The organism is Hymenobacter saemangeumensis (assembly GCF_039541835.1).
Lineage (GTDB): Bacteria > Bacteroidota > Bacteroidia > Cytophagales > Hymenobacteraceae > Hymenobacter > Hymenobacter saemangeumensis.
This window is the reverse complement of record NZ_BAABGZ010000013.1, coordinates 1-115,343: the sequence shown is the minus strand read 5'-3', so window position 1 is coordinate 115,343 and position 115,343 is coordinate 1. Positions and strand designations below refer to the sequence as shown.

General features: G+C 62.0%; 80 protein-coding genes and 2 tRNA genes (1 of these 82 running past the window's edge). 23 read left to right on the top strand and 59 right to left on the bottom strand.

Features of this window, described 5'->3' with window-relative positions:
• The 3 genes from ABD919_RS04920 to ABD919_RS04910 form a co-directional block, all read right to left on the bottom strand.
• Nucleotides 1-313, bottom strand: partial view of a S8 family peptidase gene (locus tag ABD919_RS04920; protein ID WP_345234346.1) — the 5' end (the start) only. It extends 911 nt beyond the left edge of the window; the window shows 313 of its 1,224 coding nt (coding positions 1-313); it begins with the start codon at nucleotides 311-313; the stop codon falls past the left edge of the window.
• A gap of 478 nt (nucleotides 314-791) precedes the next feature.
• Nucleotides 792-1,916, bottom strand: a complete 1,125-nt coding sequence (locus ABD919_RS04915) for a TonB family protein (RefSeq protein WP_345234344.1) — start codon at nucleotides 1,914-1,916, stop codon at nucleotides 792-794.
• On the bottom strand, nucleotides 1,903-2,562 hold the full coding sequence (locus tag ABD919_RS04910; RefSeq protein WP_345234342.1) for an RNA polymerase sigma factor: 660 nt from the start codon (nucleotides 2,560-2,562) through the stop codon (nucleotides 1,903-1,905). The genes ABD919_RS04915 and ABD919_RS04910 overlap by 14 nt, the downstream gene beginning before the upstream one ends.
• Before the next feature lie 261 nt (nucleotides 2,563-2,823).
• On the opposite strand from ABD919_RS04910, the gene ABD919_RS04905 reads away from it, so the two are divergent.
• Nucleotides 2,824-4,776 carry a vWA domain-containing protein gene (locus ABD919_RS04905; RefSeq protein ID WP_345234340.1) on the top strand — a complete coding sequence of 651 codons (1,953 nt, stop codon included), beginning with the start codon at nucleotides 2,824-2,826 and terminating at the stop codon, nucleotides 4,774-4,776.
• Between the two features lie 236 nt (nucleotides 4,777-5,012).
• Here ABD919_RS04905 and ABD919_RS04900 read toward each other — a convergent pair whose 3' ends face one another.
• The 5 genes from ABD919_RS04900 to ABD919_RS04880 form a co-directional block, all read right to left on the bottom strand.
• Entirely contained in the window at nucleotides 5,013-5,831 is an 819-nt protein-coding gene (locus ABD919_RS04900) for a porin family protein (RefSeq protein ID WP_345234339.1), read from the bottom strand.
• A gap of 179 nt (nucleotides 5,832-6,010) precedes the next feature.
• Entirely contained in the window at nucleotides 6,011-8,833 is a 2,823-nt protein-coding gene (locus ABD919_RS04895) for a DUF7619 domain-containing protein (RefSeq protein ID WP_345234338.1), read from the bottom strand.
• 363 nt (nucleotides 8,834-9,196) lie between these two features.
• The gene (locus tag ABD919_RS04890; protein ID WP_345234336.1) at nucleotides 9,197-12,058 is read right to left on the bottom strand and encodes a DUF7619 domain-containing protein; all 2,862 of its coding nucleotides are present in this window, start codon (nucleotides 12,056-12,058) and stop codon (nucleotides 9,197-9,199) included.
• A 127-nt stretch (nucleotides 12,059-12,185) separates the two neighbouring features.
• Nucleotides 12,186-13,952: a hypothetical protein gene (locus tag ABD919_RS04885; protein WP_345234334.1), complete on the bottom strand. Its 1,767-nt coding sequence runs from the start codon at nucleotides 13,950-13,952 to the stop codon at nucleotides 12,186-12,188.
• Nucleotides 13,946-14,506 carry an RNA polymerase sigma factor gene (locus ABD919_RS04880; protein ID WP_345234332.1) on the bottom strand — a complete coding sequence of 187 codons (561 nt, stop codon included), beginning with the start codon at nucleotides 14,504-14,506 and terminating at the stop codon, nucleotides 13,946-13,948. Before ABD919_RS04880 ends, ABD919_RS04885 begins: the two co-directional genes overlap by 7 nt.
• Nucleotides 14,507-15,005: 499 nt before the next feature.
• Between ABD919_RS04880 and ABD919_RS04875 the strand changes: the two genes are divergently transcribed.
• The 3 genes from ABD919_RS04875 to ABD919_RS04865 all read left to right on the top strand — a co-directional run bounded on the left by ABD919_RS04875 (nucleotide 15,006) and on the right by ABD919_RS04865 (nucleotide 17,963).
• On the top strand, nucleotides 15,006-15,410 hold the full coding sequence (locus ABD919_RS04875) for a BlaI/MecI/CopY family transcriptional regulator (protein ID WP_345234330.1): 405 nt from the start codon (nucleotides 15,006-15,008) through the stop codon (nucleotides 15,408-15,410).
• Nucleotides 15,388-16,728: a TonB family protein gene (locus tag ABD919_RS04870; protein WP_345234328.1), complete on the top strand. Its 1,341-nt coding sequence runs from the start codon at nucleotides 15,388-15,390 to the stop codon at nucleotides 16,726-16,728. Before ABD919_RS04875 ends, ABD919_RS04870 begins: the two co-directional genes overlap by 23 nt.
• Before the next feature lie 203 nt (nucleotides 16,729-16,931).
• Complete coding sequence (locus ABD919_RS04865; RefSeq protein ID WP_345234326.1) at nucleotides 16,932-17,963, top strand: hypothetical protein; 1,032 nt, start codon at nucleotides 16,932-16,934, stop codon at nucleotides 17,961-17,963.
• A 273-nt stretch (nucleotides 17,964-18,236) separates the two neighbouring features.
• Here ABD919_RS04865 and ABD919_RS04860 read toward each other — a convergent pair whose 3' ends face one another.
• The 17 genes from ABD919_RS04860 to polA form a co-directional block, all read right to left on the bottom strand.
• The gene (locus ABD919_RS04860) at nucleotides 18,237-18,548 is read right to left on the bottom strand and encodes a DUF3817 domain-containing protein (protein ID WP_345234325.1); all 312 of its coding nucleotides are present in this window, start codon (nucleotides 18,546-18,548) and stop codon (nucleotides 18,237-18,239) included.
• Between the two features lie 427 nt (nucleotides 18,549-18,975).
• Nucleotides 18,976-19,257, bottom strand: coding sequence for a hypothetical protein (locus ABD919_RS04855; RefSeq protein WP_345234323.1), 282 nt, complete (start codon nucleotides 19,255-19,257; stop codon nucleotides 18,976-18,978).
• Nucleotides 19,258-19,368: 111 nt separating this feature from the next.
• Nucleotides 19,369-24,090: a tail fiber domain-containing protein gene (locus tag ABD919_RS04850; protein WP_345234321.1), complete on the bottom strand. Its 4,722-nt coding sequence runs from the start codon at nucleotides 24,088-24,090 to the stop codon at nucleotides 19,369-19,371.
• 101 nt (nucleotides 24,091-24,191) lie between these two features.
• Nucleotides 24,192-24,707, bottom strand: coding sequence for a cupin domain-containing protein (locus ABD919_RS04845; protein WP_345234319.1), 516 nt, complete (start codon nucleotides 24,705-24,707; stop codon nucleotides 24,192-24,194).
• Between the two features lie 57 nt (nucleotides 24,708-24,764).
• On the bottom strand, nucleotides 24,765-25,382 hold the full coding sequence (locus ABD919_RS04840) for a Crp/Fnr family transcriptional regulator (RefSeq protein WP_345234318.1): 618 nt from the start codon (nucleotides 25,380-25,382) through the stop codon (nucleotides 24,765-24,767).
• A gap of 93 nt (nucleotides 25,383-25,475) precedes the next feature.
• Complete coding sequence (locus tag ABD919_RS04835) at nucleotides 25,476-25,757, bottom strand: hypothetical protein (RefSeq protein ID WP_345234316.1); 282 nt, start codon at nucleotides 25,755-25,757, stop codon at nucleotides 25,476-25,478.
• A gap of 175 nt (nucleotides 25,758-25,932) precedes the next feature.
• Nucleotides 25,933-26,712: a LytR/AlgR family response regulator transcription factor gene (locus tag ABD919_RS04830; RefSeq protein ID WP_345234314.1), complete on the bottom strand. Its 780-nt coding sequence runs from the start codon at nucleotides 26,710-26,712 to the stop codon at nucleotides 25,933-25,935.
• Nucleotides 26,713-26,775: 63 nt separating this feature from the next.
• On the bottom strand, nucleotides 26,776-28,521 hold the full coding sequence (locus tag ABD919_RS04825) for a sensor histidine kinase (protein ID WP_345234313.1): 1,746 nt from the start codon (nucleotides 28,519-28,521) through the stop codon (nucleotides 26,776-26,778).
• Between the two features lie 607 nt (nucleotides 28,522-29,128).
• Nucleotides 29,129-29,566 (bottom strand): hypothetical protein, encoded by a 438-nt coding sequence (locus ABD919_RS04820; RefSeq protein WP_345234311.1) that lies wholly within the window; start codon nucleotides 29,564-29,566, stop codon nucleotides 29,129-29,131.
• 232 nt (nucleotides 29,567-29,798) lie between these two features.
• Complete coding sequence (locus tag ABD919_RS04815) at nucleotides 29,799-31,259, bottom strand: T9SS type A sorting domain-containing protein (RefSeq protein WP_345234310.1); 1,461 nt, start codon at nucleotides 31,257-31,259, stop codon at nucleotides 29,799-29,801.
• A 244-nt stretch (nucleotides 31,260-31,503) separates the two neighbouring features.
• Nucleotides 31,504-32,241: a hypothetical protein gene (locus ABD919_RS04810; protein ID WP_345234308.1), complete on the bottom strand. Its 738-nt coding sequence runs from the start codon at nucleotides 32,239-32,241 to the stop codon at nucleotides 31,504-31,506.
• A gap of 17 nt (nucleotides 32,242-32,258) precedes the next feature.
• Nucleotides 32,259-37,547 carry a DUF6443 domain-containing protein gene (locus ABD919_RS04805; protein ID WP_425556397.1) on the bottom strand — a complete coding sequence of 1,763 codons (5,289 nt, stop codon included), beginning with the start codon at nucleotides 37,545-37,547 and terminating at the stop codon, nucleotides 32,259-32,261.
• Between the two features lie 283 nt (nucleotides 37,548-37,830).
• Complete coding sequence (locus tag ABD919_RS04800; protein ID WP_345234304.1) at nucleotides 37,831-42,564, bottom strand: carbohydrate-binding protein; 4,734 nt, start codon at nucleotides 42,562-42,564, stop codon at nucleotides 37,831-37,833.
• An 810-nt stretch (nucleotides 42,565-43,374) separates the two neighbouring features.
• Nucleotides 43,375-43,447 (bottom strand) — tRNA-Glu (locus ABD919_RS04795).
• A gap of 4 nt (nucleotides 43,448-43,451) precedes the next feature.
• A tRNA-OTHER gene (locus ABD919_RS04790) sits at nucleotides 43,452-43,522 on the bottom strand.
• Nucleotides 43,523-43,538: 16 nt separating this feature from the next.
• A complete protein-coding gene (locus ABD919_RS04785; protein WP_345234302.1) occupies nucleotides 43,539-44,936 on the bottom strand; it encodes a hypothetical protein in 1,398 nt (465 codons plus the stop codon).
• A 37-nt stretch (nucleotides 44,937-44,973) separates the two neighbouring features.
• The gene (gene polA / locus ABD919_RS04780; RefSeq protein WP_345234301.1) at nucleotides 44,974-47,856 is read right to left on the bottom strand and encodes a DNA polymerase I; all 2,883 of its coding nucleotides are present in this window, start codon (nucleotides 47,854-47,856) and stop codon (nucleotides 44,974-44,976) included.
• A gap of 202 nt (nucleotides 47,857-48,058) precedes the next feature.
• On the opposite strand from polA, the gene ABD919_RS04775 reads away from it, so the two are divergent.
• Entirely contained in the window at nucleotides 48,059-50,569 is a 2,511-nt protein-coding gene (locus ABD919_RS04775; RefSeq protein WP_345234299.1) for a T9SS type A sorting domain-containing protein, read from the top strand.
• Nucleotides 50,570-50,646: 77 nt separating this feature from the next.
• On the opposite strand, the gene ABD919_RS04770 is transcribed toward ABD919_RS04775, so the two are convergent.
• From ABD919_RS04770 to ABD919_RS04750, 5 genes are all read right to left on the bottom strand, one after another.
• Nucleotides 50,647-53,052, bottom strand: a complete 2,406-nt coding sequence (locus ABD919_RS04770) for an MG2 domain-containing protein (protein ID WP_345234297.1) — start codon at nucleotides 53,050-53,052, stop codon at nucleotides 50,647-50,649.
• Nucleotides 53,053-53,083: 31 nt separating this feature from the next.
• Complete coding sequence (locus tag ABD919_RS04765) at nucleotides 53,084-54,214, bottom strand: DUF4249 domain-containing protein (protein WP_345234296.1); 1,131 nt, start codon at nucleotides 54,212-54,214, stop codon at nucleotides 53,084-53,086.
• Nucleotides 54,215-56,983, bottom strand: a complete 2,769-nt coding sequence (locus tag ABD919_RS04760; RefSeq protein ID WP_345234294.1) for a TonB-dependent receptor — start codon at nucleotides 56,981-56,983, stop codon at nucleotides 54,215-54,217. It lies immediately after the preceding gene.
• A 57-nt stretch (nucleotides 56,984-57,040) separates the two neighbouring features.
• Complete coding sequence (locus tag ABD919_RS04755) at nucleotides 57,041-57,796, bottom strand: hypothetical protein (RefSeq protein ID WP_345234292.1); 756 nt, start codon at nucleotides 57,794-57,796, stop codon at nucleotides 57,041-57,043.
• A 345-nt stretch (nucleotides 57,797-58,141) separates the two neighbouring features.
• Nucleotides 58,142-58,852, bottom strand: coding sequence for a LytR/AlgR family response regulator transcription factor (locus tag ABD919_RS04750; RefSeq protein ID WP_345234290.1), 711 nt, complete (start codon nucleotides 58,850-58,852; stop codon nucleotides 58,142-58,144).
• Between the two features lie 204 nt (nucleotides 58,853-59,056).
• Between ABD919_RS04750 and ABD919_RS04745 the strand changes: the two genes are divergently transcribed.
• Complete coding sequence (locus ABD919_RS04745; RefSeq protein ID WP_345234289.1) at nucleotides 59,057-59,464, top strand: hypothetical protein; 408 nt, start codon at nucleotides 59,057-59,059, stop codon at nucleotides 59,462-59,464.
• A gap of 100 nt (nucleotides 59,465-59,564) precedes the next feature.
• Here ABD919_RS04745 and ABD919_RS04740 read toward each other — a convergent pair whose 3' ends face one another.
• Together ABD919_RS04740 and ABD919_RS04735 are read right to left on the bottom strand one after the other, a co-directional pair.
• Nucleotides 59,565-60,950 carry an FAD-dependent oxidoreductase gene (locus tag ABD919_RS04740; RefSeq protein ID WP_345234287.1) on the bottom strand — a complete coding sequence of 462 codons (1,386 nt, stop codon included), beginning with the start codon at nucleotides 60,948-60,950 and terminating at the stop codon, nucleotides 59,565-59,567.
• Nucleotides 60,951-61,101: 151 nt separating this feature from the next.
• The gene (locus ABD919_RS04735) at nucleotides 61,102-62,907 is read right to left on the bottom strand and encodes a hypothetical protein (RefSeq protein ID WP_345234285.1); all 1,806 of its coding nucleotides are present in this window, start codon (nucleotides 62,905-62,907) and stop codon (nucleotides 61,102-61,104) included.
• Between the two features lie 478 nt (nucleotides 62,908-63,385).
• Between ABD919_RS04735 and ABD919_RS04730 the strand changes: the two genes are divergently transcribed.
• Nucleotides 63,386-66,241, top strand: coding sequence for a TonB-dependent receptor (locus ABD919_RS04730; protein ID WP_345234283.1), 2,856 nt, complete (start codon nucleotides 63,386-63,388; stop codon nucleotides 66,239-66,241).
• Between the two features lie 70 nt (nucleotides 66,242-66,311).
• Here the strand turns inward: ABD919_RS04730 and ABD919_RS04725 are convergent, their stop codons facing one another.
• The 5 genes from ABD919_RS04725 to ABD919_RS04705 form a co-directional block, all read right to left on the bottom strand.
• Nucleotides 66,312-66,962: an alpha-ketoglutarate-dependent dioxygenase AlkB family protein gene (locus tag ABD919_RS04725; protein WP_345234281.1), complete on the bottom strand. Its 651-nt coding sequence runs from the start codon at nucleotides 66,960-66,962 to the stop codon at nucleotides 66,312-66,314.
• Nucleotides 66,963-67,013: 51 nt separating this feature from the next.
• Nucleotides 67,014-67,757 (bottom strand): hypothetical protein, encoded by a 744-nt coding sequence (locus ABD919_RS04720; RefSeq protein ID WP_345234279.1) that lies wholly within the window; start codon nucleotides 67,755-67,757, stop codon nucleotides 67,014-67,016.
• Nucleotides 67,758-67,827: 70 nt separating this feature from the next.
• Nucleotides 67,828-69,114, bottom strand: coding sequence for a kynureninase (gene kynU / locus ABD919_RS04715; RefSeq protein WP_345234277.1), 1,287 nt, complete (start codon nucleotides 69,112-69,114; stop codon nucleotides 67,828-67,830).
• A 189-nt stretch (nucleotides 69,115-69,303) separates the two neighbouring features.
• Complete coding sequence (locus ABD919_RS04710) at nucleotides 69,304-70,338, bottom strand: amidohydrolase family protein (protein ID WP_345234275.1); 1,035 nt, start codon at nucleotides 70,336-70,338, stop codon at nucleotides 69,304-69,306.
• Between the two features lie 95 nt (nucleotides 70,339-70,433).
• The gene (locus tag ABD919_RS04705; RefSeq protein ID WP_345234273.1) at nucleotides 70,434-70,967 is read right to left on the bottom strand and encodes a 3-hydroxyanthranilate 3,4-dioxygenase; all 534 of its coding nucleotides are present in this window, start codon (nucleotides 70,965-70,967) and stop codon (nucleotides 70,434-70,436) included.
• A gap of 195 nt (nucleotides 70,968-71,162) precedes the next feature.
• On the opposite strand from ABD919_RS04705, the gene ABD919_RS04700 reads away from it, so the two are divergent.
• The 3 genes from ABD919_RS04700 (at nucleotide 71,163) to ABD919_RS04690 (ending at nucleotide 74,453) form a co-directional block, all read left to right on the top strand.
• On the top strand, nucleotides 71,163-72,581 hold the full coding sequence (locus ABD919_RS04700) for a hypothetical protein (RefSeq protein ID WP_345234271.1): 1,419 nt from the start codon (nucleotides 71,163-71,165) through the stop codon (nucleotides 72,579-72,581).
• 206 nt (nucleotides 72,582-72,787) lie between these two features.
• Nucleotides 72,788-73,573, top strand: a complete 786-nt coding sequence (locus ABD919_RS04695; protein WP_345234270.1) for an SDR family oxidoreductase — start codon at nucleotides 72,788-72,790, stop codon at nucleotides 73,571-73,573.
• A gap of 154 nt (nucleotides 73,574-73,727) precedes the next feature.
• Nucleotides 73,728-74,453 (top strand): glycosyltransferase family 2 protein, encoded by a 726-nt coding sequence (locus ABD919_RS04690; RefSeq protein WP_345234268.1) that lies wholly within the window; start codon nucleotides 73,728-73,730, stop codon nucleotides 74,451-74,453.
• Nucleotides 74,454-74,552: 99 nt separating this feature from the next.
• Here ABD919_RS04690 and ABD919_RS04685 read toward each other — a convergent pair whose 3' ends face one another.
• From ABD919_RS04685 to ABD919_RS04655, 7 genes are all read right to left on the bottom strand, one after another.
• Nucleotides 74,553-76,403 carry a hypothetical protein gene (locus ABD919_RS04685; protein ID WP_345234266.1) on the bottom strand — a complete coding sequence of 617 codons (1,851 nt, stop codon included), beginning with the start codon at nucleotides 76,401-76,403 and terminating at the stop codon, nucleotides 74,553-74,555.
• An 84-nt stretch (nucleotides 76,404-76,487) separates the two neighbouring features.
• Nucleotides 76,488-77,861: a glycoside hydrolase family 16 protein gene (locus ABD919_RS04680; protein ID WP_345234264.1), complete on the bottom strand. Its 1,374-nt coding sequence runs from the start codon at nucleotides 77,859-77,861 to the stop codon at nucleotides 76,488-76,490.
• 58 nt (nucleotides 77,862-77,919) lie between these two features.
• Nucleotides 77,920-79,242 (bottom strand): hypothetical protein, encoded by a 1,323-nt coding sequence (locus ABD919_RS04675; protein WP_345234262.1) that lies wholly within the window; start codon nucleotides 79,240-79,242, stop codon nucleotides 77,920-77,922.
• Nucleotides 79,243-79,270: 28 nt separating this feature from the next.
• On the bottom strand, nucleotides 79,271-79,807 hold the full coding sequence (locus ABD919_RS04670) for a hypothetical protein (RefSeq protein ID WP_345234260.1): 537 nt from the start codon (nucleotides 79,805-79,807) through the stop codon (nucleotides 79,271-79,273).
• A gap of 13 nt (nucleotides 79,808-79,820) precedes the next feature.
• Nucleotides 79,821-80,369: a carbohydrate binding domain-containing protein gene (locus ABD919_RS04665; protein WP_345234258.1), complete on the bottom strand. Its 549-nt coding sequence runs from the start codon at nucleotides 80,367-80,369 to the stop codon at nucleotides 79,821-79,823.
• A 133-nt stretch (nucleotides 80,370-80,502) separates the two neighbouring features.
• On the bottom strand, nucleotides 80,503-82,098 hold the full coding sequence (locus tag ABD919_RS04660) for a glycosyltransferase family 39 protein (protein ID WP_345234256.1): 1,596 nt from the start codon (nucleotides 82,096-82,098) through the stop codon (nucleotides 80,503-80,505).
• 150 nt (nucleotides 82,099-82,248) lie between these two features.
• The gene (locus ABD919_RS04655; RefSeq protein ID WP_345234253.1) at nucleotides 82,249-83,022 is read right to left on the bottom strand and encodes a dolichyl-phosphate beta-glucosyltransferase; all 774 of its coding nucleotides are present in this window, start codon (nucleotides 83,020-83,022) and stop codon (nucleotides 82,249-82,251) included.
• Between the two features lie 320 nt (nucleotides 83,023-83,342).
• Between ABD919_RS04655 and ABD919_RS04650 the strand changes: the two genes are divergently transcribed.
• Nucleotides 83,343-84,785 carry an aldehyde dehydrogenase gene (locus tag ABD919_RS04650; RefSeq protein ID WP_345234251.1) on the top strand — a complete coding sequence of 481 codons (1,443 nt, stop codon included), beginning with the start codon at nucleotides 83,343-83,345 and terminating at the stop codon, nucleotides 84,783-84,785.
• A gap of 169 nt (nucleotides 84,786-84,954) precedes the next feature.
• Here ABD919_RS04650 and ABD919_RS04645 read toward each other — a convergent pair whose 3' ends face one another.
• Nucleotides 84,955-85,539, bottom strand: coding sequence for a Uma2 family endonuclease (locus ABD919_RS04645; RefSeq protein ID WP_345234249.1), 585 nt, complete (start codon nucleotides 85,537-85,539; stop codon nucleotides 84,955-84,957).
• Between the two features lie 107 nt (nucleotides 85,540-85,646).
• Between ABD919_RS04645 and ABD919_RS04640 the strand changes: the two genes are divergently transcribed.
• The 6 genes from ABD919_RS04640 (at nucleotide 85,647) to rfbA (ending at nucleotide 92,002) form a co-directional block, all read left to right on the top strand.
• Complete coding sequence (locus ABD919_RS04640) at nucleotides 85,647-86,279, top strand: acyltransferase (RefSeq protein ID WP_345234247.1); 633 nt, start codon at nucleotides 85,647-85,649, stop codon at nucleotides 86,277-86,279.
• Between the two features lie 32 nt (nucleotides 86,280-86,311).
• Nucleotides 86,312-87,607, top strand: coding sequence for a nucleotide sugar dehydrogenase (locus ABD919_RS04635; protein ID WP_345234245.1), 1,296 nt, complete (start codon nucleotides 86,312-86,314; stop codon nucleotides 87,605-87,607).
• Between the two features lie 92 nt (nucleotides 87,608-87,699).
• Complete coding sequence (galE, locus tag ABD919_RS04630; RefSeq protein ID WP_345234243.1) at nucleotides 87,700-88,728, top strand: UDP-glucose 4-epimerase GalE; 1,029 nt, start codon at nucleotides 87,700-87,702, stop codon at nucleotides 88,726-88,728.
• Between the two features lie 80 nt (nucleotides 88,729-88,808).
• On the top strand, nucleotides 88,809-89,864 hold the full coding sequence (rfbB, locus tag ABD919_RS04625; RefSeq protein WP_345234241.1) for a dTDP-glucose 4,6-dehydratase: 1,056 nt from the start codon (nucleotides 88,809-88,811) through the stop codon (nucleotides 89,862-89,864).
• Between the two features lie 94 nt (nucleotides 89,865-89,958).
• Nucleotides 89,959-90,966, top strand: coding sequence for an SDR family oxidoreductase (locus ABD919_RS04620; protein ID WP_345234239.1), 1,008 nt, complete (start codon nucleotides 89,959-89,961; stop codon nucleotides 90,964-90,966).
• A gap of 157 nt (nucleotides 90,967-91,123) precedes the next feature.
• Nucleotides 91,124-92,002: a glucose-1-phosphate thymidylyltransferase RfbA gene (rfbA, locus tag ABD919_RS04615; RefSeq protein ID WP_345234237.1), complete on the top strand. Its 879-nt coding sequence runs from the start codon at nucleotides 91,124-91,126 to the stop codon at nucleotides 92,000-92,002.
• Between the two features lie 197 nt (nucleotides 92,003-92,199).
• Here the strand turns inward: rfbA and ABD919_RS04610 are convergent, their stop codons facing one another.
• The 3 genes from ABD919_RS04610 to ABD919_RS04600 form a co-directional block, all read right to left on the bottom strand.
• Nucleotides 92,200-93,678 (bottom strand): T9SS type A sorting domain-containing protein, encoded by a 1,479-nt coding sequence (locus ABD919_RS04610; RefSeq protein WP_345234235.1) that lies wholly within the window; start codon nucleotides 93,676-93,678, stop codon nucleotides 92,200-92,202.
• A gap of 200 nt (nucleotides 93,679-93,878) precedes the next feature.
• Nucleotides 93,879-95,531 carry an NAD(P)/FAD-dependent oxidoreductase gene (locus tag ABD919_RS04605; protein ID WP_345234233.1) on the bottom strand — a complete coding sequence of 551 codons (1,653 nt, stop codon included), beginning with the start codon at nucleotides 95,529-95,531 and terminating at the stop codon, nucleotides 93,879-93,881.
• 229 nt (nucleotides 95,532-95,760) lie between these two features.
• Nucleotides 95,761-97,167, bottom strand: a complete 1,407-nt coding sequence (locus ABD919_RS04600; protein WP_345234231.1) for a sensor histidine kinase — start codon at nucleotides 97,165-97,167, stop codon at nucleotides 95,761-95,763.
• Between the two features lie 180 nt (nucleotides 97,168-97,347).
• On the opposite strand from ABD919_RS04600, the gene ABD919_RS04595 reads away from it, so the two are divergent.
• The 5 genes from ABD919_RS04595 (at nucleotide 97,348) to ABD919_RS04575 (ending at nucleotide 105,345) form a co-directional block, all read left to right on the top strand.
• Nucleotides 97,348-99,843: a T9SS type A sorting domain-containing protein gene (locus ABD919_RS04595; protein ID WP_345235191.1), complete on the top strand. Its 2,496-nt coding sequence runs from the start codon at nucleotides 97,348-97,350 to the stop codon at nucleotides 99,841-99,843.
• A gap of 238 nt (nucleotides 99,844-100,081) precedes the next feature.
• Nucleotides 100,082-100,771, top strand: a complete 690-nt coding sequence (locus ABD919_RS04590; RefSeq protein WP_345234230.1) for a hypothetical protein — start codon at nucleotides 100,082-100,084, stop codon at nucleotides 100,769-100,771.
• 93 nt (nucleotides 100,772-100,864) lie between these two features.
• A complete protein-coding gene (gene radA / locus ABD919_RS04585; protein ID WP_345234228.1) occupies nucleotides 100,865-102,262 on the top strand; it encodes a DNA repair protein RadA in 1,398 nt (465 codons plus the stop codon).
• Nucleotides 102,263-102,534: 272 nt separating this feature from the next.
• The gene (locus tag ABD919_RS04580; RefSeq protein ID WP_345234226.1) at nucleotides 102,535-104,130 is read left to right on the top strand and encodes a TlpA family protein disulfide reductase; all 1,596 of its coding nucleotides are present in this window, start codon (nucleotides 102,535-102,537) and stop codon (nucleotides 104,128-104,130) included.
• A 195-nt stretch (nucleotides 104,131-104,325) separates the two neighbouring features.
• Nucleotides 104,326-105,345 carry an SPASM domain-containing protein gene (locus ABD919_RS04575; protein ID WP_345234224.1) on the top strand — a complete coding sequence of 340 codons (1,020 nt, stop codon included), beginning with the start codon at nucleotides 104,326-104,328 and terminating at the stop codon, nucleotides 105,343-105,345.
• 9 nt (nucleotides 105,346-105,354) lie between these two features.
• Here the strand turns inward: ABD919_RS04575 and ABD919_RS04570 are convergent, their stop codons facing one another.
• The 11 genes from ABD919_RS04570 to ybiA all read right to left on the bottom strand — a co-directional run bounded on the left by ABD919_RS04570 (nucleotide 105,355) and on the right by ybiA (nucleotide 114,526).
• Nucleotides 105,355-106,173 carry a tetratricopeptide repeat protein gene (locus tag ABD919_RS04570; RefSeq protein ID WP_345234222.1) on the bottom strand — a complete coding sequence of 273 codons (819 nt, stop codon included), beginning with the start codon at nucleotides 106,171-106,173 and terminating at the stop codon, nucleotides 105,355-105,357.
• A gap of 102 nt (nucleotides 106,174-106,275) precedes the next feature.
• Entirely contained in the window at nucleotides 106,276-107,151 is an 876-nt protein-coding gene (locus ABD919_RS04565; RefSeq protein WP_345234220.1) for a tetratricopeptide repeat protein, read from the bottom strand.
• Nucleotides 107,152-107,272: 121 nt separating this feature from the next.
• On the bottom strand, nucleotides 107,273-108,568 hold the full coding sequence (locus ABD919_RS04560) for an erythromycin esterase family protein (RefSeq protein WP_345234219.1): 1,296 nt from the start codon (nucleotides 108,566-108,568) through the stop codon (nucleotides 107,273-107,275).
• 126 nt (nucleotides 108,569-108,694) lie between these two features.
• Nucleotides 108,695-109,036, bottom strand: coding sequence for a hypothetical protein (locus ABD919_RS04555; protein ID WP_345234217.1), 342 nt, complete (start codon nucleotides 109,034-109,036; stop codon nucleotides 108,695-108,697).
• 113 nt (nucleotides 109,037-109,149) lie between these two features.
• Entirely contained in the window at nucleotides 109,150-109,344 is a 195-nt protein-coding gene (locus ABD919_RS04550; protein ID WP_345234215.1) for a FeoB-associated Cys-rich membrane protein, read from the bottom strand.
• A gap of 43 nt (nucleotides 109,345-109,387) precedes the next feature.
• Nucleotides 109,388-110,188 (bottom strand): inositol monophosphatase family protein, encoded by an 801-nt coding sequence (locus ABD919_RS04545; RefSeq protein ID WP_345234213.1) that lies wholly within the window; start codon nucleotides 110,186-110,188, stop codon nucleotides 109,388-109,390.
• A 112-nt stretch (nucleotides 110,189-110,300) separates the two neighbouring features.
• Nucleotides 110,301-111,983, bottom strand: coding sequence for an apolipoprotein N-acyltransferase (gene lnt / locus ABD919_RS04540; RefSeq protein WP_345234211.1), 1,683 nt, complete (start codon nucleotides 111,981-111,983; stop codon nucleotides 110,301-110,303).
• 212 nt (nucleotides 111,984-112,195) lie between these two features.
• Entirely contained in the window at nucleotides 112,196-112,918 is a 723-nt protein-coding gene (rsmI, locus tag ABD919_RS04535) for a 16S rRNA (cytidine(1402)-2'-O)-methyltransferase (protein WP_345234209.1), read from the bottom strand.
• 118 nt (nucleotides 112,919-113,036) lie between these two features.
• Nucleotides 113,037-113,528: a TlpA family protein disulfide reductase gene (locus tag ABD919_RS04530; protein ID WP_345234207.1), complete on the bottom strand. Its 492-nt coding sequence runs from the start codon at nucleotides 113,526-113,528 to the stop codon at nucleotides 113,037-113,039.
• 140 nt (nucleotides 113,529-113,668) lie between these two features.
• Nucleotides 113,669-113,929, bottom strand: a complete 261-nt coding sequence (locus tag ABD919_RS04525; RefSeq protein ID WP_345234205.1) for a 4a-hydroxytetrahydrobiopterin dehydratase — start codon at nucleotides 113,927-113,929, stop codon at nucleotides 113,669-113,671.
• Between the two features lie 36 nt (nucleotides 113,930-113,965).
• Complete coding sequence (gene ybiA / locus ABD919_RS04520; protein WP_345234203.1) at nucleotides 113,966-114,526, bottom strand: riboflavin biosynthesis intermediates N-glycosidase; 561 nt, start codon at nucleotides 114,524-114,526, stop codon at nucleotides 113,966-113,968.
• A gap of 105 nt (nucleotides 114,527-114,631) precedes the next feature.
• Between ybiA and ABD919_RS04515 the strand changes: the two genes are divergently transcribed.
• Nucleotides 114,632-115,159, top strand: a complete 528-nt coding sequence (locus ABD919_RS04515; RefSeq protein ID WP_345234201.1) for a hypothetical protein — start codon at nucleotides 114,632-114,634, stop codon at nucleotides 115,157-115,159.
• Nucleotides 115,160-115,343: the final 184 nt, after the last annotated feature.

Below are 115,343 nucleotides of genomic sequence, written 5' to 3'. Positions count from 1 at the left end.
TGCGCTCAATCTTGTCGGGGCGGATGCCCTTGCCGCGCAGCACGTTGTCGGCCTTATTCTTCACTTTGCGCACCTTTTCGTTGTAGTCATCCGACTCAGCGGTGGCTACGGAGGCGTCTTTCAGTACCACGATGTACTTGCCGGGAATGCCGTTGGCAACGCGGGCGTCGGTGCTCGTCTCAGAGCTGGCGATGCTGGGGCTGGAAGGAGCAACTTCCTCTTTCGAGCAGGCCGTAAAAGTGCAGGCGGCAGCGAAGAGAGAGCCCGAGAGCAGCAAGGAAGAAAGACGGGTAGTCAGCTTGTTGTTCTGCATTATACAGGGTGGAATGAAGTGGAATCAGAAATAGCGGGGGGAGGCTGGAGCTAGCAGCAGAATTGTCTTTCTCGGGGGAGGGCGGCCCAGGCCGCAATGCTCAGGTTCCGGAAAAAGCAGCTTATATATCCGTAGGAGCAGTGGACTGATGCAGTGCTGGTTGCTACGTTTCTGGGAGGCTAAACCAGTAGGCAGCCCTAATAATTCCAATAATTTTCAAAAAGCAGGCCTATTGCTTGATAATTTCGCAATAGTTGGACTTAGCCCAGATAAGCTTAAAACAAACAAAGCCGCTTGCTGCAAGCGGCTTTGTTTATGACATTTCCCGGAATTGCGGACTAGAAGCGGCTGCGTGTTCCACAGGCTGGCTGGTCTCAGCGGCGCGCTGGGGCTTCACTGTTCATGCACCGCATCCTGCGTTAGCTGACAGGCTATTGGGGGTAAAGCTGCCGGCCGCTGCCGCGAAAGGTCTCGCTTTTTAAAAAGGTACCACCACATCAACGGTCAGGGGCGCGCGCCGGCCCCCGGAGATGCCGGGGTGCCAGGCCGGCCCCTCGCACACAATGCGCTGGGCTTCGGCGTCGTAGTCGGGACGCAGGCCCCGGGTCACCTTCACGTTGCTGATGCGCCCGTCTTCCCCCACGGTGAAGCGCACATGCACCCGGCCTGAAAGACGCTCCTCGTTAGCAACAGGCTCGAACTGCAGTCCACTCCGGCGCAGGTATTCACGCAGGGCTACGGTGCCGCCCATGGGGGCCGGGGCAATAGTAGGTGCCGCCGGCATGGCCCCCGCCTGGCGGCCGGAAAGCTCCGCTGGGGCCGGGGCAGCGCTGGCAGTCCGCTTGGCTTTGGCGCTGCTCAGGGTGGGCGCGACAATGTCGGCGGTCTGTTCCTTTAGCTCGGTTCTTTCTTCCGTGCCGGGGTTGGTGGCTACAGCCAGGTCGGCGGCCGGTTCCACGGGGGAGGAGCTGGCCAGCGCTGGCTCCGGCGCGGTATCGGCCAGCACCAGCGCCTCGGCAGCCGGGGCGCTGGGAGCGGAGGAGGCGCGGCCTGGCGTGGAAGCGCGGGCCAGGCGCGCCGGCTTAGCCGCCCGCACCACTGCCGGAGCGGGCACGGGGCTAGCAGGTGCAGCAGCTACTTCCGCAGCCGCCTCCGCCGGGGCCGCGGCCGAAGGCGACTCGACGCTGGCAGCCGGCGACGGAGGGGTATATGCCTCGGGCTCGGGCCGCACAGCGGCTACCTCGGTGGGCACCGACTGCTGCTCCCAGGTCCAGATGCCGCCGGCCAGCACGGCCACGGTAGCTGCGGCGGCGACCACCCGCGGCCACAGGGGCCGGGCGGGCACGGCCACCGGGGCGGGCTCCCCTACCCGCTCCCGCAGCCGGTCGCGCAGTGCGGTAATGGCGCGGTCGGTAGTGGGCGCATCGGTCATGGAGAAGCCATCGAGCAGCTCGGCGCAGCGTTCGCAGTCGAGGGTGTGGGCTTCCACGCGCTGCTGCTCGGCCGAAGCCAGGGTGCCGGCGGCGTACTGCCGCAGCGTGGCCGCATCGGGGTGCGGGCCAGGGGCGTGCAGCATGGCGGAAGGCAGCTTAGCGGCGGACATGGAGCGAAGAAGATGATGATGAAGCAGCCGGGGGGCTGGCGGGTGGGTCGAGCTGGCGGCGCAGCATGCGCTTGCCATTCTGCAGATGGCTTTTTACCAGGTTCAGCTCCAGGCCGGTTTCGGCGGCGATGTCGCGGTAGCTCTTTTTTTCCAGAAAAAACAATTCCAGGCAGCGGCGTTGGGCAGCGGGGAGGTTGGCAAGAGCTAGTTCCAGGGTCTGGAGGCGCATTTCGTTTTCTTCGGCATCGGCCGCGTCCTGGGCCGTGCCTTGCAGATGCCGGGCGCCGGCCGATTCCACATCGGCGGCATCGGGAAACTGCAGCACGATGCCGGTGGTCCGTTTCTGGGCCCGCAGCTGCATCAGGCAGTGGTTGCGGGCGGTGGTGTGCAGCCAGGCCGGGAAGTTTTCGGGCTGGTGGATGCGCAGCACTTTCACCAGGTGCTCAAACAGCTGCATCACGGCATCCTGGGCATCCTCGTCGGGCGGGGCCAGGTAGCGGCGGCACACGGCAAAGGCTTCGGGCAGGTACCGGTCGTAGAGCAGGCCCAGGTCGGCCACGTCGCCGTGCAGGCGGTAGCGGGCCAGCAGCTCCTGGTCGGAGAGCGGGGCCGCGGCAGCAGGAGCAGGGCGTTTGCGGAAGAACATGGAACCCGGAAGATAGGGGATGGCAGAATAATCGGGGGCTAAAAAGTGAAAAGGCGCGGGAGTCCGCTGGTTACAAAATTTATTAAACCTGTTTTTTTGTAACCAAGCGTGAGGTAACAATAAATCCGAAAAAGCCAAACTTGTAACCACGAGCTGCGGGCTTGGCCGGGCCCGGAGCGTCACGTGCTTTACGGGGCGGTGTGTGCAATAAGGCAGGGTTCCGGCATCAGCCTTTCAAATCACCATTAACCCGTTGTTGCCATGCAAAAGCTATTGTTGCTGCCCTTCGCCCTGCTGCTGGGCGCCTCCCCTGCCCTGGCCCAGCCCTCGGCTCCCAAAGCTAATCCGGCAGCCAGCCAGCTGGTCACCGTCACCGGCCGAATCACCGACCAAGCAAGCGGCCAGGGCTTGCCCGGCGTCACGGTGCTGCTGAAAGGCACTACCCATGGCACCAGCACCAACGCCGACGGCAGCTACACCCTAAGCTTGGTGCCGGCCCAGGGCGCCGTGCTGCTGGTGACGTACATCGGCTACGCGAGCCGCGAAGTGGCGGTGGGCAGCCAGCGCGTCATCAACGTGGTGCTTTCCGCCGACAATAAGCAGCTGAACGAAGTGGTGGTTACCGGCTACGCAGCGCCCGGGATGCTGCGTACCCTCGCCGGCAGGGTCGCTGGGGTGAGCGCCGGCCGCGCCGACCGGAAAGCCAAGTCCAGGTCCGGTTACTATGCCCCAAGCCCCACCCTCCCCTACCCCGCCCAGGAAGAAGCGGGAGCCGGCGACAGCTACGCGGCCATCAAGGAAAACAAGTTCTTCGACGCGAAGAAGGATGCCCTCAGCACCTTTGCCCTGGATGTGGACAATGCCTCCTACTCCAACGTGCGCCGTTTTCTGAACGAAGGCCAGCTGCCGCCCTGCGATGCCGTGCGCGTGGAGGAAATGCTCAACTACTTCCACTATAACTACCCCGCGCCGCCGGCCAGCAGCCCCGACCCGGTGCACATCAGCACCGAGCTGGCCGTGTGCCCCTGGAACCCGGCCCACCAGCTGGCCCGCATCGGCGTGCAGGCCAGGCGCATCGAAACCGCGAGCCTGCCCCCGGCCAACCTGGTGTTTCTGGTCGATGTGTCGGGCTCCATGTACCCGGCCGACCGCCTGCCGCTGGTGCAGGCCGGCCTGAAGCTGCTGGTGAAGCAGCTGCGGCCCCAGGACCACGTGGCCCTGGTGGTGTATGCCGGCGCGGCGGGCCTGGTGCTGCCACCCACGGCGGGCAGCGACAAGGAAACCATCATGGGAGCCATCGACCGGCTGCAGGCCGGCGGCTCTACGGCCGGCGGAGCGGGCCTGCGCCTGGCCTACAGCACCGCCCGGCAGCACTTCAAAAAAGACGGCAACAACCGGGTGATTCTGGCTACCGACGGCGACTTCAACGTGGGCGAGAGCTCCGACCAGGCCCTGGAACAGCTCATTGTGGAGCAGCGCGAGTCGGGCGTGTTCCTCACCGTGCTGGGCTGCGGGCGCGGCAACCTGCGCGACAGCCGCATGGAAACCCTGGCCGACAAGGGCAACGGCAACTACGCCTACCTCGACAACCTCGACGAAGCGGCCCGGGTGCTGGTGGCCCAGTTTGGCGGCACCCTGTTCACCGTGGCCAAGGACGTGAAGCTGCAGGTGGAGTTCAACCCCTCCCGGGTGGCGCACTACCGACTGGTGGGCTACGAAAACCGCCTGCTCGAAGCCGAGGACTTCAACAACGACCGCAAGGACGCCGGGGAGCTGGGCGCGGGCCACACCGTGACGGCCCTCTACGAGCTGGTGCCGGCCGGTGGCCCCCAGCCGTTGGTTGACCCGCTGAAGTATCAGCAACAGGAAACCGGCAACCGCAAACAGGAAAGCACGGCCGAGGTGCTGACCGTGAAGCTGCGCTACAAGGAGCCCCAGGGCCATTCCAGCAAGCTGCTGGCCCAGCCCCTGGGCGGTACCGCCAAAGCCATCAGCCAGGCCTCGGCCGACCTGCGCTTTGCCGCCGCCGTGGCCCAGTTTGGCATGCTGCTACGCCAGAGCGAGCAGCGCGGCAGTGCCACCTGGGCCGCCACCGAGCAGCTGGCCGATACCTCCCGCGGCGCCGATGCCGACGGCTACCGCGCCGAGTTCGTGCGCCTGGTGCGCCTGGCCCAGGGCCTGAGCCAGAGCGTAGGCGTGGTAGGCGCCCGCTAAAGCGCCGGCCGAGCATGCTTGTAGCGCGGAATTTTATTCCGCGTTTTAAAAGGCGCTGGGGGGCGGAATGAAATTCCGCGTTACGGTTGCTATCAACAAAAAGGCCCCGCTGATACCAGCGGGGCTTTTTTACCAAAGCAACCCAAAAATTAATCCTAATAAATTCGACCTGAATAAGTGAACTGGAATAAGCGCACCAGAATAAGATAACCGCAGAAAAAAGGAGAGAAGAGGTGTTAGAAGGAGAAGCTGGCGCTGGCCTTGATAATCTGGTTTTGTGCGTTGAAGCGGTTGTTCTTGTCGAGCGAGCTCAGGCCGTAATCGTAGCCGGCGCTCAGGCCCAGGCCGTTTTCAAACTGGTAGCCCACGCCGCCTACCACGGCGAAGTCGAGCGGGCGCAGGCTGCTTTTGATGTCGAAGTCCTGCTGGTACACGTCGAAGCCCAGCGCGCCGGCTTCTAGGCGGGCTTTGCCGCTTACCAAAAAGGAAGCCTGCGGGCCGGCAAAGAGGTAAAAGCCCGGGGTGATGTAGGCCTTAGCCAGCACCGGCACATCGATGTAGCCCAGGCGGGCCGTGCCGGTGGCGCGGGCATTCAGGAAGCTGATTTCCGGGATGGGAATGCGGCCCTGCAGCACGGTGCCCTTCTCAGAGTAGGACAGGCCGGGCTCGATGGCGAAGCTGCTGCCCAGGGGAATGGTGGCGTACAGGCCGGCGTGGAAGCCGGGGCGCATCTGCTTGGTGATGGTGCCCTCGGGAGCGTAGTCGGTGAGGCCCAGGAAGCTTTGCACGGCGTCCCCCTGCACGTCGGCCAGGTTGAGGCCGGCCCGCACCCCAAAGCGGATGGGGGAGCTGGCCGAGGTAGAATAGCTGGAAGAAGGCGAGGCGGCCGGGCGGGCCGGCGCCGTGCTGCGCACCGGAGCCGAAGGCCGGGCCGGGCTGCTGGCCTTGGGCGAGCCGTAGGCGTCGCGCCGAACCTGGGCCGACGCGGCCGGGGCAACAACTGAAACGAAAAGGCAAGCCGCAGCCAGGCGGCCCAGAAGGCGCTGAGTTTTCATGACCAAAAGCAAAAAGGAGTATGAGACAAGCCGCCGGGGTGGGCATCAGATGCCGCGGGCGGATGGGCTTGTACCAGGTCGTATTGCAAAACCGTGCCAGTTTTTTCAGACCCATAAAAACGCAACAAACCCGGGCTGCCGCGATGGGTGGCCCGGGTTTGTCTGTTGGTAGCGTATGCCTATTCCTTTACCACGGTGCGGGTGCTGGCTTTACCATCGGGCAGGGTTACCCGCAGCACGTAGAGGCCGGGGGCCAGGCCCTTCAGCGACAAGGTCTGGTGCAGGGGCCCGGCCGGGGCCGCCAGGGTTTGCTGCTGCACGGGGCGGCCCAGCACGTCGAGCAGCTGCAGGCGCACGGGCCCGGCCTGCCGCAGCTCCGCCGCCAGCGTCAGCTGCTCGGTGGCGGGGTTTGGGTAGGCCTCCCAGCTGGCGGCGCTGTGGCTGGCCAGCAGGGCCGTGGGGTTGAGCACGGTGGTGGTAGCCGTGTTGGTGGTCACCGGCGGGTTGTAGTCGAACACGATGTGGGCACGGTTGGGGATGATGTCGCCCAGGCCCAGCGTGGTGATGGGGCGCACCCGGAAGCGCACGTAGCCCTGCGAGCGAATGGCGTCGACCTGGCGGTGGGGCAGCAGGATGTTGAGGAAGCGCACGGTGAGAATACCGCGGCTGGTGATGCTCCAGTAGCAGTTGTGCGACTGCGACACCAGCTGCAGCGAGCCCACGCTCAGCTTGCGGAAGTCCACCGTGTCGCTGATGACCACGGCAAACGCCGTATCGGTGCCCATGTTCTGGAAGCGGATGGTGTAGTCGAGCGGCTGGCCGGCGGCCACCTGCGAGGGCGTGAGGCGCGAGTAGTTTACCGAGATGTCGTTGGGGTCGTAGGAGCCGATGATGCGGCCTTCGTGGCCGGCGCTGTTGTCGGCGGGGTTGCTGTCGGCCGCCAGCGGAGCCTGGGCCGTAAACGTGAGCAGCGTGCCCACGCTCACGTTGATGGGAATGCTCATGCGCACATCGAAGTGGCGAGCTTCGCCGGGCTGCAGATTGGTATAGCTCCAGCTGCTGCTGCCCCCGGCCCAGGTGGCGGTGGGCGCGCTGCTGATGTAGCTGAGGCGGGCGTCGGGCGTGAAGGAAACCGTGCCAGCGGCTACGGGCACTGCCCCCATGTTTTCGAGCGACACCCGGAAAGTGAGGGGCACGCCGGTGCGCAGCAGGCTCACGGGCGTAATCATTACCCGCACATCGGGCTGGGTAGAGCGGGGCGCCACGCCAAAGTCCACGTTGATGGTGCGCTGCCCGCCCCCCGGCGTGAAGGTGCCGGTGTACTGGTTGTTGGCTGGCTGCGTCACTACGTAGTTGGCGGGTACCCCCACCAGCGACAGGGAGTAGGCTCCGCTGCTGGCGTAGGCCTGCAGCTTGCCGTCGGCCCGCATGGGGTGGTAGGAGCTGAAGCCTGCCTGGCTGAGCTCGGCCGTGAGGGTGCGCTGGAAGATGCCCTCGCCGGCATCGCGCACGCCGTTGCTGTTGGCGTCGAAGTACACCTGACCCAGCAGGCTGTTGGGTTGGGCGCCTATCTTGGTCAGCGTCATTCCCCGGCCCAGCAAGGTGTGGGCGCCGAAGGTAATGGTTTGGTTAAGGGAGGCAGAAGCACTGTAGGTACGGCCGGTGTAGTACACCCGGCCGCGGGCGTCGAGGCCCAGGGAGGTGGCCTCCACCGACATGGTGGCCCGGCTGACAGCGCCCTGGGTGGTGTAGCTCAGCCAGCTGTCGGCTACCGTCCACAGCTCCTGGCCCTGGGCGCTGTAGCGCACGATGTTGGTGGGCGCCGCCATCTGCAGCGGGCCGAGCACAGTGGGCGAGGGGCCGTTGTTGGGGCTAACCTGGGCATTGACGACCAGCGTGGCCTGGCCGGCATTGTCCACCACCAGGTGGGTGCCGGTTTCGTTGCCGTTGCTGCCGGTGTTGGCCTGCTGCCCGCGCAGCCAGATGGGCGTGCCGAAGGAGTCGTACTTCAGCAGGAAAAAACCCCGCTGGGACGTAAGCTGCCCGAATGTAGCCACCCCGGTGCTGCCCCCGCTGAGGTAGCAGTTTCCACCGGCATCGCCCGCCGCTGCTTTGCTAAATACCTGTCCGGCAGTGCCATTCGGGGTGTGGCCCTGCCGAGCCCAGAGCAGGTTGCCGTTGGGGTCGAAGTTGGCGATAAAGGCTTCCGGGCGGGAGGTTTGGGCATTGAGCACCGAGCCGGAAGTGCCCGGGGCGAAGTACAGCTTGCTGAACATGGTGCCCACCACCAGGCAGCCCCCGTTGGCCTTGCTGCCCAGGGCAATGTTGTTTACCCCGGCCGGGCCGGCGTACTGCACCGAGGCCGGGCCGTCGCCGTGCAGCTGCCGCAGCCACTGAATGCTGCCGCTGGCATCGAACTGAAAAAGGTAGCTGACCGTGTTGTTGAGGGAAACGCCGTTGATTACGGCCGTGGCCACGCTGTCGGTGATGCCCTGCAGGTAGCCCTTGCCCTGACCATCGGCCGTGATACCGTAGATGGTCGAGTTGGGAAGGCCCCGCATCCATAGCAAAGCGCCGGTGGCTGAAAACTTGCCATAAAACCGGGACTGGGTGGTAGGAACGGACGCACCGCCCCAGGCGGCGCCGCTGTTCAGGCGGCCCGACATGTACACACCTCCGTTCACGCGGTCGACGGCCATGTGCTGAATGCCTACGTGCTGCAGCTGCGTTACCCAGCTTACCTGCCCGGTGGAGTCGTAGCGCACCAGCAGGGACGCACCAAAGACGCCCCGGTACAGGCGGCTGCCCACACGCACGCTGTCCTGAAAGTCGAAGGCAACGTAGGTGTTGCCCTGCGCATCGGTAGCGCCGGCCGTGGTTTGCAGGCCGTTGTTGGTAAGGGTGCGGGCCAGCCGGGCCCACTCAAAGTGCTGGGCCTGTGCCACGGGCTGGCTGCCCAGAAACAAGCCCACCAGCAGGATAAAAGCGCGTAGAAATTTCATGAATTCAACAAGTAAGAAAGCGTAAGGGTAGCCTGCGGAAGCTGGCCCGGCCGGTGCTCAGCATTCCATTCAAGCAGCCAGACCTGAGCCAGCCGGAAAAGGCTGCTGTGCTTCTGGAAATAAGTAATTACAAGGTAAATACGACAGCTTTTCTGCGCCCGACAGGCATGCAAAAGCGCCCCGTCAGCTCCGGCCGAAGGGGCGCTTTTACAAACTAGCGCATCTTCCAAGTCAGCGTACAGAGTTAAAAGTTGAGAGTTAAAAGTTAAAAGAACGTGCGGTTTTAACTTTTAACTTATTCCAACAAGTGTACATCAACGCAGAAGTGCCAATAAGCCAGGGTTTGGCCGGCGCCGTGCCCGGCTAGTTCACCTGCACGCGCTGGCTGCTGTGCTGGCCATTGGGCAGGGTGAGCCGCAGCAGGTAGAGGCCGGGGGCTACGCCGCGCAGGTCGAGCGAGTGGTGCAGGGCACCCGCGGCAGCAGTAAGGCGGTGCTGGCGGATGGTCCGGCCCAGGGCATCGGTCAGGTCGAGGCCGACGGTGCCGGCCTGGGTGAGGGTGGCCGCTACGGTCAGCACGTCGGCGGCCGGGTTGGGGTAGGCGGCCCAGGCCGCGGCCTGTTGCCCACTGAGCAGCGCCGTGGGGTTGAACACAGCCGTGGTAGCGGTGTTGGTGCGCACGGGGGCGTTGTAGTCGAAGAAAATATCGGCTTCGTTGGGTACGATGTCGCCCACCACCAGGGAGGTGCGGGGCCGCACCCGAAAGCGCACAAAGCCCTGGGAGCGCAAGGCATCGGCGGCCTGGTGGGGCAGCTGAATATTAGGGAAACGCACGGTGAGCAGGCCGCGGTTGCTCAGGCTCCAGGTGCAGCTGTGCGACTGCGCCAGCAAGTCCAGGGTCGACAGGTTCAGGCGGGTAAAGTCCAGCTCGTCGGTAATGACGACGTTGAAGGCCTGGTCGGTGCCCATGTTCTGGAAGCGGATGGTGTAGTCCAGGGGCTGGGCCGCGGCCACCTGCGCGGGCGTGAGGCGCGAGTAGTTTACCGAGATGTCGTTGGGGTCGTAGGAGCCTATTACGCCCTGGGTCAATACTTCGGTGTTGTTGGCCGGGTTCACGTCGCCGGCCAGGGGCGCCGTGCCGGTTGACGTAAGCTGGGTACCCAACGCCACTGTGGCCGGCAGCGAAAAGCTTACCACGTAGCTCAGCCGCGCAAAGGGCGGCAGGTTGGCGTAGGTCCAGCTCACGTTCTGCCCGGCTACGCTGCCCTGGGGGACGCTGCTGGTATAAGTCAGGCGGCTGTCGTGGGCCAGGTTAACCGTGCCGCTGGCAAGCGTGGTGCCCACGTTTTCCAGCGTAAGCTGGTACTGCGTGGTGAAGCCAGGCCGGGCCGGGCTGAATGGGGTAAGCGTCACCCGTACGTCGGTTTGGTTACTTAAGGGCACAAGGCCAAAGTCCATTCCATTTACCGACTGGCCTGCGGCCGGGAAAGTACCGCTGCGCACGGCCGGGGCCGAGAGCGTATAGGAAGGCGGTGGGCTGGCAATGGTGAGGCTGAACGGAGTTCCTGCGGGGGCAAAAGCGCTGTATTGCCCCTGAGGGCTGCTACTGGCGAAGATACTGGTCTGGTTCTGGTCGGCTATAATCTGCGAGAAAGGGAAGGGCGGCTCCATCGCATCGCGCTGGCCGTTGGCATTCATATCGAGGTAAACCAGGCCGCTGACCCGGCCGGCCGCCTCCAGCCGGAGGGCCGTGTAGCCGTTGCTCAGCACCTGGCCGTTGATGTGCAGCTGGCTGCCAGCTGTGCCGAAGGACTGTAGCAACATCAGCACGTAGAGGTTGCCGCTGGCGTCGCTGCCCAGGCCGGCCCCCGAATGGAAGATGGAAGATGGGTTTCCGCTGCCGGGGGGTACCTGTCCATCGACGGCGCGTACCCAGCGCTCCGTACCGGCCGCATCGTAGCTTACCAGGTAAAACGCCGGGGGATATATCTGCAGCTGGCTGCTGAACAGGGGATGATTCAGCACCTGGCTGCCGAAGGCGACGGCCGACTCCCTGAATACGCCCATACGGTACACGTTGCCCGCCGCATCGAGCGCCAGGCGGGAAGTCCGACGGCTGCCGTCATCATACGAGGAAGTCTGGGCGGCTCTCACCCACAATGGGGTGCCGCTGGCCGATACTTTCAGTACATAGCCCCCGGCCTGGCCCAGGGGCAAACCGCCAAAAGCGGCATCGGCCGTGGTGGAGCCGCCGGCCAAGTAGACTTCCCCGCTGGCATTAACACTGATGTTGCAAGCCATGACGTTGTTAGAGCCGGAGCTGCTGGTGTTAATCACACCCCATTGCGCGATGCCGGCTGGCGAGTAGCGTACCAAAAAGCCGCCATTGCCATTGGAGGGGCTGGTAAGCGTTATGGCCGGGGATGTACCCAGCGTGGCGGAGCCGTAGAGGCTGCCGGCGCAGAACAGGTCGCCACCCGGGCCCAGGTGCAACGCCTGTATCGACAGGGAGGCGTAGCCGTTGGTGACGGTAGGGCTGGGCACGAGGTTCTGCATCACCGTTACGCCGCCGCTGGCGGCGTAACGCAGGATAATGGAGCTGTAGGTAGCCGGGAAAGTATGGGGGCCGAAAGCCTGTCCCTGGCCGCCGTAAACACCCACGTAGGCATTGCCGGCAGCATCGGCCGCGAGGGCAGTAACCTGGGCCCGGCTGTTGCCTTGGTGCAGGTGGCTCAGGGATGTGACCACCCCGGCCGGGCTTACCCGGGCCAGTGCGATGCCACCCGGATTGAGGGTCTGCCCGCCCAGGGTAAAGCTGGCGCTGGGTCCTGGGTTGGTCCTCATCGAGTCGATACCGGCATAGAAAACCGTGTACACGTTGCCGCTGGGGTCCAGGGTCAGGGCCGCTACGTCATCGAGCTTATTGCTTACGCCGGGCAGAACCCATTGAACCAGGCCCTGCGGGTTAATCTTGGCCAGAAATGCATTGCTGCCTGGTCCGCCGGCCTGGTTGCTGGCAGGAACCGGCAGGGTAGTGCTCCCCATGGTTACACTGCCCTGGTAGGAGCCGGCCACGTAGGTATTGCCAGTGGCATCGGTAACCGATTGGGCATTGACGATGCCCGGAGCCAGGGGGCGCGACCAGGTAGCGAATTGCGCGTGCGCGGACTGCAGCCCACCCAGCGTCAGCACCCCGATGAGGAGCAATAACCGATACATTTTCATAGGTTGAAGGGAAAAGTGAAAGGCAATAGGGAGTTGGCTGCATACCCTGGTTCCGATTGGAGCTGGGAGGCAGTAACGGATTCACGTTATGGCAACTGTGGGGGCTTGCGGCGGCAGGGAGGTAGTGCTAGAGGCGCCAGCGCATGCCCAGCATAATGCCCGTAGAAGTAGGCTGCTGCTTCAGGCCGGTTTCGGCTTTGTACAGCGATAGAGCCTGCCAGCGCATACTGGGCGCGGCGCTCACGCTCAGGCGGTCGGAAAGGGCATAGTTCAGCGCCAGGCTGCCGCTGAGGGCCAGGTTGAAGGTGCGGAAGGGGCCGGAGGCGGCCGAAATGGTTTCGGTACGGAAGTTCAGGCCGTCGTCGGTTACGGCCTGGGTGCCGCCCAGGAAGAACTGCAGCTGGGCGCCCAGGGCCACATCGGTCCAGAAGCGGCTGTTGCCTGGCATGCTAATGCGGTAGCGCAGCAGCACGGGCAGGGTGGCGAAGCGGTAGTTGGGCCGCAGCGTGGTGTTGGTGCTTACTTCCCGCCGCGTGAGAATGGGCGTGGTGGTAGTCACCGTGTTGCGCAGGCTGTCGTGCAGCACCGTAGTGGTAAAGAGGGTATCCTGCCGGGTAGTGTACACCGTGTCGTATCCCAATACCTGCCCACTGGAGTTGAAGATGGGGTTGAGCATAGGCACCTGGGTGACGCGGATGGAGTAGGTCTGGTAAGTGGAGGTAGCGGCCGTGGTGGTGCTGGTGGTAGTAGTCTGATAGTTCACGTCCACCTCCGTGCGGCGGTTGTTGATGCGCAGCTCGGCGCCGAAGGCCGAGTAGCCCAGGCCGGCGCCCAGGCTCCAGCGCGGGTTGAGGTGGTATTCGGCCAGCAGGTGGGCATTTACGCCGGGACGGCCGGTTTCGTGGCCGCGGCGCAGGCTGTTGAGCTTGTCCTCGTCGGCAGCTTCCAGGGTCAGGGCGTTCTGCTCGGCGGCGCCCGCCAGCTGCAGGCTCCAGCGGCGGGTAAGCGGCCGGGGCCTGGCGGTGTCGGCCTCTGCGGTAGCAGGCGCAGCGGCAATGGCCGAAGGCAGCGCTACGGGCACGTCGCCCAGCACAACCAGCAGGCTGTCGGTATGAATCTGCAGGCGCAGCAGCTCGGCCCGCTGGGCGCGCAGGTTAGCAATCTGCTGAGCGCGGGCTGCTTCGGAAGAAGCTACTACCGATGGGCCAGCCTGCACGCGGCGCTCCAGCGCCACCAGCTGCCGCAGGGAAGCCGGAACCTGCTCGGCCGACTGCCCGGCAGCGGCGGCATCGGCGGCGGGCGTAGCCAGCGCCAACGTGAGGGCGGCTTGCTCGGGGCTTTGGCCAGCGGCCACTGCCGCGCTGGGCACGGCGGCGGTGGCAGGCTCGGCAGCCACGACTGCGGCGGCCGCGGCGCTGGGAGCAGCCGGCAGCAGGGCTGGCGCAGGCTGGTTATTCTGTTGAGACTTAGCGCGACGCGTGGGAGCGGCCTGAGTGCGGGCTACAGAACCCTGCTGCGCTTCTCTCCGCCGGGCAGCACCTGAAGCACGCCGGGAGTCACGCATGGCCGCTGTCTGCTGCTTTGCAACAGCCACTGTAGCCGGCGCAACAGCTCCGGTTACGGATTCTGTGCGGGCCGCCGACGACGGCCCGGCTACCGGGTTAGCCGCATGGGGCAGCAGCCAGCCGGCCAGGCCGGCCAGCAGGGCCACCAGCGCAAACAGGAAGGGCAGCGGCACCGGCCGGCGCCGGCGTACGGGCAGCACGGGCGGGGGCAGGTCGGCCAGGCGCTGCTCAATGCCGGTCCACACGTGGCGGGCCGGGGGCAGGTCGTAGTCGCTGAATATATCGCGCAAAGACTGGTCGAGGCGGTTGTCTTCCGGTTCTTCTAGCATAGTCGTAAGTGGTTTACCTGCTGCTGGTGCAGCAGGTGAAGTTGTTTTCGGGCCTTGCTGAGCTGGGCCTTGGAGGTGCTTTCCTGGATGTTGAGCATTTCGGCGATTTCGCCGTGCGTGTAGCCGTCCACAGCATAGAGCATCAGCACCATGCGGCAGCCGTCGGGGAGCTTTTCGATAAGGGCCATTACCTCCGTCACGCTGAGCTTGTCAAGCGCGTCGGCATCGTGCGCCACCGGGTCGGGCACGTCGTCGAGCTGGGCCTGCTGGCGGCGGTGCTGCCCGCTTTGCCAGTGGTTGAGGGCCGTGGTGACGACGATGCGCCGAATCCAGCCTTCGAGCGAGCCTTCGGCCCGGAAGTCGCCCAGCCGGGTGAAGACTTTCACAAAGGCGTCCTGCAGAATGTCTTCGGCTTCGGCCACCGACCGCACATAGCGCCGCGCCACGCCCATCATGCGGCCGGCATAACGGGCATAGAGGGCCCGCTGAGCACTGGGCTCGCGCAGGCGACAGCGCAAAAGCAGGTCGTCGAGGTCGGTATTGGAAACCGGCATAGTAGAAAAGCGAAACCCCGGCGCGCAGGGGCTTGCCAGGGTCAGACAAGTTAACGCCGGAAAAGGCTGCCCAAAGACTTTATTTTTTGCCTGGGGCAAAACACTCCCGCCTTTCCGAAGAGGCGAGAAGCTAAAGCCGCCCGCAAGCGGCTTTCAAGTTGACGCCCAGGCCAGGGCTCATACTGTGCCGGCTACTACAAAGCGCACAGCAGCACCCGAAGGAATAATACCGCGGGCACGCAGCTTACATGCAAACGGCCCTGCTTAACCTGCTATCATGGTAGCTAAAGCAACGGGTCAGAATCAGATAGGATAGGGCCTTAGCGAATTTGCCTGTGAGGATTGGGTGGGGTTAACGGTGCCGACATCGGATAGCAGCAACCGGTCACCACTGGGATAGAGAGATGCGGCAGGCTGTGAAACTAAAAAATTAGTGACACAACTAAAATATTAGTTGTACGTTTGCGTTACTCTGACATAACCCTAAAAATCCATCCTGATGGACGCATCCTTTCCCGAGCTAACCCGAGCCGAAGAGCAGGTAATGCAGGTGCTATGGCGCCGCGGCCCCTCCTTCGTAAAAGACGTGCTGGCCGAGCTGCCCCCCCCGGCGCCGGCCTACAACACCGTATCGACCATTGTCCGCATCCTGGAAAGCAAGGGCTTTGTGGGGCACGAGGCCTTTGGGCGCACCCACCGCTACTTCGTGCTGGTAGCGCAGGACGACTACCGCCGCTTCTCGCTGCGCAAGCTGCTGGGTGGGCACTTCGGCAATTCCTTCAGCCGCCTGGTGTCCTTTTTTGCCAAAGAAGAAAACCTGAACGCCGCGCAGCTCGACGAGCTGCTCCGTCACGCCTCCCAACCCGAAAACCCCGATTCCGATGAACCTCATCAACCTGCATAGCTGGATGGTGCTCAGCACGGTGCTGCTGGGCTTGTGGTGGCTTTGCTACCACCTGACCCTGCGCTCGGAGCGCAGCTTCGCCTACAACCGGGCCTTTCTGGTGCTGGGGCCGCTGCTGGCGCTGGCCCTGCCCCTGCTGCCGCTGGACTGGCCCAGCAGCTGGACAAGTGCCCCCGTCGGGCTGCCCGGCCTCAGCGTGCTGCTGCCGGCCGTGCAGGTGGGTGCGGCTGAGGCGTCGGCCGGCGCCAGCTGGCCGGGCTGGATTTGGCCGCTATACCTGGGCGGGGCGGCGCTGCTGCTGCTGCGCCTGTTGGGGAGCCTGGGGCAGCTCTGGCTTCGCACCCGCGCCATGCCCCGCCAGGCCGGTGCCGGCTACACCCTGCTGCGCACCGGCGGCCGCCTGCCCACCAGCTCCTTCGGGCGGGTGGTGTTCTGGGACGAAACCACGCCCCTGAGCCCGGCCGAAGCCCGGCAGGTGCTGCGCCACGAGCTGGCCCACGTGCGCCAGGGCCACACCTACGACCACCTGCTGCTGGAGCTGCTGCGCGTGCTGCTGTGGTTCAACCCCTTTGTGCACCTGTGCGGCCGGGCCCTGGGCCTCACCCACGAGTTTCTGGCCGATGCCGCCGCCCTCGACGAGGGCCCGGCGGCGGCCCGCGCCCCCGCTACTTTCTACACCCAACTGCTGGCCCGGCAAGTGGCCGCACAGCTCGGTTTCTCCCCTCCACTTGCGCATTCCTTTTCCCAATCTCAAACCCTGACCCGTATTGCCATGATTTATAAAACCGCCCCCGCCCGCCGCTGGAAAAAGTGGCTGGGACTGCCGCTGCTGGCGCTCTCGTTTCTCACCGTTGCCTGTGAGCGCAACGCCGACTTCCTCCCCCCGCCTCCACCGCCGGTGGTGGAAGCGCCGCCCCCACCCCCGGCCCCGGCGCCAGCCGATGCCCCGCCGCCCCCTCCTCCGCCCGCTTACACCAGCGTGGAGCAGATGCCGGAGCTGCCCGGCGGTGGTGGCCCCCAGGCCATTGTGGCCCAAATCCAGCGCAACCTGCAGTACCCCAATGTGACGCCTGAGCAGCGTCGCAACGGACGGGTATTTGCCTCCTTCATCGTGAGCGACCAAGGTGAGGTGCAGGCAGTGCAAATAGTAAAAGGTATGGCGCCCGAATACGATGCAGCTGTGGTGGCGGCCATTCAAAAGCTCCCGCGCTTCCGCCCCGGCAAGCACAGGCTGACGGAGGGCAGTAGCACCTTGCAAGCTGTGCCGGTAAGCTTTACGGTTCCGGTGCAGTTTGTATGGGCCGCTAAGGCCAACTAAAAATACCCGCGGTGCAGGAAACGACGCCAGCGCGTCGGTTCAGCGCCGCCATTACGAGAGAAACCGCTTGAAAAGCTCCGGCCAATGCCGGGGCCTTTCTGCGTTGAAGCGGGCCTGCTGCATACGTTGCCGGGATGCGGTTTCAACCAATGCCACGAATGCGCTACCTTCGTAGGACTTTTCAGCCTGTCATTTGCCTTTTTGTGAGTCGTTTTACTAGTTTTTTCCGGCCGGCCCTGGCCGCCGGTCTGCTGGCCGCCCTGGCCCTGCCCGCCTGCCAAACCCGTCCTGCCGAGGGCGAATCCGCCAGCACTGGCGGTGCTGAAGGAGAGGCCGCCGCGGCCAGGCCCGCCCCCGTCGACACCATACAGCTGCAGCGCCTGGCCATGCGCCGCGACTCGCTCAAGGCTGATTCCATTGCCAAGAAAAACGGGCAGCTGCCCGGCGCCATCCTCCCCGGCCACCGCATCGTGGCCTTTTATGGCAACATCCGCTCGAAAGGAATGGGCATTCTGGGCCGGGAGCCCAAGGAGCAGATGTTCCGCAAGTTTGCCGGCGTGCTCAAGGAATGGCAGGCGGCCGACCCCAGCATTCCCGTGCAGCCCGCGCTGCACAACGTAACCATCACCGCCCAGGGCACCCCGGGCAAAGACGGCAAGTGGCGCCTGATGAACTCCAAGGCGACCATCGAGGAGGTCATCAGCTGGGCCCGGGAGCACAAGTGCATTCTGTTCCTCGACGTGCAGCCCGGCCACAGCACCCTGCAGGTGGAGGTGCCCAAGCTGGAGCAGTACCTCAAGCAGCCCGACATTCACCTGGGCATCGACCCCGAGTTTTCGCTGTCCACCATGCCCGGCATTCGTCCCAACCAGCGCATTGGCACCCTCGATGCCAAGGACATCAACTGGACTATCAACTACCTGGCCCGCATCGTGAGCGAAAACAAGCTCCCGCCCAAGGTCCTGACCGTGCACCGCTTCACCCGTAAGATGGTGACCAACTACAAAAGCATCAAGCTTGACCCCCGGGTGCAGGTGGTGATGCACATGGACGGCCACGGCGACCCCACCCTGAAAAAAGACTCCTACAAAGACTACATCGTGGCCGAGCCCGTGCAGTACACCGGCTTCAAGCTGTTCTACGAGTACGACGCCCGCCCCAAGCCCCACCACATCATGACGCCGTCTGAGGTGATTGCCCTCAAGCCCTCTCCGCTGTACGTTCAGTACCAGTAGTATTTGATGTGCTAATGTGCTAATGTGCTGATGTGCTGATTAGGTGAAAAGCCGTGTCATTGCGAGGGCACAGCACGCGCAACCGAAGGGCGGCGCAGCCAGTTAGTCCTTTCTCAGCGACCAGCCAGATAATAAGAAAAGCCCCAATGCCAGTGCTGGCATTGGGGCTTTTCTTATTGGTTATATCTCAGTGCCGACAGAATGCCAGCGGGCGGATGAGCTACGCCGACCTTTGGCTACCTCACTTCGTTCGCACTAACGCGGCTTTTACGCTTACTGCACTTCAGCGGGCTGAAACAGCTTTTTATCGGCGTAGAAAGTGCCAAACGGCACCAGGGACGCTAAAAAGCCCAGCGCTGCCTTGCCCAGCGACCAGCGGTGCTCGATGCTGTTCTGAATCAGCAGCAGCACGTAGAGCACAAACAGCACGCCGTGGGCCATGCCGACCACGCGCACGGCCTGGGGCATGTGGAGCATATACTTTAGGGGCATGGCAATGCCCAGCAGCACCAGAAACGAAAGGCCTTCGAGAAAGCCCACCAGGCGCAGGCGGCCGAGGGGCGTAGTGAGCAGCGAGAAAAGCATTGGGCGCAAAAAGGATGAGGGTAGAATGCGGGCCAAAGGTAAGGCCCTATGAGGGAGCACTGGGGAACGAACCACGCATTCTACTCGCAGAGCCATACAGCGGCCAGGCGCCTTCACGGGCTTAGCAGCCAGCATAGCCTGCATAAAAAAGGCCACTCATAGAGCGGCTGGTGCTTAAATAACTGCTGCCACTTCCTGAAAACAGGGTGGAATAGCCAGTGGTATTGCTGTAACCGCTAGTGGAGCCCTGGAACACACACTACCGCCACCAATGGTATTACGGAATCTGCTAAGGGCACCTTGGGATACCTTGTCGCACCTGGGAATGCTGGCAGCTACCCGGGAAGTTGTGCTTAACGTAGCCAAGCTAAAAAGCCGCCGGGCTGCGCAACGCGCAACCCGGCGGCTTTTTAGCTTAATCAAGCGCTTACGAGTGTTTGCGCATCATTTTCATGTCAGGACGGCCCTTCACACCAGCTCGCTGCATGCTGGGCATGCCGTCGGGGTCGGCCATGAAGTTGTTTAGGGAATCGGGGTGAGCCAGCTCACCGTGTACCGTCACCATGTTGGGGTTGTCGTGGGCCTGGTACACGCCGTGGATTTTGATGCCGTGCTTTTCACGGAGAGCAGCGCCCTCGTCGAAGTGCTGCTTCCAGGTGGTGAAGTCTTCTACTTCGTGGCTGAGGTGGGTGTGAATGGGGTTTTCCATGTGAGAAAAAAGTTGGGGGTTAAGGTTGGGGGTAATAGGTCTATAATAGTGCTCAAGGTATTGGAAGCCTTTATGCTTTTCAATTTTATGAACGGTACTTAACTGGAAAGGCTACTTCCGCACCTGGGCCGGGCTTTCGCCCAGCAGGCGGGCCAGCTGCTCCTTCAGGGTTTGCAGGTCGGCGTGGTCGGCTTCGGCAGAGGCGGCTTTCGCTTGCAGGGTGCGCACGGTGCCTTGCAGCGCACTGTGTTGCGCCTGCAGCTCGGCCAGCTGCCGGGCCAGCTCCTGGGTGGCGCTCACGTTGAGCATGGACAGGGCTTCGTAGTCGACGGAGCGTACATCGGCATGCTCCAGGCCGAAGACGAACACCGGGCCTCCGGCCAGTGCCTGGGCGCCGCGCACCACCAGGGTGCGGGTGCCCGCCGGGGCCGGACGGGCCAGTGCGGCCTGGCTCTGAATGGTTTCGCCTATCAGCTTCAGGCGCTGGCCGGCGGTGCCGGCGGTAGCCAGGCCAGTGGGCAGAGTAAGGAGCAGCAGCGAATCGCCGGGCAGCACCTGCACAGTGGTAGCCGCTGCGTAGATGTCGGGCAGAAAGCCGGTGTGCTGGCTGACGGCCTGCGGGAATACGGCTTCCACTTCCTGGGCAATGACCTTCTTAAACTGGCGGCTGCCAAATTGCACCCGGTCGCGCATGGTATAGTCGGTGATGCGGATTTTAGTCAACAGGGCCAGGTCGGCCGCGCGGTCGGAAAGGCCGATGACGGTTTTAAGGCGGCGGTCCGAAACAGCGTCGAACTCCGAGGCCAGCACGCGGCCCGCGGCCCGGATACTAAAAGGCGCCGAAGCATTGGCCCAGGTGCCGGCACCGCCCTGACCCAGGTAGCCGTAGCCACCCGATACGAAGTAATTCACGGTGCTCTGTACATCGAGCGGAAACGCCGGGGCCGTGGTGCCAATGCCTACGTTGGCCCCGCTGCCCAGCACCACGCTGTTGCTGGCCGTCACAGTTGCATTAGCCCCGATGGCCGTGGTGTTGGTGAGGGTGCCGCTGCCGTTAGACACGCCCGCATTGTAGCCCAGGGCCGTGTTGTTGCTGCCCGTGGTGTTGAAGTTGCCGCTACCGGGACCAACGAACAGATTGCCACTGCCTGTAGTGCTGTTAAAGCCGCTGCTTGAGCCGATGAACACGTTTAAGCTGCCTGTATTCAAGCTGCCGCTAGTTGGGCCGATAAACAGGTTATCGCGGCCAGTAACGTTGCTTGTGCCGGCCTGGTGGCCGATGAAAACGTTGTTGTAGCCGCTGGTATTATTATAGCCACTGCGCCAGCCCTCGAAAAAGTTGCTGTAGCCGGTGGTGTTGCTGAAACCGCTTTGATAGCCTAAAAAGTAGCTGTCGTTGCCCGTGGTGTTGCCCGCACCAGCTTGGTAGCCAATGAACGTATTGCGCAGGCCCTGATTTGCGCCGGCATTGGGCACCGTAGCCTGCCCGGCCTGGTAGCCCAGGTACAAGTTGTTGCCCCCGCTATTCTGCGCCAGGTTCAGGCCTCCATCGGCCCGCACGCCCACGCCGATACCTGCGATGCTGGCGCCGGCTCCGGTCAGGGTGTTGCCCTGCAGATTCAGGGCCTGGGTAGCGGTGTGGTTGCCCAGGTTGTCGCCCAGGGCGCTGGCCGTGCTCACGCCCAGCACGCCGTTACCATCGGCGGTTACTACCAGCGTGCCGGCGCCCGTCAGGCTGCGGATGCGGGCCGTGCCATCAACGTCCAGGGCATTGGTGGGGTTCTGGCTAGCCAGGCCAATACCCAGCCGACCCGTCGGCGTTAGCGTGAGCCAGTAGTTGGCGGCATTGCCAAAGGTGAGGGCGCCGGCGGGAGAGTAGTTACCCGTGGCGCCCGTGCGCATTACCCACAGCCCACCTCCGGCGGCGGTGTTGGTGATTTGCAACGCTGCCCCCAGGCCATTAAGCGTAGCGTCAGAGCCGCTGATTTCGAGGCGCGCCGCCGGAGCCGTGGTGCCGATGCCCACGTTCACGCCGTTGCCCAGCACTAGGCTGTTGCTGGCCGTCACGGTCGCATTAGCCCCAATGGCGGTGGTGTTGGTGAGGTTGCCGAGGCCATTGGGTAGACCAGCATAAAAGCCCAGAGCCGTGTTGTTAGCACCGGAGGTAGTGTAATAACCTGCAAAGTAGCCCACCAGCGTATTGTTATTGCCCGTTGCACGGAAGCCGCTAAATCCGCCAAAGTATGCGCCTCCAATTCCAGTGCTGTTAGAGTAACCGCTAGCACCACCGGTGAACACGTTGGAGGAACCGCTGGTAGTGGAGTAGCCGCTATTAACGCCATTGAATACGTTGCCATTGCCGGTGGTAGTGGAGTATCCACTGTTATAGCCGCTATATACGTTGCCGTAGCCGGTGGTATTATTGTAGCCGCTCTGAAAGCCGGTGAACACGTTGTTGGTGCCCGTATTTATGCGCCCGGCCTGATAACCGAGGAAGATGTTACTGCCGTTGCTCTGGCCCAGGTTCAGGCCGCCATCGGCTCGCACGCCCACGCCTACCTCGGTGCCCAGGTCGGCCCCGTTGCCGGTCAGGGCTGTGGTCACGATGGCATTGGTGGTGCGGGTGGTGCCGGCTACATCCAGGGTCTGAGTGGGGGCCGCGCTGCCACCAATACCCACATTGCCCGTACCGGAGAAGGTGAGGCTGTTGCCGGCCAGGGGCACATCGGTGGCTGCGGCCAGGGCGGTGCCGCCCAGCTTCACGTTGCCGCTGGCTACGCTCACGCCGTTCGAGGCCGTTACCGTGGCATTAGTGCCCGCCGGCCCTACTGGCCCTTGCGGTCCGGTAGCGCCTGTCGGTCCTTGTGGGCCTGTGGGACCAACTGCCCCAGTAGCACCGGTAGTGCCAACAGGACCTTGAGCCCCCTGGGGCCCTACGCCTCCCGTTGCTCCCTGCGCCCCGGTTGCGCCTGTAGCACCCGTTGCCCCGGTGGCGCCTGTAGCTCCGGTAGGCCCTACCGGGCCTGCGGGACCTGTTGCTCCGGTAGCGCCGGTGGTACCCGGGTCGCCAGTTACCCCAATAGTCCAGCTGGTGAAGGTGCCGCTGCCTACAATCCGGTCAGCATTGACTACTAATGAGGTGCCGCTGTAGCTTGTCACGGTGCCTTCCAGATAGGTAGTACCCGAGTTGGCAACCCGCACTCGCTCGCCGATTACATAAGCCAGGCCGCTGGCCGTGGCAAAGGTGCGGCTACCCGTACCAATTGTATTGCTTGTGCTGCTAGTGCCGCCATAGCCGGCACCGGCGCTGCCCGTGCTGCCCACGGGGCCCTGCGGCCCGGCAGGCCCCTGGGCGCCTGTAGCCCCTATAGGTCCTGCTACGCCCTGGGGGCCCGTGGCTCCCTGGGGGCCTGTGGCACCGGTTGCACCCGCCGCCCCGGTGTTGCCGGTGGGGCCCTGAACCCCCTGCGGACCTACTGCGCCGGTTGCCCCTTGCGGGCCAACAGCGCCGTTTGCCCCGGTGGGACCGGCTGGGCCCTGTGCTCCCATTGCGCCGGCGGGGCCGGTGGCTCCTTGCGGACCTGCTGCGCCGGTAGCGCCCACAGGACCAGCCGGCCCGACGGGGCCGGCCACACCGGCCGGGCCGGTAGCTCCCGTAGCACCAGTAGCGCCCTGGGCCCCGGTGGCACCCGTTGGGCCCTGCGGGCCGGTGTTCGTAGGCAGCGTCACGCTGTTGCCGTTGCTGCCGCTAATGGTTAAGGTTTGCCCGCTCACGCTCAGCAGCTGGCCGGGCAGGTTGATGAAGTTGCTGCCGTCGAGGGTGGGGGCGGCGTACACCAAGGGGGTAATGGTGAGCTGGCCATCGAGCCCGGCAGTAGGGGCCAGGGCGTAGCTGATGTTGCTGCTGCCAGTGGGCATCACCCACGACGAGCCGCCGCCGCCGGCGCCGCCCGTGCCGCCGCCGCCGCCGCCGTAGTAGCCGCCGCCGCCGCCCGCGGCCGTGCCGCCCGCACCAGTGCCACCCGTGCCGTTCAGGCCGGGGTTGCTGCCGGCGCCGGCCGCGCCCGGGCCCGTGGGTGTTGCCCCGCCGCCGGCGTTGGTGCTGGAAGGGGTGCCGCCGGTGGGCGCGCCGCCGGTGCCGCCGTAATAAGCCGGGTTGTCGCTGGTGCCGCCGCCGCCGCCGGTACCGCCGCTGCCACCCGCCACCAGTAGGGCATTGCGGCTGCTGAGGTAGTCGCCGGTGCTGGCCCCGGTGCGGCGCAGGTCGGTAGCTCCACCGCCGCGGCCGGCCCCGCCGGTATCGCCGCCGCCATTGTAGAGCACGGCGCCTACTTGTATGGTTAGTACTTCGCCGGGCACCACCGTCAAGTTGGCCGATACCAGGCTGCCCCGGCCCCGGGGGTTGCCGAAGTAGTTCTGCCCGGCTGAACCCCGGGCCACCACCGCAATGCTGGTCACGCCCGCCGGTACTGTGTAGGTTTGGGCTGCCCCGGTGAAGCTATAGGTTTGGCTGGTGGCGGTGGTGGATGCCTGCGGCTGCTCCGTAGCCGTCAGCAGGTTGGTCCAGCTGCTGCCGTTCCATACGTTCAGCTTGCCGGTGGTTGTGTTAAAAACCTGCAAACCGGCAGCAGGGCTGGCTATCAGGTCGCGGGCGGCCTGGGTCATGCGGGGAGGCAGAAAGCCCTTGCTGCCCGACGATACATCGAGGGCCGCCGAGCTAGCCGGGCTGGTGGTGCCAATACCGACGCCCGGTGCCTGGGCCCAGGCGCCGGGTGCTGCGAACAGCAAGGACAAGCCGAGTAAAGCTGCCCGCAGAGAGTATATTTTTTGCATAAAAAAGGGGATTAGCAGTCGGTGACGGCGTGCGCCGTAAGTGTCAGCCGGTAGCAATAAGGACTAGGACGTGTGATGTAGGCCGGCCAAGTGTCCGAAAATCAGAAGCTAGCCGTGGGCGTCACTTCGATTCCGTAGCGTTGCTGGAGGTCGCTCAGGCAAGCCAGCAGCTCGGGCAGAGGCGGCCCGGGGGGGCGTGCTGGCAGCTCGGCCTGAGGCGCAGGCTCGCCCAGCGCCACGAACATTTCCTCCAGCCCGGCCGGGAACAGCTGAACCAGGTAGTGGCAGGTGTCGCTCAGGATGCGGAAGCGGTGGGGCTGCTGCCGGGGCAGGTAGATGTAGTCGCCGGCCCGCAGGTGGCAGGAAACCCCGGCTACAGTAAATTCCATCTCTCCGGCCAGCAAAAAAATGGCCTCATCTTCGTGGTGGTGCGCGTGGTAGGGCGGCTCCAGGCCCCGGCGCATCACCGTCTCTATCAGGGCAAACTGTCCGTCGGTGTCGGCGCTGGTAGCCAGCAGCTTGAGCAGGGCGCCCATGTACCAGTAAGTGCGCTGGCCGGCAGGGCCTACCACATAAGCCGGCGGGCGGGGGCTGCGGTCCAGGAGGGAGGTTGTCATGCCTCAAAGCTACCGGCACCCCCTGCCCAGGCTACTTGACTTAAGTCAAGAACGGATTCAAAGCGTAATGTTTTTGCGGATACGGCTCAGCGTCTCGGGCTGAATACCCATCCAGGATGCAATGATTTTCAAGGGCACGCGCTGGAATATCTGGGGGTTTTCGCGCAACAGCCCCAGGTAGCGCTGCTCGGCGCTCTTACTGCTGCGCTCAGCCATCAGCTGCAGGGCCACATTGAAGCTGCGGTTGCGCACGTAATGGAACACGTTGGTGAAAGCCGGCACCTGGGCAAACAGCCAGTCGTAGCCTGCTTTGTCGATGGTGAGGCCGACCGTCTCTTCCAGACATTGAATGGAGTAAACAGAAGCAACACCGTTCGAAAGGCTGTGCATGTCGCCCGAGAAATAGTCGTCGAAGGCCAGGCGCGTGGTTTGCTCCACCCCGTCGGCGTCGGTGGTATAATCTCGCATCACACCCCGCACGATGTAAACCGAGAAGGGGCAAATTTCACCGACCCGGAGAATGTGCTCGTTTCGTGCGAAGTGCCGCTCCTTGAACGTTGCCCGAATCATTACCTCTTCCTCGGCCGAAACCGCCACCTTGTCGCGGCAGCAGTTCAGTAATTGCTCATGGGGCGTGGCGCCTCCAGGTGAGGGGTAATGAATGGGGATTGCCATTTGTAAAGCAATGTTTTACGGATGATAAAAAAACGTCAGGCCGCACGACGGTGCAGCCTGACGGGCTTATAGGTTCAGCACGCGGCCCCTGGGCTAGGCGTGCTTGTGCATCATCTTCATGTCGGGGCGGCCTTTTACGCCGGCAGTCTGCATGGTGGCCTGCACATCGGGGTCGGCCATGAACGACTGCAGGGCGGAAGCATCGTCAACTTCGCCGTGTACGGTCACGTGGTTCGGGTTGTCGTGGGCCTGGTACACGCCGTGAATGCGAATGCCGTGCTTCTGACGGTAAGGCTCGTGGGCATCGAAGCCCTGCTTCCAGGTCGCGAAGTCTTCTACCTCGTGGCTGAGGTGGGTGTGGATGGGGTTTGCCATGGTGAAAAGCGAAAAAAGGTGAGAAAAGAAACGGGGTTTTGCTGGGCAGGCGGGCAGCCAACCAGCTGAGCGTAAATATGAAGCTTTTAGTGGCAGCCCGCTTCAGAAAGTCCGCCAGCGTCGGCAGAACGTCTTCGGGCGTCGGTTTTCCGGGGCCGAAGCGGGGATGGCCCGCCTAGCCTCCTTGCCCGTCGATGAGGTTGAGGCGGCGCAGCAGCTCGTCTTTGTGGGAGCGGCCCAGGGGCAGGGTGCGGCCGGCCACCTGCACGGTGTAGCCCACGGGGTCGAGCCCCTCCAGGTGACGGGCGTTGATAACGTATGCGCGGTGCACCTGCACAAAGTCCTGCCCGGCCAGGCCCCGGGCCGCGTCCCGGAGGCTCATGCGCAGCGGATAGCGGTGGCCACTGGCCAGTACCAGCACGCAGTATTTCTCACCTGCTTCAATGTACAGGGCCTCACTATAGGGCACCTTCACCAGTCCTTCCCGGTCTTTGAGAAAGAAAGCATCGCGCACCAGCACATCCTGCTCCCAGGCCGGAGGCCGGGTAAGCGGCTCGCTTTCGGGTGAAGAAGCGGCCTGCCGCGCAAAATTGAGCAGGGCCAGCTCAACGGCATTTTGTACCGTGTGCTGGCTGAAAGGCTTGGTGATGAAGGCAAGGGCCCCCACGGCCCGCGCCCGCTCAAACGTAGGCCGGTCGGTGAAAGCCGTTATAAAAATCAGCGGGACGGGCTGCCGGCTGCTAAGCTGCCGGGCCAGCTCCACGCCATCAACCGGGCCGCGCAAGCCGATGTCGAGCAGCACCAAATCTGGCTTTAGGGCCTCGAAGAGCGCCACGGCCTGGGCGGCGGTGGGCACCGGCCCCAGGGGCTCGTGGCCCAGCTCCTCCAGGTACTCGCAGAGCAAGTCACCGTACAGCCGCTCATCTTCTACAATCAGAATCTGGATTTTGCTCATGCCAGCCGCAAAGCACGACAATGGAAGCCGACGGAACAAGGCGGCAGCGGAAGCGCCGGGTGCCTAGGCCGGCACGGCAATGGGCTGGGCCAAGGGCAGACTCAGCGTTACTTCGGCCCCGCCTTCGGCACGGTTGCGCCAGCTTAGCTGCCCACCCAGCTGCCGGGTAAAGGCCCGGCACACCACCAGGCCCAGGCCGACCCCGGTTCGCCCGCTGGCGTCGGCGGTGCGGGGGCCTACTTCCGCCGTGGCCCAGGCGACAGCGGCCGCGGCCGAAAAGCCCGGCCCGGTATCGGTAATGCGGAAAACCAGGCTGTCCTCTTCCGCTTCGGCGGTGAGGGTGACCTGCCCACCGATGGGGGTAAACTTCAGGGCATTGCCCAGCAGGTTGCGCAGTAGCGTGCGCAGCATCTGGCGGTCGGCCGTCACGTACAGGTCGTCAGCGGCATCTACTCGCAGCTCTATCTCCTGGGCCGTCGCCTGGAGCTGCCCAATGCTGAGGGCTTCGCGCAGCAGGAGAGACACGTCGAGCAGCTCGGGTCGGGGCTCTAGGTCGCCACTTTGGCTTACGGCCCAGCCCAGCACATTGTCGAGTACCCCGTACAGGGTCTGGGCAGTCTGCTGCAGGTGGTCGCCCAGCTCTACCAGCCGCTCGGGCTCGCCCCGGCGCACGTAGCGCTGAATAATGGTCTGTATGCCCGTGAGGGCCGCCAGCGGGTTGCGCAGGTCGTGGGCCACAATGGCAAACAGGCGGTCCTTGGTGGCATTCAGGGCCTGCAGCTTGCCAGCGGCTACGGCCAGCTCGGCCTTCTGCGTGCTCAGGATGGCGTTGGCCTGCTGCTTGAGGCGGTTGCGATTGTAAAGGGTGGCGGCCAGGGCCAGGAGCAGGGCTGCCCCGGTCAGTAGGGCATAGAGCAGGGTGGTGCGGCGCCGCAGGTCGGCCTCGCGCAGCGCCGCCGCCGCGTCAAGCCCGCTGATGCGGTGGCGCTGCCGGGCCAGCTGGGCCAGCTGCTTCTCACTTTCATAGAGCGCCTGCATTTCCTGCATGCGGGCGATAGACGAGCTTTCGTACAGGCTGTCATTGATTTGTGTAAGGCGCAGCTGGGCAGCATATGCCTCCTCGTGCTGGCCTAGTCTGGCCAGGGCCGGGGCCAGGGTACGCAGGGCGTCGCAGAGCAGGTTATAGTCTTTCCAGCCTATGCAGTACTGCTGAATAAGCCGGGCCGCCTGCACCGCTTCCGCGTAGCGGCCCTCGCGGTAGAGGAGCTCGGCTTCGTCGGACTTAATGTAGTAGTCTATCTGCTTGAACGGCGGACGCACCAGCAGGGCGGAGTCCATCACCCGGCGGGCTTCGGCCAGGCGGCCCAGCGTAAGGTAGGGTTGGATGAGGTTGCCCAGGTACACCGCCGCGTGCTGGCGGTTGCCGGCGCGTAGCGCCTCCTGGCAAGCGCGGCGGTAGCCACTTATTTCGGCCTGGTAGTCGTGGCGCAGCCCTTCCGCCATGGCCAGCACGTTGTAGATGCGGCCCAGCGTGAGGGGCTCGGCGTGGGGGCCGGCATAGCGCAGGGCGGCCTGGGCAAACTGCCGCCCCTGCTCCGGCTGGCTGAGCAGGATGTAGCCCCAGCTGACGAAGGTGGCGTACTCCACGAGCCGGACAGTATCGTGCTGGCTTTCGAGCAGCTGGTAGCCGGCCAGCAGGCGCTGCACGCCCAGCGCGCCCTTGTGGTCGTTTATGTAAAGCTGGCCCAGCTGGCGCAACGCCATGCTACGCAGCAAGGGCGGCTGGCCCGGCTGGGCCAGCTTTTCCAACTGGAGAATGTCAGCTGTACCAGCCCGCTTCAGCGCACCCAGCTGCAAGGGAATAGGCCAGCGGCGGAACCCAGGCGCCCGCAGACTATCGGAAAGGCTGGGCAGGACCTGCGCGTGAGCTTGCCCGGCAGTGGCAAGAGCCAGCAGGAGCAAGCAAGAAACAGCAACCAGCCGGGCGAACATGAGCCGAATATACAACTTATGAAGCGCGGAAAGAACAGTTTTTCAGCCTGGCATAGCCAAAAAAAGCGCGACGGGTACCAAGTGTGCTCTATCTGTATCTCAGCACAGTTAATGCGCCTCCAGCCAGTTCTTACCGGTACCTGCTTTCACTTCCAGGGGCACGCCGCGAGACTCAGCCAGAGTAAGCCTGTTTATTCAGTTAAGTTAAACTCCTCACCAGGTGAATTGCGCAAGCCCTCTGCTGGAAGTAGAGACGCAACATTTTGCGTCTCGTCGTTGAACGATGCCGGTTGAACGTTGATAGCACGACGTGCAAATGGCGCCGTCCCGGAGACGCAAAATAGTAGCTGCGCTGACCTTCGGTTACGTCTCTACATCGTTCTTTTTCGCAAACCACTTCGCGATAAGTATAAACCTGGTGTGCCTAATAAACATCTGAAATTTTATATTTTCCCCCTTGCTTAGTTACTGTTAAATGAATTATATGCTTATTATACGAATCAGAAAAATAAAGTGTATAGCCATTTAACCTTTTAACATCTTTGCTAAAAGCCATCGATTTAAGCATCGAGAGGCTAGCGTCTTGGGTGTGAGTAAAAAAATCAGAGTCCATACGCCCACTCACATATTGGGCATTGATTTTTCTTAAAAGGCCCGTAGTACAATATTTTTTTGAAAGTGCCTCCAGCTCTTTCAAGTCAGCAGGCGATTTGGAATCCGCGATTACTGTAATATAAGCACTATAAAATTCTATTAACATACCAATTGCCTGCTTATCAGTTGGCTTATTCTGGGCTCGAATAGAATTGGCAATAAACACTGAGCCAATGAATAATAGGAATGTCAGTAGCTTACTTTTCATGATAAAGATTTTTATATAAATTGTAGGTTATATAAAACAATTATGGATTTGGCCGATGGTAAATAAGGCGTAAGCATTTTCAGGCCAGGCTTGGGCAGGGCCCCGCTACAAGCCGTCATGCAAGCAGGAAATCGCCGATAAGCACTTGCTTTTCTGCGGGCCCCGCTCTTAATGCGCTTCCAGCCAGTTCTTGCCGGCGCCCACTTCTAAGGGCAGCAGTGCTGGCTGGGGGTTACTCTACCACGACGCGCTGGGTCATCGTTCCTTCGGCTGTGGACAGCTGCAGGGCGTAAACTCCCGGGGACAGGTCGGCCACGGAGAGGGTAGCCAGCGGCGCGGCGACGGCCTGCTGGCGCACCACGCGGCCCAGGGCATCGCGCAGGGTGGCCGTAACCGGCCCGCGCAGGCTGACCGGCAGCTGCAGGGTCAGCCGTTCGTGGGCCGGGTTGGGAAACACCTCCACGCCGGCCCACTGCGCCGGGCGGCTGGCCAGCGTGCCGGACCGGTTCAGAAACACGCGCACGGTGTGGTCGCCGGCGCAGCCCACCACCACGTCGAGGCGGCGGTCGCCGTCGACGTCCACCAGCTGCAGGGCCACCGGGTCGACGCCGGCGGCCAGCATAATGGGCGTGCCGTAGCGGGACACGCCCGCCGAGCCTGAGTTCTCGAACACCTGCAGCCAGCCGTCGGCGGTGACCACCACCATGTCGGTGCGGTTGTCGTTGTTGAGGTCTTTGAGCAGCACCTGGCGCGGGGCGCCGGAGAGTGGGTAGGCGGCCGGGGCGATGAACTGCGTGGTGCGCGTGTTCAGGAACAGGGTGATTTCCTGGCTGGTTTCGTGGGCCAGGGCGATGTCGGGCAGTAGGTCGCCGTTGACGTCGCCGGTGGCCACGAACACGGGGCGCAGGCCGTTGCTGGGCAGGCGCTGCACGTTGGTGGCGATGCTCCAGCTCGGGCCCGAGGCGCTGGGGGCGGAGAGGGTGACGGTGAACTCGTGGCCGCGGGGGTTGGTCTGCACCACATCCACGAAGCCGTCGCGGTTGAAGTCGCTGATGGCCACACTCGAGGGCAGGTAGCCGGGGCGGGCCCAGGTCTGGGGCCCGGTACTGCTCAGTCTAGTTGAGTTCATCAGCCGCTCCCAATATGCCCCGGCGTAGACGACGTTGGGGACATCGTGGGTGAAGACGAAGTCGGCCCAGCCGTTGCTGTCCAGGTCGTAGGCCAGCAGCTGCGGGCTGACGGCGCCGACCGTGTACCCTAAAAAGTTGCCGCTAACACCGTTGGATACGGGGGTAAAGGTGCCGGTGCCGTTGTTGTTATTGGTGAGCAGCGTGTAAGACGAACTGGGCCCGCTGGCAGCCACCAGGTCGATGGAGGGGCGGGAGGCGGAATGGCCCAGGGGCACAGCCACCAGGCCCGTGGGGGCCGTGCCCGCCGGGTAGGTGCCCACGGCGGGGTTGGGGAAAGTTACGCCCGAGGCCTGCAGGTAGACCCCCACCGAGTTTAGCCCGCGCTGGCAGACGGCAATGTCGGCCTGGCCGTCCTGGTTGAAGTCGGCCACGGCCAGGGCGCTGGGCGCGGCCCCGGCCGGCAGGGTGATGACGGCGCCGGGCTGCAGGTTGATGGGAGTGGGCTGTTGGGCCAGCGCGGCGGAGAGCGGGGCGAGCAGCAGGCAGAGTAGGGGTTTGTTCATGCGGGTAGAGGGGCTTTGGTACAGGCCGCTTTTATTTCAACAATAAGTAAGGAAGTTCCTTTCAAGACCGAATATATACTAACTAATGCAGGTACAGGACGATATGGATATTTTACTTCCGTAGCTATTACAAGCTACAAGCTCGCGCCAGTTTAGTAGAGTATTTCAATAATAAATATTTATTTCAAAGTTAATCATGTTTTTTTAAAAATAGATTGTTTAAATAGAAAGCAACCAACTTTAGTCAACTGGTTGATTCGTCAAGATTAATATCAATAGATATATTAGACAATTGATAAAAGAAAAGGCTGAATGGTAATTTTGTAGGAGAATCACGTACGCGAAAAATAGGCTCGAAGATATTGGCTAATATATTGCTATTGTGCTCTTTGTGGACCAAAAATGGTACATAAATTGGGTTAAATACTTCATAAAATTTTTTGATTTGCCATTTGATTTGCATTTTTTGAATGCAAAATCTAGCTACAGCTAAACTAAAACAATAGCATATATTTTCTTTCTCCTCAAAAGCAATTGATTTTTTTCGAATATAAATTGAAATTTTATCAAATATAGATTGGCATTCATTAATATTGTTGAATAGTGGCATTTTGTCCAATATGCTATACAAAGGCTTCAAATAAAAATCGTCTTCGATTAGAAAATTTTGGACTTCACTCGCATGAGCCTCAAGCCATGTCATATTTTCCTTTGGCACAGGAAAATAGTCGATTTCACAGCATTTCTCAAAGACACTCATACTATCGAAGATAAATGCTGTGTATTTGTCTCTAAGCCCGCTTTCTAATAAAACCACCTCGCCACTAGGAAGAGAATAAACCATTCCATAATTGGATGGTATTTGCTTGTCAATAAAGTCATTAATTGATATATGGTTACTTTCAAGGTAATTAATCCCTTGCTCCGTGCTAATAGCACGAATTGGAGCGGATTTGCTTATTGGCATCTGCGATTCATTCATTTCTAAATTTTGTAAAATTATCGGCCTGGGGCTTGAGGTGTTGAAAACTTGAATTGGTATGTGTTATTGACAATCCTATATTCAATATGGGCGTGACCATAAGAGACATTTTTCCCAAGTGCATGTGAAGCAATTGAAGCCGAATACTTTACATCTGCCGTTGTTACTAACCACAGAACTGGCCTGAAGTTGCTTGTTTGAATTTGTCTGCTAAACTGTAAGGATAGATTATCAATGTGACCTTTAATTTGATATTGATTTGATGATAAATATAAGGCGCCATTCTTAGCTTTTAGCTCATACCAAGCACCGTTGGGCACAACACGGGGTATTCCTCTCTTAGGCCAATAACCTGCGGGTCCTCTAAAGTCAGGTACTGTGTTACGCCCAGTTCCTGTAAAGGGCCTTCCAGTGTAAGGCAAAACCTTTAAATGGCTTGCAAGTCTTCCAAAAATTCCTTCAAACGTTGCTCCAAGCTGATTTGCATCGCCTACTTGACCATTATGGGTTGAACTATAATAAGTGGACAAGTCACTTTTAGATAAACTATGCCAACCCTGCTGTATGCTTGATGGTGGTTTAATAGTGGTTGAATACGACCAAGGCATAGCTGTTGTCAGGTCTTCATTACCGTTTCCATCGCCTAAATAATTGACACCCGTGGTAGTAATAGTAATTTCTACATTATCGAAATTGCCATCTCTTCCATACCCGTAACTCGTCCCCGACCAACCTTGCTCAGACATCATGAAACTTAAGGTGGAACCATCCCATCCTCCTCCTTCTCCGCCGTTAAAAACGTGGGGGGTCATATAGCGCCCGTTTACAAAGACTGGCTCGTCGCCGTCGGGGTCGTTAAAGTTTACTGGGTTATTGAAGCCAAGGCTATAAGGACTGAAGTCAGCATAATCATCCGCCAGCGGGTCCACACCCTGGAAGCGGCCCGTCACGGGGTCGTAGCTGCGGAAGAAGGTGCTGTAGATGCCCTGCTCGCTGCCCAGCAGCTCGTCCTGCAGCTCCGAGCCGCCGTTGTACTGCAGCTTGCTCAGCTCAGGCGCGGGAAGGGTGTTCACTGCTACCCCACTCAGGGCCATGCCGAAAGGGTAGTAGTGGTTTTCCTGGGAAACCACCGCTTCGTCCTTGGGATGGGCGATGGTCAGTAAGTCAAAATACACGGGGCGGGAGGCATCGTTCACTTCCTGCAGGCGCAGGGTGCCGGTGCGGGCCTCCTCGCTGGAGAGGTCGATGTCGAGCTCCAGTTCCAGTGGGTGCCAATCCATATCGTTGAAGACGGGCAGCAGCTGGGAGCCTTTCTGCACGGCTTTGCCATCGGCGTTGAACAGGGTCCAGGCCAGGTAGGCATGCATTGCATAAGGGGGCGAGGGCCCGGGTTTGCCGGCCAGGGCGGGATTCGGGGTCTGGCGGCGCCGGCCGAGGGCACTTAGCAAGCCCGACACGCTCACTTGCAGCCCAGGCGCTACTTGTGGCGATGGCCGACCATCCGGCCGTGTGGCGGGTGCCAGGGGCAGCAAGGCGGGCGCCAGGGCGAGGGCAACCTGCGGCAATGCCGACGGGGTAGCTGCGGCCGCAACGCGGGAATACTGCACGCCATGGGGCGTTTTGTAGTACACCTGCACCCGCAGGTGGTCCTCGTGGGCGACGGGCACGGCAATGGCCGGCCCCTGCTGTTGGTTGGTCACCTCGGCCACGAAGTCTCCGTCGTAGGCGGGCGTGGCCTGGCTGCGCGTCGCGGCCACGTTTTCAAATTGCGGATAGGGGCCATCGTCCTCGTCGCGCTCGGAAGAAAGGCGCAGCTCTTCGGTGCCGGGCAGGGCGCGGAAGCCCACGCGCAGGTTGCCGAGGTGGTCGCGTAGGTGGTACTCGTAGGTCAGCTTGGTGTCGGTGGGCTGCACCATAAGGGCCCGGCCTTCCGGTGTGGGTACGGAGCGTAGTCCCTGGAATGTAGCCGAGTACTCGTAGACGAAGCCGTCGATGTAATACTCCGTCTTCAGGTCATTCGTTTTGGTTTCCTTGCGCAATACCGTGCCGCTGGCATCGTAAGTGGTGGCAATGCTGTTGCCGCCCACTTTTTGCCGCTCCACCTTGTTCAGGGCGTTGTACATGTAGTCGATGCCTTTGTTGCCATCGCGGATTAGGCTGCCGTTCGGGTCGTATTGGTAGTCGCTGCTGCCCGTGGTAACCGAGTTTTTAAAGCCCTGCGGGTGCTGGGCCCAGTCGTAGGCCCCGGTCATCTGGTTACCGGCATCGGTTCCGGCAGTGTAGTACAGCTTTAAATCGTCGATGAGCTGCGGCGACTTACCATCTAGCTGCTGGGTGTAGCGCTGCAGGGCAGTAATGTTACCGTTGGCGTCGTACCCGATGTTTTTTTCGTCGTAGGCGCCCACCTCCAGGTTCCAGCCGCTTCTGGGGCCCGTGCGCGCCGCGAAGGTTGCGTCTGTCAGCCGGCCGAGGCCATCGTAGGCGAAGCGGTAGGTACGCTGGCGTTCGGGCTGGTTGCGTTGCGCGGCATTGTGGGTTGCCCAGCTCACGGCCGAAATGCCGCCGTCGAAGCGCGGCGTATTGCCACCGCCGCTGGCTACCTGCTCCCGGTCGATGGTAAAGGCAAACAAGTCGTTTTCGGGATTGGTCAGCAGCAGCTCGTCGCTGTTGTTGATGCGTTGCAGCTGTCCGTGCTGGTTGTAGGCAAAATCCTCATACTGCAGGAACTTAGCACCCGGGCTGCGGCCGTGCAGCCGCTTTTGCGTAAGCTCGCCCAAGCCCTTGTAGTCGTTGCTGCTGACCAGCACTTCCGGCTCGGGAGTATTGTGTTGTTCGTGCTGCTGCCAGGTATGAAGCAGGCGGCCGGCGGGGTCGTAGGCGAAGCGGTTGCTCACTACTACCGGAGTTCCCGTCCCGTACTCCTGCTGTTTGACGGTGCGCAGGACCTGCGGCACGAATCCATGGTCGCGATACACCAGTGTTGTGATATCGGCCAGGGACTGGTTGCGGCTGCTCTGCAGTAAGTTGTCGCCTTGCTTCTGCACCACGTTGCTGTACTGGTCGTAGAACAAGGCCGTTGTAAGCCAGTTCTCATACTGATTGCCAGGAGCTACTACCCGTCGGCGGGTGGCGGTGGCCAGGCCTCGGGTGTGGTCGGTTGGTTCGGGCTGCTCGGTCGTGGCGAGTCGCGGCTCAGGAGCGAACCGGAAGTCGGGGTCGCCGTCCAGGTTCAGGTCGTAGTCGTCGTAGAACGTGAGCGACAGCAGGACCGCGCCGTCCACGCCGTCCTCCATAGACGGGTAGGTGTGGTTCGTGGTGTACCCGTCAGCCGTTCGGTTTTCGTAGTCCTGGGTTTGGTTCGCCGCAAAATTATCGGCATCGGCTTGCACGTCTATTCGGGATTGGCTGCTCTGCCAGATGCCTTCCGCCACCGGGCGGTTTTGCGCGTCGAATTTGGTAAAGAGCCATTGTTTGGCGGCGCGGTGGTTGCCATCCTGTACCAGCACGGGCCGGTCATAGGGGTCATACACAAGGTACATTGGCTCGGCGCCAGGAAGCTTGCGCTCTACCAATCGGCCTTGGTCGTCGTAACTGTACTGGTACAGCCACCGGTATTTAAAGCCTGCATCCTGAATATTCCACTGCCGGGTACCGTCCATTATCCGCACAGCTTGGGGCGGAATGACGGCCTGCACGTAGCCCGCATCAGCGTACACGGTATAGGTGTCGAAGTGCTGATTTCCATCTACTTTGCGTTGCAGCACCACCCGGCCCAGCTGGTCTTTGAATACCTCGGTGCGGCGGTTGTCGGGGTCGAGGGCAATTTCTTTGAGCAGCTGCCCTTCCGGGTAAAAGCGGCTTCCATCGAGACCGGCCCAGTAGCGAACCTCGGTGGCCGTATTGGCTGCGTAGCTCACGCGGGAGCTATGGCCGGCCCAGGCCTGCCCGGTCTGGGTTTGCTCCAGCGGGCGTCCCAGTGGCGAGGCTTCGGTAGTGGTCGTACTGAAAGGTGCCCCTCCTTTAGAAGCATAGTAGGCATCAAGCCTGGCCAGCGGGTCGGCTTCGTACGCGCCAGCGGCTTTGTCGGCTTCCGCTACCGGAAAGGGCAGGAAAGTTTGGGCCGTGCTGCCGGTGCCCTCGTAGCCAATATGCTGGACGATGTCTTCCTGGGTGGGGCCGGCCTGCACGCCCAGCTGCTGTATAGGCAGGCCCAGGCCATTGGCGTAAGTGACCGTATGGCCTCGCTCCCCAGGACTAAGCCCGGCCACCTCCTGTGGGTCGGTTACCTCTGGTCGGAGCACCGTCCATTCCTTTAACTGGGTAAAGGGCAGTACATCTACCGGGAGGGACTCGGCTTCGGGGCCGGAAACGCCCGTTAACCGTACCACATAGCGGCCGGCCTCTGTAACGGTCAGCTGCCGGCCGGTTGCCCCGTCAATTTCTTCCTCGTCGCGCAGCCACATAAACGGGCCGTTCCCTGGGTCGGCTTCGAGTACGACCTGGGTACCGGTTAGCGTTTGGGTTGGAACCTGGCCATCGACGGTGATGCGCACCTGGCGCAGCAGGGCTTTAACTTCCTGCCGGGGCCCTTCCTCGCAGGAGGTGACGGCCAGGTAATAGCTCCGGCTTGTGGAAAGGGAGGGCGTCTGGAAAGTAGGGCCTTGGCCAACTGCCGGACCCGTCGCCGTCTCGTACCAGGTGTAGGTATAGCTGGGCTGCTGATTTTGCACCGTTAGCAACAGGCTGCCGGGGCCAAACCGCTCCGTGCCCGCAATGATAGCTGGGCTTGCTTTCTCTTTTACGCTTACTGTAAAGGTGAGTGAAAGGGGGCAGGGCGAGGCCGGATACAAATCGTATTGCAGGGTATAAACGGCACTGGTGTAGGGCTGAGGGCCACTATGAATACGGATGCCGCCGCCGCTGGCAGCCCAAAAGGGCGCGTTTGTGTCAACACTCCATCGGCAGTTCCTGGCATTGCTGGGAGGTAGCAATACATAAGAGTTTCCCAGGCATACGGTAGCGCTGGTTGGTGTAATATTCGCGGCCCCACCGGTGATGGTAATGAACTGGTTGGTGGGCGGGTTAACGACGGTTACCTGTACACTTGTGCTTTCATTTGACGACACTCCCAGGCCGTCGACGCATGCCGCCCGAAGCTGAACGGTATACGTGCCGGCGCTCATCCACGTAAACGAGGTGCTGGTCCCGTCCTGACTACCCAGCACTACCTGCGTGCCGCCGCCATTGTCGTACCATTGCCAGGTAGTGCATTGAGCGTCCCCGGTGATGACAGCATCAAATTGCACTGGTACCCCAATGCAGGCTTGCACCGGCCCACGAATAGAAATCTGCGTTGACGGGGCCTGTGCCCACGCGTTTCCCAGTCCTAACAGGCTGAGCAGGAAAATAAGCAACGTGGTGTGGCCACATGGTAGAAATGGCTTCATATCTTAGGCTAATGCCTTATTAAGTAGTGGGATGTAAGAATTGGCAGCCTCTCCCCATAGGGTGCCATGCTGAGCTGGTCGAAGCATCTTTTAATGCTTCGTTGAATAGCCGCGGTCAAGCATCACAGAAGCTTCGGGCAGGCTATTCGGCCGGATTACATATTGTATTAGGGTCGTTCTGGCTGTTGTACCACAGTATCGAGAATGGCTGGGAACTGCCCAATGCCACACCGCTGGTATTGTAGATGGTGCACTGATAGGTGCGCCGGCCAATGGAACCCAGGGTTGAAACGGTAATGAACGAGGAGGACTGACCAGCCAGGACTTGCCAGGGAGGCTGTACCGCTGTTACGGTGCTGGGCGCTTCCTGAAACCTCCAGACATACACAAGGCCAGAGCCTCTTTGTATATCTACACTATAGGTGTTCGTAGCAGGTCTCGACGCAGGAGGAATATAAGACGGGTCGCAGGTATCGGTAATAACATCGGGCAGCACGCCGCAGTTGTCAACGGAGATAATACCAGTGGTACACGAGCCCACTGAGACCGGCGCGGGCGTGATTTCGAGATACTGAGTGGAGGTATAGACGTTGCTTTGCCCAGGCACGCGAGCAGAAAGCGTAACGGCGTAAGTACGCACCAGGCCTCCGGTGTTGAACGAATGCTGGACACTTGAATTCGAACCAGGCCCCGTGATTGTACCGTCACCAAAATCCCAGCTATAAGACAGGTTTCCCGAGCTGGAGCAGGTAGTAAAAGTGATTTGCTCTCGGTCATGAAGTGCCCCCGAAACGACAAACGAGGGCTTGAGCACCGGCACACGACCAGCAACAACCTTTTCCACTTGCTTCACAATTGCCTGGTTGTGGTCGCGCACCCGCACCAGCTCGCTCATTGGGTTGTACTCGTAGAAGAGTGTTTGGCCGCGCTCATCCGTTTCGGAGGTCTTGCCTTTTATTAAATCGTAGGTCGTGCTGGCGGCGGCGGCACTGCTGGGCAGGAAGAGTACGTCGTCGACCTGCACATCAGCATCGGTTAGTAGCTTTAAGGTAAAGCTGCTGCGGTTCGCTGGCGGAATGCCGTTCAGGTCGACTACGACTTCATGCAACAGCCATTGTCCATTACCCGACGCGATGGATACCGGCGCGAGGGCAGGTGGGATTCCACCGGCTCCACCGGTGACGGTGATAGTGATGGTGGGCCTTGTGCCTGCTGCCGGGCGTGCCCAGAAGCTCAGCCGGTAAGCGGGGGCGGCGGAAGACGGCAGCTGTGCACTTAGAAAGGCATTCGCTTCTAGCTCCAGGCCCGCACTCCCCGTGCGCGCGGCCGACTTAGCCACTGTAGTACCGGTCGAAGCGCTGAAGGCAAACGGCTTTAGGGATTCAAAATCCGAAAACACCACTTCCGAAGCCTGGGCGTTGGCAATTTGCAGAACGGGCAAGGTATTGCTGTAGCCCAGGTGCACGGCAGCAAGCTGGCGCCCGGCAGTGTTTCGGGTAGTGAGCGGTGCTAGCTGCGGGGTGGTTTCCAGCAGCGTCGATGCTACCCGGAAGCGGGGGCTTATATGTAGCTCGGCCCCGGCAGCAGTAAGCTCCACACGGGTAGAGTCGTACCCGGCAGAAAGGACCAACGGCCCGGCTGGCTGCCAGCGTAGGGTCTGATAGGGTCGGGTGGGCATGCCGGTCCCTGCCGAAGCCAGGGCAAACGTATGTAGGGTGGCGCCGGCAAACTGGATGTCGTTGCGTCCGGCAACAATTTCGGAGATAGCCTCAACCGGAGTGGCGCTGATTTTCTCAGCAGACAGGGTTATCCGGTCCCGCATGGCCTGGTATAGCCTGCCTTTCTCCGTGTTGGCAGGGCTGGCCGTCAGGGGATAATCCGTCAGGTACTTGTAGCGCGTGCGGTAGCCCTTGCCATCGCTATTGGTTTTTCCCTGACCAGCTAACCACCCTTGTGAATTGTAATTGTACCAGGTATCCGTCTGGTTAGCTGCTATCCCACTCGAAGGAAGCGTTTCGGTCTGATGCCGAATGGCATAGAGAAAATCGGTTAAGATGGGATACTTAGCGTAGGCATAGGCAGAGCTGCTGCCGCCCGACAGAAGCTCGTAAGCTAGCCCCTGGACCAAGCCCAGGCCCCTTCGCTCCAGGTTGCGGTACTCGTACGCAAACGTTTCCTGGCGAACCAAGGCCGGGGTGGACCCGCTGGCCGGCTCGGCCAGGTAGGATATGCGCTGGGGTAAGCCCCGGCGGAAATCGTAATTGGTAGGCGGGGCGAAGGGGTACAGGCCCGTTCCGGCCTGTAAGGGGGAGAGGTCAGGGCACCCCGCAGAACCGCCCTGCCGGGCTATGCCCATGATGGGCCGCATCCACGAGAAGGGAATGTTTGCGGCTGGGTCGGACGCAACGCTGTTCTCATCGGCGCTCCCCAGAACGTGGTACTCGGTAACAACCTGCCCCTTTCCCGTCATCTGTTCGCTTACCCGGCGGTAACCCAGGGCCCTTGTTTCAAATGGGTCTTCCGTCAAGTCCTCTCCAGACCGCACCGTCGCGGCGGTCCACTGCTGTTGGGGGGAAGTCCCGGCTGCCGGCACGGCAAAAGCGAAGCGAGGCATCCGCAACAGCACGCCGCTGGACTTGCCATCGGCTTCCTGGTAGCTGTATTCGCGCCGGGCTTCGATGCCGGTGATGGGGTCCTGCACCCGAATGGCACGAATGCGCGTGCCGCCAGCGGGGTAGGACTGGGCTGCGAGCCGGTCGTAAAAACGGTGAGGCTCGTACTCAAGCAGCACTTTGCCGCCACCAGGAGCTGTTATGGTAGTCAGTGCCCCAATAAGCGCAGGGGTAAAGTTGAAATAGGCCGCCGGCCGTCGGTCGGTTCCGGGTAAGGTGAAACCCACGCCGGCCTCTGCTGACCCAGTGGCCTCGTACAGCCGGTAGGGAGCACCAGGCAACGAAGCGGGGTTGGTGGCTAGCCGGGGATAGACAAACAGCTTTGGAATCAGAAACTGACTGCCGTTGGGGGTGTAGTAGCCCCAGTAGTCCTGCTCACCCGTGCCGGTTGCCGGGGCCGGCAGGTCCACTACCGTTCTGCGGTCTCTGCGGGTAAGACTGGGATTGTTGCCCGGAACAATTTCCACACGGTCGTAAGCAAACTCGTACAGTGGCTGGGTGGAACACTCAGTAACCAGCTGAATGCGGCGCAGGAATTGGCGGGGAAGAGAGTAGTCGCTGAATTCGGCCCAGCGCGGGCGGGCAGTGTAATAGTCGAGAAGGTAGGTGCGAAGCAGCAGGGGGCTGGCGGAAGAGTTGGCGGTGGAAAACACTTCCACTGAGCGCAGCGCATATGCCTCACTGAATGGCACAAGGTTCAACTTCACCCGCAGAGTTGGGGAGGCAACCGATGTTAAATATTGTTTGGTCGTCTTAACCTGGGTTCGGTATTCTTCCACGGTGGCCGTCCAGTCCGTGCCCCGTGCCACTTCACGCAGTGACAGCACTGGGTCTTCTGAGGCAGACGATTCGAAATAATCAAACTCAAGTCGCTCACCTGCAACGGTGGTAATATCCGATGCTTTCCACGCAGACGCATATACAACACTCGGGCTGGCATCGGGCAGATTGTACAGCCAATAGTCGCGCAGAAAGCAGGTAGGAGCCACTACTTTTCTCACCACTTTCTTCGTCACTATCTCCCGGTGCTGGAAATTAAAGTGGTACTGAGTGCCATCAGCCGTGCGGATGACAAAGTTGGCAATGCCAGTGGCCGCATTGGTGGGGTCACGGACGGGGGTAATGGTAATGTGGTCGAAGGGAATGGTGCGGACGTTGCCCTGCGCATCGAACACGAACTTGCCGGAGTGCCCCGGCAGCGAGTAATGAAATATGTCCGGCTCAGTATCGTACCAGGTACGGGGAGTGGGGCGCCCGTGCTCCAGGCTACCATGCTGGGTAAGCGCTTGCCAGGCCGTCGCTTCGGTAGCCGTGCAGGCCGTCGCAGAAAACGCCGCTGGGGCATTGGGCACAGCATTGATAACGGCATCAGGTGTCAGCCCGGAGGTAGGCTGGGTGGGAGTCGGATACATTAGCCACCCGTAGCGTTTTTCAGCAGCATCCACATAGGCAATATCGTCGGGTAGTCCACGCACTTCCCGGCTAATGCTGACTTCGCCCGTTAAGGCCCAATTGATGCCTACATGGCTGCCCTGGTCGTTCATTTTCACCCCGGTGGCGGCGTAGGCCAGGCCCAGCGGCAGCGCCACACCATTGGCTTGCACTGTGTGCAGCGGCAGGAACAGGTGCGCAGTGCCGGTGAACTTGTCCACGGATAGTTCCTGAGGAAACCACCCGGCGGTGGGGGCGGCTCCGTTTTTGTAGTGGGCAGCACTGGCCTCGGGCTTTACCTCAATGTAATCGAGGTTTATCCAGCCGTTATCGTCTTCATCGTAGCGTAGCATCACCGTGTTAGTACCGGCGCGTAGATTCAGTGCCACGGTATGGGTTGCCCACATGGACCAGTCGCCTGTGGAGGGAAAAAGTGCCTGCGTGACGTCAGTGCCGTTCACATAAATGCTCAGGCTCGATGCATAGGGGCGAGCAGCGGCGTACCGGAAGTCCACTGCGTACGTTTTGGCTTCCCCCACCATAACCGAGGCAAAGGTGACAGAGGACCCAGGAACTGCCGTAGTACCAGAAACGGTACTTGAACCACGCCGGGTAATGTGCTCGGTGTAAGTAATACCACCGCTGCTGCCAACCGTGGGGCCGTTGAGCAATACCGCCGATTCTGCCTGGTAGACTTGTTGGGCTTGTACGGTCAGCGCCAGACTAAGGAGAAGGCAGGCCGCTAGAAAGAAGGGGTGTATGCGTGCAATCATGCGAGGTAGAAAGAAACCCGTGGGGTATAGGAAGTCAGCTGCCGCAGTGGGCAGGCATGTGTAAGCCACACCGCATCATGAATTGATGACGCGGCAAACCCTAAGCACCCTGGAGGTGCTGATGCTGTTAAGCGGAATGATGGGTAGCCTGCGGCAGGGCGGCGGACTTAGAAGTAGCCGGGCCAGAAAAGGCCGCGATTTCTCGGCCATATCGTGCTAGTGGCGGCGTCATGAATAACGCACCTACCAGTAATCTACCCATGCAGTGGAACATTTCCCACGAGGGAACACAACGTAGCTCAGAAGCAGCTACGTACCGATGGACGCAAGGGGACTGGGCCAGAAACTGGCGGGCAGTCCACTGATGGGGATGCGAACATCGAAGACCTGTAGGGGCAGGTGCCCGGGAGTTCGGTAGAAGAACTTAGATGTCTCCATGGCTAGTATGCCGATGGAGAGAACATGCACCAATGTGGAAGGGAAGTGCAATCCTATTTCAAATATAGTGTAAATATTTGGGATTATAAAATTTTATAATGCAAAATAAAAAAAATTAATGTATTGCAATAATTTATTTATTGGTAATAAATAGGGAAGCAGTGCTTTAATTAAAAGTTGCAGCACATATTAACTCATAAGATAGGTTAGCAATTTGAGCTATTGCTCAATTAAGAAAATTATCTGCCTTAATCTTCTGGTAGGGTCGGTCTAGCTTGACACTGGTCTTGTCGAGGGTGAATTGCCAGTGTGCGCAGGCGCGAGCCGTGTTGCATTTGGCCACGCATGCGGCGACGTGGGCGGTGAACAAAGTTCTGACAGCTGGGCTCGAACCAGCGTCCACCCGGACCGAGAGCCGGGCGCTCTTCCACTGAGCTATGCCAGAAACGGGATAAAGGCTGGGCTCGAACCAGCGTCCACCCGGTAAGAGCCGGGCGCTCTTCCACTGAGCTACTTTATCCTTTTGGGGAAATCCACTAAAAGTCAGGAAGCAACTTGCCAGAAAACACCTTGTTTTTACGTAGTACCAAGGCAAGATACGGATTACTGACGCTTACCCCATGTACCAGCTCAGGTGTGGGGCGGAACGGCACCACTTGATGAGGGCGCGGAGCCAGCCAGCCAGATTTGGCCGCATTGAGGCCGGCACGAGCGCAGGCCGCCGCCACGGTTTCGCGAGTGCATGTAGCGGTTCCGTTAAGAACTTCCCAGGGTAAAGGCAGGTCAGCCCATACCAGCGTGTTGGGGTCTAGCTGCCCTCCAGTTTGCTGGTGCCAGGCTACTACATCGGCTGCCATCAGACGTAGCACCTTGCCTGGACACAGGTCTTCCAGCACGAACTCCATGCCCAAGGCATAAAGCAGGTTTATCCAATTGTCGCGGGCTTTGTTCCAGGCGCCAGCGGTGATATTCCAGGTGGAAGAATCATCGCCTCGTTTCACCACCATAGAGTCGCGCCGGAAAGTATTGGCGGCCCAGGTATGACGCAACACATCGGCTAATTCCTGCAATAGGGCCGTCCAGCGGCCTAGTAACTCACCCTTCTGCTCATCCGACAGTTGGGCTAGCACCTGCGGCGCGGGGTATACTTGCGCTATAGCCCACCAGGCCGGCGCAGGGCTGGAGCCAGTTGGCGGCAGCGCACCGGTTACCCAGCGGCGTAGAGCCGAAACCGGCGGCTGCCCATCCCGGCAACGGCGAAAGAGCATATCAGCCACCGTGTTGAATGGCCGTTCCTGGCTTTGGTTGGTGAACTCGCTCCGCAAATTACAGCGGGCTGTATAGTACGCAATGAAGGCCGCGCTGAATAGGTCGCGGCTAAAGTCTTCATACGCTATTTCGTGTGCGAAGCCGTGCTTGCTAACCATTTGCAGCTGGTGCTGCTGGCTGGTAAACACAAGCTGCTGCAGCTTTTCCTCCAAATGCCGTAAAGCCCTAAACCGCTTGTTGTATTGTCGGCGCGACAAGTCACCCAAGCCAGCGGCCTGCCGGGCTTTGCGGTCCAGCCGGTCAGTCAGGTAGTTATTGTGCCCCATGTTTTTAGCCAGACGTGGGCTCAGCTCTTGTAGCAGCAGCCGAACCTGCTCCGGGTCTGCGTAATCGGCAATGCTGGCATCAGAGGCAGCCGGCAACGGATATTCAAGTAGCTCGGCGGCTTTAGCGGCCTGCTTATTTGCTCCTGCTGGCCGAGCAAAGTCTTCCATCATGGACGTATAGTGCCACGCATTGCGTCGGAGTGAATTACCCGCAGCGCGTTTTAAAGTGGCCAGCTCGGGCGGCGTTAGGTGCTGCTCCAGCAGCGGCAACAGCATCTCGGCCACATCTTCAGGGCGCCGGCGCTGGCTCAAAGTCTGATGAAGAGCAGTAAGGTCCACGGCGAAAGAGTTAGATTGCTGCAACTAATGCACTGGTTTAGTGCGCTTCCAGCCAGTTCTTGCCGGTGCCCACTTCCACTTCCAGCGGCACGCCGCGGGGCAGCAGCAGGGCCTGGGTCATCAGCTCCTTGATTTTGGGAGTGATGTATTCCACTTCTTCCTGCACGGCGTCGAACACCAGTTCGTCGTGTACCTGCAGTATCATCTTGGTGCCCAGCTTTTCTTCCTGCAGCCAGGCGTAGATGTCAATCATGGCCTTTTTGATGATGTCGGCCGCGGTGCCCTGGATGGGGGCGTTGATGGCGTTGCGCTCGGTGTAGCCGCGTAGGGTGGCGTTGCGCGAGTTGATGTCGCGCAGGTAGCGGCGGCGCTTGAGCAGGGTTTCGGCGTATTCCAGCTCCCGGGCGCGGTTGATGCTCTCGTCCATGAAGGCTTTCACGGCGCCGAACTCGGCGAAGTAGGCCTCGATGATGTCGGTGGCTTCCTTGCGGCCAATGCCCAGGCGCTGGGCCAGGCCGAAGGCCGAGATGCCGTAGATGATGCCGAAGTTCACCATCTTGGCTTTGCGGCGCATGTTGCCGTCCACTTCCTCCAGCGGCACCTTGAACACCTTGCTGGCGGTGCTGGCGTGAATGTCGAGCCCCTGGCGGAAGCTCTCAATCATGGTTTTGTCGCCGGAGAAGTCGGCCATGATGCGCAGCTCAATCTGGGAGTAGTCGGCTGCCAGCAGCACATGCTGCTCGTCGCGCGGCACGAAGGCCTTGCGGATTTCCCGGCCCTTGTCGGTACGGATGGGAATGTTCTGCAGGTTGGGGTTGGTGGAGCTGAGGCGGCCGGTGGCCGTCACGGCCTGGTTGAAGCTGGTATGCACGCGGCCATCCAGCTCGCACACCAGCTGGGGCAGGGCCTCCACGTAGGTCGAGCGCAGCTTGGTGAGCTGGCGGTGCTCCAGGATGAGGGCCGCGATGGGGTTGTCGGCAGCCAGCTGGCTCAGGATTTCCTCGCCGGTGGCGTACTGCCCGGTTTTGGTTTTCTTGATTTTGCCTTTGCCCAGGTCCAGCTTGTCGAACAGCACCTCGCCCAGCTGCTTGGGCGAGCCGATGTTGAAGGGCCCGCCGGCTTCGGCGAAAATCTGGCTTTCCAGCTCCGTGATGTAGCCCTGCAGCTGGGCCGAGTACTCGTTCATGGCGCCGGAGTCGATGCGCACGCCCTCGTACTCGATGGCCGACAGCACCGGCACCAGCGGGTTCTCCACCTCGTTCAGCAGCTGCAGCAGGCCCAGCTCCTTGAGCATGGGCTCGAATACGTGCTTGAGCTGCAGGGTTACGTCGGCGTCTTCGCAGGCGTAGTCTTTCACTTCGGCCGGGGGAATGTCGGCCATGGTCTTCTGCTTTTTGCCCTTGGGCCCGATGATGGCCAGGATGGAGATGGGCTCGTAGTGCAGGTAGGTTTCGGCCAGCACGTCCATGTTGTGGCGCATGTCGGGCTCGATGAGGTAGTGGGCCAGCATGGTGTCGAACAGCGGGCCCTTCACCTCCACCTGGTAGTGGCGCAGAATGGTGAGGTCGTACTTGATGTTCTGCCCGATTTTCAGGATGCTTTCGGCCTCGAAGAAGGGGCAGAACTCGTTCACGATGGCCTGGGTAGCAGCCTGGTCGTCGGGCGGCACGGGCACGTAGTAGGCCTCGCCGGGCAGCCAGCAGAAGCTCAGGCCCACCAGCCGGGCCGTCATGGTGTCGAGGCCGGTGGTTTCGGTGTCGAAGCTGACTTCGGTTTGCTGCAGCAGGAATTCCAGCAGCGACTTGCGCAGCTCGGGCGTGTCCATCAAATGGTAGTTGTAGGGCACGTCTTCGAGCCGGCGGCGCGGCCCACTGGGGGCGCCGAAGTGGCCGGTTTCGCCTTCTTCGCTGGCGATGGCCAGGGCCTCATCGCCGGGGCTTCCAAACAGCGAAGCCTGCCCCGCCGGGGCCACCTTGGGCCGGCGCGCGCCGCGGCCTGCCGGGGCCACCGGGGCGCGGTCGTCGCGGCCGCCGCTCAGTACACGGGCAGCCAGCTGCCGAAACTCCAGCTCGTCAAATAATTCGCGCAGCTTGGCTTCGTCCGGAGCATCCAGCACCAGCTTGTCGGGCTCGAAGTCCAGGGGCACGTTTACGTGAATGGTAGCCAGCTCCTTGCTCAGCAGGCCCTGCTCGGCGAAGTTGCGCACGTTTTCCTGCTGTTTGCCCTTGAGCTCGTCCACATTGGCAATGAGGTTTTCCACCGAGCCATACTTCTGAATCAGGGTTTTGGCGGTTTTCTCGCCGATGCCAGGGATGCCGGGGATGTTGTCGGAGGCGTCGCCCTGCAGGCCCAGGATGTCGATGACCTGCTCCACGCGCTCAATCTCGAAGCGCTTGAGCACGTGGTCCACGTCCAGCACCTCGGCGGCATTGCCCATAAAGGCGGGGCGGTAGATTTTAATCTTGTCCGTCACCAGCTGGCAGTAGTCCTTGTCGGGCGTCATCATGAACACCTCGAAGTCCTCTTTCTCCGCTTTCTGGGCCAGGGTGCCAATCACGTCGTCGGCCTCAAAGCCGTCCATCATCAGGATGGGAATGTGAAAGGCCTGAATGATTTTCTTGATGTAGGGAATGGCCACGCCAATGTCTTCGGGCATGGCCTGGCGCTGGGCCTTGTACTCGGCAAACTGGTCGTGGCGGAAGGTTTTCTTGGCCGCGTCGAAGCACACGCCGATGTGGCTGGGCTTTTCCTTCTGCAGCACTTCCACCAGGGTGTTGGTGAAGCCCAGCACGGCCCCGGTGTTCATGCCCTTGGAGTTGATGCGCGGGTTTTTGCTGAACGCGAAGTGCGAGCGGTAGATAAGGGCGAAGGCGTCGAGCAGGAAAAGCTTTTTGGGGCTGGAAGCGGCAGTGTCGGTCATAAGGCGAAAGTACGGCAGAAGGGGGTGGAGGGATAAGTTTTTGCCTGTTGGGGACAATCTCGCCACGGATGGCTGCGTTTGGCAGATGAGCTTTGTCCTGCTTTACTACTTCAATATGAAACAAACCTTATTACCCACCCCCTTCCGGTCTGCTAGTCGGAAAGGCCTACAATTTTTGGCCGGCCTTTTATTACTCTGCGGAATGCCTGGCGCAGCAAGCCTGGCGCAGGTACTGGACCCTGCCTTTCACATTCCCGAAATTTATGGGGCCGCAAGCATCAGCGATGCGGCCCAGATGCCCAACGGGCAGTTTGTAGTGGCCGGCAGGTTCACCCGCACAAACGGGCAGCCCGGCAAAGGGCTGGCCCGCTTCGATGCCGCCGGTGTAGAAGACCCGGGGTTCAGGCAAAGCCTGAGCGGCGCGAGAATCGTGGCCGAGCAGCTGCAGCCCCTGGCTAATGGGCAGCTGCTCGTAGTGGGCGATTACCTGGCCGGGAGCGTACAGCGGCAGTTCGTATTTCGGCTTAATGCGGATGGCAGCCTCGACCCCTCGTTCAACCTGGTACTGCCCGCTGCCGGCACCTTTCCGCAGGTGAGGCAGGCCATCGCGCAGCCCGATGGGCAGGTGCTGATTCTGGGCGTGTACCTGCGCAGCAACAACCACGACTTCGAATTATTCCGGGTGCAGAGCGACGGCTCGCCCGACCCCAGCTTCAACGTAAGCCTCAGCTCAAGCTCGGTGGTAAAGATGCTGCTGCAGCCGGATGGAAAAATCGTTCTGGCCGGGGGCATAAGCAATGTAAACGGCGTGTTTCACGGAAGCGGAGTTGTCCGCCTTACCAGCAGCGGCAGTACCGATGCTGGCTTTCAATCGGGCCTCAGCGTGGCTGCCAACAACAATACCACGCCTTACATTACCTCCCTTGCCCTGGATGCCAATGGGGCGCTACTCGTAGGCGGCCGGTTTGCGGCTCAGCAGCCCGTGTTGCGGCTTCTACCCACCGGCGCCCTCGACCCCGGCCTTTCGACTGTGGCCAGCCTCCCCGGGCGCACCGGCCAGCAGGTGGCAGTACTGTCGAACGGGCAGATTATGGCTTTGCTTGTTCCCCATACGTCGGCTGGTGGCCTGCTGCCCTTCACAAGTCAGCTGGTGAAGCTGCAAGCCGATGGTAGCGTGGACGCCACGTTTCAGCAGGGCAGCGGCCCCAATGGCTTTCTATACGGCGTCAGGCCCCTGGCCGGCGGCAGCTTCCTGACCTGGGGCGCCATCAGCAACTTCGCGGGCCAGCGCCGTACGGTGGCCCTGGTGCAGAATGGGGGCGGGCTGGATGCCGGCTTTGCGCCCCTGCTGCAGCGGCCTGCCTCGGTGAGCAAGGTGGTGCGCCAGGCCGACGGCAAGCTGCTTATCGCGGGCCGCTTCAACTCCATCGACGGGCACTTAACCGACTACCTTGCCCGCCTGCTGCCCAGTGGGCAGCTCGACCGGACTTTCGCCTGGCGCCAGTCTACGAATGCCGACTGGTACCCATCGGCCCTGGCCGTGCAGGCCGATGGCCGGGTGCTGGTGGCAGCCAGTGGGGCGGTCAATCCATTCCGGCTGAACACCGATGGGACGGCCGATGCCGGCTTCGCGCCCATGCTCGCGCCGGGCTCTAACGGCACCGGCGGCATTACCCTGCTCACCGCGCTGGCCAACGGGCAGATACTGGTAGGAGGGCGCTTCGCAGATGCGGCAGGCAAGCCCAATCTTACCCGGCTGAATGCCGATGGCAGCGTGGAAGCCACGTTCGCACCGGCTGCCAACCAGCCGGTCGTGGTCAGTGGAATGGTGGAAGCCAGTGGCAATATCATAGCCGTGGTATCCTCCGGCGGCTCCAATCCCTATCAGAACAGAATAGCGCGGCTGCTGCCCAATGGGGTGCCCGACCCCAGCTTTACCTACGTCAACACGGCCGGGAACGGACCCGACCATTACGGGCCGCATGTAATTGCGCCGGGCGCTGCTGCTGGCGGCTATGTGGCCGGCGGTATTTTCACCGATACCCGGGTGATGGCCGCCATCACGGCTACCGGGGGCGCTGTCCCAGGCTTTGCTTCGCCGTTCCTGCCCATTATTACCCCAACGAATCTGGAGTCGGGCATAAACGCGCTGGCCGTGCAAAGCGACGGCCGCATTGTGGTGGGTGGCTACATGAGGCAGGGCAGCCAGGCTGGCACCCCCTCCAATCTGCTGGCGCGGCTTGAAGCAAATGGGCAGCTCGATGCGACGTTTAATGCCAACACCCTGTCGACGGGCCCAGGCAGCGCGGCTTTGCCAGGCTATAACGAGCTCAGCCAGGTAAATGATGTACTGGTGCAGCCCGACGGCGCGATTGTGGCCGGGGGCTACTTTCTGGAGGCGGCAGGCCAGCCCGTAACGGGCTTGGTGCGGTTTCTAGCCAGAGGAGCATTGGGAGGTAAGCAAGGCAATAGCAGCCAGGCCGGCCTTCACGTATGGCCCAATCCTGCCCACGGCGTACTGCACCTGCGGCTGGAAGCCAAAGCGCAGCCTCAACGGGTTACCTTATTTGATGCTGTTGGCAAAGCCGTGCTGGCACAACCAGCCACGACAGATGAGCTGACGTTGAGCACGGCAACCCTGGCGCCAGGACTGTACGTGCTGCGCGTCGACTATGCCGGCGGCCCCGTTACCCGGCGCGTTGCTATCGAGTAGAGGCAAAGCATGGGGCACGAAAACGCCCTACGTCCTGGCTGTCAGCGGCCAGGGCGTAGGGCTTTTTAATGGCGTTTTTACAGAGCCGGCTTCACCTCCAGCGTAAAGCTGCGGCTGCCGGCCTGCCCGTTGGCGGCCAGGCCCTGCAGCACCACCAGGTAGCGCCCGGCCTGGTCGCCGGTGTAGAAGTCCAGGGTGCGCTGGGCAGTGCCGCTTAAGGTGATATTGGGATTCCAGTACAGCAGGTTGCGCAGGTCGGGCAGGCGGCTGCGGCTGGCTTCGGGCGTGTCGTAGCGCGGGGCGTAGAACTCGCGCTGCATCTGCACGCCTTCGTACTGCGCTACCAGGGCCCGGGCATCCAGGGCCACGCCCTCCAGGTCGCCCCGGTAGGTGCTGAAGCTCACCACGCCGTGGAAGACTTCCGAGCCCTGCATAAACCGGCTGGTCACCACATCCAGGCGCTTTAGCTTCAGCGGGGTCAGGGCCATTACCTTGTTGGTGTTGAACATGGGCACCCCGTCTACCAGCACCAGGGGCGCTTCATTGAAGGCCACGCGGCTGGCATTGTCGTACACCTGCAGGTGGAAGCCGTCTTTGCGCTTGCGCACCATCACCCCGGGCACGTACTCGCGCAGCACTTCTTCCAGTACCTGAAACCGGGTGTACTTATCGAGCAGGTAGGAGGCGTCGGGCTTGCCGTAGAAGGCCAGGCTGTCGGGCGCAGGGGGCAGGGGGCGGCTTTTCGCTTTGCCGTGGTACACCGTCTGGAGCTGGGCCTGTAGGTGGCGCCGGGCGTAGTCGCCAATAAAGCGCGCGCTCAGGCCGAAGGCGGGCAGCGGGCGGGCGGCGAAGGTCGCGGCAAAAGGGTCGAGCACGGCCAGGCGGCAGGTGCTGTCCTGGGCCGGGTTGGTTTGCAGAATAACTTCCCGGCTTCCGGGGAAAGCGGCCATCTCAAAGCGCACCAGCCCTTCGGCATTGCTTAGGGCATTGCCGAGCCGCACAGCCGGGCCGGGGGCCGACAGGTAAGCCGTCAGGCCGGGGCAGGGCTTGCCGGTGGCCGGCTGGGTGAGGCGGGCCTGCAGCACGGGGCCGTTCAGCTCGGGCAGGAAGGGAAGGGGCTTGGCCGGGCGGGCCAGCACCTCTTCCCAGCGGAAGCGGCTCCAGCCCTGGGTAAGCATGAGCTGGTCGGCAGCTTCGCTGGCTTCCGGCGAGCCGGAAAAGTAGAAGCCCGGGTTTTCGATGCGGCCCTTCAGGTCGGCACTCAGCCAGAGGTAGTGCTCAATGCCGGGGCCGGGCGTGCTGTTCAGGGAGTCGAGCCGGTACACGGCCATCGACAGGCTGGTTTCGGGCTGATTGGGCTGGGCGGCGGCCAGCTGCACGCTTACCTTCTCGCGGGCGCTGTACTGGCTTTTATCGGCCTGGGCCTTTACCAGCGCCTGGGCCGGGGGCGGCAGGAAATAGAGGCGCTCGCATACCGGGCGGGCCGCGCCATCGAACAGGGTGAAGTGCGTGATGCCCGGCAGCAGCTGGCTTTTCGGAACCGTGAACGTAGCCCGGCCATTGCTGAGCGTGGCCCGGGCAGCCACGGCCGTTTTCTGACCGGCGTGGGCCAGCAGGTACACCGTTTCGGGCTGGCTGCTGCTGGCGCTCACCGCCAGGCTGAGCTGCTCGGGGCTGCTGCTGAGCCGCAGCACATAGCCTTGCTCGTAGGCCGCCGGCAGCGCGCGCCGCAGCACCTGCTTGTTGGGCAAAGTCAGCACGGCGGTGTAGGGGGCGCCAGCGTCGGGCGTAAACTCAAAGCTGCCCATGCCGAAGCGCTGGGTTTTGAAGGTAGCCACCACCTGCCCATTGGCTTGCAGCAGCTTGCCGTCGGCGGCTACGCCCCGGCCGTGGCTGTCGGTCACTTTAAAGCCCACGCGGCAGGCCATGCCGCGCACCAGGTTGCCGCCTTCGGGGAAGAAGCGGGCATCGAAGGCCGTAGAGTCTTTGGCCGGTGCCGCGCCCGAGGCCTGGCTGGTGTTCACCACCGTCACATCGGTGTGGAAGAAGGTGTCGGGCCCAAAGTTTTTCATCCAGCTGGTGTAGGCTCGCACGGTGTAGGCCCCGGAGGGCAGCGTAGCCGGCAGCGTAAAGGAGCCGTGGCCGCTGGCCTGCCGCAGGGCCACCTTGCCCTGCAGCACCGCCCGCTGGTCTTTGTCGAGCACCTCCACATAGGCCACGGTACTCAGGGCCAGGGGGCGGGCGTGGGTGCCCTCGGCGGCATACACCTTAAACCACATGGTTTCGCCGCTCAGGTACAGGGGCCGGTCGAGGTGCAGAAACAGCTTTTCCGGCAGGGCGCCCTGCTGGTAGCGCTCGAAGCGGCGGCTGAGGCTGCTCAGCGAGTCGGCCTGCCCCCGGGCGGGGGCGCTGCAAGCCAGGCCCAGGGCCAGCAGCAGCCCGGTGGTGGTGCGGAAACGGGGCGTTCTGTTCCAAGTACCCATCAGCTCAGAAAGTAGGGAAGTCAACGAGAAGCTATTGCCAGAAAGCGGGCCGCGTAGCCGTGCCGCGCCGGCGGCAGTCCACGCAGTCGACCGTGGAAACCACGTAGCCGGCCGACGACAGAAACACCGGGATAAGGCCGGCTTCCAGCACGTTGTACACGCTCTGCGGGGCTTTCACGGTGTCGGGCGGGTAGCAGTCTTCGTAGCCGCTGAGCATGCGCCAGGGGAAGGGCAGCCGCAGGCGGTCGATGAAGATGCGCTTCTCCTCTACTGAGTGTGCTCCGATAAAGCCCAGCACGGGCTCTTCGGGGTTGCTCAGGCAGCGGATGTTGCCGGTCAGCTGGGAGGGCAGGGGGTCGAACAGGGTGCCGATGTTCTCGGTATTCTTTTTCAGCAAGTCCCAGTAGGCGTACTCTTCGCGGGTTTGGGCGTACTGCCGCACCAGGATGCTGTACTTATAGCGCAGCCGCTCCGCATTCGGAGGCAGGGTCAGCAGCAGGAAGTTCGACACCACGTCCTGGCTCAGGTTGGTGGTTTTGGCCTGGGTAATGGCCGTGGAGCTGGCATTGCGCCAGCACCGCTGGGGGTAGCGCGTGCGGATGGGAATAATCTGCCCGTTGGCGTACTCCAGAATGGGGTTGACCAGCGGCGCAAACTCCCAGGTTTCTTCGTAGTCCCACTTGTAGTACTGGGTGGTGCCGCTGGCATCGTGGCTGTTCACCCGAATGCCTACCCCCGTATCCTCGGCCTTCCAGCTGATGCTGTCGATGCGGGGCGTAAACTTGGCGGGCACGAACTCGGAAGCGTAGTCGCTGCCGCCGTTGGTGGTAATGCGCAGGCGGTAGCGCTTGGCGCGGTTGAGTACCAGGGCGGAAGATGTATAGGTGCCGACCGGGCTTTCACGCAGTAAGTAGCGCGGGCCGCTTTCTTCTTCCACATAAACGGTGGCTAGGCTTACGCGGGGCGGCGGGGTGGAGGCGGAAATATTGTAGGTGCGCGAGAGCTTGATTTCCGACACGCCGTTGCAGTTGATGAATCCATCCACTACCAGGTAGTTGGTGGGCACCGTAATAGCGTCGGGCATGTAGGGGTCGACGCAGCCGGCCAGTAGCAGCAGGGCCCAGCACAAAGCCGCCCGCACGGAAAAGGAGACAGTGCTCATCTAGAATTTGAAGTTGTAGGTAACCGTGGGAATGGGCTGCCCGAAAATGGAAAGCTGGTAGCCCTTTATCTGGCCGTTTTCCGACTTGAAGTACACCGAGTAGGGGTTTCTGCGGCCGGTGAGGTTGTACACGCCCACCGTCCAGGAGCTGTGGGCCAGCTTCTTGGCCTTGTGGCTGCCTTCGATGTTGAAGGCCAGGTCCACGCGGTAGTAGTCGGGCACGCGGTAGGCGTTGCGGTCGGAGTAGAACACCCGGGTGGAGTTGCCCACGTTGTACTTGGCCAGGGGCAGGGTAATGGGCCGGCCGGTGCTGTAGTTAAAGTTGAGCGAGGCGCTGAAGCGGCGGTTGAAGCGGTAGTTGCTGGCCAGGGTCACGTCGTGGGGCTTGTCGAAGTTGCTGGCGTAGTAGCGGCCGCCGTTTATCAGCTCGCTGCTGCCCGTGCCCCCGTTGGCCCGCACCAGGGAGCGGGAGTAGGTGTAGCTTATCCAGCCGTTGAGCTTGCCGGTCAGCTTTTTCACAAACAGCTCCACGCCGTAGGCCTTGCCCTCGGCGTTGATGATGTCGGTTTCGATGTGGCGGTTGAGCAGCAGCGTGGCCCCGCCCTTGTAGTCCACAAAGTCGCGGGTATCCTTGTAGTAAGCTTCCACCGACGTTTCGATGGTGTTTGCCTTGAAGTTGCGGTAGTAGCCCAGGCTGAACTGGTCGCCCACCTGCGGCTTCACCTGGGCATCGCTCAGCTTCCAGATGTCGGCCGGCGACACCGAGGCCGTGTTCGAGAGCTGGTGAATGTACTGGCGGGTGCGGTTGTAGCTGGCTTTCACCGAGGAGTTGTCGGTAAGCGAGTAGCGGGCCGAGGCGCGGTACTCCGGGCCGTGGTAGGTGGCCAGCACCTTGCCGGGAGCATAGCGCAGCGTGTCGATGATGTTGGCTTCGGTGCGCGGCTCGCCCGCCGCGTACTGGTACACCTCGCGCGGGCCCAGGGCGTGGAACAGGGAGTAGCGCAAACCCAGCGACAGCGACAGGCGCGGGCTGAGCTCGATGCGGTCGGAAACGTAAGCCGCGCTTTCCACAGCCTGCTCCCGCGCCAGCACGTTGGCCTTCACCAGCGACTCCTCACCCACCGGCGTCAGGCTGCCGGGGGCGATGTTGTAGTGCAGCGCGCTGGCCCCAAACTCCACGGTATGCTTGCCGTTGGGGAAGTAGCTGAAGTCGGCGCGCAGGCCGCTCTGGTCGATGCTGTACTGCAGGCGCGAGGCATTCACGGCGTTCTGCGTGCTGCTGATGTCGTAGTCGTAGTGGCTGAAGGTGCCCGTGAGCACGCCCGAGAGCTGGTTGGTGAAGTGGTGGCGCCACTTCAGGCTGGCACTCTGGTTGAGGTACTGGTAGGTGGTGTCGCTGGCCAGGCGGAACCGGTCGCGGCTGAGGTAGCCCGTGGCATACAGCGCGTCCTTCTCGCTGAGCTGGTGGCTGAGGTGGGCCGTCACGTCATAAAACGAAGCCGAGCTTTGCTGAAACGAGCGGTTGGGCAGCTGGCGCAGCAGCCAGTCGGAGTAGCTGGCGCGGCCACTCACAATAAAGGCGCTCTTGTCTTTCACAATGGGCCCTTCCAGCGTGAGGCGGCTGGTGAGGGGGCCAATGCCGCCCGCGCCCGAAAACTTCTTCTTGTTGCCCTCCCGCGTGCTGATGTCGAGCACCGACGACAGGCGTCCGCCGTACTTGGCCGGGATGGCGCTCTTGTAAAGCTCTACCGACTGCAGGATGTCGGGGTTGAAGGCCGAGAAGAACCCAAACAAGTGAGAGGGATTATACAAGGTGGCATCGTTGAACAGAATCAGGTTCTGGTCGGTGGCGCCGCCGCGCACGTTCAGCCCGGTGCTGCCTTCGCCTACGCTCTTCACGCCCGGCAGCGTAAGCACCACGCGCAGGATGTCGGTTTCGCCAAAGGCCGTGGGCACCTGCCGCATGGTTTTGATGTCGAGCCGCTCCAGGCCCATCTGGGTGCTCGACACGTTTTTGTCTTTCTCAGCCTCCACAATAACTTCCTTCAACGGCACAATGTCTTCTTCCACATCAATGTCGAGCTTGCCGCTGCTGCGCAGCAGCACCTGGCGCCGGGTGCTCTTGATGCCCACGCCGCGCACCTTCAGCTCGTAGCGGCCGGGGGGCAGGGTGAGGGAGAAGTAGCCAAACTGGTTGGTGCTGGCGCCCACGTTCGGCGACTCCACGTACACGGCGGCCCCAATCACCGGCTCCCCGTTTTTGAGCTCGCGCACGTAGCCGGCCAGGGTGGCGCGGGCGCCGGGCTTGCCGGGCGGGCCCACCTCGTGCACCTTGGAAGCAGCCCCGGCCAGGCTGCGGGTTTTGCCCGGCGCGGGCGTGGCGGCGGGCTCCTCGGCCCGCGCCGCCAGCTCGGCGGCCGTGGCCTGCCGCAGGAAGTAGTCCGGCAGGGTGGGGTCGGCATTGCCCCGGTACACGAAAGCCCGGTTTTCGTCGTCGATGACAAAGCGCAGCGCCGTGTTGCGCAGGGCCTGGGCCAGCACCTCCCTCACCGGCCGCTCGCTTGCCTGCAGCGTCACATACAGGCTGTCCACCGTCGCCGGGTCGTAGTACAGGCGCAGGTTAGTTTGTATTTCCAGCTGCCGGGCAAACTGCTCGAAGGGTACGTGGGTGAAGTTGCCGCTCACCAGCTTTTCGGTTTGCTGCCCGTAGCTGGCCAGGTGAAAAAGCAGCAGCCCACAGGTAAATAGTAGCGCGTAAGCGTATTTCATGGAAAGGGATAGTCAACGCAATAAAAGGGCCGCCCCGTACAAAGGCGCTGCCGGCCGCTAGCGGGTTGCCAGCAGGTTGTAGTGGCGGGCCAGCAGCACCAGGCTGGCTTCGAGCTGGTCTTTGCGGAAGGAAAGCTTGTGCTCCTGCACGTACTGCTGCATCTCCTTGCTGCGGTCAGCAAAGGCATGCAGCGCCGCCTTCTTCTTGCTCACCGGATAGTAGGTGTCGCCCCGGCGCACGAAGAGCTTGTCGGCCGGCGAAAACTTGACGTCGATGTTGCGGTTCACCAGCAGCTGCTGCATGGTTTTGCTGCGCTTGGCCAGCACCTGGCTCGCGCTGTCGACCAGCACCTCGTAGTAGCCCGGGCGCATGGCACTGGCCGCTGTGCTGTCGGGCAGCAGCTGCACAAACCGATGGCCGGCCAGGTCGAAGCGGCTTACCCGCTCGCTTACCAGCTGCAGCAGGATGGGGCTGCCGGGCTGGGTTAGCAGCAGCTTGTCGCGCACCAGGTCATAAGCCAGGGCTACGTTGCGGTGCCGGTAGCCGTCGTATTCCACACTGCCCGGCAAAGGGGCCGCATCGAGAAAAAACTGGTGGCCGATGCGGGCGTGGTAGCGCTTGGAGTAGTCTACATACTCAGTGCCGCTGTAGAGCTGCGGCTGGCCCGGGAACGACTCGTCATACCGGGCTTGCAGGGCCGCTACGGAAGCGGCCAGGGCCGGCTCGGGCGTGGCCGACTGCCCCCTTGCGGGCTGCCATTGCATGAAAAGGCACAACAGCGCCGAAAGCGCAATATTAGTGGGGAGCCTCATAGCTGGGAAAGGTGGAAAGCAGTGCCGGGCCGCAAGTTAAGCCGTGGTCACAAGCCTTGAGGGGTGAGCAGACGCCGTGGTTGCTTGTTCCCTGAAAATATTTGCGTTTTAGGGAGTGCCAGCCAGGGGGCTGGGCCCTCAACAGGTGGCTCATGGCCTCTCCCTGATACCCTTGCGGAATTTGTGGGCAGGAGAAGGGCCGCAGCAAAAAAGCAGTGACTTTATGGCGTGTTCCAGGAACATCACCACAAATCACTGCTTGCTATAATGGGAAGCCACGCGCGGTACCGCGCCGCTTACCCTAAGAATGCCTGCCGCGGCAGGCTGCTTTAATTTACTAGGGCTTTATATCTTCTGCAGGCTCTTGAAGAAGCCTTCCTGGTACGATTTGCCAATGGGCACGTAGTGCCCGCCCCGGAGGTTGGCAGTGTTGTCTTCGATGGATTCGATGTGCTGGGTGTTGAGCAGGTAGCTGCGGTGTACGCGCACAAAGTTGGGAAACTGCGCCAGGCGCGATTCCAACCCTTTCAGCGTGGTGTACACGATGTACTTCTGCTTGGGCGTGACGATGTTCACGTAGTCAGACAAGGCTTCCACGTACAGCACCTCGTCGAAGTTTACGCGCACCATCTTGCTGTTCACCTTCACAAACAGGTCGGTCGAGGCCGGTGCGGCTTCGGCGATGGGTGCCGCGGCGGGGCGGCGGCGCTGCAGCACCCGCTGCACGGCCTGGGTAAAGCGGCTGAACTCAAAGGGCTTCACCAGGTAGTCGGCTACCTGCAGCTCGAAGGCATCCACGGCAAAGTCTTGGCGGGCGGTGGTGATGATAACCTCGGGCGGATCGGGCAGCGCCCGCAGCAAATCCAGCCCGCTGAGGTGGGGCATCTCAATGTCCAGAAACAGCAGGTCGACGCGGTTGCCCTCCTGAAAATACTTCAGCCCGGCAATGCTGTCGGCCAGCGACGCCATCAGCTGCAGGCCGGGAGTCAGACTGATGTAATGCTCGAGGGTTAATCGATTGATTTCCTCATCGTCGATAATGGCACAGCTTAGCATAAGGCAAGTATGAAAGGAGGGTACGAAAAAGGGGAGGGTGGTGGTTTTCCGTTCGCCGGTATAAAGAAAGTATTCGCTGGGCGAATAATCACATCGGCCCAAATAACTCCCCGTTCCGCCGGCGCATCCGCTAGCTTTGAATCAACAAAAGCGCAAACACAGGGTACTTCTGCTACAGTTTCTTTCTCTTAAAATTATCAGTTCATGTTTTCGGTTCGTACGCTCTTCGTTCTGTTGTTTCTGGTAGTGGCTGACCGGGTGGCCCTGGCTACTGGATTTGAGCCCGGCGCCCGCTCCGAAAGCAGTGCCGACCTGTTGGTTTCCGGGCCCTCGGTGCAGGCCAAGCACGCCCGCCAGGCTACCCTGGCTTTGCAGGACAAGCTGCGCCTGACCACGGCCCAGGTACTGGCTTTCCAGGCCTGCACCCAGCACGAGCTGCAGGCCCTTACCCTGGCCGACTCACCCTCCGACATTGCCCGCGCCCAGCGCCGCCATATGCTGGCCGCCGGCCGCATCCTCAACGCCTGGCAGTTTCAGCAGTACCTGGAGCTGCGCCAGGAGCTGGTCGAACAGCAGCTGTTCGTGAACACCGAAGAGCTGGCCCGCCGCTAAACGATTCCTCTTATCAGAGTTAAAAGTGAAGAGTTAAAAGGACGTTCTGCCTTTTAACTCTTCACTTTTAACTGAATAAACGGAGCCCGGCCACTTCGCCTTACGCTCCCGCCACTTGCTCCATCTCCTGCCGCACCCGCTCCTGCACTTCGGGCGTGTCGAAGTCGGCTTCCGTCTGAATGTGCGGCATGAGGCGGGCCATGATGGCATCCTGGCGCTGCCCGGCGGCCCAGGCCTCGGCGTAGGGCGTGTGCGAGAACGTGACCTGGGCGTACAGCGGCTTCCAGCGGCCGGGGTAGAGGCTGGAGATTTTGGCTTCGATTTTTTTCTGCAGCAGAAAGCGCGGGTCGGCCACCCGGTCGCGCATCTCCACGAAGTTGTACACGGCCAGGTCGGCCATGGCGTCGGCGTTGGGCTTGCGCTGCGCCTGAAACTCGCTGAAGATGGTGGGCCAGTCGGTGTCGCCGTGCTGGTCGAGCAGCTGGTTGAGCACGGTGCAGTCTTCAAACCCTGCATTCATGCCCTGGCCGTAGAAAGGCACGATGGCGTGGGAGGCGTCGCCAAGCAGCAGCACGTCATCGTCGTACTTCCAGGGAAAGCAGCGGATGGTGACCAGCGAGCCCGTGGGGTGCTCAAAAAACTCCTTCGTCAGGTGGGGCATCAGCGGCAGAGCATCGGCAAACTCGCGGTTGAAAAACTCCTGCACCTGCGCCGGCGTTTGCAGCGCCGCAAAGCTGACGGGCCCTTCGAAAGGAAAGAACAGCGTGCAGTTGAAGGAGCCGTCGAGGTTGGGCAGCGCAATCATCATAAACTGCCCGCGGGGCCAGATGTGCAGCGAGTTCTGCTCCAGCAGCCAGCTGCCGCCGGGGCCGGCTTCAATGGTGAGCTCCTTGTAGCCGTACTCGAGGTAGTGCTGGGAGTAGTCGTAGCGGTCGGTTTTCTGCATGGCCCCGCGCACGGCCGAAAACGCGCCGTCGGTGCCAAACAGGCGGGTGTAGGACTCGGTGTGCTCGCGGCCGCTGGCCGTGTCGAGCAGCTGCAGCTGCTGGCCTTTCAGGTCGAGGTGCAGGCACTGCTGCCCGAAGCTGACCTGCACCTGGGAATGGGCCTCGGCCAGGTCGAGCAGGGTGCGGTTGAGGTGGCCCCGGTTGACGGAGTAGATGGCCTGCCCGGCTTGCCCGTAGGGCTGGTAGGTAAGCTGCCCGTGCACGTCGTGCATGGTGCGGCCATACATGGGTATGCCCACCTGGCGAATGGCATCGGCCACCCCCACGCCTTCGAGGGCGCGCCAGCCGCGGTCCGACAGGGCGAGGTTGATGGAGCGGCCTTCGAGCTGGCCCGTGCGGCGCGGGTCGGGCCGGCGCTCAAACAGCCGGACGGGGTGGCCGCGCTGGGCCAGGTACAGCGAAAGCAGGGAGCCTACCAGCCCGGCCCCCATCACGGTGAGGGGTTCGGCGGCAGGAGAAGAAGAGGAGAGGTCGGACATAGGCAGGTGAATGGGTGATGCGGTGGTAGCCCCGCCAAAAAACGAAGCTACTACGCCCCCGCCGATTCGGCGAGGTCCTGCAGCTCGGCCAGCTGCGGAATACACCTCCTTACTAACCCGGCTAAGGCAGCTTTTGATTTGGGAAACCCGCCTACTCCACCTCCAGGCGGCCCGTGGCCGCGCCGGCCCGCACCGTGTACAGGCCCGCCGCAAGGCCGGCTACGGAGAGGGTGGCCGCCGCGGCATGGGCGGCCACGGGCACCCGTAGCACGGTGCGGCCCAGCGCGTCAAGCACCGTTACTACGCCCGGCGCAGGGCCGTCGGCGGGGAAACGCAGCGTGACCAGGTCGCGGGCCGGGTTGGGCGAAAGGGCCAACGCCAGGCTGCCGGCTGCGGCGGCGCGGCCAGCAGTCACCGTGGCGTTGGATTGACGCAGCAGCATGGCATCGCTGCCGGGGAAACCGTTGCCGCTGTTGGGGTTGAACGAGCCGTTAAGCATGGAGCTGCCCACGGTGAGTGCCCCGCTCAGGCCGCCCGTGACGTAGGCGTTGCCTGCGCCGTCGAGGGCCAGGGCCACGGGGTTGAGACCGCCCAATACCGCCGGCGTCGGCATAGCACCTATGTAGCGCCACTGCCCGGTGCTATTCAGCGAAGCCGTAAACAGCAGCAGGCCATTGGCCGGGGCGCTGAGCGTAGTGCTGCCCAGGGCCGCGGTGGCGGCGCTGCTGTAGCCGCGCAGGCCCCCAACCACCACCGCGTTGCCATTTCCATCGGTTCGCAGCGGGCCAATGGCGACGAGGCCGGGCACGCTGGCCCCCACCGGCTGCACCGTGCCCCACTGCCCGCTGGCCGAAAGCTGCCCCACAAAGCCCGCATAGCTGGTGCTGCCCGAGCCGGCGACTACCGCCAGGGTTGCCGGGCCCACCGTGGTGCCGCCTGTGCCGCGTCCGCTTATCCACACGGCTCCACCGGGGGTGTAGGCTACTCCAAACGCAATTATTGCGCTGTTGCTGGTGCTCGTACCGGGGGCAGTGCTACTGCCTACGGCCCACTGCCACTGGTTGGCAGGGCTTAGCTGGGCCACGAAGAAGCTGGCATCGGCACCAGCCGGCGCGGTCAGGGACTGAGCCCCGAACGTGAGGGTGCCGGTGCGCTGGGCACCGGCCACGGCCACCTGGCCGGCTGGCCCCACGGCCACGCTCACCTGGCTAATGAGGTTGGCGGTGCCGGTAACCCCCGAGGCATGCTGCCACTGCCCGGCCGGGCTGAGGCGGGCCACGCACAGGGCACTGCCGCTGCCCGGGGCCGGGAGCGCGAAGGTGCCAAAGCTGACCGCACCATAATAGGTGCTGGCCAGCGCCACGCCGCCGGTGCTGGGGTCGTAGGCTAGCTTAGGATGAGAGGGCAGGCTTTCTACCACCCGCACCCACTGGCACACGCCGCTGCTGTTGAGGCGGGCTACCCACATGCTCCGGCCCGTGCCGGGCAGGGCCTGGCTCACGGTTCCTATACGCAGGCTGCTGCCCCGCGCAAAGCCCGCCGCATACACGTCGCCGGCCGCCGCCACGGCCACGGCCGTTACCGTGGCGCTGGTTTCGCCGCTGTCGTCGGCTCCGAGCGCTGTGGCCGGCGCCAGCCAGGCCCAGCTGCCGGCCGCCGTGGCCTGGGCAATAAAGCCGTTGCGGCCCGGCCCGATGGAGCCCGCGCTGCCAAAGCTGCGCGTGGCCAGCATAGTAGACTGGAAGCCCTCGGCAACCCCCCCAACGTAGACCCGCCCGGCAGCATCGGTGGCTACGTCATTGCCATCGCAAAGGCTGCCATCGGTGGGGGTGGGGTTGGTGGATTGCAGGCCCCACTGCCAGGTGGCCGTTTGGGCGGTGGCGGGAGCAATTAGCACCGCGCTGGCCAGGGCGGTGGCCCGTAGCGTGCGGCTCAGGTAAGTAAGGATGGTTTGCATAAAAATGGTGAAGGAGCGGTGCGCTGGCGAAGGTAGCCGGTTGATACTACTAGTGTCTGATTGTGACCAGATAAAAACGGAGGCCCCATCAGACGGCGCTGCCCGGCGGCCAGCCGTGGCTACACCCAGCGAGCCAACCGCACCGCTCACCGGGTGAAGACGTTCGTTGGCCGGAAACGAAAGCCAGCGCCCTATGCCCCTACCGACATTTGCAAGATGGTAGCAATGTTTCTCCCTGCAGCAGCAGTCGACTATGCTCGGGTACGCCCGCGGCTCCTGAGGCGCCGCGCCAGGCGCCAGCTCCCTTGCTCTCCCTTTCCGGTTAAGCACCGCCAATACGCACTCGGCTACGCTCCATATTGGACATTACATAGTCGGCGGTGAAGGCGATGTATTGCTTACGGGGCATCCTGATATTCGATACTAGTGAGATGCTTGCTTGGAATAATTCTAAAAAAACTTTTGAAACCCCGCCTGAATGCTTTTTAGATGGGCTTTCCAAAAATTAATCTTATGTTTGTATCACACCTCATTATTTCTGCTTATGCATAAGCTGTACATTTTTCTATTGATGTGCCTTTTGTCTTCTTTCGGAGCCTGGGCACAAAACGAACAGGTTCTAAGCGGAACCGTTCAAGCGGAGTCGGGCATGCCTTTGCCCGGCGCTACGGTTTTCATTAAGGGCACCTACGTTGGCGGTAGTACCAACGAAGAAGGGCAGTTTGAAATCCGCAAGGCCAACTTCGCCAATCCACCGGTTGTACTGGTGGTGTCTTTCGTTGGCTACGAAACCCAGGAGCTAAGCCTGAGCCAGCCGGATAACGCTATTTCGATAGTGTTAAAGCCCAGTGCTATGCTGGACCAGGTGGTAGTAGCGGCCTCGCGTATCGAGGAAAACATCGGCCAGGTGCCGGTAACCATCGAAAAGCTTGACCGCCGGCAGGTAGAGAACATCACCACGCCCGACCTGGTGGCCGGCCTGGCCCGGTTTAAGTCCATCGACATCAGCAGCTCGAGCATGCTGTCGACCAGCTTCAGTACCCGCGGCTTCAACTCCTCGCGCTCCGAGCGCGTGATTCAGCTGGCTGATTACATGGATACGTCCATTCCCAGCCTGACCAGCAACTTCGGTAACCTGCTGGGCGCCCCGATTCTGGACGTGGCCAGCGTCGAAATCGTACACGGCCCGGCTTCGGCCCTCTACGGCGCCAACGCCTTCAACGGCGTGCTGCTCACCAACTCCAAGGACCCCTTCAAAGACCCCGGCCTGACGGTGCGGGTACGCGGCGGCAACCGCAACATGCGCGACCTGCAGCTCCGCTATGCCCAGAAGTTCGGCGAGCGTGTCGCCTTCAAAATTGCTGGTGGCGCTATGTGGGCCGACGACTTCCTGGCTAACAATGAAAATGCCACTGATAAGGCAATTGAACCTGTAAATAACCCTGTTGGCTCTAACCTTGGCTATGATGCAGTGAGCCGCTATGGTGACATTGGCAACACTTTCGGAGCATCAGGTGGTGCTCTGAATGGTAAAACGGTGTTCCTGCCCGGCTATACGGAAAAAGAGCTGATTGCCGGCGACGACCGCACTCACTCCTACAAAATCGCTCCGAGCCTGTCGGTACTGCTCACCAACCGCATCAAGGCTACTGCCGACTATAAGTACGCCGAAGCCAACACCACCTACCAGAGCGCAAGCCGCTACCGCTTCATCAACAGCGGTGCCCACCAGGCCCGCCTGCAAGTGGAAGGCCGCAACTGGTTTGTGCGTGGTTACACCACCCGTGACTTCTCCGGTGGACGCGACCCGCAAACCGATGGCTCCTATAACTTGGGCTTCCTGGGCGCCTTCCTGCAAACCAAAATAGCCCCGGGCTTTATGGTACCTAATGGCATGGGTGGTACTCGCCCCGGAACCTATGCTGAGCGTTACTTCGGCACGTATGCCCAAGTGTATAACCAAGCCTTTCAGGCCAATGGCGGAAATGCCGAGGCTGCCGCTCTGGCTGCCCGCAACTTTGCTAATGCCAACGCTCCGGTGCTCCGCCCCGGTTCTCCTGAGTTCGAGGCCGCCCGCAACGAACTCGTTCATAACCCCACGCCGGGTCAAGGTGCGCGCGTAATTCTGCGCTCTATCCTGAACGACGGTAGTGCTCAGTACAACTTCAACACCAATGTGGTGGACGTAATTGTGGGTGGTGCCTACCGCCAGTACCTGCTGGGCTCTGATGGCTCCCTGTTTGAGGACACCAAGGATGGCGACCGGATTCCGAACTACGAGTACGGCGCCTACACTCAGCTGAGCAAGGCCTTGTTTAATGACCGTCTGAAGCTGGCCGCTGCCGGCCGCATCGACCGGTTCAAGAACTTCAACACGGCTTTCTCGCCCCGCGCATCCATTGTGTATTCGGCCGGTGGCGACAAGCAGCACAACTTCCGCGTAAGCTACGGCCGCGCATTCCGGGCTCCCACCCAGAACGACCAGTACATCAAGTTGGACGTGGGCCGTGCCATTCTGCTGGGCAACGTGCGCGGTGGTTTCCAGGGTTACACTACGTCGGCTGCTGCTGCCGTTGCCGCTAACCCCGCGCTCCTCGCACCTTCCAACGAAGCTAACCTGACGACTACGCTCAACAACTACCGCTACAGCAGCGCGTCGCTAAAACTGGAAGAAGTAAACAGCATTGAGATAGGCTACCGTGCTCAGGTTACCAAGCAGCTGTTCGTCGACCTCGACTATTACTACAATACCTACAACAACTTCATTGCTACGCAGAACTTTATCGGCAACGTAGACGGCAGCTCAACCACGGCAGCGAATTTCCGGACAGGTCTGACTACCTCGCAGTTCCGTGCCGGCAATACCCGCGTGATTCAGATTGCTACCAACGTTGAGCAGACTGTAAACAGCCAGGGCGCCGCCGGAACGCTGGGCTACCGCTTCTCGCCGGCTCTGACCTTGACCGGTAACTACAGCTACAACAACCTGGTTACGAACAAAGAGGAGTTCGACAAGAAAGGCACGCAGTCGTACTTCAACACGCCCAAGCACAAGTTCAACATCGGTGTAGATGGCCAAGTGCTGAAGAACAAGCTGAGCTACAACGCCAACTACCGCTGGGTGGATGGTTACCTGTACGAGTCGACCTTCGCCACCGGCGACGTACCCTCGACCCAGATTGTGGATGCCCAGGTGGGCTACACCTTCTCCAAGCTGCACACCACCCTGCAGGCCGGCGGTACCAACCTGCTCGACGCTACCAACTTCCAGGTGTACGGCGCCCCCAGCATCGGCCGCCTGGTGTACGTGGGCCTGCTGTTCGACATCAAGTAAGCGCTGCGGAATTCCCGCTAATAAAAAGCCCCGGCCAGCTACTGGCCGGGGCTTTTTCGTGCTGTCAGCTTTATCCTACCCAGCGAAACGTGAGGTTGAGGCGGGGCCCCACCGGGCGGGCTGTCTTGGGCAGGGCGTGCTGCCAGAACTGCTGGGTGGGCGGCCGCATCAGCAGCAGGCTGCCGCTGGGCAGGTCGAGGCCCAGGGGCTCGGCTGCTACGCCCGGGCGGGGGCGCAGGCGAAAGCGGCGGGTGGCGCCCAGGCTGAGGGAGGCAATGGTGGGGGCAGCACCGAGCTCGGGCTCGTCGTCGGCGTGCCAGCCCATGCTGTCGCGGCCGTCGCGGTACAGGTTGAGGAGTACGCTGTTGAATTGGGTGCCGCTGGCGGCTTGCACGCGCCGGAGCAGCTGCTGCAGGGCGGGCGTCCAGGGGCGGGGCTCCCAGTGCAGGCCGGAGTACGTGTAGCGGGCTTCGGGCTCGCCGTGCCAGGCCGTGAGGCGGGGCTGGGGCAGCTCTTTGCCGTATAGCCGGATGCTACGCTGCTCCCAGGCTACGGTGGCCGTTAGCTCGGCCAGCAGCGCTTCGCTCTCGGCGGGTGCCAGGAAGTCGGCATCCAGCCAGAGGCTGGCTTGGGGCAGGGGAAGACAAACCAGGGGCATGGTGGTGTACAGGGCAGCGGAAGAGGTGGCCAGATTGTATTGAAGGGCGTGGGCCAGCTTCAAGCTGCAGCTTGCGGGGCGCGGATTGGAATTCCGCGTTACGGGCAGAGCCGCTTAGTTGGCGGGCTCCTCGGGCGGCATCATCTGGCGGAGCTGCTGCTGCACCTCCTTGGGCTGGCGCTGCAGCAGGTAGGGCGTGAGGCGGTTCAGCCCCCACATCACCACAAAGCACACGATAATGGGCACCAGGGTGCTGCGGCTGCGGAAGCTGGTGGTGCCAATGTAGCGGGGCCACACCCAGAGCACATACACCAGGGCCGCCGGCAGGTTAAACAGCAGAATGGCCCACACCGGGTTGAGGCCGTGCTGAAACACGGCCCAGTTGATAAGCGCCGAGCCCGCAAAAAAGTAGACCAGGATAAACAGCGCCAGACCGACAACCGCCCGCTTCCTGCCCACCCGGTACAGGTTCAGGCACATGAGCACGCCACCGGCCACCATGGTGGAGATGGGCAGCATGGAAAAAATCAGAATGGAGCTGGGCGAGTACAGGCTGGGGGAGTCGGCATCTTCGGCCTCGGCGCTCTCGGGGGTATCGGCCTCGTCGCTCTGGCTGGCTTTGGCTTCTGCTTCCACGCGCAGGCGCTCAATCTCGGCTGCTTCGGCCAGGCGCTGCCGGGCCGCGCCGGCTTCCAGCAGCGGCCGCAGCTCGGGTTCTTGCGGGTCGGGCTGGCCCCGGCGGCGCAGCTCGGCCAAGGCGGCCAGCACGGCGTCTTCGCGGTACTGCTGGTAGCCCGTCACGTACTCGCGCAACGCCGCGTCGGTCTTGAGCTGCATTTTGGCGGCGTAGTCTTCCATGGTATTCAGTTAACAGTTATCAATGAACAATGAGCAATTTAAAAAAGCGTAACCGGGAATTGGTAACTGCTCACTGTTCATTGCTCATTGTAAAGGTGCGCAGCGCCTCGCCGGCGCGTCGCACGTCCTCAAACGTATTGTAGAGCGGCACGGGTGCCAGGCGAATGACATTGGGCTCGCGCCAGTCGGCAATAATGCCCCGGGCCGCGAGGAAGTCGAACAGCTCGCGGCCGCGCTCGTGCACCAGCAGCGAGAGCTGGCAGCCCCGCTGGGCGGGGTCGGCGGGGGTGATAATCTCCAGCCTGGTGCGGGGCAGGCCCAGCTGCTCAATCAGGTACTCGAGGTAGCCGGTGAGCTGCTCGCTTTTGCGGCGCAGGGCCGTCATGCCCCCGGCGCGGTCCACCATGGCTATGCTGACGCGGTGAATGGCCATGGGAAAAATCTGGGCGTTGGAGAGCTGCCAGCCCGCGGCGCCGGCCATGGGCCGGAAGCCTTTCTTCATCTGAAACCGGTCGGACAGGTCGTGCCCCCACCAGCCGGCCAGGCGCAGCAGGTCGGGGCGCTGGGCAAACCGCTCGTGAATGTACACGCCCGAAGTGCCGCCGGGGCCGGAGTTGAGGTACTTGTAAGAGCACCAGCAGGCGAAGTCCACGTCCCAGCCGTGCAGCTCCAGGTGCAGGTTGCCGGCGGCGTGGGCCAGGTCGAAGCCCACCAGGGCGCCCACAGCGTGCCCCGCCCGGGTGATGGCGGCCATGTCGAAGGCCTGCCCGGTGTAGTAGTTCACCCCACCCAGAAGGATGGTGGCCAGGGAGTCGCCCAGCTCGGCAATTTTCGCTTCGATGTCTTCGGTGCGCAGGGTGTGCTCGCCGGGGCGCGGCACAAGCTCCACAATGGCGTCGTCGGGGTGGAGGCCGTGCAGGCGGGCCTGGCTTTCCAGGGCGTACTGGTCGGAGGGGAAAGCCCCGCCTTCCATCAGAATCTTGTAGCGTGTGGCCGTGGGGCGGTAGAACGTGATGAGCAGCAGGTGCAGGTTCACGGTGAGGTTGTTCATCACCACCACCTCAATGGGCTTGGCGCCTACGAGCCGCGCCGTGGCACCGGTCAGGGTTTCGTGGTAGTGCATCCAGGGCGAGGTACCGTGGAAGTGGCCCTCCACGCCCAGCCGCTCCCAGTCGGCAAACTCCTGCTCCACGGCGGCGCGGGCCGCTTTGGGCAGCAGGCCCAGGGAGTTGCCACAGAAGTAGGCGCAGGGCTGCCCGTCGGGCCCGGGCGGAATGTGAAACTCAGCGCGGAAGGAAGCCAGGGCGTCGGCCGCGTCCATCTCGGCGGCAAAAGCGGGGGAGGAAGAGTAAGTCATCGGGGCAAATATCGGCACGGAGCCCCACCCCCGGCCCCTCCCCTGCGGGGGAGGGGAGCCTTTGCCGGCGGGCTCTCGTTCATTCTGGAAAAAATGGCGTTAGCAGTGGTAAAAACTCTGTTTGTGCACCCTACTAACTTCATAATCGTCAGGTTCCCCTCCCCCATAGGGGAGGGGTTAGGGGTGGGGCTACTGTGCCACCCGCATCTTCCCACCCTGTACAAACTGCTCGCGGCCCAGGCCCAGCCAGTCCAGGGCATTTTGCCCCAGCATCTGCTCCTTGATTTTATCCGAAAACGGCATGGACTTGATGAGCTGTCCGGGCTCCAGCTCGCCCAGGGGGAAGGGGTAGTCGGTGCCGAGGGTGATTTTATCGGCGCCCAGGGTTTTCACTAAATAGTCGAGCATGAGCGGGTCGTGCACCAGGGAGTCGACCCAGAACTTGCCGAGGTAGTTGCGCGGGTTGTGGGGGTTGTCGACGGCGCAGAGGTCGGGGCGCACGTGCCAGCCGTGCTCGATGCGGCCGATGGTGCTGGCGAAGGAGCCGCCGCCGTGCGCCACGGCCACGCGCAGGCGCGGCAGGCGCTCCAGCACGCCCCCGAAGATGAGGGAGCACAAAGCCAGGGTGCTTTCGGCGGGCATGCCCACCAGCCAGGGCAGCCAGTACTTGGGCATTTTCTGCTGGGCCATCATGTCCCAGGGGTGCACAAATACGCAGGCACCCAGCTCTTCGGCGGCCGCAAACACCTCAAAAAGCTCGGGCGCGTCGAGGTTCCACTCGTTGATGTGGGAGCCAATCTGCACGCCGGCCAGGCCAATTTTCATGCAGCGCTCCAGCTCCCGCACGGCCAGGTCGGGCGCCTGCATGGGCAGCGTGCCCAGGCCTACGAAGCGCGTGGGGTAGCGCTGCACCACGCCGGCGATGTGGTCGTTGAGCAGCTGGCTCAGGTCGAGGCAGTCGAGCGGGCGGGCCCAGTAGCTGAACATCACGGGCACGGTGCTGAGCACCTGCACCTGCACGCCAAACTGGTCGTACTCCTTTATCCGGACCTGCGGGTCCCAGCAGTTGTCCTGTATCTCCCGAAAAAACTTGTCGTCCTGCATCATGCGGGCGCAGCAGGGCTTGTGGTGCTCGAGGCGGATAAAGCCGCCGTAGCCGTACCGCTCGCGCAGGTCGGGCCAGCGCTCGGGCAGGATGTGGGTGTGGATGTCGATGCTAAGCATAGGCTAGTTGTCAGTTGATAGTTGTCCGTTGTCAGTTATTGCTGATAAAGCTGATGTCAGAACAAGGCTGACAACTGACAACGAGCAACTGACAACTACTTTCCTGGGGCCTCCATGTACGTGCCGCAGTTCTGGCAGGTGCGCTTGGCGTCGTCCTGCCAGAAGGCGTTCATGATGGGCGGCAGCTGGGCCACGATGTCGGTGATGACGGCAAACTCCTCGTAGAGCTTGTGGCCGCAGTTTTCGCAGTACCACTGGAAGCCGTCGGGCTCGTCGGACTCGCGGTAGCGCTCCAGCACCAGGCCCACGGTGCCGGCCGGGCGGCGCGGGGAGTGGGGCACGTAGGGCGGCAGCAGAAACATCTCGCCGGGCCCGATGGTGATGTCGACCGGCTGGCCGTCCTCGATGATTTTGACGGTCATGGTGCCCTCAATCTGCCAGAACAGCTCCTCGCCGGCATCCACGTGGTAGTCTTTGCGGGCATTGGGGCCGCCCACCACCATCACGATAAAGTCTTTGTTGTCTTTAAACACCTGCTGGTTGCCCACCGGGGGCTTCAGCAAATGGCGGTGCTCGTCAATCCACTTTTGAAAGTTGAAGGGGCGGGTAATCATAGGGCGGGTGGGCATGGGTGAGAGGTTCAGCAAATCTAAGACTTTCTGGGAGCCGGCTCTACGCCGCAGAAAGAAGGAGCATTTGGGCTTCTCAGGGCGGCCCGGCCCGGGGGTGGAAGACCAGCGAAAGCATTTGCAACAAGGACGAATGCCCGTTGCCGCGAAAGCAGAGTGCTTTGCCATGTCTTACACCTCCTTTTTTACTGCGCTATGAAATGCTCCTGCTGTTTCCTGCTTGCCCTGCTGCTGACCGGGCTTGCTCTCCCCGCCCGCGCCCAGAGTGTGGGCGTGGGCACGCTGACGCCCAACGCCAAGGCAGCCCTCGACATCCACAGCCCCAATGCCAATACGGGCCTGCTTATTCCCCGCCTCAGCGAGTGGCGCCGGCTAGCCATTGCCGCGCCGCCCCAGGGCCTGCTGGTGTACCAGACCGATGGCTCGGCCAGCGGCGGCCCGCAAACGGGGTTCTGGTACTACGCCGGCAGCCCCACGGGCTGGGTGTATCTGAGCACCACCGGCGTGAGCTACGACCCCAGCGCCGGCCTGCAGGTGGGCACCGATGCGGTGGGCACGGCCGGACCGTTTGTGGTGGGCACCGCCACCGGTACCAGCCCCCTCCCTTTCAGCGGGGCAATGGTGGGAGCCCGCCAAGCCACTATCTTCTCCCGGGCCGAGCTGCTGGCGGCGGGCCTGCGGGCGGGCCCGATTACGGCGGTAGGGTTTAAGGTGGAAACCAAGAACAGCGCCCGGCCATACAACAACTTTACGGTACAGATTGGCCCCACCACGAGTACGTCCTTTGGCTCGGCCTTTCCTACCGGCCTGGCTACCGTGTACAGCGGAGTCTACTCCACCACGCCGGGAGTGAATACGCTGCCGTTTAACGCCGGTACTTTTGTATGGGACGGCAGCTCCAATATTGCGGTGTCGACCTGCTTCGACAACAGCGGGAGCTTTAACACCTTCAACGACCTGGTGGCTACCACCACTACCTCGCTCACCACCGAAATATCCACCACGGGAGCCAGCAACGGCTGCGCCTTCGCTGTCGGCTCCCGCTCCACCATCCGGCCCGTGGTGTACTTCACCCAGGCCGCCGGCAGCTACATCCTCCCGGCCGAGGCCGGCACGGCCGGGCAGGTGCTCACCCAGCAGGCCAACGGCAGCGTCGCCTTCGAGAGCCCGCAATGGAAGCAAAGCGGGACCAGCCTCACGCCCACGGTGGCCGGCAGCCACGTGGGCCTCGGCACCAGCACCCCGGCCGCGAGCGAGCTGCTCGACGTGGCCGGCTCGCTGCGCGCCACTGAGGTGCACACCCCCACCACTGGCCTTAACAACATGCTGGCCGCAGCTTACGGGCAGGCCGGTGGCGGCTCCTCCACCGTGTTTTCCTCGTCGAGCAACTTCACCTTCAGCCGCACCGGCGTGGGCGTATATGTTATCAGCTTTACCGCCAGCAGCGGACTGAGCCAGACCAGCCTGAGCAACTTTCCTTTCGTGGCCACGCTTTTTGGCGGGCCGGGCTTCGTGAGCTTTAACGCCGGCGTGGGCTCGGTGACGGTGTTTACCTACGATACCGCCGGTGCGCCCGCCAACCGCATATTCAGCTTTGTGCTGTACCGAAACTAAAGCATCATACTGGTTAGGGACTGCGGGAAAGCTGTTGGCTTGCCAGGAACTGCGGGGGCTGGCAGCCTATGTTATTCGTCCCGACTTTTGCCTGGCGCTGGCCCGCCAGTTCCCTGGCAACAGCAAGCAGGTAGCCGATGGCTACGGGCTGCTGCGGCCCCACCCTTTACCTTAAGCCCAACTTTTAATTTTCTCCTACCCCGCACATGAACTTTTCTTCCTTCCGCGCCCTGGTGGGTGGCAGCACCCAGGGCATTGGCCGGGCCGTGGCCCAGGCACTGGCCGCGCAGGGCTGCAGCGTTACCCTGCTGGCCCGCGACGAAGCCCGCCTGCGCGACACCGCCGCCGCGCTGCCCACCCCGGCCGGGCAGGCGCACGACTACCTCGTAGCCGATTTTAACAAGCCGGAGCAGCTGGCCCTCACCGTTGCCGGCTACCTGGCCCAGCACCCCGGCGGGTTCCAGATTCTGGTGAACAACACCGGCGGGCCCGCTGGTGGGCCCATCCTGGAAGCGCCCACCACCGCCTTCCTGGCGGCTTTCAACCAGCACCTGGTTTGCAACCACCTGCTGGCCCAGGCCCTGGTGCCGGGCATGCGGGCGGCAGGCTACGGGCGCATCATCAACATCATCAGCACCTCGGTGAAGGTGCCGCTGCCGGGCCTGGGCGTGAGCAACACCATCCGCGGGGCCGTGGCCAGCTGGGCCAAAACCCTGGCCAACGAGCTCGGCGCCGAGGGCATCACGGTCAACAACGTGCTGCCCGGGGCTACCCTCACCCAGCGCCACACCTCCCTTATCGAGAAGAAGGCCAGCAGCACCGGCCAGGCCGCCGAAGCCATCGAAGCCGGCATGCTGCAGCTGATTCCCGCCCGGCGCTTCGGGCAGGCCGAAGAAGTGGCGGCGGCCGTGGCTTTCCTGGCCTCGCCCGCCGCCGGCTACATCAACGGCGTGAGCCTGCCGGTAGATGGCGGCCGCACGGGTAGCTTGTAGTGCTTGGTGCTCGGTGCCTGGTGCTCAGTGCTCAGTTTCTGATTAATATCACTCAAGCCAACCGTCAACCAGGAACCGAGCACTGAGCACCGAGCACCGAGTACTAAAACCCCGGGCCGGTGTTACTTTTACGGCTGCTTAACTCTAAGGTATTTTGGTAAAGTTCGACAAGCTCTCCATCGTCATTCCCGTTTACAACGAAGCCCGTACCATTCACCAGATTCTGGATTTGCTGCGCGAGCTCAAGCTGGTGAATGATATTCAGAAGGAAATTATCCTGGTGAACGACTGCTCGTCCGACAATTCGGTCGAAGTCATTCGGGCGTATTCGGCCCGCTACCCGGAAATGGGGCTGCGCCTGCTCGAACACACTGTAAACCAAGGCAAGGGCGCGGCCCTGCATACCGGCATCCGCGAAGCCACCGGCGACTACGTCATCATTCAGGACGCCGACTTGGAGTACGACCCCGAGGAATACAACGTGCTGTTCAAGCCCATTCTGAAGGGCTTTGCCGACGTGGTGTTTGGCTCGCGCTTCATGGGCGGCAACCCCCACCGCATCCTGTTCTTCTGGCACAGCATCGGCAACCAGATACTCACCTTCCTGTCCAACATGTTCACCGACCTGAACCTGACCGACATGGAAACCTGCTACAAGCTGTTCCGCCGCGACATCATTCAGGGCCTGCAGCTGGAAGAAAAGCGCTTCGGCTTCGAGCCCGAGGTGACGGCCAAGGTGTCGCGGGTGAAGGACGTACGCATCTACGAAGTAGGCATCAGCTACTACGGCCGCACCTACGCCGAAGGCAAGAAAATTGGCTGGCGCGACGGCTTCCGGGCCATCTACTGCATTCTGAAATACGGCCTGCTCCGGGCCTGATGGAAGCTGCGCTGCCTTAAGCCGACGCCCGCTAAAGCCACTGAGAGCGTTAGCGGGCGTCGGGCATATAAGCCCATACAAGCCGAGCCGAAGAGCGGCTTACCAGCCGGATTTAGGCTCCAGGGCTTCCAGCTGAATGTTGTCGAGGTAGCAGGGCCCGCCATTTTCGTTGAGCACAAACACCTTCACTACATCCTCGGGGCGGGCATCAGCGGGCAGCGGCACGTCGAGCCACACCGGCGTCCAGCGCTGGCTCACGCTGAGCCGGTTTTGCAAGCGGGTGTTTTCCCACATGATGGTTTTGCCACCGCGCTCCAGGCTCACCACCAGCTTCTGGCCCCAGGCACCTTCATCGGCATGCACCAGCACGCTGCCGCGCACCCACTGCCCGGGGGCAAGCCCGGCTTCGCGTAGCGGCAGCGCAATGGTCGGGCTGTAGGTACGGCCGTTTTCGCTGCGGTAAGAGTGCGCGCTATGGTAGCCAAGGTCGCCCGTGATGCCGGTTTCGGCCGATATGGGCTGGTCGTCCAGGGTGAGCAGGGCCACCTGCCGGCGATTGTAGCGGTCGATAGTGCCCGGCAGGCGGTTTTTGGTGTCGAACAGGTTCAGCTCGTCCTGGGTGGGGTGCACGTTGCCGAACACGGCCCAGTAGTAGCGGCGGTTCATGTTCTCGCTGTCGATGATGCCGTTCATGTACTGCCAGTGCATCACCAGGTTCAGGTTAACGAGCAGGGCGGCCAGCAGCAGCACCGCCCCGCGCAGCACGGGCCGGGCCTGGCCAAGCGCGGCCAGCAGAAAGGCCAGCGGCAGGGCCAGGGTAGCGTAGGACTGCACCAGGGCCCGCTGGCTCAGGCTGCCGCCATACCACCACACGTCCCAGGCCGACACCACCCACAGGTTTACCAGAAAGTATGCCAGCACGGGCACCGCCACCGCCCGGTTGCGGCGCCACAGCACCACCAGCCCGACGAGCGGCAACACCATGAGCGGCGTATACAGCAGCCAGCCTTTGCGGAAGCTGAACAGCACCTGCCGGGTATGCGGCTTCAGAAAGCTGAAGCCCTGCTCTTCGTAGCTGTACACGATGAAATGCCCGCTGGCCCACTTCCAGTACAGCAGCTGGGGCAGCACGGCCAGCACGCCGCAGCCCAGCAGCAGCAGCAGGTGAGCGCGGTGGCGGTGCAGCAGCAGGTGCAGCTTTTCGCGGGCAGCCGCTGCCGACGTGATGCCCCAAAGCAGCGGTATCAGCACCGCCACCATATCGGAGGGCCGCACAATCACCAGCAGGCCCAGCGTGAGGCCAATGGCGGCGGCCAGCCAGCGGCGGGGCTGCTCGTGCCAGCGCACCGTAAGCCAGAGCAGCAGAGCGTAAAGCGTAAAGCCTACGTTGTGGGCCATGGCCCCGTCGATAGCCGAGTACTGCAGGTAGTTGGTGCCCAGCACGATAAGCGTCAGCGTGAGGGCCGCTACTACATCCGATACGTAGCGTAGCAGCACGCGGCGCAGCAGCCCCAGCCCGAGCAGCGAGTACACGATGCTGCCAAAGGCAATGGCAACCTGGTACGGAGCTGAAAACCCGTCCTGGGCGTAGTTCCAATGCCGGGCGGCCCAGTGCCCCAGCCAGAAAAAGGGCGTGTTCAGGATGGCCAGCCCGATGGGGTACTTCATAATCATGGCGCCCGCCGGCCCGTCGGGAGCCGGAAACGCCTGAAAGAAGGAGCCCGTCGGATTATACTCCCTTAGAATCTCAGGGATAAAGCTCAGCCGCGACAGGTCGTGGTAAATAAAGTGGGCGGGCAGGTAGAGGTAGTAGCCCATGGCATCCCAGGTCAGCACGGCCTGCACATTGTGCGTGTTGAAGTAGGGCGCCCAGAGCCGCACCTGTATCAGGAGCAGAAACAGCGCGACTATGGCCGCAAGAGAATAAGGGTGGGTAACGCGGGGTTTCATACCTGGCAAAAAAAACGGCAGTCGGATAGCGCACGGAAAGCACAATCCCACAAGGATACAAATGAAAGGCTGGGCCCTGCTCGCTTACCGCTCCTCACCGGGAGCTGCATCGGCTGGGGCTGCTGGCTCCAGCCAGGCGGGTACAGGAGTGGCATCGAGCGGGCTGCGGGCAATAAACACCACCGGGTGGAAGGCCCGGGCCGCGCCCTGGCGCAGGTGCAGCACGTAGCTGCCGGGGGGCACCACCGGCCAGCGGGGCTGCCACGCACCGGCTGGCATGCTGCCGGTAACGACGGGCCGCCCCATCAGGTCGCGCAGCTGCCAGCTGATGGGGGCATCGGAGGTGAAGTGCAGCTGCGTGTCGGGTACGTTGTCGAGCACAATCCAGGGCGGCGCCCAGGGCCCCGCGTCTGCAACGGGCAGCGGCAGGGTAATTTCACACACCGGGTTCAGGTTGTCGACCAATTCCAGCGCGAGGCGGCCTCTGGGGGTGGGAGAAGCTTGCCAGCGCTGCCGGCGGCCGGAGTCGCGGCCGGGCTTGATGTCGAGCGGCACCCATTCCCACTCGGAGAAAGGGCCTTCGCCCCCGTGCCGTATCACAGCCACCGGCTGGGGAGGCTGCCGGGGCCGGTAAATCCGGATGTAGTCGATGGAAAGGCTGTCGGTAAGCTGGTCAGCCCAGTTCCACATGGCCAGGTTCACAATGACGTACATGGCGCAGCCATTGGGCAGCAGATTGGTGGCCCGCCGGATGGGCACGCCGTCGTAATAGAAAACAACTTCATCGGGCCACCACTCCACCGTGTACGTGTGGTACTGCTGGCTGAGGTCGCCACGGGAGTCCACGTTAAAGAAATGGCAGGAGCAGCCTTCGCGCATGGTTCGGGTAGGGTACCAGTAGCCGGGGGTGTGGGAATGGAGCGTGTTGAAAAAGCCGTGGGGGTTGGCCTCAAACACGTCAATCTCATCGGGGGCGCCTCCCCACAGCCAAAAGGCCGGGAATGCCCGGTCATCGCGGGGCTGACGGCAGCGCACCTCAAACAGCCCGTAGCTGAACCCGTTGCCATCGGGTGGGCAGTTGGCCGGCCGGAATGCGGGGTCGGTGGGGTGGTTGCTCATCAGCATGCCCGAGCTGTAGCGCAGCCGCTTGCCCTGGTAGACAATGGGCGTATCAAGGAGCCGGGCCACCAGGTGCAGCGTGCCGGCTGAGTCGGGCTGCACGCCAATGCCGGTGTAGTACTGCGTTTCGAGGTTATTTATCAGGTTGCGGCCCCAGGGAAAGGCAAAGCGCCAGCGCGCCATCAGGGCCAGGGTGTCGGTGGGCTCGTTAAACTCCTCGGCCCATTCCAGCCGCCAGTCGGCGTAGTTGATGCGGCGCTGCTGGGCAGTACTGCTCTCGTAGGTAAGGCCTAGCAGCGCAACAATCAGAAAGAGAATGCGAAGAACAGCGCCAGCCATGGGATAAAGGTGCAAGATGGAGTGCCGGGGCCCCAACCAGCCGCCCTGGTCCCCGGGCTTATGCCCGCACGGTGCCTGCCGGCTCCGCCCGGCGGAAGCCAACCGTCATCACCACAAAAAGGGAGATAAACAGCCCCAGCGACGTCAGGTAGAGGTAAGGAATCTGGAGGAAGGTGTAGAAGACCGTCAGGTATAGCTTCAGGGCAAGCAGGGCAGCAATCTGATAGTTGAGGCGGTGGCGCAGGCGGTAGTACAGCCAGGCGGCCAGGCCCACTACGCCCACGGAGAGTACTACGTGGGTGCGTTGCAGCAGGGCAATTTTATCGGCCAGCTCTCCTCCGGCGTAGGTATGAAACCAGGCCGCCATGCCCACGCCGCTGTACAGGTGAACCGGGCCCTGCGTGGCATCGCCCCGGCTCCACTCGCCCAGGGTGGCAATGCGGTACTCCGACAGCGCATGGGTGAAGATTGTCCAGTCCTTGCTCAGAAAGGGAACGACGTAGATGCCGATAATGCCCGCTGCCGTAATTCCGGCCACGGCAATAGCATGGCGCCGCCCCATTTCCCGCCACAGAACCCACAGGTAGAACGGCACCCAGAACAGCACCGAGTAGCGGGAAAGCAGGCACAGCACCAGCGCCACACCCTGTAAAGGAGCCGAGCGGGTTAGCACGCTGGTGGCCAGCAGGCAGTAATAGCAGATAATGGTGGGCTCGCAGGTCAGCGAGTACAAGTCGCGGTTGGAGCTGACGAGCTGAACGATGAGCAGGGCAGGCAGTACGGCCTTCAGGCCAAACTCAAGCCAGGTAAAGGGCTGCCGGGCCAGCAGCAGCTGGTAGGCACCAAAGCCCAGCAGCAGCAGCAGCCCCATGCTCCACCAGCGGTAGTCTATGCCCAGCGTATCGGCTGGCACGTAGGGCAGCCATTGCAGGGGCAGGTGGTTGGGAAACAGCGGATAATCCAGGTTGGTGAGGTAGCGGTACACCACTTCGCCGCTGCGAAACCGCGCCACATACGTCTGCAGAATGGTGATGACATCAGAGTAGCGCAGGTCGATGGGCAGCCGGGCAATGATGGGAGCCTGAATGTAGAGCACCCGCACGTCACCCAGCAGCAGCAGCAGCCCGGCCACCGGGATGCGACGAATGGTATTCTCCGCCGCCAGCGACACCAACGGCTTATCCAGCCAGAAGCCCAGGGCGCAGGCGCACAGCAGCACCCCCGCCCCCAGCACTGCCACCGGGCTCCAGTATGGCCCAAAGTAGTTCATCTCGCTGGTCATCAGGCACAGCTCGGCCCAGGTGGCCAGCCAGCAGCCGAGCAGCCAGCCCCAGCTGCGGAGCTGGGGCCGGGTTAGAGCCGATAAGAAGTCAAGACGCATGGGCGGCATTAAGAAGTAAAAGAGTGGCCTATTCCAGGGCCTTTATCCGGATGTCGTCGAGGTACACGGGCTTGGCTCCGCCCCGGGACCAGAGAAAAATGCGCAGGTTGGCCTCGCCCGGCATGCCCGGGCGCAGGGCAAAGCGCTTGTTTACCTTGGTCCACTTGCAGGAGTCCGAAACCTGCTCCCGCAGCAGCAGGCCCTCACTGTACAAGGGAGCCGGGTCCTGCCCCGGGCCGTGGGCCCACACTTCTACCTGCAGGGTAGCCGGCGCTTCCAGCGAGCTCAGGTAAGTCCAGGCTTCGATGTCGAGGCCGCTCAGCGTATGCACACTGGCCTGGGCCAGCGGCAGCTGAAAGGTGAGGCCGAACTCGTGGCTGGCGTCTACCCGGTCGGCAAAGCGGCCCGAGCGGGCATGGTCGCGGCTGATGGAGCTGGCCCCAGGCACCCAGCCTTGTACCGACTCAAAGTCGCTGGTGGTGACAATGTCGCCTACCCAGCTGCCAGCCTCGGGCTTTGCTTTGGAGCAGCCCAGGGCGGCGCCGGCACTTAACAAGGCCGCCAATCGAAGAAGGTGGCTAGTTCTCAACTTCAATGGAAACGTCGTCGACAAATACCGGGCGGGGGCTGCTGCCGCGCCACAGGTACACCTTGCATTGGTTGGTGGAGGCAATGGAGTCGGGCAGGTTAAAGGTCTTGCTCACCTTGCGCCAGGCCTTGAACTCCTGCACGGCGGGCACCAGGTCCAGGGTTTCGTAGAACACCTGGGCACCATTTTCCGGCGAGTGCTTGATATCAACCACTATCACGGCGGTGCTTTCCTTGTCGGGAACCCAGGCCCAGGCCGTTACAGTCATCTTCTTGGGCTTGCCGCCGGTCATCTGGCCCAGTGTGCGGATGTACGTATGGCTGAACTCATACTGCGGGTTTACGGTAATGGAGTACTTGCCCGAGTGCGCTTTCTCAGTTGTCACGGTGGGCTCGTTGGCCCCGCCCCAGCCTTGGGTGTTCTCGAAGTCGTTACGGGTAATCATGCCCGTCGGCATATCCGACGAGCTGTCTGTGGAGCAGGCCCCCAGGCCCAGGCTCATGGCCGTAAGGGCCAGAGCGCAGTAAAGGTGTTTCACGAATGAAGTCGGATTAAAATAAAAAACAGCAAAACAGGCCGCCACAAAACTACGGCTTTTGACAGAAGGCAAGGCCGGCTTTTTACCAAACTGCCGGGTGAAGCCGTCAGCTAACCTCGCTTAGGACCGTGCCTTACCACCGCAGCCGGAACACGGAGTGAATGCGCCGGCCATCGGCCCGCACCTGGTGCACCTCGTGGGGGTAAGGGTAGCTTTCGGGGTGCCAGCGGTAGTTGGTGATGAAGTAGTCGGCCTCCTCGGGCTTGTCGGTAAACTGCAGGCGGCCGCGCTGGTCGGCGGGCAGCATCAGCCGGTTGAACTCGGCCGGGCTGGGCCCGGGGGCAAATACCTTCACCACGGAGCGGGGCTCGTTGGCAATGATGTACTCCAGGTCCTGGCGGTAGCCCAGGCCCCAGTAGTCCATCTCAAACCGCTCGCCCACATTGGCGCCGGCCAGCAGGTTGAAGTACACGTTCTGCAGCGGGTGGTCACGCACCATTTGCGCACCGACTATCAGCATGCTCAGGGCCGTGGCCGCGTACAGGGCCCGGGGCCAGCCGGCCCAGCGGGGGCGCCAGGCGGCGGCGGCAACCCAGCCGCGTATGGCCAGCAGCAGAAAAGCCGGGTATATAAAGTAGAGCTGCCGCCACCCGTCGTACAGCACCGAGTGCAGCACGATAACGGCCAGCAGCGGTCCGAAGAACAAGCCCAGAAACAGCAGGTCCTGCAGGCCGCCTTCGTCGTGCCACAGCCGCCACTGCGCCCGCAGCAGCTGCCGAATCACCAGCACAATGCCCGTCAGGCCGGCCACGAGGTAGAGGATGGGGGTGGTAATGCCCATCCAGACCGGAGCGTAGTGCCAGGGCAGCTCGGTAGCCAGCACCATAGAGCCCCGGTACAGCACCGTGCCGCCCCAGCGGAAGGCACTCATGTTCTTGAAGGCCTGCACGAAGTTGTGCAGCGGCGCGGGCCATAAGTAAGGCCAGAGCAGCACTACTACGCCGGCCATTACCACCAGGTACACCGCAACAATTTTTCCGAGCTGGGCCCAGCGCAGCTCGCCCCGAAAGCTGCGCCAGCTTAGCAGGCCCAGGGTAGCCAGGGGCAGCAGCACGCCCATAATCCGAACGTCGATGGTGATGGCACACACCAGGGCGTGCACCAGGGCCCGGCGCAGGGTAGGGCGCAGCAGCAGCCGCACGGCGGTGTTGGTGGCTATGGCAAACATGGCCATAAACACCGCGTCTTTGTCGTTGTAGAACGACTCGGCAAACAGGCGCGGGGTGAGCAGCATCCACAAAGCCGCCAGCAGGCCAATGCGCCAGTCGTTGAAGCGGCGGCGGGCCAGCTGGAAAATGGCAATCAGGCCGCCAAAGCACACCAGAAAGGTGCAGAAGTGGCGAAACAGGAACTTGTCGCCGTCATCGGCAATCTTGAAGATGCGCTCCAGAAAGCTCACCGGCGTCTCAAACGCCACGCCGTAGTCGCGGTCGTAGAACTCGGCCAGCGGGGTCTGGTACTTGACGAAGTTGTAGTCGCCCTCTACCCAGTTGGGCGCTATTTTCTGGGCAACGTGCTTGAGGCTAATCATGCCAATGTCGCGCTGCTGGTTTTCGTCGATAGACACACCAAAGTCGCGGAAAATCAACAGGCCCAGCAGAAACACTGCCACGAAGAAGGCAGGCACTGCCCAGCGTTGCAGGGGAGAAGAGCGCGAAAAGTCAGGCATTTGCATGTAGTGAATAGTAGAGTAGGCTGGGCCTGCCAGCTGCGGGAGCGGGCTTCACTATGCAGCGTGAGCCCAGCCTTCAAACCGGCTCCCTGCCGGAGCACAGCCCTGGCCGGCTACGAGCAAGGCAGTCGGTGCCGGCTTTAAAAGTTACGCTGCCCGGGACAAGGCCTGGCGGGTGCGGTTCAGGGCATCGTCGTAGAAGCCGCGCCGGGCCCGGCGGCGCAGCTGCCGCAGCTCCCGAAAGCCATCGAGGCCGCTCAGCAGGCCTACTTTGCTGCCTACCACGTCGTTCCAGCGCACGGGCTGCTCAAATAGGCGCAGGCCCGCATGATGTGCCAGGTAAAGCAGCTCCACGTCGAAGCCAAAGCGGTTCAGAATGGCGCCCTCCACAATGGGCCGGCACACGTCAAGGCGAAAGGCTTTAAACCCGCATTGGGTGTCGGCGTAGGGCAGCTTGATGGCAAACTGCATGATGAGGTTGAAAAAGCGGCCGCTTTGCTCGCGCAGCCAGGGCTGGTGCACGCCTATCAGGCTGCGGTCGAGGGCCCGGGAGCCAAACACCACGTCGTAGCGGCCGGCCTGAATGGGGTCGAGCAGCAGCGGCAGCTCCGTGATGGGCGTGGAGAGGTCGGCATCGGAAAACAAGCCGACGGTGCCCGTGGCGGCCAGCAGCCCCTGGCGCACGGCGTAGCCTTTGCCCCGGTTGGGCGTGTAGCTTATCAGGCGGCAGGGAATATGCGTTGCGTGGCTGGCAAAGCTGGCTTCTACTACCTGGGCGGTAGCATCCGTCGAGCCATCGTTTACCACAATTACCTCGCTGGTGTAGGGCTGCTGCAGCAGGTAAGCGAGCACCTGCTGCAGCGTGCTTCCTATCCTTGCAGCTTCATTGTAAGCCGGAATAATAACGGAGAGGTAAGGCAAGGACGGTTGATGTTTGCTGGTTGATTCGGGTCCTGAAGCGCTGGTTTGGCTGGTAGCAGCGAACAGGTTGCGCTTACTGGGAACTAATGCAGGACAAGTTCTTCAAACGCATATCATATAAAATGCCGGGCCGCGCACAGACGACGCCGGCTAGCAAAGTTACTGACAGACGTTGAACAGTAGCCCTTTTATTCCGCAGGTGCTGGCCAGGAGCGTAAGCAGCGGCCGGATGCCTGTCCGGCATTGCCGCAAAGGCCCGCCGGCCTCATTTAGCAGCGGGCACTACTTTTGGCTTTGCCCTTTAACGTGCGCACCCTCTCATGCTTGGCATTCGAAACTACCTCAACGGACGCCTGGTAGCACCGTTGGCTGGTCGCTACCTCGACAACATCGACCCCGCAACCGGGCAGGTGTATGGCCAGATTCCCGATTCTGATGCCAGCGACGTGGCCGCCGCATTAGCCGCTGCCGAAGCCGCGCTGCCCGCCTGGCGGGCCCTGCCGGCCGAAGAGCGGGGGCGCTATCTGGTAAAAATTGCCGACCTCATCAACCGCGACCTGGAGCGGCTGGCCCACGCCGAAAGCCAGGACAATGGCAAGCCCCTGAGCCTGGCCCGGGTGATGGACATTCCGCGGGCGGCCAGCAACTTCGCCTTCTTCGGCACCGGCGTGCCCCACTTCGCCAGCGAAGCCCACCTGCAGGAGGGCCTGGCGCTGAACTACACCGTGCGCCACCCCGTGGGCGTAGTGGGCTGCATCTCGCCCTGGAACCTGCCGCTCTACCTCTTCACCTGGAAGATTGCGCCGGCCCTGGCCGTGGGCTGCTGCGTGGTGGCCAAGCCCTCGGAAATTACGCCGGCCACGGCCTACTACCTCAGCGAGCTGTGCATTGAAGCCGGCTTGCCGGCGGGCGTGCTCAACATCATTCACGGCACGGGGCCTGGGGCGGGGCAGGCCATCGTGGAGCACCCGGGCATCAAGGCCATCAGCTTTACGGGGGGTACGGCCACGGGGCAGCACCTGGCCCGCACCGCCGCGCCCATGTTCAAGAAGCTGAGCCTGGAGCTGGGTGGCAAAAACCCCAACCTGGTTTTTGCCGACTGCGACCTGGCCGCGGCCGTCAAAACCAGCATCCGCAGCTCGTTTGCCAACCAGGGCCAGATTTGCCTGTGCGGCTCGCGCATCTTCGTGCAGCGCCCCATCTACGAGGAGTTCAAAGCCGAATTCCTGCGCCAGCTGGCCGAGCAAAAGGTGGGCGACCCGCTGGCGGAGGGCACCACCCAGGGCGCCCTGGTCAGCGAAGCCCACCTGAACAAGGTGCTGTCCTACATCCGGCTGGCTGAGGAAGAAGGCGGCACCCTGCTGGCCGGCGGGGAGCGCGTGCAGCTCGAAGGCCGCTGCGCCCAGGGCTACTTCCTGCAGCCCACCGTGTTCGAAGGGCTCGGGCCTGAATGCCGCGTCAACCAGGAGGAGATTTTCGGGCCGGTAGTGACGCTCACGCCCTTCGACACTGAGGAGGATGCCCTGGCCTGGGCCAACTCCACGGTGTACGGCCTCTCGGCCACCATCTGGACCCGCGACCTGGACCGCGCCCATCGCGTGGCCCACCAGCTGCACGCCGGCGTGGTGTGGGTGAACACCTGGCTGCACCGCGACCTGCGCACCCCCTTCGGCGGCATGAAAAGCTCCGGCGTGGGCCGCGAAGGCGGCCTGGAAGCCCTGCGCTTTTTCACCGAGGCCCAGAACGTGTGCGTGAAGCTTTGACCGCAGATTGACGCAGATTTAACGGATAAGAACGGATTCATTTCCGCTTGTTCTACCAAAGCAAAAGGCCACTGCTAAATGAGCAGTGGCCTTTTGCTTTGGCTATGATTGAATAGATAAAGGACTTTTGAATCCGTTCTTATCCGTTAAATCCGCGTCAATCTGCGGTTCAGACAGCCCCGGCGTACACTTCTGCCAGCGCTACCTGGCAGCCAATGCTGTCCAGCTCAATAGTGGCAGCCGGGTCGCGGGTTTCGGTCAGTACCCAGCGGCCCAGCTCATCTAAGGAGTACAGCTCGGCGTGCGTTAGCTGTGAGTCTAGCACCAGATACTGACGCAGGCTGGGAATCTGGCGGTAAAGCATAAACTTGTCGCTACGGTCGTACTGGCTGGTGCTGGGCGAGAGCACCTCTACCAGCAGCGTAGGATTAAGCAGCGTATCCGGCTTTTTGTCTTCATTGAACTCCGGCTGCCCGCATACCACGGTTAAGTCGGGGTACACAAAGGCGCTGGCATTGAGTACCTGCAGGCGCTGGTCGCTGCCGACTACGAAGCAGCTCTTGCCGCGTAGCTGGCTTCCTAGTTCCACCGTCAGGTTAGCGCAGATGCGGTTGTGGGCGTAGCCAGCCCCGGCCATCGCCCATACTTTGCCCGCCAGGTATTCATGCTTCTGCTCGGCCTCGCGCTCCAAGCGCAGGTAGTCATCGGGCGAAACGTAGTCGGAGGCTTCTAATTGGAAAGCAGGCAGGCCCATAACACAAGCGTTGGGTTGGTTTCTTCAAAAATACAACTGGTATCCCCACATTGTCCCATAACCGGGCGGGGGCCTTACCTTTGCGGGCTGAATCACTGCTGCCTTCCGTGCCCCATCACCAGTCCGACTATTTCGCTCATGCCACCGCTGTACTCGACGAAGGCTGCCAGGTGGGCCGCGGCAGCCGCATCTGGCACTTCACTCACATCTCGGCCGGCGCCGACATCGGCGAAGGCTGCAACCTGGGGCAGAACGTTTTTGTGGCCGATGGCGTAACGCTGGGTCGCAACGTAAAAGTGCAGAACAACGTGAGCCTCTACGGCGGAGTCGTTTGCGAAGACGACGTGTTCCTGGGTCCTTCCGTGGTGTTTACCAACGTGAAAAATCCGCGCAGCGCCGTGCCCCGCAAGGGGGTGGGCCACTACCAAACCACCTACCTCGAGCAGGGCGTGACGGTAGGAGCCAATGCCACGGTGGTATGCGGGGTTCGCCTGGGGCGCTACGCCTTTGTTGGGGCCGGCAGCGTGGTGACGCACGACGTTCCGGCCTATGCCCTCGTATACGGCGCCCCGGCCCGGCAGCAGGGCTGGATAAGTGCCTACGGCCACCGCCTGGCGTTCGACGAAAGCCGGCTGGCTACCTGCCCCGAAAGCGGCGAACGGTACGAGCTGAGCGAAGACGGCCTGACGGTGTCAGCCGTCGTCTCGCCAGCGGAAACCGGACGCCGACAGCGGGCTTAACATTTTATATCCTAGACACAAGCAAGCTGAGCATGTACGAACAACTATTGCGTAAAGAGGCCACCCTGGCCGTGATTGGCCTCGGCTACGTAGGGCTGCCCATTGCCCTGGAATTTGCGAAGAAGCTCCGCGTTATTGGCTTCGACATCAATGCCGGCCGGGTGGAGATGATGAAAAACGGCATCGACCCCAGCGGCGAGCTGGAAAAGGAGGCCTTCGAAGGCACCGACATCACCTTTACCGACTCGCTGGACGTGCTGCGGCAGGCCCAGTTTTACATCGTGGCCGTGCCTACGCCCATCGACGAGCACGCCCAGCCCGACCTTAAGCCCCTGCTGGGCGCTTCCAGCTCGGTAGGCAAGGTGCTGAAGAAGGGCGACTACGTGGTATTTGAAAGCACCGTGTACCCCGGCTGCACCGAGGAAGACTGCATTCCGGTGATGGAAAAGCTCTCGGGCCTCAAGTTTCCCCAGGACTTTAAAGTGGGCTACTCGCCCGAGCGCATCAACCCCGGCGACAAAGAGCACACCCTCACGAGCATCGTGAAGGTAGTGGCCGGCTGCGACGAGGAGTCGCTCGACATCATTGCCAAAGTTTACGAGCTGGTGGTAGATGCCGGCGTGCACCGCGCCAGCAGCATTCGCGTGGCCGAGGCTGCCAAAATCATCGAAAACACCCAGCGCGACGTCAACATCGCCCTAATGAACGAGCTGTCGATGATTTTCGACCGCATGAACATCAACACCTACGAGGTGCTGGAAGCTGCCGGCACCAAGTGGAACTTCCTGAAGTTCTCGCCCGGCCTGGTGGGTGGGCACTGCATTGGTGTTGACCCTTACTACCTGACTTACAAAGCCAAGGAGCTGGGCTACGATGCCAAGGTTATTTTAAGCGGACGCACCACCAACGACAATATGGGCGCCTACATCGCCCGTAAAACGGTGCAGATGATGATTAAGAAGGGCAAGGACGTGGCCCGCAGCCGCGTGCTGGTGATGGGCGCCACCTTCAAGGAAAACGTGGAGGACATCCGCAACTCCAAGGTGGCCGACGTGATTCAGGAGCTGCGCAACTTTTCGGTGAACGTCGACATCGTCGACCCCCACGCCGACTCCAGCGAGCTGCACCACGAGTACGGCTTCCGCCTTACCCCCAAAGAAGAAGTACGCAGCGACTACGACGCCGTGATTGTGGCCGTGAGCCACAAGCCCTACGCCGAAAAGGACGAAGCCTACTTCAAGTCCATTACCTCCGACAATGCCGTGCTGGTCGACATCAAGGGCCTGTTCCGCGGCAAGATTAAGGACCTGCAATACTGGAGCCTGTAATCAATGGGTGAATGGGTGAATGAGCGAATGAGTGAAGTTTCGAGCTCCTCATTCACCCATTCACTCATTCACCCATTCACTCATTGAAAATTATGCGAAGCAAAATTTTGGTTACTGGCGGCGCCGGCTATATCGGCTCGCACGCCGTAGTGGAGCTGTACCAGGCCGGCTACCAGCCGGTTATTGTCGACAACTTCAGCAACTCGGAAGAGACGGTACTGGCGGGCCTGCAAGCCATTCTGGGCGTGGCCGTGCCCTGCCACCGCATCGACTGCGCCGACGTGGAAGCGCTGCGCGGCGTGTTTCGGGCCGAGGCCGGCATTGAAGGCGTTATTCACTTCGCCGCGTTCAAGGCCGTGGGCGAGTCGGTAGAAAAGCCCCTGGCCTACTACCGCAACAACGTGGGCTCCCTGCTGGCCTTGCTGGCAGTGATGCCCGAGTTTGGCGTAGAGCACCTGGTGTTCTCCTCGTCGTGCACCGTGTACGGCGTGCCCGATGCCCTGCCCGTAACCGAGGCTACGCCCACGAAAAAAGCCAACTCGCCTTACGGCGCCACCAAGCAGATGTGCGAGGACATCCTCACCGATGTAGCTGCCGCGCCCGGCAACCCCAGCCCGCGCGTAATCCTGCTGCGCTACTTCAACCCCATCGGGGCGCACGAGTCGGCCCGCATCGGCGAGCTGCCCCTGGGCGTGCCCAACAACCTGGTGCCCTTCATCACGCAGACGGCCGCCGGCATCCGCGAGAAGCTGACGGTGTACGGCACCGACTACGACACGCCCGACGGCTCCTGCGTGCGCGACTACATCCACGTAGTGGACCTGGCCAAGGCCCACGTGGTGGCCGTGCGCCGGCTGCTGGACCGCACCGCCGCCGACAAGGTCGAAACCTTTAACGTGGGCACCGGCCGCGGCAACACCGTGCTGGAGGTGGTGCGCACCTTCGAGGAGGTAAGCGGGCAGAAGCTCAACGTGGTGCTGGGCCCGCGCCGCGCCGGCGACGTGCCTGCCATCTACGCCGACGCCAGCAAGGCGGCCGAGGTGCTGGGCTTCAAAACCGAAACTTCCCTGGCCGATTCGCTGGCCAGCTCCTGGAAGTGGCAATTATCATTGGGTGAATGAGGGAATGGGTGAATGGGTGAATGAAATAATTGTCCACCCATTCACCCATTCACCCATTCACCCATTCACCCATTGTACATATGAAAATCCTCATCACCGGCGGGGCCGGCTTTATTGGCTCGCACGTGGTGCGCCTCTTCGTAACGAAGTACCCCGAATACCAGATTCTCAACCTCGACGCGCTGACCTACGCCGGGAACCTGGAAAACCTGCGCGACATTGAGGCCTCGCCCAACTACCGCTTCATCAAAGGCGATATCGTGGACCAGGCCTTCGTCGACCAGCTCTTCGCCACCGAGGAGCCCGACGCCGTGATTCACCTCGCGGCCGAGTCGCACGTCGACCGCTCCATCACCGACCCCATGGCGTTTGTGAAAACCAACGTCATCGGCACGGTGAACCTGCTAAATGCGGCCCGCCACCTCTGGCAGCCCAAGGGCTACGCTGGCCACGTGTTCTACCACGTGAGCACCGACGAGGTGTATGGCTCGCTGGACTTCGGCCCGGAGATGTTTACGGAGCAGACTCCTTACGACCCCCGCTCGCCCTACTCGGCGTCCAAGGCATCGTCCGACCACTTCGTGCGGGCCTGGCACCACACCTACGGGCTGCCGGTGAAAATCTCGAACTGCTCCAACAACTACGGCCCCAACCATTTCCCCGAGAAGCTCATTCCGCTGGCCATTCACCGCCTGCGCACCGGGCAGCACGTGCCGGTGTACGGCAAAGGTGAGAACGTGCGCGACTGGCTGTTTGTGAAAGACCACGCCACGGCCATCGACGCGGTATTTCACAAGGGCAAGGAGGGCGACACCTACAACATCGGTGGCGTAAACGAGTGGCAGAACATCAAGCTCATCGAGCTGCTTTGCGACGTGGTGGACGAGAAAACCGGTAAGGAGAAAGGCACTTCCCGCCAGCTCATCAAGTTTGTGACCGACCGTGCCGGGCACGACATGCGCTACGCCATCGACTCCTCGAAAATCATGAACGAGCTGGGCTGGAAGCCCAGCGTCACCTTCGAGCAAGGCCTGTCGCTCACCGTGGACTGGTACCTCGAAAACGAGGAGTGGCTCAACCACGTAACCAGCGGCGCCTACCAGGACTATAACCAGCAGCAATACGCGGGGCGCTAATGCTTCAGTTGGCAGTTATCAGTGAGCAGTGAACAATGATGTTGAACGGCCCTGACGAACTGTTAACTGTTAATTGATAACTGTTAACTGACTTATGTACGATACTCCCTTCCACGAGCAGCCACTCAGCAACCTGACATTTCTGGTGACGGGCGGGGCCGGCTTTATTGGCTCCAACATCGTGGAGTACCTGCTGAAGCACGGCGTGGGCAAAGTCCGCACCCTGGATAACTACTCCAATGGCTTTCATAAGAACCTGGAGCTGTTCCGCGGCCACCCGGCCCTGGAAATTATGACGGGCGACATCCGCGACGCGGCCGTGTGCGAAGCCGCTTGCCAGGGTGTCGACGTGGTGCTGCACCAGGCGGCGCTGGGCTCGGTGCCCCGCTCCATCAAAGACCCGGTGCTGACCAACGATGTGAACGTGGGTGGCTTCGTGCAGATGCTGACGGCGGCCAAGAACGCCGGCATCAAGCGCTTTGTGTACGCGGCCAGCTCCAGCACCTACGGCGACCACCCCGGCCTGCCCAAGGTGGAAGACCGGATTGGCAAGCCGCTCTCGCCCTACGCCGTCACCAAGTACGCCAACGAGCTGTACGCCGACGTGTTCAGCCGTACCTACGGCATGGAAATCATCGGCCTGCGCTACTTCAACATCTTCGGCCCCCGGCAGGACCCCGGTGGGGCCTACGCGGCGGTGATTCCGCTGTTCATTGATGCTTTGCTGCGCAACGAGGCCCCCACGCTCAACGGCGACGGCGGGCAGACCCGCGACTTCACCTTCGTGGAAAACTGCGTGCAGGCCAACATCCGGGCGGCACTCACCAGCAACCCCGAGGCGGTAAACCAGGTGTACAACATCGCCGTGGGCGACCGCACCTCCCTGGTGCAGATGTACGACATCCTGCGCGAGGAAGCCGGCTCCACCCTGGAGCCAAAGTTCGGCCCCGACCGCGCCGGCGACATTCGCGACTCTCTGGCTGATATCTCCAAGGCCAGCACCCTGCTGGGCTACCAGCCCCAGGTGCGCATCCGCGAAGGCCTGAAGAAGACGCTGGAATGGTTTAAGGCTAACCAGGAGTTTATTGCGCAGAGAAATTAGGATAGAACGTCATGCTGAGCCTGTCGAAGCATCTTGGCTGCAGCAGTAATCATAATCGTTGAACCGCAGGTCAGCAGAACCAAAGATTGAATTACTTTCCCTGGCACGATGCTTCGGCTTCGCTCAGCATGACGTTCTAACATCATAACACCTCAAAATGAAAGGCATAATCCTCGCCGGCGGCTCCGGCACCCGGCTGCACCCCCTCACCCTGGCCGTATCGAAGCAGCTGATGCCGGTGTACGACAAGCCGATGATTTATTACCCGCTGTCGATTCTGCTGTCGGCGGGTATCCGCGAGGTACTCATCATTACCACGCCCCACGACCAGGCGCAGTTTAAGCGGTTGCTGGGCGACGGCAAGAGCCTGGGCTGCGACTTCCAGTACGTGGTGCAGGAAGTGCCCAACGGTCTGGCCCAGGCCTTCGTGCTGGGCGCCGACTTTATCGGCGACGATAAAGTGGCGCTGGTGCTGGGCGACAACATCTTCTACGGCGCCGGCCTGGAGGAATTGCTCAAGTCCAACAACGACCCCGAGGGCGGGGTGGTGTTTGCCTACCACGTGCACGACCCCGAGCGCTACGGCGTGGTGGAGTTTGATGCCCACAACAAGGCCCTCAGCATTGAGGAGAAGCCCAAGCAGCCCAAGAGCAACTACGCCGTGCCGGGCCTGTATTTCTACGACAACAGCGTGGTGGAAATTGCCCGCAACCTCAAGCCCAGCCCCCGCGGCGAGTACGAGATAACCGACGTCAACCAGGAGTACCTGCGCCGGGGCCAGCTGAAAGTGGGCATCCTGGGCCGCGGCACCGCCTGGCTCGACACCGGCACGTTCGAAAGCCTGATGCAGGCCGGCGAGTTCGTGCGCGTGATTGAGCAGCGCCAGGGCCTGAAGGTGGGCTCCATCGAAGAAGCTGCCTACCGCCAGGGCTTCATCAACGCCGAGCAGCTGCGCGCCCTGGCCGAGCCCCTGCGCAAAAGCGGCTACGGCGACTACCTCATGCACCTGCCTGAGCAGCTGGTGATTGGGGAATAAAGAAGCCTGGTAATGAAGTGATGAGGCGATGAAGTGAAAAGACGTGTCATGGCGAGGCGCAGCCGTAGCCATCCTTCCTCTAGCACTTAGTCGCCATTGAGATGTGACAAATGAAAAAGCCCCAATGCCAGTGCTGGCATTGGGGCTTTTTCAAAACAACAGCTAAACACCGACACTATGCTGGAATAACATCCTCATTAGCGCCGGACCTCAATACGGCGCGCAGCCGTAGAGCCATTGGCATAAGCTACGCGCAGCACGTAAAGTCCCGCCGGCAGCGAAGCAACGCTCAGGGAGCTGGCTGAGCCCGAAGGCGTAGTGCGGAGTACCATCCGGCCGGTCATGTCGAGGAGCGTGATTTCCTGCCCAGCCGGTGATGGGGCCAGCTGTACGTGCAGCTCATCCCGGGCCGGTACCGGCCAGGCGTGCAGCTCAGGGATGCGGGCTGCCGGGCGGGCGGCGAGGGGCGTGGCGGGCAGCAGGCGGGCCAGGCCGCTGTGGGGCTGACCGCCGGCTTGGGTGAACTGGCCTGCTACCAGCAGATGTCCCGAGGGCTCCATCAGCAGGTCGACTGCGTAGGCGTCATTGTAAGTAGTGCCGGTACTAGAGCTGGATGCTGGCCGGTAGAAAAAAGCCGGGTTAAAGCTTGAGTCAACTCCTCCTTGGGGGAGTGCGCGCAAGACAGGCCCCCCCGCGGCAAGGGTATTAACGTTGCCGCAGGCCAGTATACGGCCATCAGGCTGCACGGCTATTGCTACCGTTGTGAGAAAGGTGAAACCAACGGAAACACTATAAACGTCTATGGATGGTGTGTAGGCAGGGTCCCAGGCACCGGTGGGCAACAGGCGGGCTACTGCTTTGCCAAAAAACCACCCGCCCAGGGCGTAGCCGCCATCGGGGCAGGCACTTAAGCGGCTGATATGATAGAACTGATAGTTCTGGTGCGGAGGGCAGGCAAATGCAGTATCCAGCTGGCCGGAAGGAAGCAGGCGATTCACAATGGCTGGAGGCCCTAGCTGGCTGAACGAGCTGATGGCGTACACAATACGGCCAGTGGGTTCGTGCAGAATGCTGATTTGGGTGGGGTCGTCCTGAATAGGCGGCGGCGTAAAGCCCGTATCTACACGGCCGTTGGGTAGCAGGCGCACCACGCTGTGCCGGCCGAGTGAGTCGGTGGTGTTGCCCGCCAGCAGCAGTTTCCCATCGGGCTGCACCACTATCTGGTAGATGTAGTGACCCCTTGGGCGAGAGCGGAGTGCGGGGCTAAAACTGCTATCTACCCGGCCCGACGGCAGCAGGCGCATGAAACGCGCCTGGCGTGTGGTATCGCCTAGTGCCAGCAGCACCTTGCCGTCGGGCTGCGCTGCAAAGGCCATTCTGCGATAAGACATGGGCAGTCGAAACGTAAACGTGGTATCTACCCGGCCATCAGGCCGCAGGCGGGCCAGGCCATTGGTGGGGTGCCCGTCCACTGCCTCAAACTGCCCCGCAACCAGGTAGTAGCCGTTGGCCTGACGCTCAATCTTACTTAGCCGAAAGCTACCAAAGCTGGGATTCTGAGTGAAGACCGGCGGATGAAAGCTGGGGTCCAGCAGCTGGGCCTGGGCGACCGTGCCGGCCCACAGCAACCCGATTGATAACGCATGGCGAATGACTCGGAAAGTAGAGGTGGGCATAAGCGCGGCATTAGAGGTACAGCAGGCGGGCTGCAATAATCATTCCGGCTACGGGCTGGCTTTCACGGCTCTAGAAAGAAGCCCCAGCGCCTGAGCAGGCGCTGGGGCTTTTCACATTAGAAGGCTAGTCGCTGAGAACAGGACGGATTGCTTCGGCTTCGCCTCGCAAATGACACGTTTTTTTACCTCATCATTTAAAATCACTCATCCAAATACTGGTGCACGAACTTGATGGCCATGCTGCCTTCGCCAACGGCGGAGGCTACGCGAGCCATGGCGCCGGCGCGGCTGTCGCCGGCGGCGAAGATGCCGGGCACGCAGGTTTCGAGCAGGAAAGGCTCCCGACCTTTTTTCCAGGCAGTTTTGTACCGGGCGTCGGTTACTAGGTCGCGGCCGGTGAGCAGGAAGCCTTTGGTGTCGCAGAGTACCTGGCCGGCCAGCCACTCCGTGCAGGGCTTGGCGCCGATAAAGACAAACAGGGCCCGCGCCTCGCGTTTCTCCATAGTGCCATTATTATCGAGCATGACGGCTTCGAGGTGGTCCTGGCCGCACACTTCTTTTACCTGGGAAAAGGGCAGCAGCTCGATGTTGTCGGTCTGGCTGATTTGCTCGATGAGGTAGGCCGACATCGACGCGGCCAGGCTGGCCCCGCGAATCACGATGTACACCTTGCAGGCGTAGGTAGCCAGGTACATAGCTGCCTGCCCGGCCGAGTTGCCGCCGCCCACGATGTACACGTCCTGCTGGTCGCAGGAGCGGGCCTCGGTGCGGGCAGCGCCGTAGTACACGCCGGCCCCGCTCAGGCGGTCTATGCCCGGCACGTCGAGCGTGCGGTAGCTGACACCAGTAGTCAGCACCACGGCCTTGGTGCTGATTTCAGTGCCGTCTACCAGGGTCAGCACCTTGTAGCCGTCCTGCACGCAAAGCTGGGCCACCTCTTGCGGGGCCAGGAACTCGGCCCCCAGGCGCACGGCCTGGGCCCAGGCGCGGTGGGCCAGCTCGGCCCCGCTCAGGCCGGTAGGGAAGCCCAGGTAGTTTTCGATGCGGGAGCTGGTGCCGGCCTGCCCGCCGGGGGCCTGGCGCTCAATAATCAGGGTTTTGAGGCCTTCGCTGGCGCCGTACACCGCCGCGGCCAGGCCCGAGGGGCCCGCGCCGACCACCACCACGTCGTACATGGCCTGCAGCTCGGTACGGGTCAGCCCCAGGTGTTTACCCAGGGTCGCTTTGTCGGGGTTGGGCAGCACCGTGCCGTCGGCGGCGATGACCAGGGGCAGGTCGGTCGACTGATAGCCTTTCAGGGCTACCAGCTCCTGGGCTTCGGGGCTGGTTTCGTAGTCGAGCCACTGGTAGCCCACCAGGTAGCCGCTGAGGAAGTCCTTGAGCTCGTGCGACAATGGTGACCATTGAAAACCAATGAGACGCAGCCCGTTGTACTTGGGCTTGTGCTCGCGCTGCCAGGCCCCCAGCAGGTCGTGCAGGGTGGGGTAGAGCAGCTGCTCGGGCGGGTCCCAGGGCTTCATCAGGTAGTGGTCGAGGCGGGCCGAGTTGATGGCGCGCACGGCGGCTTCGGTGTCGGCGTAGGCCGTGAGCAGCACGCGCTTGGCATCGGGAAACAGCTGCCGGGCGTGGGTGAGCAGCTCCACGCCTTCGAGGCCGGGCATGCGCTGGTCGGCCAGCACCAGGGCCAGGGTTTCTTCCTTGGCTTTCAGCTCGCGCAGGGTTTCCAGGGCATCGGGGCCGGAATTCACGCGCAGCACGCGGTAGTCCTGCCGGAACTCAGCGCGCAGGTCACGGTCGATGGCGGCAAGCACCTGGGGGTCGTCGTCGACGGCGAGTAGAATAGGTTTTTTCATGAGCTCAATGAGGAGTAAAGCAGCAGACGCAAAAGTATCCCGCTTGCTTTTTGTCGGAATGATTATCCTGAATTAATGCAATATGGCCACAGCCAAAAAGCGAGCTGCACAGAGGGAGCCGAGCTCGAAGGCAGCTCGGAGGGAGCTCGGAGGAGCACCGCAGGAGCTTTGCTGCCGGCGGCAAGCGGGCTTTCTGAGGAAAGTATAAAAAGGCGACCAGTCTGAGCTCTTAAGCTAGGGCTCCCGGTAAGGGCAGCCAGGCGCAGAACTCGGTGTGGCCGGGCACCGAACTCACCTCCAGGCGCCCGTCGTGCTGGCGGATGATGCGCTGGGCAATATCCAGCCCCAGCCCCGAGCCTTCGCCGGCGGGCTTGGTGGTGTAGAAGGGCTCGAAGATGTGGGGCAGCACGTCGGTCGGGATACCCGGCCCGTTGTCGATAAGAAAAACCCGCGCAAAGCTGCCCTCGCGGCGGGTGCGCAGGGTAATCTGGCCACCTTCGGGCAGCACGGAGATGGCATTGTCGAGCAGGTTGGTCCACACCTGGTTGAGGCTGCCCACCTGGCCCTGAATTTTGGGCAGGTCGGGGGCATAGTCGCGCACTACCCGAATGTTTTTGGCCCGCAGCTGGAAGCCCAGCATGTTGAGGGTGCTGTCGAGGCCCGGGGCCAGCTCCAGCAGCTCGCGGCCGCTGTCGCGGTCCATGTGGGAGTAGGTTTTGACGTCGCTCACCAGCTTGCTGATGCGCCCACCGGCTTCCTGCACGTCCTGAATCAGGCGCAGGGAGGTGAGCTGGCCTTCCAGCCAGGCGAAGGCGGCGGGCCGGCCGGCGGCGGGCAGCGTATTGGCTAGTGGCTGCAGGCGCTCCGGGGTGAGGCCAGCTTCGAGCATACCCGCCGCGAGCTTGAAGCCCTGCTTTACGCCTTGGCTTTCCAGCCAGTCGGCCAGCTCATCTTCGTAGTCGGCACACTCCAGGGCCGAAAAAGCCTGGCTGATGGGAGCGCCCGGCACGGCCAGGGCTGTAAGCGCGGCCAGGGCCCCGGGGCTGGGGCAGTGGGCTACCAGGTCCTGCAGCAGGGCCGGCTGGGCTTGCAGGTGAGTGGCCAGGGACTGGGCCGCCCGGGCAATGGCTGCGGCGGGGTTGTTGAGCTCGTGGGCCAGGCCGGCCGAGAGCTTGCCCAGGGCCCGCAGCTTGTCGTCGCGCTCCTGCGTGCGGGTCTGGTCGCGCACCCGGTCGCTCATCATGCTCACCAGGCGCTGGGTAAGCTCGGGGCTGACCTGCTCCAGGGTAGAGAAATAGTCGCGGTGCAGCAGAAACAGCTGGGTGTCGCCCACGGCCAGCCCCAGGCCCTGAATCACGCGCAGGCGGGAGTAGGGCAGGGCGCCGCTCACCTGCCCGGCCTCGATGCGAAAGCCGGGCTCGCGCTGGCTGCCGCGCACGCTGTAGAACTGCATGGCCCCGCGCAGCAGCCCGACGAGGTAGTCGGCCGGCGCCCCTGGCTCGAAGATGGTTTCGCCGGCCGCGTAGAGGCGGCACTCACCGTGGGCCAGCAGCCAGTCCAGCGTTTCGGCCGGCAGGCCCTCGAAAGCGGTGATGGTGGCCAGGTCGGCGGGGAGGAGGGTAGTGGTGGTGAGCATGGCGGTCTAGCCCAGGCAAGGGGCTTTGTTGGAGCAGCGTAAAGTTGACGCATAAGATGTTTCCAGGATGCTTTTACCGTTCTTTGTGCCTCATTTTCCTATAAATACTTTATGAGGCATACTTCTACCTTGCGTCTGCTTTTGGCGGGTTTAGTCTTTTGGCTGGGTGGACCAGCCTTGGTGCTTGCCCAGACCCTAGACCCGTCGTTTCAGCCGACGGTGCTCAAAAACACGCTCATTCCCTTCTTATATCAGAGTGTGAATGCGCTGGCTGTGCAGCCCGATGGCAAAGTTCTGGTGGCTGGGGGCTTCGATTTTGTGAACGGAGCCCTCGCGGGCAAGCTTCAGCGCCTCAACGCCAATGGCAGCACCGATGCGGCCTTTAACCCCGGCGGCACCGGCGCCAATGGCTACATAACCGAAGTGCTGCTGCAGCCCGATGGCAAAATTTTGGTGGCCGGCTCCTTTACCACCTTCAACAGTCAGCCGAAGGCGCTGCTGGTGCGCCTGAATGCCAACGGCTCGCTTGACCCTTCGTTTGCTTTCAATCCGGCCCCTGGCGACTTCCGGTCGCTGAATGCCCTGGCCGTGCAGGCTGATGGCAAAATCCTGGTGGCTGGGGGGCTGACCTTCACCGGCCGGCTATCGGGCGGCCTGGTGCGGCTGAACGCCGACGGAACCCCCGATGCCAGCTTCAACCCTGGCTCGGGCATTACCAGCGGCACTGCCCGCGCGGTGCTGGTGCAGGCCGATGGTAAAATTCTACTGGGCGGCACCTTTACTTCGTTCAATGGGCAAGCTGCCGGCAACCTGGTGCGTCTTACCGCGGCAGGCAGCATAGATGCTTCGTTTAATATCAGCACCAGCGCCACGCCTGGGGCAGATGGCACCGTTAACGCGCTGGCGCAGCAGCCGGACGGCAAGCTGCTGATTGGCGGCAGCTTTGCCAGCTTCGACGGCCAGGTTAGCCGGAACCTGACGCGCCGCCTGCTGAATGGCGGTGCCGACGCCACTTTTCAGCCAAACACTGCCGGCCCCACTGGAGCCGGGTCCATTCTGCGAATTGCCGTTCAGGCCAATGGCGGCATCATCCTCGCCGGCGGTTTCTCAAGCTACAACAGCATCTCACGCCAACAGTTTATCCGCCTGGATGCCGCCGGCGTTCTGGATGTGAGTTTTGCACCAGTTTCTGGCCCATCAGGTGCTTGCGGTGCGCTGGCGCTGGCGCCCAGCGGGGACGTATACGTGGGCGGGGGCTTCAACACATACAACGGAGCACCGCATACCGGGCTGCTTCGCTTAAGCGCGACCGGCCTGCACGACATGGGCTTTACGCCTTTGATTGAGGCCCGGGGTATTATCCGGGAGGTAGTGCCGCTGCCCAGTGGAAAGCTGTTGGTATTTGGCGACTTTATCAATTTTAACGGCCAGCCCCTGCAGCCGGGCTTTCCCCCGTTTAGCCTCCACCGGCTTAACGCCGATGGAACTCTGGACCAGACGTTTGCTTCTACCAGTGCCGCCACCATCCAGGCCCTGCAGCCCGACGGTACCTTTTACCTGTTGGGTAATCCAGCAATACGGCTACTGCCGGACGGTGGCATTGATAATAGCTTCGCAGGGCAGACGCTAAGCCTTACTTCGGGTACTAGTCCCGCACCACAGCGTGGCATAGTGGCCTTGCCCAACAATAAGGTGCTGATGTATGGGCAATTTGACAGCTACGGCAGCCTCGGCGGGCTCAGCGGGCTGGTGCGCGTCAATGCCGACGGCAGCCCCGACAATACGTTTACGCCCCCTGCGGGCCCGGCCAGCCGTTTAGTAGGGCAGGTACTGGTGCAGCCCGGCGGCAAGCTGGTGGTGGTAAGCTCGGATTCGCAGGGGCCGGCGGGCCTGTCCATGGTGCGCCTGAATGCCGATGGTACGGCCGATAACACCTTTTCCATTGGGGCCGGCGCCGGCCCAGGCGGCTCGTATCGGGTGCTGATGCAGGCCAATGGCCGGTTGCTTATAGGAAGTCTTACCAGCGCCAGCTTCAACGGCCAAGCCGTTCCTTACGGCCTGACCCGGCTGACCGTCGACGGGGCCGTCGACCCAACGTTTACGGGCCTGGCCGACAACTATACGGTTCGAGCAGTGCAGGCCGACGGCCGCCTGTTGGTCACCCGGGTTCTTCCTATTGCCAATAATGCTGCGGCCGCACTGTTGCGGCTTAATGCTGACGGAAGTCTGGACGGCAGTTTTAGCCCCATAGCCATTCCCCAAGCAATTGGCTTCAGCGATGACAGAATAGTAGATGGAGCGGGGGTAGCGCTCCAGCCAACCGACGGCAAAATCCTGCTTTACGGCTCGTTTCGCTACGTGGCCGGGCAGGTACGCATCGGCCTGGCCCGCCTCAGCAACGTGGGCCTGGCCACCCGGACGGCCCAGGGCGGGCAGCCGCTGGCCCTGTACCCCAACCCGGCCCGGGAAGCCGTCACCGTGCAGCTGCCGGTAGCGACCCAGGCCCGCCCCGCCGCCCTGCTCAACCTCAACGGCCGCACGGTGCGCCGCTGGAGCGTGGCCGCCGGGCAGCCGGAAGCTACCTTTTCCCTGGAGAATGTAGCTGGAGGCATCTACCTCCTGCAGGTGCAGGGCCAAGGGGCGGTGTACCAGCAGAAGGTGGTGGTAGCACCCTAGCGGGGTGCTTATCCGCGGCCGCCACCGGCCGACAGAACAAGGCAGGGGCCCCGTCGGATTTTCCGGCGGGGCCCCTGCCTTGCCGACGGAGCTGGTGGGAGTCGGGGTAGGTGCGGGGCAGCGCTTAGGTCTGGCCTGGCCCCGCCCGAAAAGGCGATGTTGGCAGGGCCAATGTTACCTTGCAGGCTAATGTAATGAACCTGTTCGGGCCCCTGCCCAATACTTGATTTAACTTATTATGTGCCTGCTTTCACTCCGGCATTGCTGGCTGGGAATTACTATTCTGCTACTGGGCACTGCCCTTGCGGCCCAGGCGCAGGTTGAGCGCACAGTAAGCCCGGCCGGCGATACTCCTGCTTCCACAGTGCCTGCCCGGCCCCGCTTCTACACGGCCACCTTCAACTTCAGCAACGGCGAGAAACGGGTGGGCTACATGGAGAATTACACCAGCGGCATGGCCGGGCGTGTGCTATGCTACGAAACGCTGCCCGAGGGCAAGAAGTGGCCCCGAATCAAGGCCGTGGATGTTACCCGGCTGAAAAGCCTGGAAATAGACGGGCGCAACCTGGAGGCGCTTTACTACAAAGGCCGGCCGCTGGCGGTGCTGGCCCAGCCCATTACCAGCGGCGGCAACATGGAGCTTTTCAACTATGTGATGAACCGCCAGGCTTCAATCCCCATTGGCGCGATGAACACCCCGCCGGTTTGGACCGGGGAGGGCCGCGAGCACTGGTATGTGCGCCTCAAGGGCGGGGAGCTGCACAAAGTACCAAAAGGCGATAAAGCTTTTGCGGAATTGATGTCGGTCATGTTTGCCGACTCCCCCGAGCTGGCGGCCAGAATCAAGGCCCAGGACAAAGAAGCCAACTTCGAGTTTCTGCCCCGGCTTGCGCGGGAATACAATGCGTATTTCGAAAGCCGGAAATAAGCTAAATAGTGTCTAGAACAGCTTTCCAAAGCAACTTTTTTGGGTAGAAAGGCCTTATAAATTATTGCCTGAATAACTAATAGAACAGCCTTTATGGCCAAAGCCAGAACCGTATTTTTCTGCCAGAGCTGCGGCGCGCAGTCGGCCAAGTGGATAGGCCGCTGCCCGGCCTGCGGCGAGTGGAACACCTATGTGGAGGAAGTAGTGCAGAAGGAAACGGCCGCTACCACTACGGGCCAGTGGAAGCCGGCCAGCACCGTACCCGGCGGCGGCAGCACCCGCGTAGCCAAGCCCCGCCCCCTGGGCGAAATCGTGGCCGAAGACGAGCCGCGCATTATCACCACCGACGGCGAGCTGAACCGCGTGCTGGGCGGCGGCCTGGTGCCGGGCTCCATCGTCCTCATCGGCGGCGAGCCGGGCATTGGCAAAAGCACGCTCATGCTGCAGATTGCCCTGAGCCTGCGCAACCTGAAAGTGCTGTATGTGAGCGGCGAGGAAAGCGAAGCCCAGATTAAGATGCGCGCCGAGCGCCTGGCCGACCGTCAGCACCCCAACTGCTTTATTCTGACGGAAACCAATACCCAAAACATCTTCCGGCAGGTCGACCAGGTGCAGCCCAACATCCTGGTTATCGACTCCATCCAAACCATGCACTCCACCATCGTGGAGTCGGGCGCGGGCTCGGTGAGCCAGGTGCGCGAGTGCACGGCCGAGTTCCTCAAGTTTGCCAAGGAAACCAGCACGCCGGTGCTGCTCATCGGTCACATCACCAAGGATGGCTCCATTGCCGGCCCCAAAACCCTGGAGCACATGGTCGATACCGTGCTGCAGTTTGAGGGCGACCGCCACATGAGCTACCGCATTCTGCGCACCACCAAAAACCGCTTTGGCAGCACCTCCGAGCTGGGCATCTACGAGATGCAGGGCTCCGGGCTGCGGCAGGTAAGCAACCCCTCGGAGATTCTGCTCTCGCAGCGCACCGAAAGCCTGAGCGGCATGGCCATCGGGGCCACGCTGGAAGGCAACCGGCCCCTGCTGGTGGAAGTGCAGGCTCTGGTAACGCCGGCCACCTATGGCACGCCGCAGCGCAGCAGCACCGGCTTCGACGCCAAGCGCCTGCAGATGCTGCTGGCGGTGCTGGAAAAGCGGGCCGGCCTGCGCCTGGGCCAGCACGACGTGTTTCTGAACATTGCCGGCGGCCTGCGCCTCGACGACCCCGCCCTCGACATGGCCGTGTGTGCCGCCGTGGTGAGCAGCCTCAACGACCTGCCCATTCCCGGCGACGTGTGCCTGGCCGCCGAGGTGGGCCTGAGCGGCGAAATCCGGGCCGTAGCCCGCCTCGACCAGCGTCTGGCCGAGGCTGAGAAGCTGGGTTTCCGCGAGATGTACGTGTCGCACTTCAACGGCAAAGGGCTGGATATGGCCCGCTTCGGCCTGAAGGTGCACCCCGTCAGCCGCCTGGACGAAGTGCTGAATGGCCTGTTCGGCTAAGCAAGAATTTCGCTGACTATCAACCCACCAGCCCGGGCTAAAACTTGCTCCAGGCTGGTGGGTAGAAGTAAGTGGGAAAAAAGAAGGGAAGACGATTGGATTTTATAAACCAAAATGCCGTATCTTCGGAGTGCTAATAGGGTTTTCCCGTGAATAAGGTGTTTTCTAACCCTCTTAAAGTATTGCTTGTTATCTGACGGCTACTTACTTCTGCCGCTGTTAGTCCATTCTATGCTATGATGCATTTTTCCACTTTTACCCTCCGCCAAGTTTTGGGTACGCTGCTGCTGCTGGCTCCGCTGCTGGGGCAGGCACAGGCTCGCAAGCCCAGTGCTCCCGCACAAGCTCAGCACGCGCCAACTGCAGCCGATAACTCACCGTCGACTGTCGCCAATTTTGCGGTGCTTTCCGGCCGCGTAAGTGGTCCTACCATCGACTCGGTAGCTATTTCGCTGCGCGAAAACCCGCTGGACCCCAAGGAGAAAATCTTTCGGACTTCCCTCAATGAGCGGGGCGAGTTCAAGATTACGGTACCTGTGAAGGGGGCTACCAAAGCCGACATTGTATACGGCGACGATGTGGCTCCCCTGTTTCTGGACCCGGGCACTGACCTGGACGTGCGCTTTAAAGGCAGTGATATGTCGGGCTCGCTTAAGTTTAAGCCCAACGACGTGCCCACCGGCTTTAAAGCCAAGTTCAGCAACGGCTCCAGCCTGACCAACGAGCAGCGCCACCGCCAGCAGGCTGCCAACGCCAACAACTATTTGGTAGAGGCCGATGCCCAGTTTGTGGAAAACGATGGCTTCCAGGTGCTGCCCGACAACATTCAGTTGTACGAGGCTCCCTTCATCTCCTTTCTGGAGTACCGCCGCAAGCACCAGTTCAACTTCCTGGAAGACCACGCAGCCAAGCAGTCGTTTACCCAGGAGTTCTACAACTACGCCAAGGCCGAGGTGGTGTATGCCTACGCCAACGACCGCCTCACTTACCAGGACCTGCGCGAGCAGGTAGTGAACACCGAGGGCCGCCTGAAGATGTCGCCCGACTACTACAATTACCTCAACGACCCGGCCCTGCTGAACGACCCCACAGCCATTCAGAGCGAGCAATACCACGAATTCCTGATTAACTACGTACACTTTGCCGTAGCCCAGAGCAAGCGGCAGCGCAGCGACGCCGACTTTTACCCCGCCTCCTACGCCCTGGCCAGCAAGCAGTTGAACGGTGCTATTCGTCCCATCATCCTGGGCCGTATTCTGCAGGAGTCCTTCCGTTTCGGCCACGTAAAGCAGTCGGCCGCCATGCTCGCCGACTACCGCACCTACGACCCCAAGGGCCACTACCTGCCCACGCTGAAGGCCGACTTCGACCGGCACAAGGACTTCTCCATCGGCGCGCCGGCTCCCGACTTCAAACTGGCCACCGCCACCGGCGACACCGTGCACCTGCACGACTTCGCGGGCAAGCTGGTGTACCTCAACTTCTGGAAAAGCACCAACGGCCTCTGCCTGCGCGACCTGGCTTATGCCCAGGACCTGATTCGCAAGTTTGAAGGCAAAAACATCACCTTCATCAACGTTGCCCTTGATGAGAACGAGCAGGCCTGGCGGCAGCTGGTGAACATGAAACGGCTGCCGGGGGTACACGTCCGGGTGGCGGGCGGTGGCCTGCGCTCCACCCTGGCCAAGGCCTACGCCCTTCAGGAAGTACCCACCTACATTCTGTTGGGTGAAGATGGTACTTTCCTCAATACCAAGCCCAAGCGCCTGAGCAGCCGCGCCGCGGTGGACGAAATCAACCAGTCGTTCGGCAAAGCCAGCACCTACACCAGCGCCATCGACCTGCGGGCCTTAACGGAAGGCAAGTAAGGTCGGCACCGGAAACCAGCATCCTTAGATTTCGCGCTTTAAGCGAACACCGAAGGACCTTATCAGGCTAGAACAAGAAGCAGAAATCAAAAGCTGCTGTCGGCTGTTCAACCTGCTGAGGTCCTTCGCTGCGTTTAGGATGACGTATTTTTGGCTGGAACTACCGCCAAAGGGCCTTTACAGCTTGCCACGCCCATGTCTTCTACCTTCACCGACGGCCTCAACTTCCTGTCCAAGCTCACGCCGCGCCGGGCCTGGAATGCGGCTCAGGTTATCGGCTCCTATGCCTTAAGCAAGGTAACGGGCAAAGCGCGTCACCACGGCATGCCCCTGGCGCTGTCGTTTGAGCCCACCACCAGCTGCAACCTGCGCTGCCCCGAGTGCCCCAGCGGCCTGCGCTCCTTTACCCGGCCCACGGGCATGCTGCCCGAAGACCTGTTCAAGAAAACCATCGACGAGGTAGCCAGCCGGCTGTGGTACCTGATTTTCTACTTTCAGGGCGAGCCTTACCTGCACCCGCAGTTCCTGGATTTGGTGCAGTACGCGGCCAAGAAGGGTATTTACACCGCTACGAGCACCAACGCTCACTACCTCAACGACAAAAATGCCCGTCGTACGGTAGAGAGCGGCCTCGACCGCCTTATCATCTCCCTCGACGGCACCACGCAGGAGGTGTACCAGCAGTACCGCGTGGGCGGCAAGCTGGAAAAGGTGCTGGAAGGTACCCGCAACATCGTGCGCTGGCGCAAGGAGCTGAAGTCGAGCACGCCGCGCATCATCTTCCAGTTTCTGGTGGTGCGGCCCAACGAGCACCAGATAGACGACGCCAAGGCCTTAGCCGCCTCAATGGGCGTCGACGACGTGTGGTTTAAGACGGCTCAGATATACGATTACCAGAACGGCAGCCCGCTGATTCCGACCATCGACTACTACTCGCGCTACGAAAATAACAACGGCAGCTGGAGCCTGAAAAACAAGCTGGTAAACCATTGCTGGAAGATGTGGCACTCCTGCGTCATCACCTGGGACGGCCTGGTGGTGCCCTGCTGCTTCGATAAGGATGCCGAATACCGCCTCGGCGACCTGCAGCAGCAGAGCTTCGCCAGCCTCTGGCAGGGCAAGAAGTACCAGGGCTTCCGGCAGGCGCTGCTCAAGGGGCGCGACCAGGTGGAGATGTGCCGTAACTGCACCGAAGGCACCCGGGTGTGGGGCTGAGCAACTGGCTTACGCTTTTCCAGCTGGTTTAGAATGGTACCGCTGTTTTATCTGTTTAGCCAAAGCAGCTACCCGTGCCCTGCGCAGGGGGCTGGCATAACCATATTCACGGGCCATTCCGTAGATTATTTCTGATTCGTACTCAATGTCAGTCAGAAATGCCACGTTGCCAAGGTCAAACAGCAGTTGGGCTACGAGTGCGTCCTTGGGCTTGATAAACGAAACTCGTTCGTTTAACTGATAGAACAGGGCATCGCGCAGCTTTAAGAGCTGTTGCTTCGACAAGGCCGTGCGTGGCAGTGCCTGGGTGCCGAAACTGGTATTAAGCAGGAATTTGCTGTTCACGGCACTGCTGCCCTGTAGCTTGGCTTCGAGAATCTTCACATGCAGCCACTCCGAGCCCATGTGCGAGGCCGGGTCAATCCGTACGGCTTTGCGTATCCAGGTAAGTGCCTGCCGGTCATCGCCAAGCAGCTCGTACACGGTGCCAAGACTTGCGGCCGTCGCGTAGCGGCCGGGAGCAATGCTCTCTACCTGAAGGTAGATGTCCCTGGCTTTGCCGTAGTCTTTAGTAAGAGCCAGTAGCAAGGCGTAGTCGGAGAGATAGCGCACATCCTTGGTCCCTTGCCATTTACGCATCATCTCTGGCAGCTTTTGCTCGACTTCCTTTTTTAAAATCATATACCCTTTGGGTACATGGTTGTCAGTATGCCTGTAGCCAACTGTATAGCCGTCGCTTAGCCTAACGGATTCGCCATTAAAACAGGCATTTGCTTGGCTAACTGGCAGCAAAAGCAGAAAAGCAGCGCAGAGAAAAACGAACTTCATGCGAGCGGAGAAACCGAAGATGAAAGGAAACGAACGGCCTAACAGCCAGTGCAAGGGCGTACCCCAAAGGCTCGTCCTGCCACTGCTCTGAATGCTTACTGCCTACTCAGGGCTTGGCGGGGGCGGGGGCGGGGCCGACGAAGGGCTGACTAATCTAGCCGGTGCCGACAGGGAGCGGACTCCTGCTTTCGACAATGCAGCAAGCCTTTTGGCTAGCAGCGGATTGGAGTAGCCATACTCCTGGGCTTCGGTATAAATGAACTTTGACTCGGACTTGGCGCCGGTCAGGTAGGCAACATTCGCCAGGTCGAACAGCAGCTGCGCCACAATGGTCTCTTGCGGCTGGATAAACGAAACCCGCTCGTTGAGCTGGTAAAACAAGGCATCGCGGAGCTTAAGAAGCTGTGCCTTCGACAAAGAAGTATGGGGAAGAACGTCGGTGCCAAAGCTGGTATTGAGCAAGAATTTACTGTTGACAGCGCTTTTTCCCTGGAGCTTGGCTTCGAGAATCTTTACGTGCAGCCACTCCGAGCCCATATGCGAGGCCGGGTCAATCCGAACTGCTTTTCTTATCCAGCTAAGGGCCTGTCTGTTGTCGCCAAGTAGCTCATACACGGTTCCGAGGTTTGCCGCCGTGGAGTATTGGTCAGGCGCTATGCTTTCTATGTAGAGGTAGGTATCCCGGGCCTTTTCGTATTCTTTCGTGAACGCCAGCAAGAGTGCGTAATCGGATAGATAAGCAAGGTCCTGGGTCTTTTTCCACTGCTCGTACATTACCGGGATTTCCCGCTTAATTGTCGCAGTGACAAACTGGCATCCATAGGGGACTATCCTGCCCGAGTGCTTTAAGGCAATAACGGCGCCGTTGGATAAGCTGATAGTGGCCTCCGCGACCTTAAAAGTTCTCCCATTACCGCACGCGAACGCCTGAACGGTGGAAAGCAGAAACAGGTAGCCAAGAATAAGACGTTTTAGCATTAAAAGGCGTGGCTGGATTTAGTAGCCTTCACTCTCCTTCAATAGGTCTTAGGGGCTGGCTAGCTGTGTGCTAAGGTAGCACAAAGGCAGCTGTTGCAAAGGTGTTTTTTTGACGTGAACTCTATTCACCCCAGGGGTAGAGGTCGGGAGGCGTGTTTGCCTGCGCTTCGGTACCCAGCGGGTGCAGGGCGCGGGTTTTGTCGATGAACAGGAAGGCGTCGTAGCGCTCGGGAATAATGGAGGGCACGTAGTTTCCAAACTGCTCGAACTCGGGGCGGTACACCACGCCGATGGCGCGGTGGCCGATGGAGTCCTTGAGGCCGGACTGTTGGCGTAGCTCTTCGGAAAGGAGCAGGGCGTTGTCGCCGTTTAGCTGGCTGTGCAGCTGGTTTTCCCAGGAGTTGCGGCGGGCGGTGGGCACCGTCATGGTTTCGAAGGGGGCGCCCCACTCGCGGCCGGCGATAACGGAGCCCTGGTAGGAGCCAAAGCCCACGCTGAACACGTTTTCGCGGCCCAGCTGCTCGCGGGTGAGCTGGCCCACGTTCACCATGTCGTCGCGGCGCATGTCGGTGTAGCGGGCGTCGCCAATGTGGGTGTTGTGCTCCCAGATGATGGCCTTGCTGTCGGGGCCGTGCAGGCCGAGCAGGCGGGTCAGGGTTTCCATCATGTGGCGGTCGCGCACGTTCCAGGAAGCGCCCCCGCCCTTGAGCATGGCGCGGTAGTAGCGCTCGGCATTCACGGCCACCAGGGCGTTCTGCTCGGCGGCAAAGAGCTGCTCGTGCTCGGAGAGGTTGGCGGGCTGGCGCTCCTGGGCCTGCTGGCGCAGGGTTTTGAGCATGGCCGTCACCTCGTCCTGGCAGCTTTCCGATACGAAGGCGATGGCGCGGGCGTATTCCTGCGGGTCGTCGCTGTAGGGCTCGAAGCAGTGAAAGGCCTTGCGGGCCGCCGACATGGCGCCGTCGCCCTGCTGCTCGGCGTAGCGCAGCACCGCCTGCAGCGACTCCCAGAGGCTGTACACGTCGAGGCCGTAGAAGCCCACGCGCTGCTCCAGGGGCTGCCGGCGGTTGTGGCCGTGCAGCCAGTCCACCAAGGCGGCAATTTCCCAGTTTCCCCACATCCAGGTCGGCCAGCGGTTGAAGGTTTGCAGCAGGCGGGCGGCCGAGCCATACTGCACCTCGTCCTGCTTAATGGCGGCATTTACGTCGAAGCAGTCGGGCCAGTCGCCTTCCACGGCGATAAAGTGGAAGCCTTTTTCCTGAATCAGGCGCTTGCTGATGGCCGTGCGCCAGGTGTAGTACTCGTGGGTGCCGTGCGATGCTTCGCCCAGCAGCACGACGCGGGCGTCGCCAATAGCGTCCATGAGCCGGTCGAGGTCGGCGGGCGTGCGGAGGGGATGGGTGGGAAGGGTAGTTGCCACTTTCAGGGCTTAGGTATTAGAGAATTAGGGATTAGGTTTTGCACGGAGCAGCGCCAGGCAGCCTGATAAGTCGGGGCCGGTTCAGCTTTTGCAATACCTAAGCCCTAACACCTAAGGCCCTAACACCTATTTGTGTTGCTTCGTCAGGTTCTTGCCCAGGTTTTCTACCTGCAGCATGAATTCGTTGGCATCGACGTCGCCATAGGTGCCGTAGGCCGCGGAGATGGTGCCGCGCACGCCGTCGTTGGCCTCAATGGCGTAGAGAATGGACATGTCGTCGGGGTTGCTCTCGCCTTCGAAGCGGTAGAAGTCCACGATGGTGACGTCTTCGGGGCCATAGGTTTTGCTCGCCGCGCCATCCATGGTGCATAGGCGGCCTTTTTCCACCTTGAAGTCCTTGGTAAAGCCGTCGGCGGAGAGCTTTTTTTCCACGTTCATCAGCGAACGTTCTTCTTCTTTGTCCTGCATGGCAGTAAGCGGTTGAGGGGAAAGGAATGTGCGGCCGGCGCTAAAAGCAGCTGCCTCCGCTCCGGCTATACGGAGCCGGGGGGGAGGCAGGTTATGCTGGAAACAAAGTATTGCTAGGCCTGCGGCCGGGCGGCCTGTGCCTCAATGGTACGCTGCAGGCGGTCGACGTCGATGGTGGAGCAGCCGCCCCCGCAGCCTTTGGGGCAGGCGCTTTCGCTTTTGGCAAAGAATGCCCGCCAGAACCGCCGGCCGATAAAGAACAGCGCGGCGGCGAAGAGGGCGAAAATGAGGAAGTACTGGGCTTGCATGGCGGTAGGAAAACCCGGGCGGCGCCGGAAAAGTTTGCAGAGCCTAAGCCCAGAACTCGGCGATGGTGGCTTGCATGGCCTGGTGGATGCGGCCGTTGCTGGCCACCACCTCGCGGCCAAACAGCGGGTCGCCGTCTTCGAGGAACTGGGTGATGTGGCCGCCGGCTTCGCGCACCAGCAGCAGGCCGGCGGCTACGTCGTAGGAGTTGAGGTTGAACTCGAAGAAGCCCTCGAAGCGGCCGGCGGCCACCCAGGCCAGATCCACGGCGGCCGAGCCCACGCGCCGCACGCCGTGAGTGCTTTGCATGAACTGGCCCAGCACCGCCAGGTAGGCGTCGAGCCGGTCGAACTTGGAGTAGGGGAAGCCCGTGGCCAGCAGCGAGCCGCTGAGCTCGGCCACGTCGCTGACGTGGATGCGTCGCTCGTTGCAGTAAGCGCCGCCCCCGCGCACGGCGCGGAAGCTTTCGTCCTGGGCCACTTCGTGCACCACGCCGGCTACCAGCTCGCTGTGGTGCAGCAGCGCCACGCTGATAGAGTAGCAGGGCAGGCCATGCACGAAGTTGGTGGTGCCGTCGAGCGGGTCGATAATCCAGGTGTACTCGGCGCGGGTATCGGCCCCGGTGGTGCCCTCCTCGGTGATGAAGCCGGCCTCGGGCAGCAGGCGGCGCAGGCCGGCCACCAGCAGCTTCTCGGTTTCCTGGTCCACGTAGCTTACCAGGTCGGAAACGCCCTTTTGCTGCACCTTGCCCCGGTCGAAGGAAGCCGCTTCCTGGCGGATGAACTTCGCGGTTTCGCGGCAGAGCTGGGCAAGGTCGAGGGAGAGTTGAGTGAAGTCGGTTGGCATAGGGTTCTGCGTGGAGAGAGGTCAGACGTTAGACCTTAGACTTTAGACATGAGAATTGTTCTGGTAAAAGAACTTTCTAACGTCTCATGTCTAACGTCTAAGGCCTTAAAAATTAAAGCTCTTTGTCCGCCATACGGGCCTTGATAGGCTTGGGGCGGCTCACCCAGAAGGCGGCCAGGAGAAAAAGCACCGCCAGAGCCTGGGTAACAGGGCCGATAAGGTCGCCGAAGCGGGCGTAGAAGGTCAGCTCGTCGTTGAGGTGGACGATGGCACGGCTGGCGGCGCCCACCCACCAGCCGGTGCGGTGGGAGATGGTGCCTTTCTGGTCGATAAAGCCGGAGATGCCGGTATTGGCCGAGCGGGCGATGTCGCGACGGGTTTCGATGGCCCGCAGCGCGCCATACGCCAGGTGCTGGCGGTAGCCGGGCGAGTCGCTCCACCAGCCGTCGTTGGTGATGATGCCCAGCAGGGTGGCGCCGTTGCGGGCGTAGGCCGCCACGAAGTCGCCGTACACTGATTCATAGCAGATAATGGGCGCCAGGCGCAGGGTCGGCAGGGCCGGTGGGGCCGAGTACACGGCGCGCTGGTCCTGGCTGCCGTAGCTGCCCACAGTGCCGCCCAGGTCGATGTGGGAGATGAGGGAGGTGAGCAGGGGCGGAATCTTCTCCACGCCCGGCACCAGCCGCGACTTGTGGTAGAACTCGATGGGGGCCGTGGCACTGGCGAAGTAAGCCCCGGTGTTGAACACGTCGTAGTAGCCCAGGTCGTCGCGGTAGCGGGCGGTGGGGCTGGCCATGGCTTTGTTGGGGTAGCCCGCCACGCTGGTCATGCCCGTGAGCAGGGCTACGCCGGGGTGCTGGGCCAGCCACTGCCGAATGCGCTGAATCTTGGGCTGGGTCTCGATGGTGTTTTCCCAGAAAGCTTCCTCCAGCGCCGTTTCCGGCCAGAGCACCAGCCGGGTCTGGGGCGTGAGGTACTGCTCGGTGCGGCTGAGAAGTCGGCTGAGCTGCTCATCGTAAGGGATAAAGCGGGCCGTGCCGCTGAACTTCTCCTCGAAGGGGTCGATGTTGGGCTGCACCACTACCACTTCCGTGGCAGGGCCTTTTTCCTGGTAGAGGGTGCCAATAGCGTAGGAAAGCGCAATGGGCAGCGCCACCATCAGCACCGGGGTGGAAAGCTTAATGTTGAACGTCGACAGGAAGGACTGCGCTGCTTCGGACTGCAGCTCTTCGCTCTTCACTTTCAGCTCAAACACCAGCAGCAGGCGCAGCAGGGCCAGGTTTACTACCCACACCCAGAGCGAGCCGCCCAGGAAGCCGGTGTACTCGTACCACTGCACCCACTGCGGCACGCTGGCGAAGCCATTGCCCAGGGTAAGCCAGGGCCAGGTAAGGTCCCAGTGCAGGTGCAGCTGCTCAAAGGCAATCCAGTACACCGGCAGCGAGAGGTAGCCCAGCCGGATGCCCAGGCGCTTCTTGGTCTGGCGGAACGCCATCAGGGGCAGGCACATGAGCAGGGCATTGAGCACCACCGCGGCAATGCCCCCGCCCACAGTGCTGTAGCTGACCCACCAGGTGGTAAAGGCGTTCCAGAGCAGCAGGGTGAGGTAGGTGTAGCCAAACACCGTGCGCTTGCGCACCCCGCGCTTAGTGAGCTGGTACTCCATCAGCAGGTAGGGCACCCAGCCCACGAAAAGCAGCAGCGGCAGCGGGGATGGGTGAACCGGCCAGCCGGCCCACAGCAGCACCGCGCTGAGCAGCGCCAGCACCGCAGGACGAAGTTTGAAGATAAACAAAGTGGGAAAGGGTTGTTCTGATGATTCGCCTCACTCCCCGGCCCCCTCTCCGCTGGAGAGGGGGAGCCGAGGCGGCGCGGATATTCTATAAAAGTGAGCAGTAGGTGTAAACAGCTAGGATTCTTAAACCTGTGTTTAAATAAATCTCAGTAAATCGTCAGGCTCCCCCTCTCCCTGAGGAGAGGGGGCCGGGGGTGAAGCGAACGGCAGCATTAATCCTCATCCTCCTCATACCGTCCTTTCTTCACCGGGGCGTCGGTGTTGCCCTGCACCACCAGCACGATTTCGCCTTTAATGCTGGGGCGGGCGGCAAAGTTGCGCGCCAGCTCGGGCAGGCTGCCATTTATTGTTTCTTCGAACAGCTTGGTGAGCTCCCGGCTTACGGAGGCCTGCCGCCCGGGGCCCAGCACTTCCGCCAGCTGCTCCAGGGTTTTGACGATGCGGTGGGGCGACTCGTAGAAAATCATGGTGCGGGTTTCGGTGGCCAGCTCCTTCAGGCGCGTCTGCCGGCCCTTCTTGACGGGCAGAAAGCCCTCGAACGTAAACCGCTCGGCGCCGAAGCCCGACTTGAGCAGGGCGGGCACAAAGGCCGTGGGCCCGGGCAGGCACTCCACGCCCAAGCCCCGGGCCAGGCACTCGCGCACCAGCAGAAAGCCCGGGTCGGAGATGCCCGGCGTGCCGGCGTCGGAAACCAGGGCCATGGTTTCGCCTTTCTCCAGCCGCTCCAGCAGGCGGGCTACCTGCTGGTGCTCGTTGTGCAGGTGGTAGCTGAGCAGGGGCTTTTTCAGGTTGAGGTGCTGCAGCAGGCGCCCGCTGGTGCGGGTGTCTTCGCAAAGCACGGTGCCCACTTCCCCCAGAATGCGGATGGCCCGCAGGGTGATGTCCTCCAGGTTGCCGATGGGCGTGGGCACGAGGTATAATACGGTGTCGGCCATGGTGCAAAGGTAGCCCGCGGAACGAGCCGAGAGTAGGGCCGCGCGAGCCCGGCCAGCCAGGGTAGTGCTTATTGATGGCCACACCCGGCGATGACCGGGAAGCAGCCCACGCCACATGCTACTTCCGCGCCGCGGTGATGAACTCCCGGATAAGGGCTGGCTCCACGGTGCCCGCCTTTTTCTTGACCAGCTGCCCCTTGCGGCTAAAGGCATACGTGCAGGGCCGGGCCATCACGTCGGGAAGCGGCTGCCGCACCCGCCAGAAGGTGAAAGGGTAGGGGTGCTTTTTCAGGAACCCCCGGATTTTGGCGGCGGGCTCGTCGGATATCATCACCAGCTCGACGCCCGGCCCCGTTTCAGCCTGAGCTTTGGCAAAGTCGGGAAACTCCTCGATGCAAGGCTTGCACCAGGTGGCCCAGTAGTTCACCACTACCGGCCTGCCCACCAGCCGGGCGGCCGGCACGGGGCGTCCTTCCAGGTCCTGCAGCCCCATTTCCGCCAGGGTAATATCGGGCTGGGCAAACAGCCGGCTGGCGGCGTAGCCAACTACTGCCACTACCCCCAGCAACAGGCCCAGCAGAAAGCCCAAGGCAAATCGTTTCGTATCCATTGGCTAGCTCAGCAGGTCTTTCAGGTAGAAGTGAAACAGGGCCAGGGCCGTGAGCAACAGCGCCACGAATCCCGTGGCCATTCCGGCCAGCAGGCTTTGCTTTTTGGTCATAAAACAGGTGTAAATAAAGCAGGGTTAGGCTAGGCGCCCTGCCCGGCAGCAAGGTGCCGGGAGGCGGCGGCGTCAATGGCCTCCGCCAGGCGGTGGTCGCGCCGGGTCACGGTGTTACCGGCGTCGTGGGAGCGCAGGCGGAACTCCACCACGTTGTACTCGTTGCTAAACCAGGGGTGGTGGTCGAGCCGCTCGGCCTCGGCCGCTACTTCGGTGAGAAAGGCGAAGGCCGTTTTAAAATCCGCAAACTGAAAGCGGCGCTGCAGGCTGTTGTCTTGTTCGGTCCACATTTTATTGAGTTATGAGTTATGAGTTATGAGTTGGGCTTATGCTAGTTGGTCCCGCACTTCCATTAGGGCAAAGCCCAGCAGGTTGAGGCCGGGCCAGCGGGCGGGCTCGGCGGCGTGGGGGTGGCCCTGGGCCAGGCCAATGCCCCAGATGGCATCCACGGGGCTGGCTTCGACCAGGACGCGGCTACCGGTCTGGCGCAGGATGGCCGCCAAGGCGGGGTGCTGCCCAAACTTCAGCTGGTTGCCGCGCACCACTATCTGCTGGCGGGCGGCATTCCAGGTAGCCTCGTCGAAGCCGGCTACCTCGCGGCCCAGGCGCTTGGCCTGGTCGGGGTGGCGGGCCCGCAGAATGGCGGCCCGGGTGGCTTCGTCGCCAAACAGGCGGGCCTTCTCGGCCATCATGTAGTGCTCGGTGCTGGGGTAGCTGAGGCCGGCTTCCTGGAACGGGGCCGGGTACCACTGGCTGAAGCACTCCCGGCCCGGCGCCGCGCCCGGGGCTGCCGTGTGGCCCCAGAAGAACAGGTACTTGGGACTATAGCCTTCACCCAGGGCGGCAAGCAGGTCATCGATGGAGCGAATAGGCGGCATGGAGCTCATAAGCAGGGCAATTTCAGATAGCGGGCGGGCCGGAGCTAAACCCTAAGAGGCAAAGTAAAGTACACTTAAGCCAAACTTAGCCAGCATATCCAAGCCCTTCCCACCATGGCCATCGACCCAAATAAACGCCCCATCCGCGTCATCAACGAAGACACCACCGCGCAGGAAATGGAAGACGGACACCGCATTCCCAATGCGGACCCGCCCAAAAACGAAGCCGCACGCGGCGGCTTCGGCAACCGCGACGGCAAGGAAGGCTACGGCACCGACAGCGAAGACGGCATCACCGCCGTGAGCGTAAATGCCAACGCCGACCAAATCGGTCATCCCAAGGATAATATGCGCACCTCCGAGGAGGGCCGCCCCAACCGCCCCAACCAGGACTCCCCCTCTCTCGACCTGGATGATATGGACGACCTGAACGACACGGGCTCCATCCGTGCCGTGCGCCCCGTAGATGAAATCGATGCCCTGGACCGCCGCCCCGGCCTCGACGAGATGAGCAACCCCAACTCCCGCGTGGGCATGGGCCAGATGGAGCCCCGCCCCATTAAGCCCATCACCGGCACCGATACCAACGCCGAGCTCAACGACCCCAACGCGCAGGAGTCGGGCCTGGACATCGGCTTTTAATGTGCTGATGTGCTAATGATTTAATGTGCTGATGCGCTAATCCAGCGGCGTGATGTTTTGTGAAAATGCCAGCACACCAATCAGCACATTAGCACATCACATAGAAGCTGTTTAGGAAGTAGGGTGCCAATAAAAAAGACTTCCACGACGAGGCGAAATTTGGGGTGCGACCCACCTCATTTTT

Coding starts and splice junctions, on each gene's coding strand:
- ABD919_RS04910 (WP_345234342.1), bottom strand. CDS start 2,562: ATGTTCTTCCGCAAACGCCCTGCTCCTGCTGCCGCGGCCCCGCTCTCC.
- ABD919_RS04830 (WP_345234314.1), bottom strand. CDS start 26,712: ATGAGCAAAATCCAGATTCTGATTGTAGAAGATGAGCGGCTGTACGGT.
- ABD919_RS04915 (WP_345234344.1), bottom strand. CDS start 1,916: ATGTCCGCCGCTAAGCTGCCTTCCGCCATGCTGCACGCCCCTGGCCCG.
- ABD919_RS04645 (WP_345234249.1), bottom strand. CDS start 85,539: ATGGGCCTGCCTGCTTTCCAATTAGAAGCCTCCGACTACGTTTCGCCC.
- ABD919_RS04600 (WP_345234231.1), bottom strand. CDS start 97,167: ATGCTCACCACCACTACCCTCCTCCCCGCCGACCTGGCCACCATCACC.
- ABD919_RS04590 (WP_345234230.1), top strand. CDS start 100,082: ATGTGCCTGCTTTCACTCCGGCATTGCTGGCTGGGAATTACTATTCTG.
- ABD919_RS04575 (WP_345234224.1), top strand. CDS start 104,326: ATGTCTTCTACCTTCACCGACGGCCTCAACTTCCTGTCCAAGCTCACG.
- ABD919_RS04620 (WP_345234239.1), top strand. CDS start 89,959: ATGTACGATACTCCCTTCCACGAGCAGCCACTCAGCAACCTGACATTT.
- galE (WP_345234243.1), top strand. CDS start 87,700: ATGCGAAGCAAAATTTTGGTTACTGGCGGCGCCGGCTATATCGGCTCG.
- ABD919_RS04745 (WP_345234289.1), top strand. CDS start 59,057: ATGTTTTCGGTTCGTACGCTCTTCGTTCTGTTGTTTCTGGTAGTGGCT.
- ABD919_RS04660 (WP_345234256.1), bottom strand. CDS start 82,098: ATGCCTGACTTTTCGCGCTCTTCTCCCCTGCAACGCTGGGCAGTGCCT.
- ABD919_RS04530 (WP_345234207.1), bottom strand. CDS start 113,528: ATGGATACGAAACGATTTGCCTTGGGCTTTCTGCTGGGCCTGTTGCTG.
- ABD919_RS04570 (WP_345234222.1), bottom strand. CDS start 106,173: ATGAAGTTCGTTTTTCTCTGCGCTGCTTTTCTGCTTTTGCTGCCAGTT.
- ABD919_RS04905 (WP_345234340.1), top strand. CDS start 2,824: ATGCAAAAGCTATTGTTGCTGCCCTTCGCCCTGCTGCTGGGCGCCTCC.
- ABD919_RS04705 (WP_345234273.1), bottom strand. CDS start 70,967: ATGCCCACCCGCCCTATGATTACCCGCCCCTTCAACTTTCAAAAGTGG.
- rfbB (WP_345234241.1), top strand. CDS start 88,809: ATGAAAATCCTCATCACCGGCGGGGCCGGCTTTATTGGCTCGCACGTG.
- ABD919_RS04770 (WP_345234297.1), bottom strand. CDS start 53,052: ATGGGTACTTGGAACAGAACGCCCCGTTTCCGCACCACCACCGGGCTG.
- ABD919_RS04710 (WP_345234275.1), bottom strand. CDS start 70,338: ATGCTTAGCATCGACATCCACACCCACATCCTGCCCGAGCGCTGGCCC.
- ABD919_RS04525 (WP_345234205.1), bottom strand. CDS start 113,929: ATGTGGACCGAACAAGACAACAGCCTGCAGCGCCGCTTTCAGTTTGCG.
- ABD919_RS04835 (WP_345234316.1), bottom strand. CDS start 25,757: ATGGCAAACCCCATCCACACCCACCTCAGCCACGAGGTAGAAGACTTC.
- ABD919_RS04685 (WP_345234266.1), bottom strand. CDS start 76,403: ATGAAACCCCGCGTTACCCACCCTTATTCTCTTGCGGCCATAGTCGCG.
- ABD919_RS04820 (WP_345234311.1), bottom strand. CDS start 29,566: ATGAAAAGTAAGCTACTGACATTCCTATTATTCATTGGCTCAGTGTTT.
- ABD919_RS04565 (WP_345234220.1), bottom strand. CDS start 107,151: ATGCTAAAACGTCTTATTCTTGGCTACCTGTTTCTGCTTTCCACCGTT.
- ABD919_RS04635 (WP_345234245.1), top strand. CDS start 86,312: ATGTACGAACAACTATTGCGTAAAGAGGCCACCCTGGCCGTGATTGGC.
- ABD919_RS04735 (WP_345234285.1), bottom strand. CDS start 62,907: ATGCAAACCATCCTTACTTACCTGAGCCGCACGCTACGGGCCACCGCC.
- ABD919_RS04810 (WP_345234308.1), bottom strand. CDS start 32,241: ATGAATGAATCGCAGATGCCAATAAGCAAATCCGCTCCAATTCGTGCT.
- rfbA (WP_345234237.1), top strand. CDS start 91,124: ATGAAAGGCATAATCCTCGCCGGCGGCTCCGGCACCCGGCTGCACCCC.
- ybiA (WP_345234203.1), bottom strand. CDS start 114,526: ATGAGCTCCATGCCGCCTATTCGCTCCATCGATGACCTGCTTGCCGCC.
- ABD919_RS04845 (WP_345234319.1), bottom strand. CDS start 24,707: ATGACAACCTCCCTCCTGGACCGCAGCCCCCGCCCGCCGGCTTATGTG.
- ABD919_RS04860 (WP_345234325.1), bottom strand. CDS start 18,548: ATGCTTTTCTCGCTGCTCACTACGCCCCTCGGCCGCCTGCGCCTGGTG.
- ABD919_RS04875 (WP_345234330.1), top strand. CDS start 15,006: ATGGACGCATCCTTTCCCGAGCTAACCCGAGCCGAAGAGCAGGTAATG.
- ABD919_RS04650 (WP_345234251.1), top strand. CDS start 83,343: ATGCTTGGCATTCGAAACTACCTCAACGGACGCCTGGTAGCACCGTTG.
- ABD919_RS04895 (WP_345234338.1), bottom strand. CDS start 8,833: ATGAAATTTCTACGCGCTTTTATCCTGCTGGTGGGCTTGTTTCTGGGC.
- ABD919_RS04515 (WP_345234201.1), top strand. CDS start 114,632: ATGGCCATCGACCCAAATAAACGCCCCATCCGCGTCATCAACGAAGAC.
- ABD919_RS04550 (WP_345234215.1), bottom strand. CDS start 109,344: ATGCAAGCCCAGTACTTCCTCATTTTCGCCCTCTTCGCCGCCGCGCTG.
- ABD919_RS04610 (WP_345234235.1), bottom strand. CDS start 93,678: ATGCCCACCTCTACTTTCCGAGTCATTCGCCATGCGTTATCAATCGGG.
- ABD919_RS04800 (WP_345234304.1), bottom strand. CDS start 42,564: ATGATTGCACGCATACACCCCTTCTTTCTAGCGGCCTGCCTTCTCCTT.
- ABD919_RS04675 (WP_345234262.1), bottom strand. CDS start 79,242: ATGCGTCTTGACTTCTTATCGGCTCTAACCCGGCCCCAGCTCCGCAGC.
- ABD919_RS04900 (WP_345234339.1), bottom strand. CDS start 5,831: ATGAAAACTCAGCGCCTTCTGGGCCGCCTGGCTGCGGCTTGCCTTTTC.
- ABD919_RS04840 (WP_345234318.1), bottom strand. CDS start 25,382: ATGGCAATCCCCATTCATTACCCCTCACCTGGAGGCGCCACGCCCCAT.
- polA (WP_345234301.1), bottom strand. CDS start 47,856: ATGACCGACACTGCCGCTTCCAGCCCCAAAAAGCTTTTCCTGCTCGAC.
- ABD919_RS04855 (WP_345234323.1), bottom strand. CDS start 19,257: ATGGAAAACCCCATTCACACCCACCTCAGCCACGAAGTAGAAGACTTC.
- ABD919_RS04605 (WP_345234233.1), bottom strand. CDS start 95,531: ATGAAAAAACCTATTCTACTCGCCGTCGACGACGACCCCCAGGTGCTT.
- rsmI (WP_345234209.1), bottom strand. CDS start 112,918: ATGGCCGACACCGTATTATACCTCGTGCCCACGCCCATCGGCAACCTG.
- ABD919_RS04815 (WP_345234310.1), bottom strand. CDS start 31,259: ATGAACAAACCCCTACTCTGCCTGCTGCTCGCCCCGCTCTCCGCCGCG.
- ABD919_RS04555 (WP_345234217.1), bottom strand. CDS start 109,036: ATGCAGGACAAAGAAGAAGAACGTTCGCTGATGAACGTGGAAAAAAAG.
- ABD919_RS04680 (WP_345234264.1), bottom strand. CDS start 77,861: ATGGCTGGCGCTGTTCTTCGCATTCTCTTTCTGATTGTTGCGCTGCTA.
- ABD919_RS04730 (WP_345234283.1), top strand. CDS start 63,386: ATGCTTTTTAGATGGGCTTTCCAAAAATTAATCTTATGTTTGTATCAC.
- ABD919_RS04750 (WP_345234290.1), bottom strand. CDS start 58,852: ATGCTAAGCTGTGCCATTATCGACGATGAGGAAATCAATCGATTAACC.
- ABD919_RS04885 (WP_345234334.1), bottom strand. CDS start 13,952: ATGCTAGAAGAACCGGAAGACAACCGCCTCGACCAGTCTTTGCGCGAT.
- ABD919_RS04755 (WP_345234292.1), bottom strand. CDS start 57,796: ATGAGGCTCCCCACTAATATTGCGCTTTCGGCGCTGTTGTGCCTTTTC.
- ABD919_RS04740 (WP_345234287.1), bottom strand. CDS start 60,950: ATGTCCGACCTCTCCTCTTCTTCTCCTGCCGCCGAACCCCTCACCGTG.
- ABD919_RS04850 (WP_345234321.1), bottom strand. CDS start 24,090: ATGCAAAAAATATACTCTCTGCGGGCAGCTTTACTCGGCTTGTCCTTG.
- ABD919_RS04880 (WP_345234332.1), bottom strand. CDS start 14,506: ATGCCGGTTTCCAATACCGACCTCGACGACCTGCTTTTGCGCTGTCGC.
- ABD919_RS04700 (WP_345234271.1), top strand. CDS start 71,163: ATGAAATGCTCCTGCTGTTTCCTGCTTGCCCTGCTGCTGACCGGGCTT.
- radA (WP_345234228.1), top strand. CDS start 100,865: ATGGCCAAAGCCAGAACCGTATTTTTCTGCCAGAGCTGCGGCGCGCAG.
- ABD919_RS04720 (WP_345234279.1), bottom strand. CDS start 67,757: ATGGAAGACTACGCCGCCAAAATGCAGCTCAAGACCGACGCGGCGTTG.
- ABD919_RS04775 (WP_345234299.1), top strand. CDS start 48,059: ATGCCTGGCGCAGCAAGCCTGGCGCAGGTACTGGACCCTGCCTTTCAC.
- ABD919_RS04760 (WP_345234294.1), bottom strand. CDS start 56,983: ATGAAATACGCTTACGCGCTACTATTTACCTGTGGGCTGCTGCTTTTT.
- kynU (WP_345234277.1), bottom strand. CDS start 69,114: ATGACTTACTCTTCCTCCCCCGCTTTTGCCGCCGAGATGGACGCGGCC.
- ABD919_RS04870 (WP_345234328.1), top strand. CDS start 15,388: ATGAACCTCATCAACCTGCATAGCTGGATGGTGCTCAGCACGGTGCTG.
- ABD919_RS04765 (WP_345234296.1), bottom strand. CDS start 54,214: ATGAGCACTGTCTCCTTTTCCGTGCGGGCGGCTTTGTGCTGGGCCCTG.
- ABD919_RS04545 (WP_345234213.1), bottom strand. CDS start 110,188: ATGCCAACCGACTTCACTCAACTCTCCCTCGACCTTGCCCAGCTCTGC.
- ABD919_RS04890 (WP_345234336.1), bottom strand. CDS start 12,058: ATGAAAATGTATCGGTTATTGCTCCTCATCGGGGTGCTGACGCTGGGT.
- ABD919_RS04695 (WP_345234270.1), top strand. CDS start 72,788: ATGAACTTTTCTTCCTTCCGCGCCCTGGTGGGTGGCAGCACCCAGGGC.